This window comes from Kitasatospora setae KM-6054 (assembly GCF_000269985.1).
In the GTDB taxonomy this organism is placed as follows: Bacteria; Actinomycetota; Actinomycetes; order Streptomycetales; family Streptomycetaceae; genus Kitasatospora; species Kitasatospora setae.
This window is the reverse complement of the sequence record NC_016109.1, coordinates 4,059,169-4,168,061: the sequence shown is the minus strand read 5'-3', so window position 1 is coordinate 4,168,061 and position 108,893 is coordinate 4,059,169. Positions and strand designations below refer to the sequence as shown.

The 108,893-nt window shown below is 74.4% G+C and carries 111 protein-coding genes, 6 tRNA genes, 1 other RNA gene and 2 pseudogenes (2 of these 120 only partly in view); 60 read left to right on the top strand and 60 right to left on the bottom strand.

Annotated elements, in window-relative coordinates:
* Positions 1–623, bottom strand: the 5' portion of a protein-coding gene (locus KSE_RS18485; protein WP_014136853.1) for a PepSY domain-containing protein. Its footprint begins 130 nt before the window's first position; the window shows 623 of its 753 coding nt (coding positions 1–623); its start codon is at positions 621–623; its stop codon lies beyond the left edge, outside the window.
* A 136-nt stretch (positions 624–759) separates the two neighbouring features.
* On the opposite strand from KSE_RS18485, the gene KSE_RS18480 reads away from it, so the two are divergent.
* Together KSE_RS18480 and KSE_RS18475 are read left to right on the top strand one after the other, a co-directional pair.
* Positions 760–1,437, top strand: a complete 678-nt coding sequence (locus tag KSE_RS18480; RefSeq protein WP_014136852.1) for a response regulator transcription factor — start codon at positions 760–762, stop codon at positions 1,435–1,437.
* Complete coding sequence (locus KSE_RS18475; protein ID WP_014136851.1) at positions 1,430–3,073, top strand: sensor histidine kinase; 1,644 nt, start codon at positions 1,430–1,432, stop codon at positions 3,071–3,073. The genes KSE_RS18480 and KSE_RS18475 overlap by 8 nt, the downstream gene beginning before the upstream one ends.
* 7 nt (positions 3,074–3,080) lie before the next feature.
* Here KSE_RS18475 and KSE_RS18470 read toward each other — a convergent pair whose 3' ends face one another.
* A complete protein-coding gene (locus tag KSE_RS18470; protein ID WP_014136850.1) occupies positions 3,081–6,479 on the bottom strand; it encodes a hybrid sensor histidine kinase/response regulator in 3,399 nt (1,132 codons plus the stop codon).
* Positions 6,480–6,680: 201 nt separating this feature from the next.
* Here KSE_RS18470 and KSE_RS18465 point away from each other — a divergent pair.
* From KSE_RS18465 to KSE_RS18445, 5 genes are all read left to right on the top strand, one after another.
* Positions 6,681–6,771, top strand: a tRNA-Ser gene (locus tag KSE_RS18465).
* Between the two features lie 240 nt (positions 6,772–7,011).
* Positions 7,012–7,087: transfer RNA gene (locus KSE_RS18460), tRNA-Arg, on the top strand.
* A 35-nt stretch (positions 7,088–7,122) separates the two neighbouring features.
* Positions 7,123–7,198: transfer RNA gene (locus KSE_RS18455), tRNA-Arg, on the top strand.
* Positions 7,199–7,476: 278 nt separating this feature from the next.
* A complete protein-coding gene (locus tag KSE_RS42875) occupies positions 7,477–7,659 on the top strand; it encodes a hypothetical protein (RefSeq protein WP_014136849.1) in 183 nt (60 codons plus the stop codon).
* A 48-nt stretch (positions 7,660–7,707) separates the two neighbouring features.
* The gene (locus tag KSE_RS18445; RefSeq protein ID WP_014136848.1) at positions 7,708–8,694 is read left to right on the top strand and encodes an MvdC/MvdD family ATP grasp protein; all 987 of its coding nucleotides are present in this window, start codon (positions 7,708–7,710) and stop codon (positions 8,692–8,694) included.
* Between the two features lie 58 nt (positions 8,695–8,752).
* Here KSE_RS18445 and KSE_RS18440 read toward each other — a convergent pair whose 3' ends face one another.
* Both KSE_RS18440 and KSE_RS42870 read right to left on the bottom strand, forming a co-directional pair.
* Positions 8,753–9,952: a globin domain-containing protein gene (locus tag KSE_RS18440; protein WP_014136847.1), complete on the bottom strand. Its 1,200-nt coding sequence runs from the start codon at positions 9,950–9,952 to the stop codon at positions 8,753–8,755.
* A gap of 10 nt (positions 9,953–9,962) precedes the next feature.
* Complete coding sequence (locus KSE_RS42870; protein WP_014136846.1) at positions 9,963–10,379, bottom strand: globin domain-containing protein; 417 nt, start codon at positions 10,377–10,379, stop codon at positions 9,963–9,965.
* Between the two features lie 299 nt (positions 10,380–10,678).
* Here KSE_RS42870 and KSE_RS18430 point away from each other — a divergent pair, with 299 nt between their 5' ends.
* From KSE_RS18430 to KSE_RS38585, 3 genes are all read left to right on the top strand, one after another.
* Positions 10,679–14,263, top strand: coding sequence for an Ig-like domain-containing protein (locus KSE_RS18430; RefSeq protein ID WP_014136845.1), 3,585 nt, complete (start codon positions 10,679–10,681; stop codon positions 14,261–14,263).
* A 212-nt stretch (positions 14,264–14,475) separates the two neighbouring features.
* On the top strand, positions 14,476–15,831 hold the full coding sequence (locus KSE_RS43845) for an SPFH domain-containing protein (RefSeq protein ID WP_014136844.1): 1,356 nt from the start codon (positions 14,476–14,478) through the stop codon (positions 15,829–15,831).
* The gene (locus KSE_RS38585; RefSeq protein WP_014136843.1) at positions 15,828–16,799 is read left to right on the top strand and encodes a C40 family peptidase; all 972 of its coding nucleotides are present in this window, start codon (positions 15,828–15,830) and stop codon (positions 16,797–16,799) included. The genes KSE_RS43845 and KSE_RS38585 overlap by 4 nt, the downstream gene beginning before the upstream one ends.
* Before the next feature lie 121 nt (positions 16,800–16,920).
* On the opposite strand, the gene KSE_RS18415 is transcribed toward KSE_RS38585, so the two are convergent.
* Positions 16,921–17,877: an aldo/keto reductase gene (locus KSE_RS18415; RefSeq protein WP_033258825.1), complete on the bottom strand. Its 957-nt coding sequence runs from the start codon at positions 17,875–17,877 to the stop codon at positions 16,921–16,923.
* Between the two features lie 150 nt (positions 17,878–18,027).
* On the opposite strand from KSE_RS18415, the gene KSE_RS18410 reads away from it, so the two are divergent.
* Entirely contained in the window at positions 18,028–18,234 is a 207-nt protein-coding gene (locus KSE_RS18410) for a hypothetical protein (protein WP_033258824.1), read from the top strand.
* A 133-nt stretch (positions 18,235–18,367) separates the two neighbouring features.
* On the top strand, positions 18,368–19,216 hold the full coding sequence (locus tag KSE_RS18405) for a tyrosine-protein phosphatase (protein ID WP_014136840.1): 849 nt from the start codon (positions 18,368–18,370) through the stop codon (positions 19,214–19,216).
* Positions 19,217–19,237: 21 nt separating this feature from the next.
* On the opposite strand, the gene KSE_RS18400 is transcribed toward KSE_RS18405, so the two are convergent.
* From KSE_RS18400 to KSE_RS43395, 4 genes are all read right to left on the bottom strand, one after another.
* Positions 19,238–20,128: an RNA polymerase sigma factor SigF gene (locus KSE_RS18400; RefSeq protein WP_014136839.1), complete on the bottom strand. Its 891-nt coding sequence runs from the start codon at positions 20,126–20,128 to the stop codon at positions 19,238–19,240.
* Between the two features lie 156 nt (positions 20,129–20,284).
* Positions 20,285–21,190 carry an RNA polymerase sigma factor SigF gene (locus KSE_RS18395; protein WP_014136838.1) on the bottom strand — a complete coding sequence of 302 codons (906 nt, stop codon included), beginning with the start codon at positions 21,188–21,190 and terminating at the stop codon, positions 20,285–20,287.
* A 203-nt stretch (positions 21,191–21,393) separates the two neighbouring features.
* Entirely contained in the window at positions 21,394–21,687 is a 294-nt protein-coding gene (locus KSE_RS18390; protein WP_014136837.1) for a Dabb family protein, read from the bottom strand.
* A gap of 76 nt (positions 21,688–21,763) precedes the next feature.
* The gene (locus tag KSE_RS43395; RefSeq protein WP_014136836.1) at positions 21,764–21,928 is read right to left on the bottom strand and encodes a hypothetical protein; all 165 of its coding nucleotides are present in this window, start codon (positions 21,926–21,928) and stop codon (positions 21,764–21,766) included.
* A 539-nt stretch (positions 21,929–22,467) separates the two neighbouring features.
* On the opposite strand from KSE_RS43395, the gene KSE_RS18385 reads away from it, so the two are divergent.
* Positions 22,468–24,537 (top strand): DUF7507 domain-containing protein, encoded by a 2,070-nt coding sequence (locus tag KSE_RS18385; protein WP_148283114.1) that lies wholly within the window; start codon positions 22,468–22,470, stop codon positions 24,535–24,537.
* A 66-nt stretch (positions 24,538–24,603) separates the two neighbouring features.
* Here the strand turns inward: KSE_RS18385 and KSE_RS18380 are convergent, their stop codons facing one another.
* From KSE_RS18380 to KSE_RS18360, 5 genes are all read right to left on the bottom strand, one after another.
* The gene (locus KSE_RS18380) at positions 24,604–25,269 is read right to left on the bottom strand and encodes a DUF4328 domain-containing protein (RefSeq protein WP_014136834.1); all 666 of its coding nucleotides are present in this window, start codon (positions 25,267–25,269) and stop codon (positions 24,604–24,606) included.
* Positions 25,270–25,428: 159 nt separating this feature from the next.
* Positions 25,429–25,518 (bottom strand) — tRNA-Ser (locus KSE_RS18375).
* A gap of 52 nt (positions 25,519–25,570) precedes the next feature.
* Complete coding sequence (tadA, locus tag KSE_RS18370) at positions 25,571–26,110, bottom strand: tRNA adenosine(34) deaminase TadA (protein WP_014136833.1); 540 nt, start codon at positions 26,108–26,110, stop codon at positions 25,571–25,573.
* 29 nt (positions 26,111–26,139) lie between these two features.
* Complete coding sequence (locus KSE_RS18365; RefSeq protein ID WP_014136832.1) at positions 26,140–26,703, bottom strand: tRNA adenosine deaminase-associated protein; 564 nt, start codon at positions 26,701–26,703, stop codon at positions 26,140–26,142.
* Positions 26,704–27,074: 371 nt separating this feature from the next.
* A complete protein-coding gene (locus KSE_RS18360) occupies positions 27,075–27,335 on the bottom strand; it encodes a hypothetical protein (protein ID WP_014136831.1) in 261 nt (86 codons plus the stop codon).
* Between the two features lie 157 nt (positions 27,336–27,492).
* Here KSE_RS18360 and upp point away from each other — a divergent pair, with 157 nt between their 5' ends.
* Positions 27,493–28,128 carry a uracil phosphoribosyltransferase gene (gene upp / locus KSE_RS18355; RefSeq protein ID WP_014136830.1) on the top strand — a complete coding sequence of 212 codons (636 nt, stop codon included), beginning with the start codon at positions 27,493–27,495 and terminating at the stop codon, positions 28,126–28,128.
* Positions 28,129–28,215: 87 nt separating this feature from the next.
* Here upp and KSE_RS18350 read toward each other — a convergent pair whose 3' ends face one another.
* From KSE_RS18350 to KSE_RS18340, 3 genes are all read right to left on the bottom strand, one after another.
* Entirely contained in the window at positions 28,216–28,920 is a 705-nt protein-coding gene (locus KSE_RS18350; protein WP_033258823.1) for a LytR C-terminal domain-containing protein, read from the bottom strand.
* Between the two features lie 205 nt (positions 28,921–29,125).
* Positions 29,126–29,422 (bottom strand): type II toxin-antitoxin system VapB family antitoxin, encoded by a 297-nt coding sequence (locus KSE_RS18345; RefSeq protein ID WP_014136828.1) that lies wholly within the window; start codon positions 29,420–29,422, stop codon positions 29,126–29,128.
* Positions 29,423–29,576: 154 nt separating this feature from the next.
* Positions 29,577–30,740 carry a hypothetical protein gene (locus KSE_RS18340; RefSeq protein ID WP_014136827.1) on the bottom strand — a complete coding sequence of 388 codons (1,164 nt, stop codon included), beginning with the start codon at positions 30,738–30,740 and terminating at the stop codon, positions 29,577–29,579.
* Between the two features lie 174 nt (positions 30,741–30,914).
* Between KSE_RS18340 and KSE_RS18335 the strand changes: the two genes are divergently transcribed.
* Positions 30,915–31,814, top strand: a complete 900-nt coding sequence (locus KSE_RS18335; protein ID WP_014136826.1) for an alpha/beta hydrolase — start codon at positions 30,915–30,917, stop codon at positions 31,812–31,814.
* Positions 31,815–31,858: 44 nt separating this feature from the next.
* Complete coding sequence (locus tag KSE_RS18330; protein WP_014136825.1) at positions 31,859–32,380, top strand: YbhB/YbcL family Raf kinase inhibitor-like protein; 522 nt, start codon at positions 31,859–31,861, stop codon at positions 32,378–32,380.
* A gap of 52 nt (positions 32,381–32,432) precedes the next feature.
* On the opposite strand, the gene KSE_RS18325 is transcribed toward KSE_RS18330, so the two are convergent.
* On the bottom strand, positions 32,433–32,927 hold the full coding sequence (locus KSE_RS18325; RefSeq protein WP_014136824.1) for an FBP domain-containing protein: 495 nt from the start codon (positions 32,925–32,927) through the stop codon (positions 32,433–32,435).
* 114 nt (positions 32,928–33,041) lie between these two features.
* Between KSE_RS18325 and KSE_RS18320 the strand changes: the two genes are divergently transcribed.
* Positions 33,042–33,608, top strand: a complete 567-nt coding sequence (locus KSE_RS18320; protein WP_014136823.1) for a SixA phosphatase family protein — start codon at positions 33,042–33,044, stop codon at positions 33,606–33,608.
* Positions 33,609–33,634: 26 nt separating this feature from the next.
* Positions 33,635–34,237 carry a hypothetical protein gene (locus KSE_RS18315; protein WP_014136822.1) on the top strand — a complete coding sequence of 201 codons (603 nt, stop codon included), beginning with the start codon at positions 33,635–33,637 and terminating at the stop codon, positions 34,235–34,237.
* Here KSE_RS18315 and KSE_RS42190 read toward each other — a convergent pair.
* The 3 genes from KSE_RS42190 to KSE_RS18300 all read right to left on the bottom strand — a co-directional run bounded on the left by KSE_RS42190 (position 34,228) and on the right by KSE_RS18300 (position 38,110).
* Entirely contained in the window at positions 34,228–35,229 is a 1,002-nt protein-coding gene (locus tag KSE_RS42190; RefSeq protein ID WP_014136821.1) for a TolB-like translocation protein, read from the bottom strand. The two genes, KSE_RS18315 and KSE_RS42190, sit on opposite strands and share 10 nt — an antisense overlap.
* Positions 35,230–35,598: 369 nt before the next feature.
* Complete coding sequence (locus KSE_RS38575; RefSeq protein ID WP_014136820.1) at positions 35,599–36,732, bottom strand: TolB-like translocation protein; 1,134 nt, start codon at positions 36,730–36,732, stop codon at positions 35,599–35,601.
* Positions 36,733–36,961: 229 nt separating this feature from the next.
* On the bottom strand, positions 36,962–38,110 hold the full coding sequence (locus KSE_RS18300; RefSeq protein WP_014136819.1) for a TolB-like translocation protein: 1,149 nt from the start codon (positions 38,108–38,110) through the stop codon (positions 36,962–36,964).
* A 396-nt stretch (positions 38,111–38,506) separates the two neighbouring features.
* On the opposite strand from KSE_RS18300, the gene KSE_RS18295 reads away from it, so the two are divergent.
* The 3 genes and pseudogenes from KSE_RS18295 (at position 38,507) to KSE_RS44780 (ending at position 39,881) form a co-directional block, all read left to right on the top strand.
* A complete protein-coding gene (locus KSE_RS18295; RefSeq protein WP_014136818.1) occupies positions 38,507–39,028 on the top strand; it encodes a DinB family protein in 522 nt (173 codons plus the stop codon).
* Between the two features lie 19 nt (positions 39,029–39,047).
* Positions 39,048–39,497: pseudogene (locus KSE_RS44785) on the top strand (alkyl sulfatase dimerization domain-containing protein); the annotation flags it as partial.
* Positions 39,498–39,509: 12 nt separating this feature from the next.
* The gene (locus KSE_RS44780; RefSeq protein ID WP_269450336.1) at positions 39,510–39,881 is read left to right on the top strand and encodes an alkyl sulfatase C-terminal domain-containing protein; all 372 of its coding nucleotides are present in this window, start codon (positions 39,510–39,512) and stop codon (positions 39,879–39,881) included.
* 19 nt (positions 39,882–39,900) lie between these two features.
* Here KSE_RS44780 and KSE_RS18285 read toward each other — a convergent pair whose 3' ends face one another.
* On the bottom strand, positions 39,901–40,872 hold the full coding sequence (locus KSE_RS18285) for an NADP-dependent oxidoreductase (protein WP_014136815.1): 972 nt from the start codon (positions 40,870–40,872) through the stop codon (positions 39,901–39,903).
* 133 nt (positions 40,873–41,005) lie between these two features.
* Between KSE_RS18285 and KSE_RS18280 the strand changes: the two genes are divergently transcribed.
* The gene (locus KSE_RS18280) at positions 41,006–41,581 is read left to right on the top strand and encodes a TetR/AcrR family transcriptional regulator (RefSeq protein ID WP_014136814.1); all 576 of its coding nucleotides are present in this window, start codon (positions 41,006–41,008) and stop codon (positions 41,579–41,581) included.
* A 108-nt stretch (positions 41,582–41,689) separates the two neighbouring features.
* Here KSE_RS18280 and KSE_RS18275 read toward each other — a convergent pair whose 3' ends face one another.
* Positions 41,690–42,070 (bottom strand): MerR family transcriptional regulator, encoded by a 381-nt coding sequence (locus KSE_RS18275; protein ID WP_014136813.1) that lies wholly within the window; start codon positions 42,068–42,070, stop codon positions 41,690–41,692.
* Positions 42,067–43,053, bottom strand: coding sequence for a helix-turn-helix transcriptional regulator (locus tag KSE_RS18270; protein WP_014136812.1), 987 nt, complete (start codon positions 43,051–43,053; stop codon positions 42,067–42,069). Before KSE_RS18270 ends, KSE_RS18275 begins: the two co-directional genes overlap by 4 nt.
* Before the next feature lie 107 nt (positions 43,054–43,160).
* On the opposite strand from KSE_RS18270, the gene KSE_RS18265 reads away from it, so the two are divergent.
* From KSE_RS18265 to gap, 3 genes are all read left to right on the top strand, one after another.
* Positions 43,161–43,766, top strand: coding sequence for a DinB family protein (locus KSE_RS18265; protein WP_014136811.1), 606 nt, complete (start codon positions 43,161–43,163; stop codon positions 43,764–43,766).
* Between the two features lie 64 nt (positions 43,767–43,830).
* On the top strand, positions 43,831–44,787 hold the full coding sequence (locus KSE_RS18260) for a GlxA family transcriptional regulator (RefSeq protein WP_014136810.1): 957 nt from the start codon (positions 43,831–43,833) through the stop codon (positions 44,785–44,787).
* Positions 44,788–44,922: 135 nt separating this feature from the next.
* Positions 44,923–45,921 carry a type I glyceraldehyde-3-phosphate dehydrogenase gene (gene gap / locus KSE_RS18255; RefSeq protein WP_014136809.1) on the top strand — a complete coding sequence of 333 codons (999 nt, stop codon included), beginning with the start codon at positions 44,923–44,925 and terminating at the stop codon, positions 45,919–45,921.
* A gap of 90 nt (positions 45,922–46,011) precedes the next feature.
* Here gap and KSE_RS18250 read toward each other — a convergent pair whose 3' ends face one another.
* Both KSE_RS18250 and KSE_RS38570 read right to left on the bottom strand, forming a co-directional pair.
* Complete coding sequence (locus KSE_RS18250) at positions 46,012–47,232, bottom strand: serine hydrolase domain-containing protein (RefSeq protein WP_014136808.1); 1,221 nt, start codon at positions 47,230–47,232, stop codon at positions 46,012–46,014.
* A gap of 136 nt (positions 47,233–47,368) precedes the next feature.
* Positions 47,369–47,794, bottom strand: a complete 426-nt coding sequence (locus tag KSE_RS38570) for a hypothetical protein (RefSeq protein WP_014136807.1) — start codon at positions 47,792–47,794, stop codon at positions 47,369–47,371.
* Positions 47,795–47,988: 194 nt separating this feature from the next.
* Here KSE_RS38570 and KSE_RS18240 point away from each other — a divergent pair, with 194 nt between their 5' ends.
* The 3 genes from KSE_RS18240 (at position 47,989) to KSE_RS18230 (ending at position 50,207) form a co-directional block, all read left to right on the top strand.
* Entirely contained in the window at positions 47,989–48,507 is a 519-nt protein-coding gene (locus tag KSE_RS18240) for a SigE family RNA polymerase sigma factor (RefSeq protein ID WP_014136806.1), read from the top strand.
* Positions 48,504–49,322, top strand: coding sequence for a hypothetical protein (locus tag KSE_RS18235; protein ID WP_014136805.1), 819 nt, complete (start codon positions 48,504–48,506; stop codon positions 49,320–49,322). The genes KSE_RS18240 and KSE_RS18235 overlap by 4 nt, the downstream gene beginning before the upstream one ends.
* 87 nt (positions 49,323–49,409) lie before the next feature.
* Entirely contained in the window at positions 49,410–50,207 is a 798-nt protein-coding gene (locus tag KSE_RS18230) for a hypothetical protein (protein ID WP_014136804.1), read from the top strand.
* Positions 50,208–50,308: 101 nt separating this feature from the next.
* Here the strand turns inward: KSE_RS18230 and KSE_RS18225 are convergent, their stop codons facing one another.
* The 3 genes from KSE_RS18225 to KSE_RS18215 all read right to left on the bottom strand — a co-directional run bounded on the left by KSE_RS18225 (position 50,309) and on the right by KSE_RS18215 (position 52,842).
* Entirely contained in the window at positions 50,309–51,085 is a 777-nt protein-coding gene (locus KSE_RS18225; protein ID WP_014136803.1) for an ABC transporter permease, read from the bottom strand.
* On the bottom strand, positions 51,082–52,080 hold the full coding sequence (locus KSE_RS18220) for a daunorubicin resistance protein DrrA family ABC transporter ATP-binding protein (protein WP_014136802.1): 999 nt from the start codon (positions 52,078–52,080) through the stop codon (positions 51,082–51,084). Before KSE_RS18220 ends, KSE_RS18225 begins: the two co-directional genes overlap by 4 nt.
* 93 nt (positions 52,081–52,173) lie before the next feature.
* Positions 52,174–52,842: a DUF4097 family beta strand repeat-containing protein gene (locus KSE_RS18215; protein ID WP_014136801.1), complete on the bottom strand. Its 669-nt coding sequence runs from the start codon at positions 52,840–52,842 to the stop codon at positions 52,174–52,176.
* Positions 52,843–52,857: 15 nt separating this feature from the next.
* Here KSE_RS18215 and KSE_RS42185 point away from each other — a divergent pair, with 15 nt between their 5' ends.
* Positions 52,858–53,046, top strand: coding sequence for a hypothetical protein (locus tag KSE_RS42185; protein ID WP_148283113.1), 189 nt, complete (start codon positions 52,858–52,860; stop codon positions 53,044–53,046).
* Between the two features lie 54 nt (positions 53,047–53,100).
* Entirely contained in the window at positions 53,101–53,856 is a 756-nt protein-coding gene (locus KSE_RS18210; protein WP_014136800.1) for a helix-turn-helix domain-containing protein, read from the top strand.
* A gap of 102 nt (positions 53,857–53,958) precedes the next feature.
* Here KSE_RS18210 and KSE_RS40135 read toward each other — a convergent pair whose 3' ends face one another.
* Positions 53,959–55,932, bottom strand: coding sequence for a lamin tail domain-containing protein (locus KSE_RS40135; protein ID WP_106437680.1), 1,974 nt, complete (start codon positions 55,930–55,932; stop codon positions 53,959–53,961).
* Positions 55,933–56,153: 221 nt separating this feature from the next.
* Here KSE_RS40135 and KSE_RS18200 point away from each other — a divergent pair, with 221 nt between their 5' ends.
* Positions 56,154–57,083, top strand: a complete 930-nt coding sequence (locus tag KSE_RS18200; RefSeq protein WP_014136798.1) for a LysR family transcriptional regulator — start codon at positions 56,154–56,156, stop codon at positions 57,081–57,083.
* On the opposite strand, the gene KSE_RS18195 is transcribed toward KSE_RS18200, so the two are convergent.
* The 6 genes from KSE_RS18195 to KSE_RS18170 all read right to left on the bottom strand — a co-directional run bounded on the left by KSE_RS18195 (position 57,077) and on the right by KSE_RS18170 (position 61,564).
* Entirely contained in the window at positions 57,077–58,324 is a 1,248-nt protein-coding gene (locus KSE_RS18195; protein WP_014136797.1) for a metallophosphoesterase, read from the bottom strand. The genes KSE_RS18200 and KSE_RS18195 overlap by 7 nt on opposite strands.
* A 161-nt stretch (positions 58,325–58,485) precedes the next feature.
* Positions 58,486–59,607, bottom strand: a complete 1,122-nt coding sequence (locus tag KSE_RS18190) for a MerR family transcriptional regulator (protein WP_014136796.1) — start codon at positions 59,605–59,607, stop codon at positions 58,486–58,488.
* A 133-nt stretch (positions 59,608–59,740) separates the two neighbouring features.
* Positions 59,741–59,914, bottom strand: a complete 174-nt coding sequence (locus KSE_RS44775; protein ID WP_014136795.1) for a hypothetical protein — start codon at positions 59,912–59,914, stop codon at positions 59,741–59,743.
* A gap of 213 nt (positions 59,915–60,127) precedes the next feature.
* Entirely contained in the window at positions 60,128–60,385 is a 258-nt protein-coding gene (locus tag KSE_RS18180; protein WP_014136794.1) for an amphi-Trp domain-containing protein, read from the bottom strand.
* Entirely contained in the window at positions 60,372–60,902 is a 531-nt protein-coding gene (locus KSE_RS18175) for a carboxymuconolactone decarboxylase family protein (protein ID WP_014136793.1), read from the bottom strand. The genes KSE_RS18180 and KSE_RS18175 overlap by 14 nt, the downstream gene beginning before the upstream one ends.
* Positions 60,899–61,564: a class II aldolase/adducin family protein gene (locus KSE_RS18170; protein WP_033259604.1), complete on the bottom strand. Its 666-nt coding sequence runs from the start codon at positions 61,562–61,564 to the stop codon at positions 60,899–60,901. The genes KSE_RS18175 and KSE_RS18170 overlap by 4 nt, the downstream gene beginning before the upstream one ends.
* A gap of 114 nt (positions 61,565–61,678) precedes the next feature.
* Between KSE_RS18170 and KSE_RS18165 the strand changes: the two genes are divergently transcribed.
* The 3 genes from KSE_RS18165 (at position 61,679) to KSE_RS18155 (ending at position 62,842) form a co-directional block, all read left to right on the top strand.
* A complete protein-coding gene (locus KSE_RS18165) occupies positions 61,679–62,074 on the top strand; it encodes a MerR family transcriptional regulator (protein ID WP_014136791.1) in 396 nt (131 codons plus the stop codon).
* 198 nt (positions 62,075–62,272) lie between these two features.
* The gene (locus tag KSE_RS18160) at positions 62,273–62,554 is read left to right on the top strand and encodes a type II toxin-antitoxin system Phd/YefM family antitoxin (protein ID WP_202523323.1); all 282 of its coding nucleotides are present in this window, start codon (positions 62,273–62,275) and stop codon (positions 62,552–62,554) included.
* Between the two features lie 6 nt (positions 62,555–62,560).
* Positions 62,561–62,842, top strand: coding sequence for a type II toxin-antitoxin system RelE family toxin (locus KSE_RS18155; protein ID WP_014136789.1), 282 nt, complete (start codon positions 62,561–62,563; stop codon positions 62,840–62,842).
* Between the two features lie 25 nt (positions 62,843–62,867).
* Here the strand turns inward: KSE_RS18155 and KSE_RS18150 are convergent, their stop codons facing one another.
* On the bottom strand, positions 62,868–64,331 hold the full coding sequence (locus tag KSE_RS18150) for a DEAD/DEAH box helicase (protein ID WP_014136788.1): 1,464 nt from the start codon (positions 64,329–64,331) through the stop codon (positions 62,868–62,870).
* A 225-nt stretch (positions 64,332–64,556) separates the two neighbouring features.
* Entirely contained in the window at positions 64,557–64,760 is a 204-nt protein-coding gene (locus KSE_RS18145) for a cold-shock protein (protein ID WP_014136787.1), read from the bottom strand.
* A 451-nt stretch (positions 64,761–65,211) separates the two neighbouring features.
* On the opposite strand from KSE_RS18145, the gene KSE_RS18140 reads away from it, so the two are divergent.
* A complete protein-coding gene (locus KSE_RS18140; protein WP_014136786.1) occupies positions 65,212–65,433 on the top strand; it encodes a hypothetical protein in 222 nt (73 codons plus the stop codon).
* Between the two features lie 234 nt (positions 65,434–65,667).
* On the opposite strand, the gene KSE_RS18135 is transcribed toward KSE_RS18140, so the two are convergent.
* A complete protein-coding gene (locus KSE_RS18135) occupies positions 65,668–66,969 on the bottom strand; it encodes a phospholipase D-like domain-containing protein (RefSeq protein ID WP_014136785.1) in 1,302 nt (433 codons plus the stop codon).
* Positions 66,970–67,474: 505 nt separating this feature from the next.
* Between KSE_RS18135 and aspS the strand changes: the two genes are divergently transcribed.
* Both aspS and KSE_RS44770 read left to right on the top strand, forming a co-directional pair.
* The gene (gene aspS / locus KSE_RS18130; protein ID WP_014136784.1) at positions 67,475–68,782 is read left to right on the top strand and encodes an aspartate--tRNA(Asn) ligase; all 1,308 of its coding nucleotides are present in this window, start codon (positions 67,475–67,477) and stop codon (positions 68,780–68,782) included.
* Between the two features lie 470 nt (positions 68,783–69,252).
* Positions 69,253–69,336: pseudogene (locus KSE_RS44770) on the top strand (NUDIX hydrolase); the annotation flags it as partial.
* A gap of 313 nt (positions 69,337–69,649) precedes the next feature.
* Here the strand turns inward: KSE_RS44770 and KSE_RS18125 are convergent.
* From KSE_RS18125 to KSE_RS18105, 5 genes are all read right to left on the bottom strand, one after another.
* Entirely contained in the window at positions 69,650–69,916 is a 267-nt protein-coding gene (locus tag KSE_RS18125; protein ID WP_014136783.1) for a Txe/YoeB family addiction module toxin, read from the bottom strand.
* Positions 69,913–70,191: a type II toxin-antitoxin system Phd/YefM family antitoxin gene (locus KSE_RS18120; RefSeq protein WP_014136782.1), complete on the bottom strand. Its 279-nt coding sequence runs from the start codon at positions 70,189–70,191 to the stop codon at positions 69,913–69,915. The genes KSE_RS18125 and KSE_RS18120 overlap by 4 nt, the downstream gene beginning before the upstream one ends.
* Before the next feature lie 107 nt (positions 70,192–70,298).
* A complete protein-coding gene (locus tag KSE_RS18115) occupies positions 70,299–71,300 on the bottom strand; it encodes a DUF4365 domain-containing protein (protein WP_014136781.1) in 1,002 nt (333 codons plus the stop codon).
* 787 nt (positions 71,301–72,087) lie between these two features.
* Entirely contained in the window at positions 72,088–72,549 is a 462-nt protein-coding gene (locus KSE_RS18110) for a hypothetical protein (protein WP_014136779.1), read from the bottom strand.
* Positions 72,550–72,878: 329 nt separating this feature from the next.
* Positions 72,879–72,963, bottom strand: a tRNA-Ser gene (locus KSE_RS18105).
* A gap of 132 nt (positions 72,964–73,095) precedes the next feature.
* Between KSE_RS18105 and ffs the strand changes: the two genes are divergently transcribed.
* The 8 genes from ffs to KSE_RS18070 all read left to right on the top strand — a co-directional run bounded on the left by ffs (position 73,096) and on the right by KSE_RS18070 (position 80,947).
* Positions 73,096–73,186: signal recognition particle sRNA small type (gene ffs, locus KSE_RS39245), an RNA gene on the top strand.
* A 66-nt stretch (positions 73,187–73,252) separates the two neighbouring features.
* Complete coding sequence (locus KSE_RS18100) at positions 73,253–75,469, top strand: DNA polymerase III subunit gamma and tau (protein WP_014136778.1); 2,217 nt, start codon at positions 73,253–73,255, stop codon at positions 75,467–75,469.
* Between the two features lie 151 nt (positions 75,470–75,620).
* The gene (locus KSE_RS18095; RefSeq protein ID WP_202523916.1) at positions 75,621–75,944 is read left to right on the top strand and encodes a YbaB/EbfC family nucleoid-associated protein; all 324 of its coding nucleotides are present in this window, start codon (positions 75,621–75,623) and stop codon (positions 75,942–75,944) included.
* 225 nt (positions 75,945–76,169) lie between these two features.
* Positions 76,170–76,769, top strand: coding sequence for a recombination mediator RecR (gene recR / locus KSE_RS18090; RefSeq protein WP_014136776.1), 600 nt, complete (start codon positions 76,170–76,172; stop codon positions 76,767–76,769).
* Complete coding sequence (locus KSE_RS18085; RefSeq protein ID WP_014136775.1) at positions 76,762–77,427, top strand: DUF5063 domain-containing protein; 666 nt, start codon at positions 76,762–76,764, stop codon at positions 77,425–77,427. The genes recR and KSE_RS18085 overlap by 8 nt, the downstream gene beginning before the upstream one ends.
* Before the next feature lie 283 nt (positions 77,428–77,710).
* Positions 77,711–78,991: an aspartate kinase gene (locus KSE_RS18080; protein ID WP_033259601.1), complete on the top strand. Its 1,281-nt coding sequence runs from the start codon at positions 77,711–77,713 to the stop codon at positions 78,989–78,991.
* A 284-nt stretch (positions 78,992–79,275) separates the two neighbouring features.
* Entirely contained in the window at positions 79,276–79,803 is a 528-nt protein-coding gene (locus tag KSE_RS18075; RefSeq protein WP_051055872.1) for a SigE family RNA polymerase sigma factor, read from the top strand.
* Positions 79,796–80,947, top strand: a complete 1,152-nt coding sequence (locus KSE_RS18070) for a hypothetical protein (protein ID WP_014136772.1) — start codon at positions 79,796–79,798, stop codon at positions 80,945–80,947. Before KSE_RS18075 ends, KSE_RS18070 begins: the two co-directional genes overlap by 8 nt.
* A gap of 30 nt (positions 80,948–80,977) precedes the next feature.
* On the opposite strand, the gene KSE_RS18065 is transcribed toward KSE_RS18070, so the two are convergent.
* Positions 80,978–81,736: an SDR family oxidoreductase gene (locus KSE_RS18065; RefSeq protein ID WP_014136771.1), complete on the bottom strand. Its 759-nt coding sequence runs from the start codon at positions 81,734–81,736 to the stop codon at positions 80,978–80,980.
* A 140-nt stretch (positions 81,737–81,876) separates the two neighbouring features.
* On the opposite strand from KSE_RS18065, the gene KSE_RS18060 reads away from it, so the two are divergent.
* Positions 81,877–82,695, top strand: a complete 819-nt coding sequence (locus KSE_RS18060) for a helix-turn-helix transcriptional regulator (RefSeq protein WP_014136770.1) — start codon at positions 81,877–81,879, stop codon at positions 82,693–82,695.
* A gap of 24 nt (positions 82,696–82,719) precedes the next feature.
* Here the strand turns inward: KSE_RS18060 and KSE_RS38565 are convergent, their stop codons facing one another.
* Entirely contained in the window at positions 82,720–83,292 is a 573-nt protein-coding gene (locus KSE_RS38565) for a DUF6197 family protein (RefSeq protein ID WP_014136769.1), read from the bottom strand.
* A 152-nt stretch (positions 83,293–83,444) separates the two neighbouring features.
* On the opposite strand from KSE_RS38565, the gene KSE_RS18050 reads away from it, so the two are divergent.
* Complete coding sequence (locus tag KSE_RS18050; protein WP_014136768.1) at positions 83,445–85,268, top strand: S9 family peptidase; 1,824 nt, start codon at positions 83,445–83,447, stop codon at positions 85,266–85,268.
* Positions 85,269–85,309: 41 nt separating this feature from the next.
* A complete protein-coding gene (locus KSE_RS18045; RefSeq protein WP_014136767.1) occupies positions 85,310–86,107 on the top strand; it encodes a hypothetical protein in 798 nt (265 codons plus the stop codon).
* Positions 86,108–86,115: 8 nt separating this feature from the next.
* On the opposite strand, the gene KSE_RS18040 is transcribed toward KSE_RS18045, so the two are convergent.
* Positions 86,116–86,922 (bottom strand): SURF1 family protein, encoded by an 807-nt coding sequence (locus tag KSE_RS18040; protein ID WP_014136766.1) that lies wholly within the window; start codon positions 86,920–86,922, stop codon positions 86,116–86,118.
* Positions 86,923–87,006: 84 nt separating this feature from the next.
* Here KSE_RS18040 and KSE_RS18035 point away from each other — a divergent pair, with 84 nt between their 5' ends.
* From KSE_RS18035 to KSE_RS18025, 3 genes are all read left to right on the top strand, one after another.
* A complete protein-coding gene (locus KSE_RS18035; RefSeq protein ID WP_014136765.1) occupies positions 87,007–87,582 on the top strand; it encodes a helix-turn-helix domain-containing protein in 576 nt (191 codons plus the stop codon).
* Positions 87,579–88,109 (top strand): GNAT family N-acetyltransferase, encoded by a 531-nt coding sequence (locus tag KSE_RS18030; protein WP_014136764.1) that lies wholly within the window; start codon positions 87,579–87,581, stop codon positions 88,107–88,109. The genes KSE_RS18035 and KSE_RS18030 overlap by 4 nt, the downstream gene beginning before the upstream one ends.
* A gap of 61 nt (positions 88,110–88,170) precedes the next feature.
* Positions 88,171–89,100, top strand: a complete 930-nt coding sequence (locus tag KSE_RS18025; protein WP_014136763.1) for a GlxA family transcriptional regulator — start codon at positions 88,171–88,173, stop codon at positions 89,098–89,100.
* A gap of 47 nt (positions 89,101–89,147) precedes the next feature.
* Here the strand turns inward: KSE_RS18025 and KSE_RS18020 are convergent, their stop codons facing one another.
* Both KSE_RS18020 and KSE_RS18015 read right to left on the bottom strand, forming a co-directional pair.
* Positions 89,148–90,335: a L,D-transpeptidase gene (locus KSE_RS18020; RefSeq protein ID WP_014136762.1), complete on the bottom strand. Its 1,188-nt coding sequence runs from the start codon at positions 90,333–90,335 to the stop codon at positions 89,148–89,150.
* A 218-nt stretch (positions 90,336–90,553) separates the two neighbouring features.
* Positions 90,554–90,925, bottom strand: coding sequence for a YybH family protein (locus KSE_RS18015; protein WP_014136761.1), 372 nt, complete (start codon positions 90,923–90,925; stop codon positions 90,554–90,556).
* Positions 90,926–91,022: 97 nt separating this feature from the next.
* Between KSE_RS18015 and KSE_RS18010 the strand changes: the two genes are divergently transcribed.
* Positions 91,023–91,904 (top strand): LysR substrate-binding domain-containing protein, encoded by an 882-nt coding sequence (locus KSE_RS18010; protein WP_014136760.1) that lies wholly within the window; start codon positions 91,023–91,025, stop codon positions 91,902–91,904.
* Positions 91,905–91,949: 45 nt separating this feature from the next.
* Here KSE_RS18010 and KSE_RS18005 read toward each other — a convergent pair whose 3' ends face one another.
* From KSE_RS18005 to KSE_RS17980, 6 genes are all read right to left on the bottom strand, one after another.
* Positions 91,950–93,068 (bottom strand): aminopeptidase P family protein, encoded by a 1,119-nt coding sequence (locus KSE_RS18005; RefSeq protein ID WP_014136759.1) that lies wholly within the window; start codon positions 93,066–93,068, stop codon positions 91,950–91,952.
* An 18-nt stretch (positions 93,069–93,086) separates the two neighbouring features.
* Positions 93,087–94,448 carry a dipeptidase gene (locus KSE_RS18000; protein WP_014136758.1) on the bottom strand — a complete coding sequence of 454 codons (1,362 nt, stop codon included), beginning with the start codon at positions 94,446–94,448 and terminating at the stop codon, positions 93,087–93,089.
* A 20-nt stretch (positions 94,449–94,468) separates the two neighbouring features.
* Positions 94,469–94,903 carry a hypothetical protein gene (locus tag KSE_RS17995; RefSeq protein WP_014136757.1) on the bottom strand — a complete coding sequence of 145 codons (435 nt, stop codon included), beginning with the start codon at positions 94,901–94,903 and terminating at the stop codon, positions 94,469–94,471.
* Entirely contained in the window at positions 94,900–96,378 is a 1,479-nt protein-coding gene (locus KSE_RS17990) for an APC family permease (protein WP_014136756.1), read from the bottom strand. Before KSE_RS17990 ends, KSE_RS17995 begins: the two co-directional genes overlap by 4 nt.
* Positions 96,379–96,780: 402 nt before the next feature.
* Positions 96,781–96,854, bottom strand: a tRNA-Pro gene (locus tag KSE_RS17985).
* 88 nt (positions 96,855–96,942) lie between these two features.
* Positions 96,943–97,887 carry a metallophosphoesterase gene (locus tag KSE_RS17980; RefSeq protein WP_014136755.1) on the bottom strand — a complete coding sequence of 315 codons (945 nt, stop codon included), beginning with the start codon at positions 97,885–97,887 and terminating at the stop codon, positions 96,943–96,945.
* Between the two features lie 163 nt (positions 97,888–98,050).
* On the opposite strand from KSE_RS17980, the gene KSE_RS17975 reads away from it, so the two are divergent.
* The gene (locus KSE_RS17975; protein ID WP_014136754.1) at positions 98,051–98,506 is read left to right on the top strand and encodes a GatB/YqeY domain-containing protein; all 456 of its coding nucleotides are present in this window, start codon (positions 98,051–98,053) and stop codon (positions 98,504–98,506) included.
* Between the two features lie 97 nt (positions 98,507–98,603).
* Here the strand turns inward: KSE_RS17975 and KSE_RS17970 are convergent, their stop codons facing one another.
* Positions 98,604–100,835, bottom strand: coding sequence for a transglycosylase domain-containing protein (locus KSE_RS17970; protein WP_014136753.1), 2,232 nt, complete (start codon positions 100,833–100,835; stop codon positions 98,604–98,606).
* A 400-nt stretch (positions 100,836–101,235) separates the two neighbouring features.
* Between KSE_RS17970 and KSE_RS17965 the strand changes: the two genes are divergently transcribed.
* Positions 101,236–101,559, top strand: coding sequence for a WhiB family transcriptional regulator (locus KSE_RS17965; protein ID WP_030919726.1), 324 nt, complete (start codon positions 101,236–101,238; stop codon positions 101,557–101,559).
* Positions 101,560–101,596: 37 nt separating this feature from the next.
* On the opposite strand, the gene KSE_RS17960 is transcribed toward KSE_RS17965, so the two are convergent.
* Both KSE_RS17960 and KSE_RS17955 read right to left on the bottom strand, forming a co-directional pair.
* Positions 101,597–102,829, bottom strand: a complete 1,233-nt coding sequence (locus KSE_RS17960) for an ArsA family ATPase (RefSeq protein WP_014136751.1) — start codon at positions 102,827–102,829, stop codon at positions 101,597–101,599.
* Complete coding sequence (locus KSE_RS17955; protein WP_033259944.1) at positions 102,826–103,836, bottom strand: ArsA-related P-loop ATPase; 1,011 nt, start codon at positions 103,834–103,836, stop codon at positions 102,826–102,828. Before KSE_RS17955 ends, KSE_RS17960 begins: the two co-directional genes overlap by 4 nt.
* Positions 103,837–104,131: 295 nt before the next feature.
* Between KSE_RS17955 and KSE_RS43385 the strand changes: the two genes are divergently transcribed.
* The 5 genes from KSE_RS43385 to KSE_RS17935 all read left to right on the top strand — a co-directional run bounded on the left by KSE_RS43385 (position 104,132) and on the right by KSE_RS17935 (position 106,888).
* The gene (locus KSE_RS43385; protein WP_014136749.1) at positions 104,132–104,287 is read left to right on the top strand and encodes a DUF4177 domain-containing protein; all 156 of its coding nucleotides are present in this window, start codon (positions 104,132–104,134) and stop codon (positions 104,285–104,287) included.
* A 2-nt stretch (positions 104,288–104,289) separates the two neighbouring features.
* Positions 104,290–104,754, top strand: coding sequence for a RidA family protein (locus KSE_RS17950; protein WP_014136748.1), 465 nt, complete (start codon positions 104,290–104,292; stop codon positions 104,752–104,754).
* A 115-nt stretch (positions 104,755–104,869) separates the two neighbouring features.
* Positions 104,870–105,712, top strand: coding sequence for an NUDIX hydrolase (locus KSE_RS17945; protein WP_014136747.1), 843 nt, complete (start codon positions 104,870–104,872; stop codon positions 105,710–105,712).
* Between the two features lie 122 nt (positions 105,713–105,834).
* A complete protein-coding gene (locus KSE_RS17940) occupies positions 105,835–106,026 on the top strand; it encodes a hypothetical protein (protein WP_014136746.1) in 192 nt (63 codons plus the stop codon).
* A gap of 31 nt (positions 106,027–106,057) precedes the next feature.
* Entirely contained in the window at positions 106,058–106,888 is an 831-nt protein-coding gene (locus tag KSE_RS17935) for an MBL fold metallo-hydrolase (RefSeq protein ID WP_014136745.1), read from the top strand.
* Positions 106,889–106,985: 97 nt separating this feature from the next.
* On the opposite strand, the gene KSE_RS17930 is transcribed toward KSE_RS17935, so the two are convergent.
* Both KSE_RS17930 and KSE_RS17925 read right to left on the bottom strand, forming a co-directional pair.
* The gene (locus KSE_RS17930; RefSeq protein WP_014136744.1) at positions 106,986–107,660 is read right to left on the bottom strand and encodes a Crp/Fnr family transcriptional regulator; all 675 of its coding nucleotides are present in this window, start codon (positions 107,658–107,660) and stop codon (positions 106,986–106,988) included.
* Between the two features lie 218 nt (positions 107,661–107,878).
* Positions 107,879–108,550, bottom strand: a complete 672-nt coding sequence (locus tag KSE_RS17925; protein ID WP_014136743.1) for a GntR family transcriptional regulator — start codon at positions 108,548–108,550, stop codon at positions 107,879–107,881.
* A 169-nt stretch (positions 108,551–108,719) separates the two neighbouring features.
* Here KSE_RS17925 and KSE_RS17920 point away from each other — a divergent pair, with 169 nt between their 5' ends.
* Positions 108,720–108,893, top strand: the start of a protein-coding gene (locus KSE_RS17920) for an amidohydrolase (protein WP_014136742.1). It continues 1,050 nt past the right edge of the window; the window shows 174 of its 1,224 coding nt (coding positions 1–174); its start codon is at positions 108,720–108,722; the stop codon falls past the right edge of the window.

Sequence of the window (108,893 nt, the reverse complement as noted above, 5' to 3'; positions counted from 1 at the left end):
ACCGTGAGGGCGGCGGCCTTCCCGTTCGGGACGGCCGCGACGGCCTTGGCCAGCGCCTGGTCGGCGGGGACGGCGGGCAGCGCGGCGGGCGCGAGCGACCAGCCGGGGGCGACGCCGCCGCGACCGTTCACGCTGTCCGGGCCGATGCCGCCGACCCGGCCGCCGAGGGGGAGGGACCGGACGGAGCCGTCCCCGTCGCGGATGACCAGCTGCCCGGGCGCGCCCGGCACTTTGGGGGCGTCCGGCACGCCGGGGGCGAACACCGCCCCCCGCTTCTCGGCGTAGCCCCGGTCGAACGCGACCACCTCGCGCTCGTGGTGGCGCTCCAGCGCGGCCCCGGCGCCGACGGCCACCGCGCCCAGCACCACCACCGCGGCGATGCCGATCACCCAGCGGACCCCGCGCCGGCCCGGCAGCCGCAGCGCCGGCCGCGCCACGGGCACCTGCTCGGCCACCGGCTCCGGCCCGCCCGACGGCTCCGGCTCCGGTGCCGCTCCCGCCCCCGGCACGGACGGCTTGGTCAGCCCGGTCGGCTGGACCGGCCCGGAGCCCGACGGCCCCGACTGCGCCGACGGTCCCGGCTGCGGCGACGGCTGTGACGGCTGCGACTGCGGTTCGGACATGTGCGTACGACCCCCTCGTGGGAACACGGCCGACGGACGATCCCCTCCGGCCGGGCGCCCAGCTTGCCCCCGCCCGCCTGAAGCCAGGCTGAAGCCGCCCTGTCCGTTCCGCCGGACGCCTGCGACGCTGTCTCCCATGCGCGTACTGGTGGTCGAGGACGAACGGCGGCTCGCCGCCACGCTGCAGCGCGGGCTGCGGGCCGAGGGCTTCGCCGTCGACCTCGCCCACGACGGCGAGGAGGGCCTGTGGCTGGCCACCGAGCACGACTACGACGTGATCGTGCTCGACATCATGCTGCCCCGGCTGAACGGCTACCGGGTCTGCTCCCGGCTGCGCGCGGCCGGTGACGACACCCCGATCCTGATGCTCACCGCCAAGGACGGCGAACTCGACGAGGCCGAGGCCCTGGACACCGGCGCCGACGACTTCCTCTCCAAGCCGTTCTCGTACGTGGTGCTGGTGGCCCGGCTGCGCGCGCTGGTCCGCCGCACCGGGCGCCGGCTGCCGCAGACGCTGGAGTTCGGTGACCTGGCGATCGATCCGGCCCGCCGGACGTGCACCCGGGCGGGGGTCGAAGTGCGGCTGACCACGCGGGAGTTCGCGGTGCTGGAGTGCCTGGCCCGGGCGGCCGGCGGGGTGGTGTCGAAGCGGGAGATCCTGGAGAGCGTCTGGGACGCCGCGTTCGACGGCGACCCCAACATCGTCGAGGTGCACATCAGCGCCCTGCGCCGGAAGATCGACGCCCCCTTCGCCCGTACCTCCGTCGGCACCGTCCGCGGCGCCGGCTACCGGCTGGCGGCCGACGGTGGCTGACCGGACGCGGTCCCCGCACCGCCCGCCCCGGCCCCCGCACCGCCCGCCCCGGCCCCCGCGCCGCCCGCCACTGCGCGGCCGCCTGTCGCCGCGCCGCCTGCTGCCGCGCTCGGTCCGGGCCCGGGCGACCTTCGCCGCCACCGCCGTGGTGGCCCTCGCGCTCGGCGGCACCGCGCTGGCCCTGCTCGCCGTGCTGCAGGCCAACCTGACCCGGGACGTCCGGGCCACCGCCGTCCGACAGGCCGACCGGGTGGTCGAGTTGGCGGGGCGCGAGCACCTGCCGCAGATCATCGTGGGGTACGTCGACGGTCCCGTCCGGGTGGTCGACTCGACCGGGCAACTGGTCGCGACCACGCCCGACCTGCTGCCCGGCGAAGACCCGGAGAGCCTGGCGCCGGGGTGGCGGGTCCAGCCGGGCCTGACGGTCGGGACGGGGCGGATGGTCCCGTTGCCCCCGAAGGTCCCGAGGCCGCCCGGCGCCGGCGACCCGAGCACCGGCTACCCGAGCACCGACGAAATGGACAACCTCCTTGATGCCAAGGGGAATTACTACGCCAAGCAGGGCTTCAAGAGGAGCTACGCCGGGCAGCTGGTGACCGACTCGCGGCGACAGGTGGTCTCGATGACCGTCAACGGCCCGGACGGCGAACTCACGGTCTACTCTGCCGCCTCGCTGCGCCCGGTGGAGGCGGCCGGTCGGACCGCCACCGCCGCGCTCGCCGTCGGACTGCCGCTGCTGGTGGCCCTGGTGGCGATGGTCACCTGGCGGGTGACCGGCCGGGCGCTGCGCCCGGTGGAGGCGATCCGCTCCGAGGTGGCCGAGATCACCGGCCACGACCTGCACCGCCGGGTGCCGGTGCCGCGCACCGGCGACGAGGTCTCCCGGCTGGCCGCCACGGTCAACTCGACCCTGGACCGGCTGGAGGACGCCGGGCAGCGCCAGCGCCGCTTCATCGCCGACGCCTCGCACGAACTGCGCAGCCCCATCGCGGTGTTGCGCACCCAGCTGGAGGTCGCGCTGGCCCACCCCGACCCCGAACTCTGGCCCGACCTGCTCGCCGACGCCCTGCAGGACACCGTCCGCCTGCAGGACCTCGCCACCGACCTGCTGCTGCTCGCCCGGCTGGACGCCGCCGACCCGGTCGCCACCCGGATCGTCGACCTGGACGTGCTGGTGGCCGACGTGCTGGATGCCCGGGTCGCCGACCGGGTCCCGGTCGCGGCCCAACTCGCGGACGGCGTACGGGTGTCGGGCAACATCACCTGGCTGACCCGGCTGCTCACCAACCTGGTCGACAACGCCCAGCGCTACGCGGAGGGCCGGGTCGAGGTCCGGCTGGCCGCCGAGGAGGGCGAGGCGGTGCTGGAGGTGCGCGACGACGGTCCGGGCATCCCGGAGCCGGACCGCGAGCGGGTGTTCGAGCGCTTCACCCGGCTCGACGACGCCCGCAGCCGCGAACTCGGCGGCGCCGGTCTGGGGTTGGCCATCGCCCGGGATCTCGCCGAGCACCACGGCGGCACCCTGTACGTCGCCGGGCAGCCGGAGGACGGCGAGCACCCGGGCGACGAACGCCCGTGCGGTGCACGGCTGGTGGCTCGGATTCCGCTGGCCGAGCCACCACGCCAGGGCAGTTGACTGAGCGTCAGAAGGACGCGCCGCTGACAGCCGGTACCGCCTGGCCCAACGCGCCTATCCGGGCCAGCAGTTCGACGATCCGGCCCTGCACGTCCTCGGTGGTGGAGCGCTCGGCGAGGAACAGCACGTTCGCGCCGGTGCGCAGTCCGGCCCGGGCCTGCGGGTCCAGGTCGGCCGAGGTGTAGACGACCAGCGGGGTGCGGTGCAGCCGGTCGTTGGCGCGCAGCCAGTCGAGCAGCCCGAGGTGCTGCCGCTCGATCCGCTGCAGGTCCAGCACCACCAGGTTCGGCTGGATGCTGCTGGCCCGGGCCACCGCCTCGTTCTCGTCCGAGGCGTGCTCGACGTGCATGCCGCGCCGCTCCAGGCTGGCCACCAGCGCGGCGGCGACCTCCGGGTCGGACTCCACCAGCAGCACCCGGGCGGCGTGGTTCTCGCCGTCCCGGGGCGCGAGCGCCCGCAGCAGCACCGCCGGGTCGGCGCCGTACGCGGCGTCCCGGGTGGCCTGGCCGAGGCCGGCGGCCAGCAGCACCGGGATCCGCCCGGCCAGCGCGGCGGTGCGCAGCGACTGCAGCGCGGTCCGGGTGATCGGGCCGGTCAGCGGGTCGACGAACAGCGCGGCGGGGGTCCGCCCGACCTGCGCGTCCACCTCCTCGCGGGAGGCGACCACGACCGGCTCGAAGCCGCGGACCTCCAGCGCGTTCCGGGTGGACGGGTCGGGCTCGGGCCACACCAGCAGCGGGCGCGGGCCGTCCTGCGGGTGGTCCTTGGCGGGGGCCAGCTCGGCGACCGGCCGGGGCGGGGTGCGCCCCTCGACCTGGCCGTTCCCGGCGGCCGGTGCGCCGGACAGCGCCAGGGCCGCCCCGGGCCCGGCCCCCTCGCCGGCGCCGCCCAGCCGCTGCCCGTTCAGCAGCGCCGGATCGACGGCGGACGGGGTGCTCCCGGCCGGGGGCAGCGCGTTCGCGGCGGGCGGCTGGCCGGGGACCGGGGGCGCGGGGAAGGCGGTCTGGAAGCCGCCCAGCGTGCGCGGCGGCAGCAGCTCGCCCAGCCCGCTGCCGACCGGCCGGGGCCGCTCGTCCTCGGCCGGGGCGTCCGCCGCCGGCAGCGCGGGCGCGGCCGACCGGGCGACCTCCAACGCGCCGCCGGCCGGCGCCGCGGGCGGCTCGGCGGGCTGCGGCGGGACGGCCTGCGGCGCGGGCGCGACGGGTTCGCCGGCGAAGCCGGGAGCGGAAGCGGGAGCGGAGGCAGGGGCGGGGGCAGCCCCGGCGGCCGCGTCGGCGGGCGGCGCGGCCGGCACCGGCGGCAGGACCGCCGTGACCTCCTCCGCGCCCTCGGTGGTGTCGGCGGGCAGCGCGAGCCGCCGCCGGCGCCCGGTGGGCTGGGCGGTCGGGGTGACCGGCTCCGGCGTCGAGGCCGCCAGCGCGCTCTCCAGGCCGGGGTAGACCGGCGTCCCGGGGTCGGGCACGCCGGGGATGTGCAGCGCCCCGGAGCCGTCCCCGGCAGCGGGCGCGGCGGCCCGGCGGGCCCGGCGGCCGGAGCGGGTGCCGCCCTCGGCGCCCTCGGCCCCCTCACCGCCGCCGGCGAGGCCGCCGCCGGCGGTGTCGTCCGCGCCGGGTCCGGGGCCGAGCGCGATCGGCCCGCGCGGGGCCTGCTCGGCCTGCGGCGCGTCTTGGCCCGCGGCAGCGGCAGCGGCGGCCGCCCGGGCCCGGCGCCGGCCGGAGCCCTGGGTGTCGTCGGCCCGGGCCTCGGCCGGCCGTTCCGCGTCCGCGGGCTCGGCCGCGGCGGGCCGCAGCTCGGGCGGGACGCCCTGGCCCGGCAGGTCCGGGATCATCGCGGTGTCGGAGTCCTTGGGGACGTGCTGCCGCTTGTCCGGCCCGCCGGACGCCTCGCCGTCGGGGTCGAGCGGCAGTTCCACCACGTAGGTGGCGCCGGCCCCGTCGGGCAGGTCGTGCCGCTGCAGCACGCCGCCGTGCCGGAGCACGGCGGCCCGGGCGATCGGCAGGTGCACGGCGCTGGAGGTGCGGGCGGGGCCGCGCACCTCGACCCGGGCGACGTCGCCGCGCCGGGCGGCCGCCAGCACCACGATCGGGGGCTGCTCGCCGGCCGGTGCGGGCCCGGCGAACGGCACCCCGGCGGGGGCGGGCTCGCCCTCGGCCCGGGCGGGCCCGGGGACGGGCGTGACGCCGCTGACGTCGGCGACCAGGTGGGCGAGGGCCTGGGCGAGGCGCTCGCGGTCGGCGAGCACCTTCACGGCGGCGGCGTGCACCGAGTAGCGGACCCGGCCGGGCCCGACCAGTTCGCCGGCCCGGTCGACGGCGAGCTGCACGACCTCGTCCAGGCCGATCCGCTCGCGCTCCAGCGCGGCCTTGCCGCGGTCGGCGTCGGCTTCGAAGCGCTGGTGCTCCAGCACGCCGTCGATCAGCTTCCCGAACCGGCGGCACTCGTCGGCGAGCCGGCGCAGCGTCCAGTTCGCCTCGGGCCAGAGCTGGCCGGCCGGGTCGGCGGCCAGTGCGTCGATCCGGCCGTGCAGCGCGGTGAGGGCGCCGCCGAGCTCGGACTCCAGGACGGCGGTGAGGTGCTCGTTGCGGGCGGCGAGGGCGAGTTCGTGGGTGCGGTCGGTGAAGGTCATCACGGCGCCGACCAGCTGCTCGCCGTCCCGCACGGGGGCGGTGGTCAGGTCGACGGTGACGGGCCGGCCGTCCTTGCGCCACAGCACGGTGTTGCGGATCCGGTGCTTGCGGCCGGAGTGCAGGGTGTCCATCAGCGCGGAGCTCTCGGCGGCCAGCGGGCTGCCGTCGGGCTGCGAGTGCTGGATCAGCGGGTGCAGCTCGCGGCCGCCGAGCTCGCTGGCCCGGAAGTCCAGGATGTGCGCGGCGGCCGGGTTGACCAGCACCACGCGGCCTTCCAGGTCGACGCCGAGGACGCCCTCGGCGGCGGCCCGCAGGATCATCTCGGTCTGCTTGTGCTGGCGCCGGAGTTCGGACTCCACCCCGAGCCGGGCCGACATGTCGCGGACCAGGAGCAGCAACAGGTCCTGGTCGTTGGTCGCGAAGGACAGGAATCCGTGTGCCTCCCCGCCGCCCTCGTCGGTGAAGTCGTTGCCGGAGACCTCGACGCTGAAGGCGGTGCCGTCGGTGCGTCGGGCGGTCATCCGGACCGGTCGGTCAAGGCTCTCGGTCTCGCTCGCGGGGGGCCGCATGGAACCCGGGATCCGACTGGGGTCGAACTCCGGCAGCAGGTCCAGCACGCCCATTCCGACCAGCGAGGTGCCGGGTGCCTGCAGGCTCTCCACGGCGGCCTTGTTGACGTCGACCACGGTGCCGTTGCTGTTCACCAGCAGCAGCGGGTCGGGCAGTGCATCGAGTATCGCGGCGAGGCGAGCAGCGCCTCGGGTCGGCCTGCTGCTCACGTCGACAGGTCTCCTCACGGCTTCGGGCCGCCGCTGCCACGGGCGGCTCTGGCTCTCCTCGGAGACCGAAGTATCTCATTCTTCTTTGCGCCGTGGTCGACCCGGCCAGTATCGTTGTGGTGGTTGGTGCCGGGGCCGTTGGCTGTGGCATCATCGCAGTCGCACGGAACGCACCGGAGTACCGGTGGCGGTCCGGCTGTTGGAGGCGTCGCCTAGTCCGGTCTATGGCGCCGCACTGCTAATGCGGTTTGGGCTTTATCGTCCATCGAGGGTTCAAATCCCTCCGCCTCCGCTTCACCGGGAGCCCCGTCGGTCACTGACCGACGGGGCTCCCGTCGTCTCCGGCCCGCCCGGACCGTGCCCCGACCGTTGCCGAATGTTCACCGGGGCGCCCGGCGGAGGCGCCCTTGACGGGGGCGCCGGCGGGGCCGGGGCGGGGCCCGGCGGGGTCGGCGGCAATCAATTTCGCCCCTGGTCGACGGTCATGTAATGTTGTCCCCGCACCGCCCAGGAGGCCAGTCCGCCGGGGCGAGCGCTCATAGCTCAACGGATAGAGCACTTGACTACGGATCAAGAGGTTGCAGGTTCGAATCCTGCTGAGCGCACCACAACTCCGCTCGCGGTTCCGCAAGGATCCGTCCGAGCGCTCATAGCTCAACGGATAGAGCACTTGACTACGGATCAAGAGGTTGCAGGTTCGAATCCTGCTGAGCGCACCAGCCGAAGGCCCCGGGTACCCACCCGGGGCCTTCGTCGTTTCCCGGCCCGTTTCAGCCTCTCGAGTGACTACGCATGGTGAGGTTTGACCTACTCCTTGACAAGTTAATGCATCAGCTGGAATCTGGTGAGGCCACCGCCCGCAGCCGCGGCGGTGTCGGCGGCCCCGTTCCGGGCGGCCGGATCGGGCAGGTGCTGACCGTCCGTCATCTCCTTTCCGCTCCGGGTCCGTTCCGGGTGCGTTCGCGTCGGCGGGGCCAGGTGCGAAGGAGGCGGACTCATGTTGTTCGGCATGCGGGAGGCCCGGGTCGTGGACGCTCCGGACGTGTGCGCGGGCGGCTACCGGTACGACCCGGTCGCCCAGCTCGGCTGGTTCGGCGCGGTGCCCGCCGACGAGGCGGAGGGGCTCGGGTACACCACGCACACCACGACCCTGATCAACTCGGAGGACGGCGACGCCTGACCGGCCGTCCGGTTCCGTCGTCCCGTCATTCACCCCGAAGGACCCACGATGACCGTCCTGGTACTGACGAACAGACTCGATCCCACCGCGGACCGGGTGATCAAGGGATTGCGGGCCAGGGCGGTCGGCGTGGTGCGGCTCGACCCCGGCGACCTCCCGGAGGGCGTCGCGATCGAGGCCGAGCACTCCGGCCGGGCCTGGCGGGGCCGGATCTTCACGGCGCACCACAGCGTGCTGGTCGACGACATCACCGCGGTCTACGTGCGCCGCCCGAACAGCCCGCGGGTCCTCGGCAGTCCGACGGACCCCGACGCCTACCGGACCTACCAGTGGGCCGCCCGGGAGAACCACGAGGGCCTGTACGGCGTGCTGTTCGGCCTGCCGGGGGTGCGCTGGGCCAACCGTCCCGACCGCAACCGGACGGCGGGGCTCAAGGGCTACCAGCTGGCGACCGCGGCGGCCTGCGGTTTCGCGGTGCCGCCGACGCTGTTCGGCAACACCGTCTCCGGGGCGCGGCGGTTCGTCGGCGCGCAGGGCGAGGCGGTGTACAAGCCGCTGCGCGGCGCGCCGGAGCGCGGCGGCTGGCAGGCGATGGCGCTCTACACCCGGGCGGTCTCCACGGCGGAGCTGGACGAGAGCGTGCGGGGCGCGGTCTGCCAGTTCCAGCGGCGGATCAGGCCGCGGTACGAGGCCCGGGTGACTGTGGTGGGCGACCGGGTCTTCACCGCCCGGCTGGACTCCCCGACGGCGGACGGCGCGGTCGACTGGCGGCAGTACCAGGGCACGGACCAGCTGGTGACCACGCTGATCGACACCCCGGCGGGGCTCGCCCGGAGCATCCACCGGTACATGCGGGTGATGGGGTTGAACTACGGCTGCTTCGACTTCATGGTCGACGCGGCGGACCGCTGGTGGTTCCTGGAGTGCAATCCCTCGGGCCAGTACCTCGGGGTCGAGAACGAGACCGGGGCGCCGGTGACCCGGGCGGTGGTGGACTGGCTGGCCGGCGCCCCGGGGGCGGGGGCGCGGAACTGACGGTGTCGCCGGTCCTGCCGCCCCCCGACCACCACAACGGGGGGCGGCAGGAGCGGCGTCAGCCGAGTTCGGTCCGGTTGATCCAGGGCACGTCGCGTTCTTCGAGGAACCACTCCGCGGGGGTGAGCGGGCGGCTGCGGTTGAAGGTGGGCGTGGCCGGGTCGTGCCGGAGGTACGCGGATTCGGCGCCCTGCTCCAGGAGTTGGGCGCCGACGCCGGGGGCGAGGTCGGGCGGTCCGGCCAGGTGGATGTCGTGGCCGGAGCAGTCCCCGTACGCGCGCAGCCCCTCGCGCAGCAGTCGGACGCCCTCGGCGCGGGAGCCGCCGCGTTCGGGGGCGGCGAGCACGGCGTGCAGCCAGGGGTGTTCCTTGACCAGGGCGTGCACGGCCGCCAGGTCGTACTGGTCCTCGTCGCCGCGGGCGGCGACGAAGACCGTGGTGGGCCGTCCGCCGTCCTGGGCGAGTTGTTCCAGCAGGGCCTTGACCGGGGCCCAGCCGGTGCCGGCGGCGACCATCAGCAGCGGCCGGTAGGAGTCGGGGGCGAGCACGGCCTCGCCGAGCGGCGGGCCGATCCGGACGGTTTCGCCGAGCCGGACGTCGTTGACCAGCGCGGTGGACAGCAGTCCGTCGGGGATCCGGCGGACGTGCAGTTCCAGGGTGTTGTCGGTGCGGGGGGCGCACGCGACGGAGTAGGGCCGCCAGACCTGGGGGCGGCGGTCGGAGCAGGCGGTCAGGTACTGGCCCGCGGTGTAGGGGTACGGCCGGTCGGGCCGCAGGGTGAGCACCGCGAGGTCCGGGGTGGCGCGGCGGCGGTCGACGACCTCGGCGTCCCACCAGCGCGGGACGGTGTCGGGGACGGCGGCGGCCGCGTCGATCATGGCCTGGGAGATGACGGTGAAGGCTTCCAGCCAGCTCTTCTCGACCTCCTGGGTCCAGGAGTGGCCGGAGAAGTGCTTGAGCGCGGCGATCAGGCTGGCGCCGACGGCGGGGTAGTGCTCGGGCGCGGCCTGGAACTTCCGGTGGTCGCGCCCGAGTGCCGCCAGGTAGCCGGTGAGCTTCTCCGGTTCCTCCAGCCGCGTCACCAGTTGGGTGAGCGCGGCGAACAGGCGGTCGCGCTGTTCGGCGAGCCTGGCCGGGAAGAGCTCTTCGACACCGGGGTTGTTGGTGAACAGGTGGGCGTAGAAGAACTTGGTCAGCTGATCGGCGCGGCGCTCGACGACGGCGAAGCTGGCGCGGATGACCGCGGGGTCGAAGGGCACCGGGGGGCTCTCAGCCCGCGGCTTCTTCGGTCAGCGCCGCGCTCATGACCTCGGTGACCACACCGTAGAGCGCCGTCCAGGACGCCTCGGTCTCCGGCGTCCAGGCGTCGCCGGCGAAGTGCGCGAGGGCGGCGAGCAGGCTGGCGCCGACGGCCGGGAAGTGCTCGGGGAGGGCGCCGTAGCCGGCGTGCCGGCGGCCCAGGCCCTGGAGCACGTTGACCACGGTGTCGGTGTCGTCGAGCTTGTTGACCAGGGTGCCGAGGGCGGCCCAGAGGCGGTCCTGCTGCTCGTTCAGGTGCTCGGCGAAGAGCTTGCGGACGTCCGGGTTGTGTTCGAACAGGTGCGTGTAGAAGTAGGCGGTCACCGCGCTGCCGTGGGGCTCGACGGCGGCGAAGCTGCTCTTGATGAGTGTGGGATCAATCGTCACGCCCGCCGACTCTACTGATAAACCCACTAATTCGAACAGAGAAGATTGACCGGAAGTCAACAACTGGGCGGTAGCGTCCGATTGATGCCTGTTCGCGGGAGTTGACGATGGGTCGGACGGGTATCCCGATGCTGCTGACCGAGTGGCCACCAATCGGGTGGTGTAGGCGGAAATGACCAGGTGTCGCGGTATGACCGAAACCAGATCGTGATTCCCTTTTGTCGGATCGTCATGAGCATTCGGGCACGCGGCGATCGGACCGCGATCGCGGCGGACGACGACACCGAGAGGAGTGCCGGATGTGCCGACAGTTCCCGCACCGGGCCCCGGCCCCCGACGCCCGCCCGGCCGACCGTGACCGGCCGCGTTCCGGGATCGGGCGGCGCACCGCCGCCCTGCTCGCGGCCGGCCTGCTCGCCGGCCTCGGCGCCCCGCCGACGGCCGCCCAGCAGACCCCGGACGCCTGGTCCGCCGAGCGGCGCGCCGTGCTGCCCTCCGGCCTGGCCGTCCAGTTCGACTACGCGGCCGTCCCCGGGGTGAGCGTCGACACCGCCCCCGGCAGGCTCGCCGACCGCTCCGGCGGCGGCAGCAGCCCCTACACCGACGGCATCCGCCCCGGCGACCCGGCCGAAACCTTCCTGGCCGCCGAGCGCCGCCCGCGCGCCGACAGCTCCTGGCACACCCTCGGCACCCTCCAACTCTCCTTCTCCCGCCCGGTCCGCAACCCCCGGCTGCACGTCAGCGGCCTGAGCGCGACGGCCACCTCGAAGGACGGCAGCACCGGCACCAGCACCCGGCTGACCGTCACCGGCGGCAGCCCCGCCGCCCCCGCCCTGGTCGGCCGCACCGCCTGGCGCGGCTGGACGGTCGGCTCCGGCGAGCTCGCCCCCGCCCCCGACGCCGGCCCGGACGGCTCGGCCGACGGCAGCGGCACCCTCGAACTGGCCGGCACCGTCTCCACCGTGTCGCTCCGGGTCGAGCAGCGCTCCACCGCCCAGGACGGCTCCACCACCCCGCCCGCCCCGCTCCGCCAGGCGTACACCGTCACCCTCGACGAGGGCCTCGGCAGCGCCCCGCAGGCGTACGGGAACGTCTCGCACCTGGTCTCCGACCTGTTCCTCGGCCAGGACGCCGCCACCACCACGACCCGCTCCCGGCCCGGCCTCGCCCAGGCCGTCGAGGAGCCGCTGCAGCCCGGCCCGCCGCCCGGCCCGCCCGCGCCGCCGCCCGACGCCGGCCCGGTCGCCCCCAGCGTGGAACTCGACGGCGGCCAGGGCCGCCGCAGCCCCTGGGCCAGCCCGCCCCCGCCGCTGCTCCAGCCCGGCCGCGCCGAGTACCAGGGCGCCGACCCGACGCTGGTCTTCCCCGCCGAGACCGCCGTCGGCCGCTACTACCACCTGGACGTGCCGGTCAACGCGGGCGGCGCCGCCGCCGTGCTGGCCGGCTGGATCGACTTCGACCACAACGGCCGCTTCGACCCGCTGGAGCGGGTGCAGGCCGACGTCCCCGCCGGGGCGGACCACGCCGCCCTGGAGTGGCAGGTCCCGGCCGGGGCGACCGGCGGCGACACCTGGGTCCGGCTGCGGCTGGCCCGCGGCGGCGCCCAACTGGTCCTCCCCGGCGGCTTCGCCGACTCCGGCCAGGTCATCGACCAGAAGGTCGGCATCGCGATCGGCGCCGCCAAGCCCCAGGTCTCCCTCCCGCTCCCCGGCACCACCACCCGCGAGCCCCGCCCCGAGTTCCGCGGCGACGGCGCGGTCGCCGGGGCGAGCATCGCCGTCCAGGAGAACGGCACCACCCTGTGCACGGCCAAGGCCGGCAGCGACGGCTCGTGGAACTGCCGCCCCGACCGCGCGCTCGCCGAGGGCACCCACACCCTCGTCCCGGTCGAGACCACCCGCGGCGGCATCGTGCTGCGCGGCGACGAACTCCGGCTGACCGTCCGCACCACCCCGCCCACCGCCCCCGTCCTCACCCTGCCCGCCTACACCAACGACCCCGGCCTGCTGCTCACCGGCCTCGGCGAACCCGGCTCCACCGTCACCGTCACCGCGGACGCCGGCAGCCGCGGCGGCGGCGAACTCTGCTCCACCGCCGTCGCCGCCGACGGCACCTGGTCCTGCCTCCCGGTCGAGAACCTCGCCGACGGCCCGCACCAGCTCACCCCGCACGCCGTCGACGACGCCGGCAACCGCTCCGACGGCAAGGCCGTCGCCCTCACCGTCGACACCACCGCCCCCGACCGCCCCCGCCTCACCTCCCCCGGCAGTGGCGACCTCCTGCACACCGCCCGCCCCAAGCTCACCGGCCGCGCCGAACCCGGCACCACCGTCACCGTCACCGCCACCACCGGCCACGGCGACGAACGCACCACCGCCTGCAGCGCCGTCACCACCCCCGACGGCACCTGGTTCTGCACCCCCGCCCGCGACCTCGCCCCCGGCGACCTCACCCTCCTCCCCACCGCGACCGACCCGGCGGGCAACGGCACCCCGGGCGACCCGGTGCGGGTCCACGTCGCGGCGACGGCTACGGGCGGGGGCGGGGGCGGGAGTACGAGCCCGAGTGCGAGTGCGAGCCCGAGTGTGAGCCCGAGTGCGAGTGCGGGGGTGAGCGAAACGGCCTCGCCGGCCGTGGTGGTGTCGGACATGCCGTCGAGCGCGTCGCCGTCGCTCTCGCCGTCGGTCCCGGTGCCCGCCTTGCCGTCAGCGCTGCCGTCCCCGGCAGTGCCGACGGTGCCGGAGACGCCGGAGACGCCGGACGTGCCGGTGCTGCCGATCGTGGTGCCGCCGATGGACGGCCAGGACGATCCGACGGCCGGTCCGGTGCCCTCGCCGTCCGCGTCCGTGAGTGCCTCGCCGTCGGTCTCCGCCTCGTCGAGTGCGTCCCCGTCCTCCGCTGCCGCTGTCTCCCCGTCCGCGTCGCCGTCCCCGTCCGCCTCGGAGACGGCGGCCGAGTCGGTGCCGGTGCCGCCGGATGTGCTGCCGATCGTGGTGCCGGTGGCAGGGGAGCCGTCCGGGGCGCCGAGCCCGTCGCCGTCGGCTTCCGTTTCGCCGAGTGCGTCCGCGTCGCCTTCGGCTTCCCCGTCCGTTTCGCCGTCTCCGTCCGCCTCGGAGGCGGTGGCCGAGCCGGCGCTGCCGGTGCCGCCGGACGTGCTGCCGGTCGTGGTGCCGGTGGTGGGGGCGCCGTCCGCGCCGTCGAGTCCGTCGGTTCCGGTCCCTGCGGTTCCGTCGGTCCCGTCCGCTCCTGCGCTGCCTGCGGTGCCGGACGTGTCCGGGGCGCCCGGGGTGCCGGTGCCGTCGGAGGTGGTCCGGGTGCCGGTGCCGTCGGTGGTCGAGCCGATGGACGGTCAGGTCGCCGCGGTGCCCGCGCCTCCCGGGGTGCCGGACCGGCCGGTCGAGCCCGCGGCGGTCGCGCCGGGGCGGGGGGCGCCGTCCGGGACCGGGCGGCCGTCGGCTTCGGGGACGCCGGTGCCGGTCGGTACGCCGTCCGTGGTGGGTCCGAGTGCGACTCGGAAGGCTTCGCCCGCCGCGACGGTCCTGTCCGCCACGCCGTCGCCCGTCCGGGCTCCGGCCTCGACCCCGTCCCTGTCGCCGGCACCGTCGCCGTCCGCTGCGCCCGCCGTGTCGAAGCCGGGAGCGGGGGCGGGGGCGGACGTCGAGCCGGAGGCCGAGGGCGGTGCCGAGGTGGTGGCCGCTCCGGGTGAGGCGGTGTCGCCGTCGCGGGGGGCGGCCGCTCCGCCGCCGGACGCGGTGGCGGCGGCGCACCGGGCGGCGGCCACCGGGTGGCGCGGGCTGGCCTGCGGGGTGCTGCTGATCGCGGCGGCGGTGGGGTTGTTGACCCGCCGGGTGTTCGGCCGGGGGAGTGGTACCCGGCGCCGCTGACAGCCCGTCCGGTCCGGGGCTGGTTCCCGGTCGGCCCGCTCGTTCCCGCAGTTCAGGGCGGGCGGGCCGACCCGCTGTCGCATATCCGACAAATCGACACACTGCCTGTTAAATGTCGCATTTGATTACTTATCAACCTAGCCTGGGTCTGGCACTGCCCGTCAGATCCGGGCCGCCCGTTGCGCGACACTCTGACCCCCTAGGACACGTGCATGGACGTCACCCGCGACCCTTCGCCGCGACCCCACTCCTGGCCGCCCGCCGCACCCGAGCCCCCCGTCGGTGCGACCCAACTCACCAAGGCCGTCGCCAAGGCGGTGACCAAGCCGCTGATCACGGTCTCCCCGTCCGCCGAGGAGGTCCCCGACCGGGGGCCGACCACCCAGCCGCTGCCCGTGGTCGGCGCGGACGAGCCGTCCGCGCTCCCGCCCGCGCCCCGCGCCACCCCCGAGCCGGTCACCCCCGAGCCGGTCACCGCCGCGCCCGCCCCGCCGGCCCGGCCCGCCGCGCCCGGCGGGCTGCGCAGGCTCAGCACGACCGCCGCCGAGCGGTCGGCGGCGCACCCGACGGTGGCGGACACCGCGACGCACCGCCGGCCGCCGCGCGCGGACCAGTCGCTGCGCGAGCGGCGGGCGTTCACGCTGCCGGGCTGGCTGCCGCTGCTGGTGCTGCTGGCCGGGGCGGCCGGGGTGCTGCTGGTGCTGGCCCGGGCCGGGGTGATCCCGGAGCTGCCCGGGGTGCCCGACCTGCGCGGCCCGGCGGCGAAGGCCAGCGGGGAGGCCGAGGTCGGCGACGCGACGCTCGCCGCGGTGAGCGCGATCGGGCTGGCGATGCTGGCCGCGCTCGGCGGGCTGCTCTCCAACCCGGGCGGCGAGACCCGGGTGCTGACCCGCTGGGGCCGCTACCGCGGCACCGTCCGCCGCACCGGCCTGCTCTGGGTGAACCCGCTGCTGCGCCGCCGCCGGGTGGACGTCCGGCTGCGGCACTGGCGCAGCGAGCCGGTGCGGGTGACCGACCGGGCGGGGACGCCGCTGGTGGTGCGGCTGCTGATCGTGTGGCGGGTCAAGGACACCGCGCGGGTCACACTGGGCATCGCCGAGCACGAAACGTATCTGCGCGAGCAGGTGCAGGCCGTTCTCACCCGAACCGCCTCCCTCCTGCCGTGCGACTCGAACTCCGCGCCGGGGCCCGCGCTGCGCGACGGCCAGTGGTTCGCCGACGAGCTGACCCGGGCGCTGGCCGCCGAGACCGCCCCGGCCGGCGTCGAGGTGTACTCGGTGCAGCCGCTGGCCCTGGACTACGCGCCGGAGGTCGCCGAGTCGATGCGCCGCCGCCGGCTCGCCGACCTGGACGCCGGGCTGCGGACCGTCCTGGTGGACGACGCGGTGGAGGCCGCGGCCCTCGCGGTGCGGCGCCTGGAGCGCGCCACCGCCCACGAGTTGGACGACAGCGCGCGCAGCGCCCTGATGGAGCAGTTGCTGGTCGCGTTCGTCGCCCCGGCCGGGGTCACCGCAGCGGTGCCCGCCCCGGCCGCCCGCCCGAACCGCAAGGAAGGGAAACCCGCGTGACGACCGCGCTCGCCTCGATATCCACCGACCCCGCCGACCTCCCGGACTTCTCCGGCGCCCCCCTGCTGGGCTTCGCCGAATCCGACGGTGCGTCGGTCTGCCGGTGCGCCGCGTGCGCCCGGCCGGCCGCCCGCACCGGCGGGTCCGCCGCGGCCGAGCGGGCGGGCCGAATACACCGCGCCGTGCGCTCGACCTGCCTGGCCACCACGGTGCTGGCGGCCGCCGGAGCGGTCGGCCTCGGCCTCGGCGCGACCACGGCGCAGGCGCTGCCCGCGCCGTCCGGCCCCGGCTGGGACGGCAAGGTCTACTGGTTCAAGAACGCGGCCGGCGAGTGGCGCTACACCAAGTGGCACGACGTCTACCTCGACCGCACCGGTGGCGGGAAGGGCGCGAAGCCGCAGTCGCAGCCGGCCGCCAAGCCCGCCCCGGCGCAGTCCTCCGGCGGGATCCGGCAGGGCTGGGACGGCAAGGTCTACTGGTTCAGGAACGCGGCCGGCGAGTGGCGCTACACCAGCCACTACGACGTCTACGTCGACCGGACCGGCGACCGCGGCGCCCAGCAGTCCGGCGGGCAGTCCGGCGGCCAGGCCGACCGGTCCGCCCCGGCCGGGGTCGAGGCGGCGGTGTCGTACGCGCTCGCGCAGGTCGGCAAGCCGTACGTGTGGGGCGGGAACGGGCCGGACGGGTTCGACTGCTCGGGCCTGGTCCAGCAGGCGTTCCGCCGGGCCGGGGTCGCCACCCCGCGGGTCGCCGACGACCAGTACCGGGCGGCCAGCCCGATCGACTCCGGGCAGCTGCAGCGCGGCGACCTGGTGTTCTGGTCCGGCAACGGCCGGGTCTCGGGCATCCACCACGTGGCCATCTACCTCGGCGACGGGACGTACGTGGAGGCCCCGCGCCCCGGCAAGGACGTCCGGGTCTCCCGCCTCAACAGCGGGTACTACCCGGACTTCTTCGGCCGCCCCTGAGCCCGGCCGCTGGGCCCGGCCGCTGGGCCCGGCCGCTGGGCCCGGGGCCGGACACGACCACGGCGCCCCTCCCACAGCGTGGTGGGAGGGGCGCCGTTCCCGCGCGCCGTCGTCGTGCGCGCTACTCGGAGGCGTCGGTGAGCAGCTTCAGCTCGCCCTCGGTCAGCCGCAGCGCGGCGGCGGCCAGCAGCGGGGGCAGCTGCTCGGGGGTGCGGGCGCTGGCCAGCGGCGCCGCCACGGTGGGTTGCGCGGCCAGCCAGGCGAGCGCCACGCTGGCGGGCTCGGCGCCGTGCGCGGCGGCGACCTCGTCGAGCGCGTCGAGCACCCGGAGGCCGCGCGGGTCGTCCAGGTGGGCGCCCGCGCCCTGGGCCCGGGCCGAGTCGACGGTGGTGCCCGGGCGGTACTTGCCGGTCAGGAAGCCGGAGGCCAGCGCGTAGTACGGGACGGCGGCCAGGCCGTGCGCGGCGACCACCTCGGCCAGCGGGCCCTCGTAGGTGGCGCGGGAGACCAGGTTGTAGTGCGGCTGCACCGCCACGTACTTCGCCAGGCCCTCGCGCTCGGCGAACTCCAGCGAGGCGGCCAGCCGCTCCGGGCCGATGTTGGACGCGGCGACCGCGCGGACCTTGCCCGCGCGGACCAGGCCGTCCAGCGCCGTGACGATCTCCTCGACCGGGACGGCCGGGTCGTCCCGGTGGGTGTAGAACAGGTCGATCCGCTCCACGCCGAGCCGGCGCAGCGACGCCTCGGCGCCCTGCCGGATGGTCTCCGGGCGGAGGTTGTCCAGGCCGGAGAGCATGCCGACCTTGGTGGCGACGACGATCTCGTCCCGGTCGCCCCGGCTGCGCAGCCACTGGCCGATGATGGTCTCGGACTCGCCGCCGGAGTTGCCCGGCGCCCAGGCCGAGTAGACGTCCGCGGTGTCGATGAAGTTGCCGCCGGCCGCCGCGTACGCGTCGAGGACGGCGAAGGACTGCTCGGTGTCGGCCGTCCAGCCGAAGACGTTGCCGCCGAGCGACAGCGGGGAGACGGCGAGGTCGGAGGTGCCCAGGGTCACCCGAGGGGCGTCACTGTAGGTCATGACTGGCAACAACCCGTTCGGGTCCCGGCTGATTCCGCCGGATCGCGGGTCCGCGGCCCGGTGCGCCGGGGTGAGGGGTCGGTGCGGACCCGGTCCGGGGCGGGGACCGGGGTGTCGGCGGGCCGTCCGGGGCGGCTAGAGTCCCGTTCCATGGCTGACAACGACTACGACCCCGCCGGCTCCACCCAGATGTTCCGGGCGTTCGTCGACGAGGCCCCGGCCGCGCAGGCCCCGGGCACCGTCACCACCTACGGCAGCAGCTCCTCCTCCTCGTCGAGCCGCACCCCGATGATCGTGGTCGGGGCCGTCGTGGCCCTGGCGGTCGTCATCGGCGTGATCTGGCTCGCCGTCAAGTAGCGGCGCCGGAGGGCGTCCGCGCCCGTTCGCACGGGACCGCACGGGACCGGCCGGGAGACACCCCGGGCGGCCCCGCGGACCCGCGTGCCTAGACTGTCCGGGTCCCCGCCCCGCCCCCGCGCAGGAGGAGCCCGTGTCCGCGCCGTCCACCGGGACCGCCAGGAGCCTCGGCCTGACGGCCGCCGTCAACGCCCGTGACCTGGGCGGCTACCGCACCGCGGACGGCCGCACCGTGCGCGGCGGCGTGCTGCTGCGCGCCGAGGCGCTCAGCCGGCTCGGCGCGGACGACCTGGCGCTGCTCGGCGCGCTCGGGCTGCGCCACGTCGTGGACCTGCGCAGCCTGGACGAGGTCCGCCACCTGGGCGCCGACCGCGTCCCCGGCCTGCCCGAGGCGGTGCTGCCGGCGGACGCCGCCGCGGTGCTCAGCGTCCCGGCGGCGGGCGGGCTCGGCCCGGACCTGCACCACCTGCCGGTGTTCTCCGCCGACTTCGACCTGTACGTGGAGCTGCGCCGGGTGCTGGGCAGCGGCGACCCGGCGGCGCTGCACGCCGTGCTCGGGGACGGCCGGGGCGGGGCGATGATGGCCTCGATGTACCGCTGGTTCGTCACCGACCCGGTCGCCCGCTCCCGGTTCGCCGCCGTGCTGCGGCTGGTCGCCGAGGCGGACGGCGCGCCGGTGCTGTTCCACTGCACCGCCGGCAAGGACCGCACCGGCTGGACGGCGGCGCTGCTGCTCACCGCGCTCGGCGTCGACCCGGCGGCGGTCCGCGCGGACTACCTGCTCACCAACGAGCGCTCGGCGGCGGGGATCGCGGCCGTCGACCCGCTGCTGCGGCCGCTGTTCCGGGCGGAGGAGTCCTACCTGGAGGCGGCCTTCGAGGAGGTCGCCCGCGGCTGGTCCGGCTTCGAGCACTTCTGGGAGGACGGGCTGGGCCTCACCGGGCGGGAGCTGGAGCGGATCCGGCGCTCCTGCACGGTGTAGCGGCGGGGCCCCGGCGGGGCCTCACTCCGCGGTGAGGCCCGCGCGGAGGTGGGCGAGGGTCTTGGTGAGCAGGCGGGAGACGTGCATCTGGGAGATGCCGATCTCCTCGCCGATCTGGGACTGCGTCAGGTTGCCGAAGAAGCGCAGCATGATGATCCGGCGCTCGCGCGGCGGGAGCTTGGCGAGCAGCGGCTTGAGCGACTCGCGGTACTCGACGCCTTCGAGGGCGAGGTCCTCGTAGCCGAGGCGGTCGGCGAGCGGGCCGTCGCCGCCGTCGTCCTCGGCGGGCGTGGAGTCGAGCGAGCTGGCGGTGTAGGCGTTGCCGACGGCGAGGCCCTCGACCACGTCGTCCTCGGTCACGCCGAGGTAGGCGGCGAGCTCGGGGACGGTGGGGGAGCGGTCGAGGCGCTGGGAGAGTTCGTCGCCGGCCTTGGTGAGGGCGAGGCGGAGCTCCTGGAGGCGGCGCGGGACGCGGACCGACCAGCTGGTGTCGCGGAAGAAGCGCTTGATCTCGCCGACCACGGTGGGCATCGCGAAGGTGGGGAACTCGACGCCGCGGTCCGGGTCGAAGCGGTCGATGGCCTTGATCAGGCCGATGGTGCCGACCTGGACGATGTCCTCCATCGGCTCGTTGCGGCTGCGGAAGCGCGCGGACGCGTACCGGACCAGCGGCAGGTTGAGCTCGATCAGGGTGTCCCGGACGTAGGTGTGCTCCGCGCTGCCGGACTCCAGGCCGGCCAGCCGGCGGAACAGCGCGCGGGACAGCGTGCGGGTGTCGAGCGCCCGGTCGGGGGCCTCGGCGGGACCGGTCTGGGCCGGCAGCGAGACGACGACGGCCTCGACCTCCGTCCCGACCTCGGCTCCGGCTTCGGTGTCGGCTTCGATGACCGCACTGCCCGGTTCTGTGAACACGCGCCCACCCCACTCGTGACTGTCTGTCGAACGGTCACCACCGCGCAGTGGTTCCCGGCTGACGGGTCTGACTCCTCAATACCGGCCCACCGGCCCCGGCAAACCCGAACGTCGCGACTCGTCACCCGCCGGTGACACGGGGCAACAGGAGGTGACTCACTCCTCCCAGGAGTTCCCGGTGCGCAGCCGGGACAGGATCCGGGACAGCAGCCGGGAGACGTGCATCTGGGACATGCCGAGTTCGGTGGAGATCTGCGACTGCGTCAGGTTGGCGAAGAACCGCAGCATGATGATCCGCCGTTCCCGCTCGGGGAGTTGGACCAGCAGGTGGCGGACCATGTCGCGGTGCTCGACGTCGGTCAGGGCGGAGTCCTCGTAGCCGAGCCGGTCGAGCAGGGCGAGGCCGCCCTCGTGCTCCTGGGCGGCCTCCAGCGAGGCGGCGTTGTAGGCGCGGCCGGCGTCCAGGCAGGCCCGGACGTCCTCCTCGGGGATGCGCAGGTTGGCGGCGATCTCCGGGACCTTGGGGGCCCGTCCGTGGGCGACCGTCAGCTCCTCCATGGCGCCGCTGACCTGCACCCAGAGCTCCTGGAGGCGGCGCGGGACGTGCATGGTGCGGACGTTGTCGCGGAAGTAGCGCTTGATCTCGCCGAGGATGGTGGGCAGCGCGTAGGTGGGGAACTGGACGCCGCGGTCGGGGTCGAAGCGGTCGATGGCGTTGATCAGGCCGATGGTGCCGACCTGGACGACGTCCTCCATCGGCTCGTTGCGGCTGCGGAAGCGGATGGCGGCGTAGCGGACCAGCGGGATGTTGATCTCGATCAGGGCGGAGCGGACCCGGGCCCGTTCGGGGGTGCCGGGCGGGAGCTCGGCGAGCCGCTCGAACAGGACCCTGGTGAGCGTCCGGACGTCCACCGCGCCGCGCCCGCCGGGGCGGCGGGAGGCCAGCTCGACCGGGTCGGGCAGGTCCTCGATCCGGCCCTCGGCCGGACCCTCGGTCCGGTCCCCGATCCGGTCCTCGACCTGGTCCTCGGGCGCACTGCCCTGCTGCGTCCGCACGGACACGTCACCCCTCCCTTGTGAACCACCTCGCCAATTTCCGGCAAAACCGGTCATAGCATCACAAGTCGCTCTGTAGGCGAGCAAGTACCCGGTGGAGGCGTGTTGACGAACCGTCCAGCATTCGGCGGAGTGTGCTACGGCTCCCGCTCTCCGGTGGAGGGCGGGAGCCGCCGGGTCGTGCGTGTACGAGGGGTGCCGGGGGAGGGTCAGACCTCCAGGTCGGCGATCACCCAGGTGGCGAACTCGCGCCACTGCGCCGCGGCGGCCTGATGGGCCGGGTGGCCGAGGTAGGCGGCCAGCGCCTCGCGGTCGGCGACCAGGCTGTTGATCGCGAAGTCCTGGGCGATGTCGCGCTCGGCGAAGTTCCAGCCGCACTCCCACTCGCGCAGCTCGGGGATCAGCGCGCCGAGCTCGGCGAACGCCTTGGCGCCCGCGACGGCCCGCGGGTCCTCCTTGGTGACGCCTTCGTTGAGCTTGAACAGGACCAGGTGCCGGATCACGATGCCGCTCCTCGCGGGTGAGGGAGGGCGCGCCCGGTCGGGGGAGCGCCCCGGAAGGACGAACCCCGCAACGGTACTAGCGCACCAGTCCGGTCATGAACGAGCCGACCGCCTTCGCGGCGTCCGAGATGCCGACGAAACCGGACTTCACCAGGTCCGCCGAGCGGTCGGGCGAGGTGATGATCGTGTAGATGACGAAGATGACCAGGATCCACATGGCCACCTTCTTCGCCTGAGCCATCGAACGGTCCTGCCTCCCTGGGTCGGGCCGCCGCCCTCTCCCCGCGCGGCCCTGTCACCCGGCAGCTTATCCACCGGACGGCGCAACCGGTGAGGGGTGCGTTCACCCGCTGGGACGAAGGTCCCGCGCGGACGGGGCTTTCTCCGGATGTGGCCCCCCCCGGCGCCCGGCAGGATGGTTGATGTACCGAGGATCTGGCAGGAATCCCCGGTACGGCGATCCGGAGGTCCCCGCTGTGGGACCGGTGCCGCGGCTTCCCCCCGACGCGGCGCCGGTTGTGGGACCTCCGATTCGGGGCAGCAGCTCGTCCCCCCGGAGCTGCTGCCCCCTCCGCTCCGCGGGCCGCGAGGTTCCGCGCAGGCTCCGCACCTCCCCGGGTCCGGTGATCGACCGCCCCGGGAGGTGCGGGGCCTTTCGCCGTTCCCGCGCGCTCCGCCGGGCGGGTGCTTGGCCGCGCCCGCCGCGTGTCCGCTGCCCGGTTCCGCCCGCCCCGAAGGTCGACTACGAAGCATCGACCGGAGAGGCGGAACGCAGACGTGGTGACCATTCGACGGACCCCCCGGGCCGGCCGCGCCCTCGCGGCGGCGGCGGCCTGTGCCGCGGCCCTCCTCGCGACGGCCGCGCCGCCGCCCCCCACCGCCGCCGCCACGGCCGCCCCGCCCGGGCAGCGGGCCGGGACGGGCACGCCGCTGGTGGACGAGACCTTCACCGGGGCGAGCGCCGACAGCGGGTTCGTCGCCACCGACGGCGCCTGCCTCACCGGCGCCGCCGAGGTCCCGTTCCTCCCGGTCGCCCAACCACGGGCGCTGACCGGCTGCCCGGGCGGCGCGGTCGGGCCCGTCCCGCCGAACGCGGCCGCCCCGCACGGCTACCTGCGGATGACCGACGCCGGCAACGACCGGGCCGCGGCCGTCCTGTACGAGCGCCCGCTGCCCGCCAACGAGGGCATCCGGGTCACCTTCGAGCAGTGGCAGTACGGCGGCGACACCAGCAGGCCCTCGCCCGCCGACGGCATCGCGTTCTTCCTGGTCGACGGCGCCGCCTCGCTCACCCGCCCCGGCGCGTTCGGCGGCAGCCTCGGCTACGCGCAGAAACTGCCCGACGACGACCCGGGCAACGCCTTCCTGCCCGGCTTCGAGGGCGGCTACCTGGGCGTCGGCCTGGACGTGCTCGGCAACTACTTCGGCGACTGGGAGCACCGCGGCGACGGCTGCGCCACCCGCTCCCCGGCCGGCACCGCCTTCCGGGCGCCCGCGCCCGGCGCCAACATGGTGACGCTGCGCGGGCCCGGCGAGGGCACCACTGGCTACTGCCTGCTCGGCGCGACGACGAGCAACACGACCACCACCGGGCCGTGGCCGTCCACCCTGCCCGGGCAGCTGCACGGCCCCGCCACCGCCGCCGACCTGCCGCCCGGCACCACCCCGGCGCAGGCCGAGGCCGCGCTCGAACCCAGCAAGCGGACCGTCACCGTCACCGTGACCCCCGGGCCCGACCCGCAGGTCGAGGTGGACGTCGACTTCGGCGCCGGCCCGGTCCGGGTGCTCAGCCAGGCCGCGCCCCAACCGGCGCCCGCCACCTACAAGTTCGGCTTCGCCTCGTCCACCGGCGCGTTCACCGACGTGCACCTGCTGCGGCACGTCACGGCCGCCAGCGTGGCGCCGCTGCCGCGGCTCAACCTGGTCAAGCAGGTCGACCGGGCGCACCCGCTGCCCGACCCGGTCACCGCGGGCACCGTGGTGCCCTACCAGTTCGTGGTCACCAACGGCGGCACCACCGAGATCCGCGACCTGGCCGTCAGCGACCCGGTGGTCGGCCCGGTCAGCTGCCCGACCACCGTCCTCGCCGTCGACGCGACCGTCACCTGCACCGTCTCGTACACCGTCACCGACGCCGACGTGCGGCGCGGCTACCTCACCAACACGGCCGTCGCGCACGGCGATTCGGACGGCGGGCCGGTCGAGTCGCCGGAGGCCAGGCACGAGCTGCCGCTGAACGACGACTTCGGGCTGCTGCTGGAGAAGCACGTCGACGACGAACGGGTCTACCGGGCCGGGCAGACCGCCACCTACACGTACACCGTCACCAACACCACCACCCAGCCGGTCACCGGACTGTTCCTCACCGACGACCGGCTCACCGGCGTGCGCTGCGCGGCCACCACGCTGACGCCGCGTGACACCCCCGGCGCGGTCACCACCTGCACCGGCTCGTACACCGTCACCGCGGCCGACGCCGAGGCGGGCGGCGTGCGCAACACCGCGACGGCGACCGGCACCACGCCGGACCGGACCGTCACCTCGCCGCCGGACGACGCGGTCATCGCGGTCGAGGCGGAGCCCGGGGCGACGGAGAGCCCCAGCCCCAGCGCGAGCCCGTCCGGGTCGCCGTCGGAGGGGCCCGCCGAGCCGTCGCCGTCGCCGTCGCCGTCGTCGTCGGCTCCGGAGTCCCCGGCGCCGCCGCCGGTGCCGTCGCCGTCCGCGAGCGTGCCGGGGCCGGGCGGGGAGATGCCCGGGACGGGGAGCGCGCCGGTGCTGCCGCTGCTGGTCGCGGGCGGGCTGGTGCTGGCCGGGGTGGTGGCGCTGCGGCTGGCCCGCCGGCGCGACTGACCCGGCGGAACGGCGGAGGGCCCCGGCCGCGGGTGGCGGCCGGGGCCCTTCCGGGTGCCGGGGCGGTCAGACGGTGACCGGCGGCGGGGTCCAGGCCGCCCAGGCCCGGGCGGCGTGCTCCTCCTGCATGGCCGTCAGCCGGTGCACCACCAGGATCGCCAGGACCGCCGCGGTCAGCGTCAGCAGGCTGGAGACGGCCAGGGTGAGCAGCGCCTCGCGGTAGGAGTCCAGGTAGGTGCGGGCCGCCTCGGAGTCGAGGCTGTCGGTGCCCATGACGGAGACCAGCCGGCTCAGCAGGATCGCGGCCCACCAGCAGTGCACCGGCCAGGCGGAGACCGGCCGCGGCACCCCGTGCTCGCCGGCCGGGGCGCTGGCCTTCCAGACGTCGGTGGTGATCCGCCAGGGGAACCAGAACTGGACCAGCGGGACGAGCCAGCCGCCGACCGCCCAGCCGCGCGCGTGCTGGTGCCCGTGCGGGTAGATCACCTCGGCGTTCACCCGCACCCGGTACAGCCAGGGCAGGTACACCGCCGCGGTGCCCAGGACCAGCACCATGACGGCGGCGGCCAGGACGTCCAGCAGCGTCGCGGCCTGCTCGGAGGGGGCGTCCGAACCCATCTCCAGCAGGGCCAGGGCCGCTCCGCCGAGCGCGACCGCCCCGTTCAGACCCAGCAGCACCACGGACGCGGTGGCCAGCGTCCGGGGGGACCGGTAGACAGCGCGGGACGGCATGTCGAACTCCTCGTTCCGTTTGTGAAGGAGTCAGCACAGTAGCGCCCGCCACCGTCCAAAGGCCAGGTAAAACCGCAGCTCAGGGGCGGTTTGTCCGCTTCGGAGCGGAAGGTCGGAAACGCCGAAGGGCCCGACCGGAAACCGGTCGGGCCCTTCGAGTGGCGGTAGCGGTGGGATTCGAACCCACGGTGGAGTTGCCCCCACACACGCTTTCGAGGCGTGCTCCTTTGGCCGCTCGGACACGCTACCGAGGGGAACTCTACCGGATCGGGGGGACGGGACGAAATCCGTTCCGGGGCGGTCAGCGCTGGGTGTCGAAGAAGGCCAGCAGCTGCGCCGTGCACGCGTCGGCGAGGACGCCGCCGATCACCTCGGGCCGGTGGTTCAGGCGGTTGTCGCGGACCACGTCGAAGAGCGAGCCGGCCGCGCCGGCCTTCGGGTCGTACGCGCCGAAGACCACCCGGGCCAGCCGGGAGAGGACGATCGCGCCCGCGCACATCGTGCACGGCTCCAGGGTGACCACCAGGGTGCAGCCGCTCAGCCGCCACTCGCCGACCTCCGCGGCGGCCGCCCGGATCGCCACCACCTCGGCGTGGCCGGTCGGATCGCCGACCGCCTCGCGGACGTTGTGGCCGCGGCCGAGCACCGTGCCGTCCGGGCCCAGGACGAACGCCCCGACCGGGACGTCACCGGTGGCGGTGGCCAGTGCGGCCTCCTCGATCGCGAGGCGCATCCGGTCCCGCCACCGGTCGCGGACCGGGTCGGGGCGTTCGGGGGCGGGCAGCGGGGTGATCCGCGGCCGTTCGCCGAGGGTCGGGACGGGGGTGGGGACGGGCTGCATGGACCCAGTGTCGGGCACCGGGGCCGCCGCTACCGAACGGCCTCCAGGACCTCGCCGCAGCCCAGCGCCTCGGCGATCTCGCCCAGCGCGTCGCCGGGCGCGGCGCCCTCGCCGGCCAGCTCCAGCAGGTCGGCCGCGGCCAACCCGAACTCGGTCAGCAGCTCGGAGTCGCCGATCGGCCCGATCGGGCTCGCGCCCCGGCCGCCGACCGGCTCCTCGTCGTCCTCGTCGGCCCCGTCCTCGGCGACCGCGCCGTCCTCGTCGTCGAGGCCGGCCACCAGCCCGTCGAGGTCGTCGAAGTCGGCCTCCCCGTCCTGTTCGATCAACTCGTCGGTGAGCACCGCGCCGTACGAGCTGCGCGCCGCGGCGGCCGCGTCGGAGACGAAGATCCGCGGGTCGTCCTCACCGTCGATCCGCAGGACGGCGAACCAGGCGTCCTCCTGCTCGATGAAGACCAGCACGGTGTCCTCGTCCTCGGCCGCCTCGCGGGCCAGGTCGGTCAGGTCGGCCAGGGTCTCTACGTCGTCGAGTTCCGTCTCGCTCACGTCCCACCCGGCACCGGTGCGAGCAAGCACTGCAGCGAAGTACGCCACCAGGGACACTCCCAAGATTGGTCTCGGCTGTCGGCGATCTCGGGCGGGTGCGGTCCGGCCGCCCCCGCGCCAGAAGGCGGCCCGCTGTTCGGACCGTCCCACCGCATCGTGACAGAAAGCCCGCCGCTGCGGGGGGTGTTCGGCAGCGCGTCTTCGCAGGTCGTGTCGGAATGGTCGGCTTCCGGCCGCTCCGGGCGCGGATCTTGTCTTCCGGAGACCTTGCGGCGGGGGCGTCCGGGCCTTCGGGGGGCGCGGACGCGGTGCGGGGCGCGGCCGGGCGGGCCGTTCCGGAGCGGCCGGATCCCGCCCGTTCCGGCCGGGTAGGAGGGGTGCGACGGGCCCCGGCGGGGTACGCCGGGGCGGGCCGGGGGTCAGAACCGGAAGGTCCGCATCCGCATGGCCTCGCGCATCCGGCGCTCCTTCGTCCGTCTCGGCTGCACCCGGGCCCGCAGCTCCCGGGCCTCGGTCAGCTCGCGGAGGAACACGGCCCGGCGCCTGCGCCGTTCCGCGTCGGTCTCCGCGGTGCTCGGCGCGGTGCTCTGCGCGTCGCTCTCTGGCGGCGGACGGGACTCGTCTGTCGAGCCGGACCCGCCCGCGCCGGCGGTCGATGCCCGCGTCGGGTTGCTCTTCATAGGTTCCGACTTTCCCAGATCAGCCGCGTCGATACCACAGGAGCGGCCCGAGTTCCGTGATTCCGGCGGGTCACCGGGCCGCCCGGCGGGTCGTCCCGGTCCGGGTGGATTCGTACGGAGTCGTACACACGTGCCGGTGGCCGTTACCGTTGGTGTCATGCGCCTCCACGTCGTCGACCACCCGCTGGTCGCCCACAAGCTGTCCACCCTGCGCGACGAGCGCACGGACTCCCCGACCTTCCGGCGGCTGACCGACGAGCTGGTCACCCTGCTCGCCTACGAGGCGACCCGGGACGTCCGGACCGACACGGTCGAGGTCACCACGCCGGTCGCCGTCACCCAGGGCACCCGGCTCTCCTACCCGCGCCCGCTGGTCGTCCCGATCCTCCGGGCCGGCCTCGGCATGCTCGACGGCATGACCCGGCTGCTGCCCACCGCCGAGGTCGGCTTCCTCGGGATGGTCCGCAACGAGGAGACGCTGGAGGCGTCCACCTACGCGACCCGGATGCCGGACGACCTCTCCGGGCGGCAGATCTACGTCCTCGACCCGATGCTGGCGACCGGCGGCACCCTGGTCGCGGCGATCCGGATGCTGCTCGACCGGGGCGCCACCGACGTCACCGCCGTGGTGCTGCTGGCCGCGCCCGAGGGCGTCGCGGTGATGGAGCGCGAGCTGGCCGGGCGGCCGGTCACGGTGGTCACCGCGGCGGTCGACCAGCGGCTGAACGAGCACGGCTACATCGTGCCGGGGCTGGGCGACGCGGGCGACCGGCTCTACGGCACGGCGGGCTGAGCGGGCGGCACACGCGGCGAGGTCCGGCCGAGGGCGGGGGGTTCCCGTTCTCGGCCGGACCTCGTTCGCGTGCGGGCCCGGGCCGGCTCAGCAGTGGCCGGGCTCCGGGGTGGGGGAGGGCTTGGTGAGCTCGGCGAGGGCGGCGGCGGCCTGGGTGGGGTCGGCGAGGGCGCTGAAGGTGTCGCCGATGACGAAGTCGACGGTGGCGTCGGTGCGGCTGTCCTCGGTGGCGGTCGCCGCGGCGACCTGGGAGACCAGCAGGGTGGCCGCGCCGAGGCCGCCGGGGCCGCTGAGGATCTGCGCGGTGCCGGGGACCTTCTTGTCGAGCGCGGCGGGCGCGTTGCCGACCTTGTCGACCACGAAGCCGCGCTTGCGCAGCTCGTCGGCGGTGCGGGCGGCCAGGCCGGCCTTGCCGGTGGCGTTGTAGACGTTCACCTTGACGGCGGCGGGCTGCGGCACGGCCGTGTCGCTCGGGACGGGCGCCGGGCCGCCGGACGCGGGCGCGCCGGACGCGGGGGCGCTCAGGGCCCCGGCCGAGGCGGAGTTCTCCGGGGCGGCCAGCGGCTTGCCGGAGACGCCGGCGCACGCCTGGGCGGTGCTGCCCTTGTGCTTGCCGCTGAACACGTCGTACAGCTGGGAGCCGCCGACCGTCACCAGCCCCAGGGTCAGCACGGTGCCCAGCGCGATGGCGACCTTGCGGCCGCGGCGCGGGGGCCGGCCGAGGCGGGGGAAGGCGTTCCCGGTGACGCGGTACTGCTTCCCCTTCAAACCCCGGGGAGTCAACATGCTCATGGTCTGTCTCCCCCTAGGTGCCAGGGTGGGGTGTCGGTGACCGCGGAACGGCCGTGGGAATCGGGCCGCGTTGACCGCTGTAGTCAGCACACTAATCCGACTACGGGTGCGCAGGTACTAAACGATCATCATCCGGGGGACGACGGCACTCGAAAGGACGTACCGGTACCGCCGTCGGTTGCACCCGCGCCCGCGTGACACCGGGTCAGTCCATCTCCAGCACGCGGGCGTGCAGCACCTGCCGCTGTTGGAGGGCGGCCCGGACGGCGCGGTGCAGGCCGTCCTCCAGGTAGAGGTCGCCGCGCCACTTCACCACGTGGGCGAAGAGGTCCCCGTAGAACGTGGAGTCCTCCGCGAGGAGGGTCTCCAGGTCCAACTGCCCCTTGGTGGTCACCAGCTGGTCCAGCCGCACCGGGCGCGGCGCGACGTCCGCCCACTGGCGGGTGCTGGTCCGGCCGTGATCCGGGTACGGCCGTCCGTTGCCGATGCGCTTGAAGATCACACGGAAAGCCTACCGTTCGGGACGCTCCGGGCGCAGCAGGCGGGGCCAACGGTGCGTTGTCCGAGTCGCGGACGAATCGGGTGATATACGGCCGGACGGTGCCTTCCGGGCGGCGGTGGGACACCGCCGGCCCGCCGGGCGGGCCGGCGGGGGGTCAGCGCAGGGCCTGGCCGATCCGGTCCAGCGAGGAGAGCCGCATCAGGCCGTAGTTGTAGAACTCGACCTCCGGGACGCCGAGTTCGCGCAGGGTGGCGATCTTGGCGGTGAGGTTGGCCGGGCCGTCGCAGTCGGAGGCCATCGGGCGCAGGATCACCGCCATGTCCTCCGGGCGGACGCCGTGCAGGGCGAAGGCGGCGACCTTCTCGCGGACCTCCTCGGGGGTCTTCGCGTAGCCGAGGGTCTCGATCTGGTGGGCGGCGCCGGCCAGGGCGGGCAGGTCGATGCCGGAGAGCCAGCCGGTGCCCGGGCCGCCGCCGTCCATGAAGGTCAGCCGCATGCCGTGGTCGGCGGCGGTGGCGGCCAGCTCGGCGGCCAGCGAGGTGACGGTGCGGGCGGAGGCGTCGACGTAGGCGGCCAGCGCGCCGCCCGCCAGCTCGTCCAGCGGGGCGGGGGCGAGGGCCCGGGACTCGTCGGCGAGGCGGGCCCGCAGCTCGGTGCGGACGGTGTCGCGGACGTGCTCGGCCGGGACGCCGGCGGCGGTCGCGGCGGCCAGGCAGTGCGGGCAGAAGCAGATCGACAGCAGCGCCTCGGTGACCGGGCCGAGCTCCTCGAAGTAGCGCTCGTGGTGGTAGCCGTGCGCCAGGCCGTGGAAGTGCAGCGACTCGGCGCGGATCGCGTCCACGCCGTAGCGGGCCAGCTCCTCGACGATCGTCCGGCAGTACTCGCGGACCTCCGGGTTGGCCGGGCACAGCTCGGTCAGGTGGCGGTCGCCGAAGGCGTTGGCCGGGGCGCAGTCCGGGTGGGCGAAGCCGAGCCGGTCGTTGTGGCAGAAGACCGTCCAGGCGTGCAGCTTGAGGCCGCGGCGGCGGGTCTCCTCGGCGGCCTCGGCGAACGGGTCGCGCTCGCCGATCGCGGTGGAGGGCAGCGGGGCGAGCCGGCGGCCGGCCCAGCGGGCCCGGTCGGGACGGAAGTAGGCGGCGCCCGGCTCCAGGTAGCGCAGCACCCGGCGCGGGTTGTGCGGGAAGACGTCCCGGGCCTCGTGGTAGACCGACGCCAGCGTCACGCCGCCGACACCGGCCCGGTCGGTGAGGTTGCCGAAGAAGGTGTCTGCCCCTTCGTCGATCAGGTCGGTGGCGAAGGCGAGGACGGACGTGTCCACGGGGCGGCTCCGGGGCGGTCGGGGGCGACGGTCGGGGTGGCCGTCAGGTGCGGGGACGTGCGGGGACGTGCGGGGATGAGCGGGGGCGCGCGGGGAAAGAAGTACGCGGAGCTCCCACGGTAATCGGGCGCTCTTGTATTGGTCTATACCTGGTTGGGTGAGGGGAACGGCGGCATGACGGTCTACCGGGGCTTCGACCAGCGGGAACTCGACCGCGAGTACTCGCCCAGCAGCAAGGTCGCCGACCTCGGCGCCGAGATCGCCGCCTACGCGGAGCAGAGCCGGCGGGCCCACCGGGAGCTGTCCGGGCACCGCGAGCTGCGGTACGGGCCGCAGGCGCCCGAGCTGATCGACTACTTCCCGGCGGCGGGCCGGGCCGAGGGCGCCGGGACCCCGCTGCACGTGTTCGTGCACGGCGGCTACTGGCAGGAGCTCGGCAAGGAGGACGCCGCCTTCCCCGCGCTGGACTTCGTGCCGCGCGGCACCGCGTTCGCCGCCGTCGGCTACGGGCTGGCGCCGCGTTGGCCGGTCGAGCGGATCGCCGGCCAGGTCGTCGCGGCCGTCCGCTGGCTGCTCGACCACGCGGCGGAACTCGGCGCCGACCCCGCGCGGGTCGTGCTCGGCGGCAGCTCCGCCGGGGCCCACCTGGCCGCCCGCGCGCTGCTCGACCCGGCGGTCCGCGGCCGGGTCCGCGGCGCGGCGCTGCTCAGCGGGGTCTACGACCTGGAGCCGATCAGCCTCAGCTACGTCAACCGGCCGCTGGGCCTCGACGCCGACCGGGCCCGGCGGCTCAGCCCGCTGCACGCCGGGGCCGCGGCGCTGACCGGGCTGCCGCCGGTCGTGCTGGCCCTCGGCGAGCACGAGACCGGCGAGTTCGGGCGGCAGGGGGCGGAGTTCGCGGCGGCGCTCCGGGCGGCGGGCGTGCCGGTGCGGGAACTGCTGGCCGCCGGGCGCAACCACTTCGACCTGGTCTTCGACCTCGGGCGGCCGGACACCGCGCTCGGGGCGGCGGTCGCGGAACTGGACCGGCCCCCGGCGGGCGGTCGGCCGGAGCCCGGGGGCGCCGGTTCGTAGACTGGCGCGGTACTTCCGAACACCTTCGACGAGGACGGTGAACGATGACCGCGCGCATCCCGCTTCCGTACGACTTCCTGCCGCCGGTACCCGCGTTCGAGCTGCGCAGCGCGGACCTGGTGGACGGCGCGACCATGCCGGACGAGCACGTGCACGCGCGGGGGAACGCGTCGCCGCAGCTGGCCTGGTCGGGGTTCCCGGCCGGGACCCGGTCGTTCGCGGTGACCTGCTACGACCCGGACGCGCCGACGGCGGCCGGGTGGTGGCACTGGCTGGCGGTGAACCTGCCGGCCGAGGTCACCGAGCTGCCGCGCGGCGCCGGGGCGGACGACGGCGGGCTGCCCGGCGGGGCGTTCCACGTCCGCAACGACTTCCCCGGGCACCGGTACGACGGGGCGGCGCCGCCGCCCGGACCGGCCCACCGGTACGTGTTCGTGGTGCACGCGCTGGACGTGCCGGCGCTGGAGGTCGGGCCGGACACGCCCGCCGCGCAGGTCGGGTTCCACCTGACCGCGCACGCGCTGGGCCGGGCCGTGCTGACGGTGGAGTACCAGTCGGCGCCGTGACGCGGGCGGGCCGGGTCGGGGCGGGGCAGGCCGGCCGGGCCGGTCGGGCTCGTCAGGCCAGGATCTGGCGGAGGAACGCCTCCAGGTTGGTGACCGTCCGGGCGATCTGCTCCTCCAACGGGAGCGACTCGTCCGGACGGCTGACCGTGGCCGGGCGGAGCAGGCCGCGGACGTACAGCGAGCAGGCCAGGTCGGCGCAGAGGTAGGTGCCGACCGAGTTGCCGTCCCGGCCGGCCGCGCCCGCGCGGGGGGCGGTCAGCAGCGAGACGCCGCTGCCCGCGTGCGCGGTGATGCAGACCGAGCAGACGTTGGTGCGGGTCAGGCTGCGCCGGACGTTCGGCGAGCGGAGGGTGACGCCGGTCGGCGCGCCGTCGAGCTCGACGACCAGGTAGGCCCGGTCGGGGGCGCCGAGGTCGCGCCAGCCGAGGAAGTCGAGGTCGGGCCAGCGCCGTTCGGCCAGGTCGCGCGGGACGGGCAGCCGCTTCGCCTCGCCCTTGGAGCAGTTGACGAAGGACGCGCGGATCTCGGACTCGGTCAGGGCTCGCATGCCCCCGACGCTAGCCGAGCCGGGCGGGGCGTGTCGTCCGGTTTTCCGCCGGTATCGGCGGGCGGTCCGCGCGTCCCCGGGCGGGGCGGCGGGCGGGCGGGCCACACTGGGGGGATGACCCAACAGCGGCGGTTGATCGTGCTGCGGCACGCCAAGGCGGACTGGCCGGACGTCCCGGACGAGCTGCGGCCGCTGGCCGAGCGCGGCCGGGCCGACGCGGTGGCGGCCGGGCGCTGGCTGGCCGGGCACGACCTGGTGCCGGACCGGGTGCTCTGCTCGACCGCGGTACGCACCAGGCAGACCTGGGAACTGGCCGAGCCGGAGCTCGGCGGCGCGCCCGAACTCGTCCTGGAACCCCGGGCGTACCGCGCCGAGGCGGACGAACTGATCGGGCTGCTGCGGGAGTTGCCGTCGGTGGTGCGCACCGTGCTGCTGGTCGGGCACCGGCCCGAGGTGCAGGAGCTGGTGCTGGAGCTGGCCGGCGGGGCGTCGGAGGCGGAGCCGGATCCGGAGGCGACCGGGTCGGATCCGGAGGCGGCCGGGTCGGATCCGGAGGCGCTGGAGCGGCTCCGGGCGAAGTTCTCCACGGCCGGGATCGCGGTGCTGGCGATTCCGGGCGAATGGAACCAACTCGTGCCGGGAAGTGCCGAGTTGACCGATTTCGTGGTGCCGCGCGGCTGAGCCGGGAGGCGTGATAGGCATGGGGCATGCGCTTCGACACCGTTCCCAAGCCGCCCAGCGTGGAGGACCGCCCGCGTGACGGCCGGGGCTACCCCGTCCCCGCGATCACTCCCTGGGAGGACGGGAAGCCGCAGTTCGCGCTGACCGACTACGAGCGGTCCGCGAACTGCGCCCGGGAGCGGCTCTGTTCGGTGTGCGACACGCTGATGCCGCAGGGGACGGTGTGGCGGGTGGTCGGCGGCGACGAGGCCGCCGCGATCGGCGAGGCGCTGGCCGCCGGCCGCCCCTACCGGAACATGGCGCCCACCACGGAGGGGCCCGGCCACCGGGCGTGCATGCTGTACGCCTCGATGGTCTGCCCCTACCTGGCCCGCTCGAACGCCCGCCGCCGGGTCTCGGCCGACCGGGGCGACACCCCGGACGAGCTCACCGCGCACGTGCTGCGCGGGGCCGCCCGGGGCGACATGGGTGCGGTGGTCGGCTTCGCCGAGTACGAGTACGCGATCACGTCGAGCCGGGTGCTGTTCCGCTTCCTGGACCCGGTGGAGTGGCTGCCGCACGACAACGCGGACCAGCAACTGCCGAACCTCCAGGAGGAGTTGGCCCGGATCGCGGCCGCTCAGCGGTAGGCGGGCAGACCGACCGCGTCGGAGACCCGCTCCGGCTTCCCGCCCGCGAACGGGACGGTGTAGACGCCGTCCGGGCCACGGAACGCGACGGTCCTGCCGTCGTGGCTGATGGCCGGCTCGGTGTAGTCGACGGACGCGCCCGGCGTCAGGTCGGCCTCCTTCTTCCCCTCCCCGGCGGGGCTGGTGAAGATGTGGCTGTGCCCGTTGACCGAGCGGACGAACACCAGGTCGCCCTCGTCCGCCAGCGAGGGCTGCGAGCCCTTGGTGACGTCGCCGCCGTTGGTCCGGGAGACCACGTCGTGGAAGTAGACCTTCCCGTCGTCCTTGTTGGCGTACACCGTCATGCCGGAGTGGCCGTTGGAGCTCGGCCACTGGTTGCCGGTCTGCGGGATGCTCGCGCCCTCCGAGTCGCCCACCGACAGCGGCTCGGGCTTGCCGCCCGCCTTGGCCTCGACGGACATCAGGCGCAGCGCCTTCTTGTCGTCCGCGGTGAACAGCAGGAAGGTGCCCGCGCCGTGCGGCTCGTCCGGGCCGAACACCTGCCAGGTCGGGTGGGACCAGGTGGTGCCGGTGGGGGCCTTGGCGACGAGGGCCTTGTGGGTGCCGTCCGGGTCGGCGGTCTGCAGGTTGCCGGCGCCGTCGACGAAGGCGGCGTGCTTGCCGTCCGGGGACCAGGCCAGGTCGCGCACCACGGTGCCGAAGTCGACGCTCTTGCCGTCCATCAGCACGGTGGCGGTGCCGGTGCTGATGGTCAGCCGGGTGCCGGCGGTCTTGTTCAGCGAGCCGCCGGGCTTGGCCGGGGCGGAACCGGAACCGGAGCCGGAGCCGGTGGCGGCGGCGGACGCGGTGGTGGCGGCGGACGGCGCGGAGGTGCCGGCGGCGGAGTCCGCGCCCTCCGGGTCGCAGGCGGTCAGCAGCAGGGCCGACCCGGTGGTGACCGCAGCCACCAGCAGGGCGGCGGCGGACCGGCGCAGGCGGATTCGTTCGCTCATGAGTGTTCCCCCCTGGAACGGAAAAGGAATGGCGGCGTGGTCCGGGCGGGGCACCGGAGCCGACGGCCGGGATCGCCTCGTACGCATCTTGTCAGCGGCGGCTGACGGCCCGGACGGCGGGGCCGTCCGGGCCGCCGCGCGGGGAGACCCGGTTCGCGGACCCTGAATTCGCGAACCGGGAGCGGTCGGTGGGGGTGCCGCCGGGGCGGTGGGTAGAGCCTCGCAACGGGATGACCTGACGGGGTGTGGGCCCTGTCACCGCTCCGCAACAGCCTGACGAGTCGTCAACTCCCTTGTGTGGGAGGGGTGCTGGTGGGATGGCGGGTGGCCCGCTCGGCGGGTGCCGGGCGGGCCGTGTGGTGGGGGTGGTTAGCCGCGGTAGGCGGGGAGGCCGGTGGTGTCGGAGACCTTGGTGGGGGTGCCGCCCTTGGTGGGGATGGTGTAGGTGCCGTCGGGGCCGCGGAAGGCGATGGTCTTGCCGTCGGGGGAGAAGGCCGGCTCGGTGTAGTGCACGGTGGCGTTCGGGGTGAGGTCGCGCTCCTCGCCGTCGTAGCCGCCGGTCTTGGTGAACAGGTGGTCGTGGCCGTCGACGACCCGGACGAACACCAGGTCACCGTCGTTGGAGAGGTCGGGCTGGGAGCCGCGAGTGGCGGCCGCGCCGTTCTGCTGCAGGTACTCGTCGCGGATGTAGACCTGGCCGTCGTTCCGGTTGGCGTACACCGACTTGGCGTACCGCCCGCCGACGTTCGGCCACAGGTTGCCGGTCTGCGGGAGCGGCTTGGCGTTCTCGTCGCTGAAGGGGTTCAGCACCAGCTGGGTCGGGTTGGTGCCGCCGGCGGCGGGGATGGTGAGCAGCCGCAGGGTGCCGTGGTCGTCCGCGGTGAACTGCAGGTTGTTCTTCGGCTTGAGGTACTTGGCGGCCTCGTCCGGGGTGGGGGAGAAGACCTGCCAGGTCGGGTGGGACCAGGTGACGCCGGACGGGGCCCGGGCGACCAGCACCCGGTTGCCGCCGTCCGGGTCGGCGGTCTGCAGGTTGCCGGCGCCGTCGACGAAGGCGGCGTGCTTGCCGTCCGGGGACCAGGCCAGGTCGCGCACCACGGTGCCGAAGTCGACCGTTCCGCCGTCCATCACCACGTAGCGGGTGCCGGTGCTGACGGTCAGGCCGGTGCCGCCGGTCAGGTTCAGGGCCGGGGCGGCCCCGGACGGGGGCGCGGCGGGCTGCGACGGGGTGGCGCCGGCGCCCGTGTCCGCGTCGACCTCCGACGCGGCGTCGGTGCCGCTGTCGGCCGGGGGCGCGGTGGTGGTGGCGGCGGTGGTGCTCGGCGCGGCCGGGACGGCGGGCGCGGCCGGGGTGGCCGGCGCGCCGGCGGCGGGGGCCGCGGCGGCGGCGCCGCCGGTCTCGGCGGCGGACGGGTCGCAGGCGGTGAGGAGGAGGGCGGTGCCGGTGGTGATCGCGGAGACGAAGGCGACGGCGGCGGAGCGGCGGCTGGCGTGCGCGGACATCGGGTGGTTCCCCCCAGGAACGGTGGCTGCCCCGCCGGTTCCTGTCGTTCCGTCTCCCGGGGCGGTGCTCCTAGCTTCGCACCCCGATGACCCTGCCGGGTGATCGGATTGTCACTGTGCGGCAACGGATGTTCGGTGGACGAACTCCCCTGTGTGGGAGGGGTGCTGGTGGGATGGTGGGTGGCCCGTTCGGCGGGTGCCGGGCGGGCCGTGGGGTGGGGGGTGGTGGTTAGCCGCGGTAGGCGGGGAGGCCGGTGGTGTCGGAGACCTTGGTGGGGGTGCCGCCCTTGGTGGGGATGGTGTAGGTGCCGTCGGGGCCGCGGAAGGCGATGGTCTTGCCGTCGGGGGAGAAGGCGGGCTGGGTGTAGTCGACGGTGGCGTTCGGGGTGAGGTCGACGGCGTTGGCGTTGGTGTTCTGGTCCTGGGTGAAGAGGTGGTCGTGGCCGTTGACGGAGCGGACGAAGACGAGTTCGTGGTTGTCGTCGGACAGGTCGGGCTGGGAGCCCTTGGCGATCGGGCCGCCGTTCTGTCGCAGGTATTCGTCGCGGATGTAGACCTGGCCGTCGTCCTTGTTGGCGTAGACCGAGGTGCCGACGCGGCCGGCGACGTTCGCCCACTGGTTGCCGGTGGTCGGGTTGGGCTTCTCGTCTTCGCCGGCGTACTGGCCCAGGGAGAGTTCGGTGGGGTTGGTGGCGCCGGTGGCGGGGATGGTGAGCAGGCGCAGGGTGCCGTGGTCGTTGGCGGTGAACTGGAGGTTGTTCTTGGGCTTGAGGAGCATCCGCTGGTCGTCGGCGTTGGGGACGAAGACCTGCCAGGTGGGGTGGGACCAGGTGGTGCCGGTGGGGGCCTTGGCGACGAGGGTCTTGTGGGTGCCGTCCGGGTCGGCGGTCTGGAGGTTGCCGTTGCCGTCGATGAAGGCGGCGTGCTTGCCGTCGGGGGACCAGGCCAGGTCGCGGACGATGGTGCCGAAGTCGACGCTCTTGCCGTCCATGATGACGTAGCGGGTGCCGTTGCTGATGGTCAGGCCGGTGCCCTTGGTGAGGTTGAGGGCGGGGGTCTGCGGGCGGGCCTGGGTCTGGGTGGGCGTGGCGGAGGCGGTCGGCGTGGTGGTGGCCGGGGTGCTCGGGGTCGCGGACGGGGTGGAGGCGGTCGGCGTGGCGGTGGCGGAGGTGGTCGGCGTGGTGGTGGCCGGGGTGCTCGGGGTCGCGGACGGCACGGCCGGGGCGCTCGGGGTCGCGGCCGGGGTGGGGGTGCCGGTGTGGTCGGTGCCGGTGTCGGTGGAGGGGTCGCAGGCGGTGAGGAGGAGGGCGGTGCCGGCGGTGATCGCGGAGACGAGGGCGACGGCGGCGGAGCGGCGGAGGCGGGCGTGCGCGGACATGGATGGTTCCCCCCAGGAACTGGTGTGGATCGGGTGGTTGTTTCGGTGCTTGCCCCCGCCGGTTTCTTTCGTTCCGTCTCCCGGGGCGATGACTAAAGCTTCGCAGTCCAATGACCCCGCAGGGTGCGCGAATTGTCACTGCGGGGCAACAGGCGTTCGGGTGCGTCCGAGCACGTCACGGGGTGCTTCGTCGGGGGCTCCGCGGGGCGCGTCGCCGGGCGCGGGTCGGGGGCAGTGGTTAGCGTGGCGGGGCAGGTGGTTTTCCCGGGGCGGTGCCCCGGGTCCGACCCCGGTCCCCGGTGGCCGGGGATCCCCGTGAGCGGAGGGAGCAGCGCCATGGCAGCGCGACCCGGAAGCGTCCCCGGTCGGCCGAGCACGGTGGGGGTGGGCTGAGCGATGGCGACTTCGCTTCCCGGCCCCACCGGCGAACGCGCCGACCTGGTGGCCGCGTTGGACAAGCAGCGCGGGTTCTTGCGGTACACCGCGCGCGGACTCACCGACGAGCAGGCCCAACTGCGGACCACTGTCAGTGAGTTGACCCTCGGTGGGCTGATCAAGCACGTCGCCGGGGTGGAGGAGCGCTGGCTGCGGTTCGCCGTCGGCGGCGCCGAGGCGATGCGCGCGGAGGGCGCGCCGGACGACGCGGACGCCTGGGCCGAGCAGTTCCGGATGCTCGACGGCGAGACCCTGGACGTCCTGCTAGAGCGCTACCGGGCCGTCGCCGAACACACCGACGGCCTGCTCGCCACCCTCGACCTGGACGCCGAGCACGCGCTGCCGGCCGCGCCCTGGTTCGAGCCCGGCGCGCGGTGGAGCGTGCGCCGGGTGGTGCTGCACGTCGTCGCGGAGACCGCGCAGCACGCCGGGCACGCCGACATCATCCGGGAGTCCCTGGACGGGCAGCGGACGATGGGCTGACCCGGGATCCGCCGGCCCGGTGGGTCCCCCGGACGGCGTAGCCGGCTTTGCCGGGCCGCCGGGGGGCTGGGGAGGGTGGCGGGAGGTGCGGTTCGAGCTGCCCGAGGCGCTCGGCCGGCGCTGGCACAACCGCGGCTACCACGGCACGCTGCACCACGACGTGCGGGCCGTGTTCCACAAGGAGCCGGGGCTGTAGGACGGCGACCCGGTCTCGCTGCACCCGCACCCGCCGGTGGAGACCGCCCGCCGGTACGTCGAGCTGATCGGCGCGGAGAAGGTGCTGGCGGAGGGTCGGAAGGCGTTCGAGGCGGGCGACTACCGGTGGGCGGCGCAGCTGCTGCACAGCCTGGTGTTCGCCGACCCGGAGCACCGGGAGGCCCGCGAGCTGCAGGCCGACGCCTACGAGCAGCTCGGCCACCAGGCGGAGGGCCCGCAGTGGCGCGGCATCTACCTGACCGCCGCGAAGGAGCTGCGCGAGGGCGTGCAGCCCGCCCGGTTCGCCACCGCCAGCGCGGACACCGTGCTCGCCATGCCGGTGGACATCCTGTTCGACTTCGCCGCCGTGCACCTGGCCGGCGACCGGGCCGCCACCGCCGACCTGCGGATCGGCTTCCGGATCACCGACCTGGACGAGACCTGGACGATGTGGGTCCGCCACGGCGTCCTGAACGCCCGGAAGGGGGCGTCCGGGACGGCCGGGCTGACGGTGGCCGGTCCGAGGGCGGGGCTGGCCGGGGTGCTGCTCGGGCAGGACGTGCCGGGGGCGGCGGCGGAGGGCGACGGGCGGCTGCTGGAGGAGTACCGGGCGCTGCTGGACGCGTTCGACCCGGACTTCCCGGTGGTGACGCCGTAGGGCGGGGCCGCGGGCGGTCTCAGTCGGCGACGCGCAGGACCAGCTTGCCGCGCAGGTGGCCCTGTTCGGCCCGGCGGTGGGCGGCGGCGGCCTCGGCGAGCGGGAAGACGCCGGTGACCGCGACCCGGACGGTGCCGGCGGCGACCAGGGCGGCCAGCTCGGCGAGGTCGGGGCCGCTCGAACGGACCTGCCACATCCGGTCGTCGAAGACCAGGCCGAGCTCGCCGACGGCGTGCTCGGTGCGGTAGTCGCCGAGGAAGACCGGGGCGACCCGGCCGCCCCGGCGCAGGACGGGGAGCAGCAGGTGGGCGTCCGGGCCGCCGACGGTGTCGAACAGCAGGTCGGCGTCGTGGACGGCGTCGGCGGCCGGGCCGGCGGTGTAGTCGACGAAGTGGTCGGCGCCCAGGTCGCGCAGGAAGGACTCGTGCCCGCCGGAGGCGACCGCGACCACCCGGCCGGCGCCGCCCGCCCTGAGCAGTTGCAGGGCGAGGTGGCCGACGCCGCCGGCCGCGCCGTTGACCACGGTGGTGGTGCCGGGGGCCGGGCGCAGCCGGCGCAGGTACTGGTAGGCGGTCAGGCCGGCCATCGGGAGGGCGGCGCCGGTGAGGTGGTCCAGGGCGTCGGGCAGCCGGGCCAGGTGGGCGTCCGGGGCGGTCGCGTACTCGGCGTAGCCGGATCCCCAGCCGGGGAAGCGGATCATGCCGTGGACGCGGTCGCCGACCTCCCAGATCGAGCCCGGGCCGGCGGCCGCGACGGTGCCGGAGACGTCGCTGCCCGGGATCATCGGCAGCGGGAGGGCCGGCCGGAGCTCGGCCGGGATGTTGCCGAAGCCGCTCCGGGCGTACCAGTCGGGCGGGTTGACGCCCGCCGCGTGCACCCGGACCAACGCCTCGCCGGGGCCGGGCGCCGGGCGCGGGACCCGTTCGCGGACCAGCACGTCGGGTGTGCCGAAGGTGTGCAGGCGTACCGCCCACATGGTGTCGGTGGTCATGGTCGGATCTCTCCCCCTCCGCAGGCCGGACGGCGCTGCCGTAGAATCCGGAGCAGTGCTCCGGAAGACTGGGGCAAGCTAATCGGAGCACTGCTCCGGATGTCAATGACCGTACGTGGAATGGCTGGTGGGCATGGTTGCTGAACCGGACGCCCGGGTGCCGCGGGCGGACGCCCGCCGCAACCGGGAACGGCTGCTGGAGGTCGGCGCGCACCTGCTCGCCGAGCAGGGCGCCGGGGCCTCGCTGCGGGACGTCGCCCGGCGGGCCGGGGTCGGACTGGGCACGCTCTACCGGCACTTCCCCACCCGGGAGGCGCTGCTGGAGGCGCTGCTCGCCCGGCGCTTCGGGCAACTCACCGAACTGGGAGGAGAGTTGGCTGCCGCCGGGGGCGATCCCGAGGCGGCCCTGGTCGACTGGCTGCGGGAGTTCTGCGCCGGCGCGGGCGCCTACCAGGGCCTGCCCGAGGCACTGGTGGCGACCCTGCGCGACCCGGCCTCGCCGCTGCACGCGAGCTGCGCGGCGATGCGGGAGGCCGGGGGCGGGCTGCTCGCGGCGGCCCAGCGGACCGGGCGGATCCGGGCCGACGTCACCGGCACCGACCTGTTCGCGCTGGTCAGCGCGGTGAGCTGGATCGGCGGGCAGGCCCCGGCGCTGGCCGAGCGGCGGGAGCACCTGTTCGGGGTGGTGGTGGACGGGCTGCGGGCCTGAACAGCCTTGCGGTGGAACCGGGTTGGTCGGCCCGGGTCGGTCGGCCCGGGTTGGCGGGCCTCGGTCGGTGGGCCCGAGTCGGTGGGCCCGAGTCGGTGGGCCCGGGCCTCAGTCGGTGGGCAGGACGCTGCGGTAGTAGTCGATCTTGTCGCGGAGGTGGGCGCGCTGGCGTTCCAGCAGGGCGATCTGGTCGTTGACGGCGGTGTCGTGGCGCTCCAGCAGGTCGATCCGGCCGATCAGGCTCTCCGGGCCCTCGGCGCGGGCGAGTTCGGCGTAGCGGCGCATGTCGGCGATCGGCATGCCGGTGTCGCGCAGGCAGCGCAGGATGCCGAGCCAGCCGATGTCGTCGGGGCTGAACCGGCGGTGGCCGCTGGAGGCGCGGGTGATCGAGGTGAGCAGGCCGATCCGCTCGTAGTAGCGCAGGGTGTCCAGGCTGAACCCCGAGCGTTCGGCGGCCTCGGCGGGAGTGAGCAGCTGTTCGGTCGTCACCGTGCCGATTCTGCCCGCTCGTTCGGATCCGCGCAGCGGGTGAAGCGCTCGCCCCAGGCGGCGAGCAGCGCGGACAGCTCGGGCGGGGAGACGACCCGGAAGTCGGCGTCCAGCGAGCCCAGCGCCATCGCGGGCCACTCCAGCGCGTCGGCCCGCATCAGGACCCGGCTGCGGCCGTCGGCGGTCTCCTCGACCTCGGACCAGTTGCCGATCCGCTTGCGGACGTGCGCCGCGGGTGCGTCGACCAGCACCTCGACCCGGTACGAGCTGGGCAGGTTCCGCATCCCGTTGCGGACGAACTCGGCGGCGTCGGTGGCCGGGAGGGCCCGGGGCAGGAAGCGGGCGCCGGTCGGCTCGGGGGAGCCGAGCCGGTCGAGCCGGAAGGTCCGCCAGTCCTGCCGGGTGAGGTCGTAGGCGACCAGGTACCAGCGCGGGCCGATCCGGACCAGGCCGTGCGGTTCGGCGTGCCGCTCGGTGGCGGTGCCGTCGGCGGCCGCGTACCGGAAGCGCAGCCGTTCGGCGTCCCGGCAGGCCAGCGCGACGGCGGTCAGCGTGTCGGGGTCGATCCGGGCGGCGCCGTCGCCGCCCCAGCGGGCCGGGACGGTGACGGCGCGCAGCGCCTCGATCCGGCGGCGCAGCCGGGCCGGCATCACCTGGACGACCTTGGCCAGCGCCCGCACGGACGCCTCCGCGATGCCCTCCACCGGGCCGTCCGCCGCCGCCTGCAGGCCGACGGCCAGCGCGACGGCCTCCTCGTCGTCGATCACCAGCGGGGGCAGCGCGGCCCCGGCGGCCAGCTGGTAGCCGCCGTCCACGCCGCGCCGGGCCTCGACGGGGTAGCCGAGCTCGCGCAGCCGGTCGACGTCCCGGCGCAGGGTGCGGCCGGAGACGCCGAGCCGGGCGGAGAGCTCCTCGCCGGGCCAGAAGCGGTGGGACTGGAGCAGGGTGAGCAGGCGCAGGGTGCGGGCGCTGGTGTCGGCCATGGATCCCATCCTCCGGCAATTGCGGACGGAAAGTGGCCGCAATGCTCCGTAGTGTGGAACACGAAGCGAGAGCAAGGCAGCGCACCGCGACCGGAGAGGCGACACCCATGAGCACCCAGACCCCGCAGGCCGTCGAGAGCACCGAGACCGTCGAGGCCGTCGAGACCGCCGAGGGCCAGTACCCCGCCTCCACCGTCGAGGGCCCGACCCCCGAGCACTCCGACCTGGTCGCGCAGCTCCGCGCGTCCCGGCACTTCCTGAAGTTCACCGCCCGCGGCCTGGACGACGAGCAGGCCGCCCGCCGCACCACCGTCAGCGAGCTGACCGTCGGCGGCCTGATCAAGCACGTCACCTCGGTGGAGCGGGCCTGGTCGGCGTTCATCGCGGTCGGCCCGGCGGCGATGCCCGACTTCCACGCGATGAGCGAGGCCGACTTCGAGGAGCGGGTGAAGGAGTTCCGGCTGCTGCCCGGCGAGACCCTGCTCGGCGTGCTCACCGCGTACGAGGCGGTGGCCCGCGGCACCGACGAGCTGCTGCTCGGCCTGGCCGACCTGAACGCCTCGCACCCGCTGCCGTCCGCGCCGTGGTTCGAGCCCGGCGCGCGCTGGTCGGCCCGGCGCACCGTGCTGCAGATCATCGCCGAGACCGCCCAGCACGCCGGGCACGCCGACATCATCCGGGAGTCCCTGGACGGGCAGAAGAGCATGGGCTGACCCGGGCGGGCGGCGGCCGGCTCCCCGGCGGCGCGCCCGGGGCCGGCGCGCCTACGCTGAGCGGATGTCAGCTCCTCGTCTGCGCCGGGTGGCCGTGCTGGTCCTGGACGGCGCCAAGCCGCTCGACGTCGGGATCCCGGCGCAGGTGTTCTCCACCCGCGGCAGCATGCCGTACGAGGTGCGGGTGTGCGGTGCGGCGCCCGGGCTGGTCGCGGGCGGGGACGGCCTGTCGTACCACGTGGCGCACGGGCTGGAGGCGCTGGAGTGGGCCGAGTCGGTGTTCGTGCCCGGCTACCGGCACCCCGACCGGGACGACCCGCCGCCCGCCGTGGTCGACGCGCTGTGCGCCGCGCACGCGCGCGGCGCCCGGCTGGCCGCGATCTCCACCGGGGCGTTCGCGCTGGCCGCGACCGGCCTGCTGGACGGGCGCCGGGCCACCACGCACTGGCACTACACCCGGGCGCTGGCCGCCAAGTACCCGAAGGTGCGGGTCGACGAGAACGTGCTGTTCGTCGACGAGGGCCGGATGCTGACCTCGGCGGGCGCCGCGTCCGGCATCGACCTGTGCCTGCACGTGCTGCGCGGCGACCTCGGGGTGGCCGCGTCCAACCACACCGCGCGCCGGCTGGTCGCCGCGCCCTACCGCAGCGGCGGCCAGGCGCAGTACGTGCCGCGCAGCCTGCCCGAGCCGGTCGGCGAGCGGTTCGCGGCCACCCGGGAGTGGGCGCTGCACCGGCTGGACGGGCCGCTCACGGTGCGCACGCTCGCCCGGCACGCCGCCGTCTCGCCGCGCACCTTCTCCCGGCGGTTCGTCGAGGACACCGGCTACACGCCGATGCAGTGGGTGCTGCGGGCCCGCGTCGACCTGGCCCGGGAGCTGCTGGAACGCTCCGGGCACAGCGTCGAGCGGATCGCCGCCGAGACCGGCCTGGGCACCGGCGCCAACCTGCGCGCGCACTTCCAGCAGATCCTCGGGACCACGCCCAGCGAGTACCGCAGGACCTTCGCGAAGGGCGAGTAGGCGCCCTCCCGCCGCTGGCACGATCCTTGCGAACCGTGGCACGGGTGCCACTGCCACCGCCCTCCCCGGCGAGCGAGAGTGGAGTCACCACCCCGCAGGAACACCGCGCGAGAGCCGCAGAGAAGGGCACCACTCATGACCCGCATCGCCGTCAACGGATTCGGCCGGATCGGCCGCAACGTGCTGCGCGCCCTGCTGGAGCGCGACAGCAAGCTGGAGGTCGTCGCCGTCAACGACCTGACCGAGCCCACCGCGCTCGGCCGGCTGCTCGCCTACGACACCACCTCGGGCCGGCTCGGCCGCCCGGTCGCCGTCGAGGGCGACACCCTGGTGGTCGACGGCCGCCGGATCAAGGTCCTCGCCGAGCGGAACCCGGCCGACCTGCCCTGGGCCGAGCTCGGCGTCGACATCGTGCTGGAGGCCACCGGCCGGTTCACCTCCGCCGACGCCGCCCGCGCCCACCTGGCCGCCGGCGCGAAGAAGGTCCTGGTCTCCGCGCCGTCCGACGGCGCCGACGTGACGCTCGCCTACGGCGTCAACACCGAGGCGTACGACCCGGCCGCGCACACCATCGTCTCCAACGCGTCCTGCACCACCAACGCGCTCGCCCCGCTGGCCGCCGTCCTCGACGAACTCGCCGGCATCGAGCACGGGTTCATGACCACCGTGCACGCCTACACCCAGGAGCAGAACCTCCAGGACGGCCCGCACCGCGACCCGCGCCGGGCCCGCGCCGCCGCCGTCAACATCGTCCCGACCACCACCGGCGCCGCCAAGGCGATCGGCCTGGTGCTGCCGCAGCTGGACGGCAAGCTCTCCGGCGACTCGATCCGGGTGCCGGTGCCGGTCGGCTCGATCGTCGAGCTGAACACCGTCGTCGCCCGCGACGTCACCCGCGAGGAGGTGCTCGCCGCCTACCGCGAGGCCGCCGCCGGCAAGCTGGCGGGCGTGCTGGAGTACTCGGAGGACCCGCTGGTCTCCTCCGACATCACCGGCAACCCGGCGTCCTCGATCTTCGACTCCGAACTGACCCGGGTCGACGGCCGCCACATCAAGGTGGTCGCCTGGTACGACAACGAGTGGGGCTTCTCGAACCGGGTGATCGACACCCTGGAACTGCTCGCCGCGAGCTGACACCGCGAGCTGACGCCGCGAGCTGACGCCGCGACGGCCGGGGCCCGCACCGTGCGGCACGGTGCGGGCCCCGCGCGTCCGGGCCGGCGGTCAGAGCGCGGGCAGGTCGAACGCGGCGGCGGCGACCCGGTACTGGTCGGGGAACGGGACGCCCTGCCGGGAGGTCGGAGTGAAGGAGTACACCAGCTCGCGGGAGGCGTCCCGGGTGGCGAACACCGCGCTGGTGTAGCCCGGGCGGCTGCCGGTCTTGCCCCACAGCTCGACGCCGGGCGCCGGGGTGAAGCGCATCAGGCCGGTGCTGAAGCAGGCCCGTCCGGCGGTCGGGCCGAGGTCGCAGTTCTTGTTGCGGAAGTTCGGCACGTCCGGGACGGCGAACAGCTCGGCCTGCTGGGCGGGCGGCAGCAGCTCGCCGCGCAGCAGCGCCGACAGGAAGCGGTCCAGGTCGGGCGCGGTGGAGACCATGCCGCCCTCGGCCCACGGCCACGGGCTCTGCCGGGTGACGTCCACCAGGTCGCTGCCGCCGCCGGCCCGCGGCACGGCCAGCACAGCGTGCGCGGACGGGTCCGGCAGGGCGGTGTCGGTGGCGGCGGGCACCGAGGTGCGCCGCAGGCCCAGCGGGCGCAGCACCCGCTCGGTGACCTCCCGCTCGAAGCTCCGGCCGGTGACCCGCTCGACCAGCAGGCCCGCCAGGAAGTAGTTGACGCCGTTGTACTGCTGGGCGGTGCCCGGGGCGAACCCCATCGGCTCCCCGGCCAGCGTGTCGAGCACCTGCCGGGGCGTCCAGCGGTCGGCGGCGTGCGCGGCGAACCAGGCGGCCCCGCCGTCGTCGGCGCTGCCGTCCGGGGCGAGCAGGCCGTCGCCGCCGGGCAGGCCGCTGGTGTGGTTCAGCAGCTGGCGGACCGTCACCGGCGGGTAGCCCGCCGGCAGGGCGTCCGGCAGGTAGTGCTGGACGGTGCCGTCCAGGTCGATCCGGTGCTCGGCGGCCAGTTGCAGCAGCACCGTCGCGGTGAAGACCTTGGAGATGCTGCCGATCCGGAACCGCCCGTCCGCCTTCACCGGCCGGCCGGTCGCCGGGTCGCCGGTGCCGGAGGTGCCGCTCCAGCGGCCCCCCTCGCCGTCGGCCAGCACCACCGCGCTGGTCGCCCCCGCGCCGGACAGGTCGGCGATCGAGGCCCGCAACGCGGCCGCGTCCGGCCCGCCACGGTGCCCCGCGACCGGCGCGGCCCCGGCCGCCCCGGCGGTCAGCGCCACCACCAGCGCGCCGATCGCCGCCGTGGCCGCCAGCCGGCGTCCCGTCGTCCTCGCGCCCATCCCCGTACTCCTCGACTCCGTTGTCCCGCGTGCTTCCTGACGTCGAGAAGTCTTCCGCCCGGGCCGGCCCGGCGGCATCCGGGACACACCCCGAGCCGCCCCGGAACCGGGCCCGGGGGCGGGCTCAGGGGTGCGATCAGGGGCGGCGGCGGTCGGCGTACCGGGCGGCGGCGGCGAGCAGGGCGAGGGCGGCGGTCAGCGGGGTCAGGCCGGCCGGGACGTCATCGCTGCGGTAGGACGAGCCGTCGGGGAGGACGCAGGAGAGGCCGACGGTCGGGAACACGTCGATCCGGTGGTCGACGACGTCGAGGGCGGGCCGGCCGGGCACCCGGCAGGGGATCGGCGGGCTGGAGTCGGTGCCGCCGGAGCCCGCCGAGTAGACCGCGAACGAGAGCAGCAGCAGGAGCAGCCCGGCCGACAGCACGGCCGCCCCGGCCGGCAGCAGGGCCGACAACCGCAGCCAGCGCCGGTCGAGCGCCGCGCGGACCGACCGGACCAGCAGGGTGACGGACACCCACAGCAGCACGGGGACGAGCACGAGCCAGCAGAACAGCACCGCCACGGAACCAGCCTCCGGGGGAACGGACCCGGGTCGGGTCGCTTCCGTCAACAGGACTCCGCGGAAAGGTCGTTCGGTTCCGCACGGTGGCGGGACGAGGCGGGGCGGTCCGGGAGACTGGCCGCGGTCCGGAAGACTGGCCGCGGCCCGGGAGATTCGCTGACAACCTTTCGGCGCGGGCGGGACGTGAGGGTGTTGTGAGTCGAGAAACCGAGGACGACGCCTACGCGGCCTTCGTCGAGGAGGCGTGGCCGCGGCACCTGCGGACGGCCACGCTGATAGCGGGCAACCGCGACCTGGGGGAGGAACTGCTCCAGGACTGCCTGGTCAAGCTGTACGTGCGCTGGCAGCGGGTCAGCGTGGACGACCCGCACGCGTACCTGCGGCGGATGCTGGTCAACGGCAACATCAGCCGCTGGCGCAGGTTCCGCCGGGAGACGCTCACCGCCGAGATCCCGGAGCCGGCGTCCGGCCACTCCGGCCCGGCCGACGACGACACCGCGGACGCGCTGCACCGCGCCCTGCGGGCGCTGCCGCTCAAGCAGCGCGCCGTGGTGGTCCTCCGCTACGTCGAGGACCTGACGGAGAAGGACACCGCCGCCGTCCTCGGCTGTTCGGTGGGCACCGTGAAGAGTCACCACGCGCGGGCTATGACCCGCCTGCGCACGGTCCTGTCGGGGACGTGGTGGAAGCACCAGGAGGTGGCTGCCCGATGAGCACCGAGTACGACGAGCTCTCCCAGGCCCTCCAGGCGCTGAAGGACCGCCAGCCGCCGCCCGGCCCCGCCCCGGTGGCCGACCTGCTCCGGCTGGGCCGCCGCCGCAGGCGGCGCCGCAACGCCACCGCGCTGGTCGGGGCGGTCACCGCGGTCGCGGCCGTGGTCGCCACCACCTCGATGGTCCTCGCCGCCGGCCCGGCCCGCTCCTCCGGTCGGGGGCCCGCGCACGGGGGCAGCCCGTCGCCGTCCGCCACCGCCTCCGCGTCGCCTTCCGGGACGCCGTCCGCCTCGCCCTCGCCGTCCGCCTCGCCCTCGCCGTCCGCCTCGCGGCCGCCCGAGGCGGGGAAGTTCGGCGCGGACATCGCGATGCCGGCGAAGTTCACGTACGTCTACGGTTTCGCGTACCCCTCCCCGCCCCGGATCCTCGGCACCTACGAGGTCAAGTCGGGCGCGGCCACGATCGGGACGCTGTACCTGGACGTGCGGAAGACGGGCGGCGCGCCGGTCAGCAGCGGCCAACTGCTCTCCCACGCCGACTGCACGGGCCAGGGCTTCTGCGCGATCGACACCCGGCCGGACGGCACCAAGGTGCAGACCCAGATCCCGCCGGAGGTCGACGGCGAGCTGCGGACCGCGAAGGTGTTCGTCTTCCGCCCGGACGGCAGCACGCTGGCCGCGGTCTACCTGAGCGAGAGCGGCTCCGACGCCGCCGCGCGCGCCGGCGGCGTGAAGGTGACCAAGGAGGAGGTGGTCGAGGCGGCCCTCTCCGAAGGCTGGCACGCCCTGGTCGCCCCGGCGCCCGGCCCGTCCTGACCGGCGCGCCGGACGGGCGGCGCGTACCGGCCGTTGGTTCCTCCGGCGGGTGACAACCTTCCGGGGCGGCCGGTGCGTGGGGAGGGTGTGAGCCGAGAGACCGCGGACGGCGTCCGCACCGAACCCGCAGCCGAGCCGGCAGCCGCGCCCGCGCCCGCGGCCGAGCCGAACCCGTGGGCCCCGCGCGAGTACCCGGCGCCACCGGCCGGGGGGACGGGGGCGTACCCGCACCCGGGCGGGGCCGACGGGGGGCGTCGGCGTCGGCTGGTCTGGGGGCTGGCGTTCGGTGCCGCACTGCTGGTGGCGAAGGGCGGGCTGGCGGTGCTGAACGAGGTGGGGGAGGACCGGGGGGACACCGGGAGCGCTCCGCCGCCCGCGTCCGCGCCCGCGTCCGGCTACCGGGAGGACCGGGCGGTGGACGAGGCGCGGTTCCGGATGCCGGCCGGCCTGCACCTGGTGACGACCCGCGTGACGCTCGAACCGGTCTACCTGGTCACCTCGGTCTTCACCAACGAGGACGGGGGCCGGACCGGCACCGTCCGGGTCGAGGCGACGCACGTCCCCGGGGTGCCGCGCGGCACCGCCTACCGGCCCGCGCCGGACTGCGGCGGCCGGGCGTCCTGCACCGTCACCGCCCGCCCGGACGGGGCCGTGGTGCTGACCGACACGCCCGTCGGCGCGGGCGGCTACCCCGCGCACTGGTCGGTGGCGGTGTACGGGACGGACGGCAGCCTGGTCACGGCCGGCTTCGACGTCGACGCGGCCTCCGACCGCACCCGCCCGTACGCCGAGCACCCGCTGCTGACCGTCGGCGAGCTCACCGAGGTCGCGCTGATGCCCGGCTGGCGGATCATGGCGGAGCGGCCGCCGGTCGGCTCGCCCTGACCACGGCGGCCCGGCCCGGTACGGCACGGCGGTACGGCACGGCGGCGCGCACCGGTGGGGGACCGGTGCGCGCCGCCGTGCCGTACCGCCGTGCCGGGCGGTTACTTCGGGTCGCGGTCGAACTGCGCGCGGGACCAGCGGTAGCCGAGGACGGTGAGGGCCGCGCACCAGAGCAGGGCGATCCACCAGTTGTCGCCGATCGGGGTGCCGAGCAGCAGGCCGCGCAGGGTCTCGATGGCGGGGGTGAAGGGCTGGTACTCGGCGATCGGCTGGAACCAGCCGGGCATCGAGTGCAGCGGGACGAACGCGCTGGAGATCAGCGGCAGCAGGATCAGCGGCAGCGCGGCGTTGCTGGCGGCCTCCGCGCTGGGGCTGCCCAGGCCCATGCCGACGGCGATCCAGGTCAGGGCGAGCGAGAAGAACACCAGCAGGCCGAACGCGGCCAGCCACTCCAGCACGTTCGCGTCGTGCGAGCGGAACCCGATCGCCACCCCGACCGCGCCGACCAGCACCACGCTGGCCACCGACTGCAGCACGCTGCCTGCCACCCGGCCCAGCAGCACCGAGCCGCGGTGGATCGCCATGGTGCGGAACCGGGCGACGATGCCCTCGTTCATGTCGGTGGCCATCGACACGGCGGTGCCGACCACGGTGGAGCCGATGGTCATCAGCAGGATGCCGGGCACCAGGTAGGCGACGTAGGCGCTGCGGCCGAGGCCGCCGCTCATCGCGCCGCCGAAGACGTAGACGAAGAGCAGCAGCAGCATCACCGGGGTGAGCAGCAGGTTCAGGGTGAGCGAGGGGTAGCGGCGGGCGTGCAGCAGGTTGCGCCGCAGCATGGTGGACGAGTCGCGGACGGCGAGGGCGAGCGTGCTCATCGGGCGTTCTCCTCAAGGGCGTTGGCGGCGGCGGTGTCGGTGTCGGCGGAGGCGGTGCTCTGGGCGGGGACGGCGGGGTTGCCGGTGAGGGCGAAGAAGACGTCGTCGAGGTCGGGGGTGTGGACGGTGAGTTCGTCGGCTTCGGTGCCGGCGGTGTCGAGGCGGTCGAGGACGGAGCGCAGGGCGCGTTGGCTGCCGTCGCTGGGGACGGCGAGGGTGAGGGCGGTGTCGTCGCGGGCGGCTTCGGTGAGGGCGTGGGCGGCGGCGCGGTAGGCGGCGGGGTCGGTGAAGCGCAGGCGGACGTGTCCGCCGGGGACGAGGCGTTTGAGTTCCTCGGCGGTGCCCTGGGCGGCGATGGTGCCGTGGTGGAGGACGGCGATGGTGTCGGCGAGTTCGTCGGCTTCCTCGAGGTACTGGGTGGTGAGCAGGACGGTGGTGCCGTCGGCGACGAGGCGGCGGATGATCTGCCACATGTCGTGGCGGCTGCGGGGGTCGAGGCCGGTGGTGGGTTCGTCGAGGAAGATGATGCGGGGGTCGCCGACCAGGGTCATGGCGATGTCGAGGCGTCGTTTCATGCCGCCGGAGTAGGTGGAGGCGGGGCGGTCGGCGGCGTCGGTGAGGTCGAGGCGGGCGAGCAGTTCGGCGGCGGTGCGGCGGCCCTCGGCCTTGGGGAGGTGGTGCAGGTCGGCCATCAGGAGCATGTTCTCGGTGCCGGTGATGAGGCCGTCGACGGCGGAGAACTGGCCGGTGACGCCGATCGCGGCGCGGACGCGCTGGGGGTGGGTGGCGAGGTCGTGGCCGCCGACGGTTACCTGTCCGGCGTCGGGGCGGACCAGGGTGGAGAGGATCTTGACGGCGGTGGTCTTGCCGGCGCCGTTGGGGCCGAGCAGGGCGAAGACGGTGCCGGTCGGGACGGCGAGGTCGACGCCGTCCAGCACGGTCTTGTCGCCGTAGGACTTGCGCAGCCCGTTCGCCGCGATGGCCAGGCCGGTCATGGGGAGCTCCCTTGGTGGGGTGTGCGGGGTGGTGGTGGGGTGTGCGGCGGTGCGGGCGTTGCGGCGTTGCGGTTCCTGCGGTGTGACGGTGCGTCAGATCGTGCGGGCGGAGATGTCGCCGTTCGCGGTGGTGGCGCGGATGGTGACCGCGGGGACGTCGTCGGCGTTGCGCAGGGCGTTGTGGACGCGGCCGTGGCCGGTGCCGGCGTCCAGCGCGGCGGAGGCGCCGCGGGTCACGCCGACCGAGATCGAGCCGGACTTGGTGGAGAGGTCGAGCGTGCCGCGCACCGCCTCGGCGACGGTGATGTCGCCGCGCTGGGTGCCGATCTCGGCGGGGCCGGTGAGGCGGCCGACCTCGATGCCGCCGTCCTGCAGGGCGAGGCGGGCGGCGGACGCCTCGTCGAGCTTCACGGTGCCCCGGGCGCCCTCGAAGGAGACGTCGCCGAGTCGGCCCACGCCCCGCAGCCGGCCGTCCGCGCTCTTCGCCCGGACGGTCGAGCCGGCGGGCAGTCGGACGGTGACCTCCACGGCGCCGGACGGGCCGAGCAGGCGGTGCGCGGCGGAGTCGGTGACGATCCGCAGCACGCCCTCGGCGAAGGTCACCTCGGTCTGCTCGACGGCCTTCGCGTCCCGGCTCCTGGCCGGGTCGGCGGGGCCGAGCTCGACCACGGTGTCGGTGCGGTCGGCGGCGATGAACCGGATCGGACCGGCCGGGACGTCCAGGACGACGGTGATCGGGGCGGGGGTGGCGAACTGCTGCACGGTGTGCTCCCTGGTGTGCGCGCCGCGCTGTCCGGCTGCGGCGCCGCTTCGTTTCTGACAATGGAAACGCTACGTTGCATTCAAGGGTCAGGCAACAAGCTTGTTGCAATCAAGGTGCATCGCCGCAGCTCACGGCAGCAAAATCGTTGCAACGATCCTGGAGGTAACGCAACGTCAGGACAGGTGATCGTTGCAATGAAATGAGGGTGAACGCTATGCTGGGCGCGGAAACGACACGCACCGCAGAAGGAGGGCCCGATGCCGGGAGGCAGGCTCACCCAGCAGGAACGCCAGCAGATCGCGCTCGGGCTGGCCGACGACCTCGCCTACGCGGAGATCGCCCGCCGGCTCGACCGCCCGACCTCGACCGTCACCCGCGAGGTCCTGCGCAACGGCGGCCCGGCCGGCTACCGGGCCGACCTCGCCCACCGCGCCACCGAGCACCGCGCCCACCGCCGGAGCGGCGCCGCCCCGGCCCGCGACCCGCGCCGCGCCGACCGGCCGGACGACGGGCGCGACCCCGCCGCCGTCGACGCCTTCGAGGAGACGATCACCACCGTCTTCATGCACTCCGGCCTGAGCCGGATGCCCGCCCGGGTGCTGGCCGCGCTGCTGCTCACCGACTCCGGCACGCTCACCGCCACCGAACTGGCCGACCGGCTGCGGGTCAGCCCGGCGTCGATCTCCAAGGCGGTGGCCTTCCTCGACGAGCAGTCGATGATCCGCCGCGAGCGCGACGAGCGCCGCCGCGAGCGCTACCAGGTGGACGAGGAGATCTGGTACCAGTCGGCGGTGGCCAGCGCGCACTCCAACGCCGAGGTCGCCGCCACCGCCCGGCAGGGCGTCGCGGTGCTCGGCACGGGCACTCCGGCCGGTGAGCGGCTGGAGAACGTCGCCCGGTTCCTCGACCACCTCTCCGAGATGCTGCTGCGCGCCGCCGAGCAGGCGCGCGAGCTGCTCTCCGCCAGGCCCGCGCCGGAGCCGGGGGAGGAGTCGGAGTCCGGGGAGCGCTGAACTTCCTTGCCCGGCGGCCCGGCGGCCCGGCGGCCCGGCGGCCCGGCAGCCCGAAGGCCCCGACCGCGCGGAGTGCGGTCGGGGCCCGGGTCGCTCAGGGGGTCAGCAGGGGAAGGTGCCGCTGTAGAGGGCGTGCCCGTACGAGGAGGTGCCGGTGCCGAAGCCGTAGACGCCGTCGTCGCTCCAGACCGCCTCGCGGAAGCCGCCGGCGCAGGTGGAGGTCGGGGCGAGGGCGAAGCCCTCCAGGTTGTCGACCGGCATGACGGCCGGGTTGGTGTAGGTGACGTCCGGGACGATCGCGCCGGAGGCGTTCACCTTCAGGAAGGTGTGGGTCTCGCCGCAGGTGTTGTCGCAGGTGGCGACGATCCGCTGGGTGCCGGCGTCGTAGGTCACGTCCATCACGCCGGCCTTGCCGGTGGAGACGGTGGCGAAGGTGGTGAAGCTGCCGTCCGAGTTGAGGCCGTAGACGTGCAGGGTGCCGTCGTACTCCAGGCCGGCGAAGAACAGGCCGTCGCCGTGCAGCGGGTAGTTCGCCGGGTTGTAGGCGGCGCCGGTCAGCGGGTCGGTCCAGCCGTTGGCGGTCAGCCAGCTGTCCGGGACGAAGCCGACGCCCTCGAAGCCGAGGTTGGCGTCGTCCTTGTTGCCGGTGTCGAGCTGCGGGAACTGCGCGGTCATGTCCCACTGGCGGACCGGGGTGAGGACGCTGCCGGTGGCGGTCGGGTCGAACTCCATGATGGTGTCCTTCGGCGCGGTGTTGTTGGCGTTGTCGCGCTCGGAGGTCACGTAGACGTGGCCGTTGCCGCCGACGGTCAGGCCCTCGGAGTCGGGCTGGCCGGTGCCGCCCGCGAACCGGATCTGCTTGCCGGTGGCGCTCCAGGTGGCGTCCGGGATCCACTTGCCGTTGCTCTTGACCAGCTTGTACAGCCAGTTCTTGTTCTTCGCGGCCCACAGCACGGACGGGTTGGCCGGGTCGAAGGCCAGGCCGCTGACGTCGCGGCCCTCCGGGCCGGTGGAGGTGGTGAACGCGCAGACGTTGTCGGCGATGGTCACGTCCGGGCCGCCGGGCCAGGACTGGGTGCCGGCCGGGGCGGAGCCGGTGCCGCCGGGCGCCTCGGGGGTGCAGCCGCTGGTGAGCGCGCCGCCGCCGCCGAGCAGCCGGCCGGTGCTGCCGCCGCCGGCGCCGCCGCCCGGGCTGCTGCCGACGCAGGAGTTCACGGCGCCGAAGGTGGCGTTCGCGGAGGTCCGGAAGCCGGCGGCGCAGCGCTCGTCGGAGGGCGAGGCGCCGGCGGCGGCCCAGGTGGTCGAGTCGACGGTGTTGCCGCTGCCGTCGATCAGGAACAGCGAGTCGTTGCTCCCCAGGCCGAGGGTCGAGTTGAACGTGGCGTAGCCGCCGGCCGGGATGCTGGTGGTGCTCGGGGAGGAGGCCGAGACGGTGGCCGCGGTGTGCGTGGTGTCGTTGTCCACGTACCTCCAGGAGCCGATGCTGACCGCGCTGGTGCCGCCGTTGTACAGCTCGACGGTGTCGGAGCCGTCCGAGCCGACCTCGTTGACGACGACCTTGCTCGCGGCCGGGACGCTCGCCGGGCAGCCGGCCGCGTTCGCGGAGCCGAAGGTGGTGGCGGTGGTGGTGGTCACCCACGCGCCGGTGCCGTCGCCGCCGCAGCGGGCCATCGCGGGCTTGGCCTTGTTGGCGGCCCAGTCGACCCGGTCGACCACGGTGCCGTCGGCGGTGTAGATCACCACCTTGTCCGAGTCGCCCAGCCCCTTGGGCGAGTCGAAGGTGACGAAGCCGCCGGCCGGGATGCTGCTCGCGGACGGGGTGAAGGTCTGCGGCGAGAACCCGTCGTCGGCCATCTTCCAGCCGCTGATGCTGACGGCCGCCGGGCCGCCGTTGTACAGCTCGACGGTGTCGTTGCCGTTCGAGGTGACCTCGTTGATGCGCACGTTCTGGTAGCCGGCCGGGTCGGCCGCCGAGGCGGCCGGGGCGGCGAGCAGGCCGGTGGCGACCAGGCCGGAGAAGGTGAGGGAGAGGGCGCACACGGAGGCGACGCCGACACGCGAGTGTGTAATGGGCACGGGCCGGAACTCTGGCGACACCACATGGAGACAGCGTGTACGCGGGCTGAATCGCGGCCGCTGGCCGTCGGAACGCCGGGTGCCCGGGGGCGGGTTCGGGCCAACCGGGGCGGACCGGCCCGGCCACAAGCAACGGTTGACTCTGATGCCGCGTTTCCGCAGCTCGTACAACCCACAACCGCCACGGCCACAACCTTCCGTTGTTCAGTAGGGTGGCCGCCATGGACCTCGAAGCCGTACGCACCTACGTCGCCGTCGCCGAGTCGGGCCAGTTCCAGAAGGCCGCCACCGACCTGGCCATCACCCAGCAGGCCGTCTCCAAGCGCGTCGCCGGACTGGAGCGCGACCTCGGCGCCCGGCTGTTCACCCGCACCCCGCGCGGCGTCGAACCCACCGTCGACGGGCAGGCGTTCCTGCCGCACGCCCGCGAACTGCTCCGGGTCGCCGACCGGGCCGCCGCCTCGGTCCGCCCCGGCGGCCGGCCGCTCCGGGTCGACGTGCTCAACTCGCGCGGCGCGGCGGCCCGGCTGATGCGCTCCTTCCACCGCGCCCACCCCGGCGTCGAGTTGGACATCGTGATGCTGGTCGACATCGAGGACGCGGTCGCCGCGCTCCGCTCCGGCACCATCGACGCGTCCTTCCGGGCCGTCGCGATGCCCGGCCGCCCGCTGCCCGACGACCTCACCGCCACCCCCGTCACCGCCGAGCGCCTCGACCTGCTCACCGGCCCCGGCCACGCCCTGGCCGCCGCCCGCTCCGTCCCGCTCGCCGACCTCGCCGGCCACCGGATCTGGATGCCCGGCATCCGTCCCGGCAGCGAGTGGGGCGCCTACTACGAGGCGCTGGCCGCCGGGTTCGGCCTCACCATCGAGTCGACCGGCCCCAACTTCGGCTCCGACGCCCTGCTCGACACCATCGCCGACACCCCGGCCCTGGCCACCTTCATGGGCGAGGACACCCGGCTGGTCTGGCCCACCTCGTACGGGCTGCGCCGCGTCCCGGTCACCGACCCCGTCCCGGTCTACCCGCACTCGCTGCTCCGCCACCGCGACAACCCGCACCCCGCGCTGCCCGCCCTGCTGGCCCACCTGGCGGCCGCCGCGACCCCGGCCGCCCCGGACGCCTGGGTCCCCGACTGGGCCCGCTACTGATCCTCCGGGCCGCCCGCGCGCAGGGTCAGCACGGTGACCTCGCTCGGCGCGAACACCCGGAACGGCGGGCCCCAGAAGCCGGTGCCGCCGCTGGTGTAGAGCAGGGTGCGGTCGCCGTGCCGGCTCAGGCCGCGCACCACCGGCTGGTCGAGCCGGACCAGGTAGCGGAACGGCCAGATCTGGCCGCCGTGGGTGTGCCCGGAGAGCTGCAGGTCGACGCCCGCCTCGGCGGCCCGGGCGACGTACTTCGGCTGGTGGGCGACCAGCAGCACCGGCAGCTCCGGGTCGGCGCCGGCCAGCGCGGCGGCCAGGTCGGCGCGGTGCCCGGCCAGGCCGGAGGACTCGGCGGTGACGTCGTCCACGCCCGCCAGCACCAGGGTGTCGCCGCCGCGCTCCACCCGCAGGTGGCGGTTGTGCAGCGCGTCCCAGCCGAGCTCGGACATCCGGTCCAGCCAGCCCTGCGCCTCGCTGCCGTACTCGTGGTTGCCGGTCACGTACACCCGGGCCAGCCCGGCCCGCACCGCGCCGAGCGGCGCGGACTGCGCGCGGCGGCGCTCCGGCGTGCCGTCCGCGATGTCGCCGGCGTGCACCACCACGTCCGCGTCCAGCGTGTTCACCAGCTCGGTGACCTTCGCCGACCAGGCCGCCCGGTCGATCGGCCCGTAGTGGGTGTCGGCCAGCAGCACCACCCGCAGGCCGTCCAGGCCCTGGCCCAGGCGCGGCAGCCGGACGTCCAGCCGCCGCACCCGGGGCACCCGCATCGCCTCGTGGTACCCCCAGCCCAGCAGGACCGCCGCCAGCACCAGCACGGCCGCCGCGACCAGCCGGGCCCGGCCGCTCCCGCCGCTCCCGCCGACGCCGAACCCGGCCAGCAGCCCGTCCGCGACGGCGCCCAGCACCGAACAGGTCCACAGCACCCAGACCACGCCGAGGCTGGTGTCCGCGACCCGGGCCGCCCGGTCGTCCCGCGAGCTCGACCGGTGCCCCGCCAGCATCAGGAACGGGAACCCCACCGCCCAGCCCACCAGCGCCGCCGTCCCGGCCGCCACCACCGGCAGCGGCCAGTCCGTCCCGGCCGCCAGCAGCGTCCACCACGGCGGCAGCACCAGCAGCACCAGCGCGGCCACCAACACCCCCAGCCGCCGCGCCCCGGCCCGCCGCCGTCGCCGCGGCCGCGCCTCCCCGGCCCCCCGCTGCGCGGGGACCGCCGCCCGATCCGTGGCCGTGCTGCCGTCCGTCACCGCTCGCCCTCCCGGTCCTCGGCCCCCTCCGGCCCGGCGTCCGCCGCGGGAGGTGGCCCGGCCCCGAGTGTCGCGCACCGGCGGGGAGCGGCGGTAGCCCGGGGGGGAACGGCGGTAGCCCGGGCGGTACGCGGTGCGCGGTGCGCGGGTCGCGGCCGTACTCAGCCCACCAGCAGCCGCAGGCCCAGCTCGGCCGAGTCCAGCGCCGCCAGTTCGCGGTTGCGCTCGGCCCAGCGGCCCGAGTCCAGGTCGGCGCGCAGGCCGTCCACCGCGCGCCGCTCGGCCCGCGCCCCGACCCTGGTCCACACCGACACCGCGCGGCGCACCCGCTCGTCCAGGTACGCCTCGGGGCGGCGCCAGTGCGCTTCGAAGAAGCCGTCCGCGCAGTCCCACGGCACCGGCACGGGCTCGGCCCGGCCGCCGATCGCCCGGGCCATGTCCGCCAGCGAGGGCCGGTCGGCGAGCAGCGCGCCGAACTCGGGCAGGTAGTCGCGGGTGAGCCAGAACCGGTCCAGCCAGCCGGGGGTGTCGGCGTCGTAGGTGAAGACCACCACCCGCCGGGCCACCCGGCGCATCTCGCGCAGCCCGGCGATCGGGTCCGGCCAGTGGTGCACGGTGCTGACGGCCATCGCGGCGTCGAAGGCGTCGTCCGGGAACGGCAGCCGCTCCGCGTTCGCGGCCACGCAGGGCGCGGCGCCGGCCGGCCGCTGGGCCCGCATCACCGCGGACGGCTCGACCGCGATCACCTCCCGGTCGGCCGGCTCGTACGAACCGGTGCCCGCCCCGACGTTGAGCACCGTCCGGGCGTCGCCGAGCGCCTGCTGGATCCGGGCGGCGATCCGCGGCTCGGTCCGCCGGGTGGCCGGGTAGTCGAGCCCGATCCGCTCGTACAACCTTGCTCCCAGCACCTTCAGTTGCTCCTCCGGCGTGGTCCTGATCCCCATGGCCCGCCCCTCCAGTTCCCGGTCGATGGCGGCCACCATCGCGGCCGTCCGGTCCCGCTGCTCGACCAGCAGGCCGCGCAGCCGCCGCAGTCGCGCGGCGGTGTCCGCGGCCGGGTCGTCGACCAGGTCCGCGATCTCCCGCAGCCCGAACCCCAGCCGGCGGAAGGCGAGCACCTCGCGCAGCCGTTCCACGTCCCCCGCCGAGTACGCCCGGTACCCGGCGGAGGTCCGCGCGGACGGCCGGACCAGCCCGATCCGGTCGTAGTGGTGCAGCATCCGCACACTCGCCCCGGACAGCTCGGCGACCCGCCCCACGGTCAGTCGTTCGTGCTCTTCCACGCCGGTGACTATCCGGCATCACACGGTGTCAGGGTCAAGCCCGGATGCCCGGATGCCCGGATGCCCGGATGCCCGGATGCCCGGATGCCCGGATGCCCGGATGCCCGGGCGCCCGCCGGCGCGTCCGGGCGGTTCAGCCGGCCGGTGCCCGGTGCGGGGCGTCCAGGCCGTCGGCGTAGACCCGGGTGAACAGCTCGACCGGGAACGGGGCCTGCCGGATCGGGCAGCCGTACGACCGCTCGGCCTCGTCGAAGCCGACCGGCCGCTCGACGATGACCTCGCCCCCGGGGTCGGCGAGCCGGCGCACCCGGCCGCCTGCGAACGCGGTGCTCCCGGGGATGGACGGCAGCCGGCCGGGCCGCGAGCCGAAGCCGCCGACGAGGGCCCGGACCCGGTCGGGCCCGGCGGCCGGCTCGATCGGCTCGGTGCGGTCGACGCCGAGGCCCCACGCCCTGATGACGCCCTCGTCGCGCAGCCGGGTCGGCCTTCCGCTCGGCCCTCCGCTTCCTCCGTGCCCTGCTCAGTCCGCCGACTCCCCGGAGCCCTCCGGCTGCCCGGTGCGCCAGGACATCTCGATCTCCAGCTCGATCTCGTCGCCGTCCAGCTCGACCTCGATCTCGGTCCGCAGCTCGTCGGGGATCCGCACGGTCAGCCGGCCGGGCCCGAGCTCCAGCTCGGCCTGCCCGCCCCGCCTGATCGCGGCCGCCAGCGCCTCCAACTGGTCGGCGGCCTCGGTCCGCGACAGCGTCCGCTTCTGGGTGAACTCAAGCTCCTTCACGGGAACCCTCCTGGCCCAACGGGGATACCGGACCCTGCCATCCTCCGGCCTGCCCGCCCACTCGGCACGGCGAGCGGCGGTCAGCCCCGCCCGTCCCGGGCGTCGGCGGATCGGACAGCAACTCGACGACGATCTCCAGGCCGAGCGCGTACGCGGGCGTGCCCGAGGTGATCAGCGCGGTCTCCGCGACGCCGATCAGCTCGGCGGGCGAGGCGCCCGCGTGCAGCGCGCCCCGGGCGTGGATCCGGGCGGGCTCGGCCCGGCCGAGCGCCAGCAACTGCCCGAAGTGGACCAGCTGCTGCACCCGCCCACCGAGCGGACTGTCGGCCAGCACGACGTGCCGCAGCGCGGTGAACGCCTCCTCGGTGGGCAGCCGCCCGAACGCCAGGGCCACCCGCAGCCGGTCCTCCACGGCGGGCGGGACGGCGCCCAGCGTCTCCCGGTAGCGCTCCCGCAGCGCCTCGGCCCGCGCCCCGCCGTCGGTACCGCCGCCCGTACCGGCCACGCCGCCGGTCACGACGCGGCCCGGGCGATCGAGGCCCGGACGTCCGCCAGCGCGCCGGGCGGGAAGTCCACCGCCCCGCCGATCGCGGCGGCGGCCAGCTCGGCCTCGGCGCTCTCCTCGATCGCGACCACCAGCCGCCAGGCCGCGTCCGGGTCCGGGCCGAACACCAGCGGCCCGTGGTTGGCCAGCAGCACCGCCGAGGTGGTCGGACGCCGCTCCAGCACGTCCGCGATGCCCCGCACCGACACGTCCGACCCGCGCGGCCCCCAGGGCACCACCGGCACCTCCTCGGGCTGCCCGAAGCGCAGCATCGGCTCGGTGCGGCAGGGCAGCGGCCGGTGCGCCACCGCGAAGGCGGTCGTGGCGGGCGAGTGGGTGTGCACGACCGCGCCGACCCCGGGCCGGGCCCGGTAGACGGCGGCGTGCATGGTGGTGATCTCGGCGCTGACCGACCGCAGTTCGCCCTCCAGCAGCCGCCCGTCGAGCCCGACCACCGCCAACTGCCCGGCCGTCAGGCCGCGTACGTACCCCGGGGTCAGCAGGAAGCGGTCGCCGTCGATCCGGGCGCTCAGGTTGGCGTGCCCGGAGTGCGACATCACCCCCGCCGCGAAGAGCTCCCGGGCCGCCTCGACCAGCCCGTCCGCCCGGCTCCGCCGGCCCGTCGCATCCGTCATCACAGGACCCCGACTCCCTCGTGGCGGTGGCCGGTTCGCCTCCGCCGCAGCTGACGGCCACTCTGCGACGTGAACTAGGGTTCAAGTCAAGCACCGCCCCGGGAGGAGAGCCCCGTGCGCCTGACCATCGGCCAACTCGCCGCCGCCACCGGCGTCCCCGCGTCCGCGATCCGCTTCTGGGAGCGCCACGGCCTGCTGCCCGCCCCCGAGCGCCAGGGCGGCCAGCGCCGCTACCCGCCGCGGGCCGCCGAGCGGATCGTCCTGCTCCGCACCTTCCAGCGGGCCGGCCTGAGCCTGGCCGAGGTCGCCGAGTTCCAACGCGAGCGGCCGCACCGGCAGGCGATGATCCGCGCCAAACTCGCCGAGATCGACCGCCGCCGCGCCGACCTCGACCACGCCGAACGACTCCTCGCCCACGCCCTGCGCTGCGGACGACCGGACATCGTCGAGTGCCCGACCTTCCGCGACCGACTGGCCGATGGGCCGGGCGCGGCAAGCAGCGGGCCATGATGATCGACGTCGAGGAGTACCGGCGCCTCCGCGGCCGGCAGGGCGACGGTGACGGCGGGTCGGGTGGAACACGGCGGTCCGTTCGGGCCTGCCGGATCGGTGGGCCCGGGCCGCAGTCGCTGGTCCATCGGAGCCGGCCAATCGCGGGCCGCCTTGATGTACATCTGCTACATCCAGTGCATCTGATACATTCGTGGCATGAGTGAGCCCGTGATCGAGTCCATGGCCGAGGTCCGCGGCCACCTCGCCGACGTCATCGACCGGGCGCGTCGCGAGGAGACGCCGACGATCATCACCAGGCGCGGCAGGCAGGAGGCCGTGGTGGTCGACATCGAGGAGTACCGGCGCCTCTGCCGGATAGCGGACGCCGCCGAGGAGGCGTGGCTGAACAGGCTCGCCGACGAGGCCGAGGCGGAGGGCCTGCAGGGCTCCGTCTCCCTGGAGGAGATGGCAGCACTCCTCCGCAGCCAGCAGGACTGACGCCCGATGGGCCATGTCACGCGCTTCACCGCGCGCGCTCAGCGGGAACTGCTGAAGATCGAGCGCCCCGAAGCCCTGCGCATTCTGCGTCGGCTCGCCGAACTGCAAAAGGCGATGGACGACGGCGACACGGCGGCGTTCGACCTCAAGGCACTCCAAGGGCACGCGGCCCGATGGCGCCTCCGCGTCGGCGACCACCGGGTGGTCTACACCGTCGAGAACGGTCAGCTGATCGTCTGGGTCCTGACCGTCGGCCACCGCGGCGACATCTACCGCCAGATCCCCTGATCCGCGGGGCGCCCCGCCGTCGCCGCTACGCGCCGCGCGACCGGGACGCGGCGCCGCCTGCGCCGCCGGTGCCGCCCGAGCCGTTGGCGGCCGGGCGGGGGCGGCCCGGGGCGGCCGGGCGGCCGTAGCGGGTGCGGGCGGTCGGGCGGGGGCGGCGGGGGCGTTCGACGACCGGGTCGGGGATGGTGACGGGGACGCCGGTGGGGATGCGGGCGCCGGTGATCCGGGTGAGGTCCGCGCCGCCGGCCCGGACCTCGGTGGTGACGGGGGTGATGCCGGCGGTGGCCAGCATCCGGGCCGTGCCGCGGCGCTGGTTGGGGAGGACCAGGGTGACCACGGTGCCGGACTCGCCGGCCCGCGCGGTGCGTCCGCCGCGGTGCAGGTAGTCCTTGTGGTCGGCGGGCGGGTCGAGGTTGACGACGAGGTCGAGGCCGTCGACGTGGATGCCGCGGGCGGCGACGTCGGTCGCGACGAGGGCGTCCACCAGGCCGCCGCGGAACTGCTCCAGGGTGCGGGTGCGCTGCGGCTGGGACTTGCCGCCGTGCAGGGCCGCGGCCTTCACGCCGTTCGCGAGCAGGGCCGCGACCAGGCGGTCCGCGCCGTGCTTGGTGTCGGTGAACATGATCACCCGGCCGTCGCGGGAGGCGATGTGGGCGATCGTGGCGTCCTTGTCGGCGCCCCGCACGTGCAGCACGTGGTGCTCCATCGTGCCGACCGCCCCCGCCGAGGGGTCCACCGAGTGGGTGACCGGGTCCTTCAGGAAGCGCCGCACCAGGCTGTCGACGTTGCGGTCCAGGGTGGCGGAGAACAGCATCGTCTGCCCGCCCTCGGCGACCTGCTCCAGCAGCGCGGTGACGTCGGGCAGGAAGCCCATGTCGGTCATCTGGTCGGCCTCGTCGAGGACGGTGACGGCGACCCGGTCCAGCCGGCAGAGCCTGCGCTCGATCAGGTCCCCCAGCCGGCCGGGAGTGGCGACCACGATCTCCGCCCCGCGGTTGAGCACCTGCGCCTGGCGGCGCACCGGCACCCCGCCGACCACGGTGGCCATCCGCAGCTTCGCCGCGTGGGCGTACGGGGTGAGGGCCTCGGTGACCTGCTGGGCGAGTTCGCGGGTGGGCACCAGGACCAGCGCGAGCGGCTGCCGCGGCTCGGCCTGCTGCCCGGTGGTGCGGGCCAGCACGGCGAGGCCGAACGCGAGCGTCTTGCCGGAGCCGGTCCGGCCCCGTCCCAGCACGTCGCGGCCGGCCAGCGAGTTCGGCAGCGTCGCGGCCTGGATCGGGAAGGGGCTGGTGACGCCGCGCCGCGCCAGGATGGTCAACAGGCCCCCGGGCAGCTCCAGTTCCTCGAACGAGTCGACGGGGGGCAGCGCGGGCACGGTGCTCACGGGCACCGCGAACTCCTGCCGGGAGGCGGATCCCGCCCCGCCGCCCGGTGCGGAGCCGGGGCCGGAACCGTGGCGTCGGCGCGGGGAGCGGCTGGAGCGGTTCATGCGGAGGGCCCTCCTCGGAGCGGGCGCGCCCGAGGCGCGTGGGCGGTACGCGGTACGCGATGTGCGTGCGGTACGCGGTGCGGTGCGCGACGCGACGCGCGTGCGCGGGGCAGACCGGTGCGCGACGCGACGCGCGTGCGCGGGGCAAAGCCGAGGGGCCCGCGCCGGGCACCAGGTGCGCGGCGCGGGCCCCTCGCTGCCAGGCGTGAGCCGTGGCAGTGGGAACTACAGCGGGCGAATGTTCTCCGCCTGCGGGCCCTTCTGGCCCTGCGTGACGTCGAACTCGACCTTCTGGCCCTCAAGCAGCTCGCGGAAGCCGGAGGCGTTGATGTTCGAGTAGTGGGCGAACACGTCCGGACCGCCGCCGTCCTGCTCGATGAAGCCGAAGCCCTTTTCCGCGTTGAACCACTTCACAGTGCCATTAGCCATGTAAAAAATCTCCTTCAAGGGACCTTCCGGAACCCGCACGTTACGGGGACCGAGTCACCGTGATGAGCACCCGCCCGGAAAACGTCCGGAAAACAGAAATGCGCCCGCGATACATCAGCAGGCGCACACAAAGTTCATGGGAACCACTACTGCAACTTCTTCGACTGTAGCAGCCCGGAGTCCGCAGCGGGGGGACATTTCCCCCCGGGTTTCGGCGGCCGCCGCCCCCGGTCCGCCGGCCCGGGCCCGGCCCGTGCGCCAACCCCCGTGCGGCCCGCGGCGGTTGGTCCGGCCCGCTGCGGCACCCGGCCCGGCGGGCGGACCGGCGGGCGGCGGGCCGGGGGCGCCCCCGCCGGGAGTGCCGTTCGACACATCCCTACATATCGGGCATCCGCAATTGTGACGGCCCGGAGGGGGCGCCACCCGCCCTCCACGGCGCATACTGGACTTGATGAAAAAGCCTGAAGCAGTTCGCCGGCACCTGCCCACCAGCCCCTTCAAGGCCAAGGCCGAGGCGCCCCGCAAGCACTTCGCCGTCGGCGACCGCGTCACCCACGACGCCTACGGCCTCGGCCGGGTCATCGGCGTCGAGGGCGACAGCGCCGTCCTGGTCGACTTCGGATCACGACAGGAGCGCATCGCCGAGCCCTACCGCGGGATGTTCAACCTCTGATCGTCCCGGGGACCTCCACCACGCGCCAGGCGCGGCGGGCACCGCACCGCCGCACCGGTCCGCCAGGCGGCTGTTCGCCATGCCGTCGGCCGTGCCGTGACCGCCCCCGGCATCCCGGCTGCCGGCTGCCGGCTCCTGGCGTGTGTCCGCCGGGGTCGCCCCGGCGAGGAGACGCGTGCGCGGCGGAGCAGGACGACGGGCCCGCGCAGCCGACCCGCCGTCCGGGGAGCGCCGTCAGGGCGACGGCGTGGCGGCGGGCGCGTTCTGCGCGTCGGCGGCGGCCCGCTGGGCCCAGAAGTTCGACCGGTAGGCGTCGTGGACGGCCGGGTCGTCGTACTTGAGCAGCGCCTCGTCGTTCGAGGTCAGCGCCATGTAGGTGTAGGTGTGGCTGCCGGTCCAGACGATCTTCTGGTTCGGCAGCCCCTTGTAGCCGCCCTCCACCAGCAGGTACTTGGAGTGGGTCGCGGTGTGCCCGGCCACGTCGTCGTTCAGCTGGTGCAGGGCGATCCCGCCGTACCGGGTGGGCTGGGTGAGCTGGGTGAGGACGCTCGTCCCGATGGTGTCCACCATGCGGTAGACGACGTCGACGTAGCAGCCGGCGTTGTCGAGCTCCCAGAGCTTCCTGGCCACCTCGATGCGGCTGATGTGGTGCATGGCGACGCGGATCACCGTACGCCCGTCGGTCGTGCCGTAGCCGGCCGAGTTGCCGAAGCAGGCCGGCTGGCCGTTCACCGGGGTGGCGACGGTGTTCAGGATGTCGACGATCGGGTCGGTGGTGGCGCGCGGGAAGAAGTACACCTTGGCGGGCCCGGCCTGGTACGCCACCGGATAGTCGGCGACCTGCGGAGTGCGGCCCTGCTGGGCGGCGCTCAGGGTGGCGAAGTAGCCGGCGTAGTCGTCGAACAGGTCCGCGTTCCCGGCCACGGTCATCGCGTCGTTCCACGCCGTCTGCCGGTCCCACGGCGTCTGGTTCGCCGAGGTCTGCACCACCACGTTGTCGACCGGCACGGTGCCGGTGGAACTGCCGGTGGTGGAGGAGAACAGCCAGAACTTGTTGTGGTTGTTGCTGTAGTAGGTGTCGGCCGGGTTGGGGTCCTTGGCCAGGCACGCCTCGTGCAGCGGGCAGACGCGCACCCATGACGTCGCGCTGCTCGCCTGCGCCAGCCCGGTCACGAGCCTGCCGTGGGCCTGGGCGCCCGCCGGGGTGTCCACGCTGGTGTGGTCGAGCAGCACCTGGACGTTCACCCCGCGGAGGTGCGCGGCGGACAGCCGGTCGGCCAGCCAGTCGGAGTTCAACGCCCACTGCGAGGTCATGATGGTCGAGCCGGGCAGCGCGCCGTCGATCAGGTGCGAGAGGTACCCGAATATCGCTTCCTGCTTGGCGGGGTCGGTCGGATCGTTGAAGACCGGACCAGTGGTGACCAGCGGCCCGGGGCTCGCCGCGGGGCTCGCCGCAGCCCCCGCGGTACCGGGCGCGACGGCGACCACGAGGGCCGCCGCGAGGACGGACGCGGCGAGGGCGTTGAATTTCGTCATGGCCGGTGAGTGTAACTTCGCCCACGCACTCTCCCCCCCGCGTGGTTTCACCGACCCGGGCCCTCCCGAATCGGCGGACGGAGAATGCGCGGCGGACGGCCGACGGCGCGGGAACGGGATTTCGCCGACCCGGCGAACGGGCGGTCGCCCAAGGAGCCAGGGCTTTTCCCGCACCCCGCCGGACGGGGACGAACGAGACTGCGACCGGGAAGGACCGCAAGGTCAGACCGTCCTCACCCCGTGCGTCGTCAAGCGGGCGGACATCCCCGTTCCGGTACGACCTCGACGGGCTGATCGATGTCCACGTCGGCTTCCACGAGATCATCGACCGCTACGAACTCCCTTTCCCCTCAGGTGCGTTCGGTCTCGCATGATCGCGAACGGCTTAATTCGGCCGCACCGGAGGGACGGGTTCGGTTACGGTGAGCCAGTCCCCCCGGGCGGCCGTCTACCGCCCGACGCCATCGGCGCGACCAACGCGCCCGCAACCAGGGAGTTGCCAGCCATGACGCGCACCCTCGTCGCAGACCTGCCCAGCCACCTCGACGAGACGGTCACCGTCTACGGCTGGATCAACACACTCCGGCTCCAGCGGCGCATGCAGTTCGTGCTGGTCCGCGACCACACCGGCCTCATCCAGGTCACCCACGCCCGGGGCGGCGAAGGCGACGAGATCGAGGCCGCCTTCGAGCGCGTCACCGCCGAGTCCGCCGTGAAGATCACCGGCAAGGTCGTCGGCAACCCGCAGGTCAAGCTCGGCGGCCTGGAGATCGTCCCCGAGCGCGTCGAGGTCGTCTCCCCGGCCGAGCCGAAGCTGCCCATCGACGAGCACACCGGCCTCGACCAGCGACTCGACTGGCGCTTCCTCGACATCCGCCGGCCCTCGCAGCACCTGGTCTTCGCGGTGCAGACCACCGTCGAGCAGGCCATGCGCGAGGTCACCGCCGAGGAGGGCTTCACCGAGCTCCACACCCCCAAGCTGATGGGCACCGCCTCCGAGTCCGGAGCCGAGGTGTTCAAGGTCGACTACTTCGAGCGCACCGCCTACCTCGCCCAGTCCCCGCAGTTCTACAAGCAGATGGCCATCGCCGCCGGCATCGACAAGGTCTTCGAGATCGGCCCGGTCTTCCGCGCCGAGCCGTCCTTCACCTCCCGCCACGCCACGGAGTTCACCGGCGTCGACGCCGAACTCGCCTGGATCGACGGCGTCGAGGACGTCATGGCCTTCGAGGAACGCCTCCTCCAGCGCGTCCTCCGGCGGGTCTCCGAGCGCCACGGCGACGCCGTCACCGAGCACTTCGGCGCCCGAGTCGTGGTCCCCGAGACGCCGTTCCCGCGCCTCACCATGGCCGACGCCCTCACCAAGCTCCGGGCCACCGGATGGGACCCCGAGGGCGCCAAGGACGACCTCGACCCCGAGGGCGAGCGCAGGCTCTGCGCCCTGGTCGCGGAGGAGACCGGGCACGAGTTCGTGTTCGTGACGCGCTTTCCCGCCTCGGTCCGGCCCTTCTACCACCTGCGGCCCGAGGACGACCCCACCGTCACCGAGTCCTTCGACCTGCTGTGGAAGGGCGTCGAGATCACCACCGGCGCCCAGCGCGAGCACCGCCACGAACGTCTCATCGCCCAGGCCCGCGAGAAGGGCATGGAGACCGAGCCCCTCGCCGGCTACCTGAACTGCTTCCGCTTCGGCACCCCGCCCCACGGCGGCCTCGGCCTCGGCCTCGGCAGGCTCCTCATGCTGCTCCTGGGCCTCCCCACCATCCGCGAAGTCACCTTCCTCTTCCGCGGACCCCACCGCCTGGAGCCGTAACCGGGAACGCCCGCGGGACCGCAGCGAGCCGTCCCCGCACCTACGGACGGAGGGGCGCGACTCGTGGATCCCGAGCCCCCGCCGTCGTCCCCTGGGCGTTCCCACCCGCACCGCGCCGCCGCCCGCCAGGACCAGACCGCTCCGGCAAGGAGTCCGTCGAATCCCACGGCGATCACGGCCTCCTGGCAGTCAGCCCGGCCGTCAAACGGCGCCCTCCGGTGCCGGCCGACGGCTGGCACGCACACAAGACGCACGATGGCCGGGCCAGTTCCCGGCCACCGGTGCAGCGCTGAACGAGCGTCAGGTCCTTGACCTGCTGCATGTCCCGCTCGACACGTCCTGCCGTTGTCCCCCCACCGCAGACCCTCGCGGATCGTACTCGGCCAGCCACAGGCCATTACCGTGCCGGGCTTCGTGGGAGCGAGCACCGGAAAAGCGGGCACATCCGCCGTTCGGCAGCCGGGTGAGACGAGGAGCTGGACGCGCTTGCCTGGTTGGCCCTTGTCGAGATCCCCGCGTACGTGCCGTACGGACTCTTCGAGCCGGTGCAGTAGTACTTGAACGTCGCGCTCCCTTCGCGGTCACGCTGAACCGGAGGGTGCCTGATCCGTGAATCCGCTCCGGCTGTTGAGGCAGGGAACGCCGAAGGCCCGGACCGCAGGTGCGGTCCGGGCCTTCGATCAGGCGGAGGATACGAGATTCGAACTCGTGAGGGGTTGCCCCCAACACGCCTTCCAATTCTCCTCAGCGCTGTCCATCAGGGTTCACGGCTGTCCCGACCTGCAGCGGGCGAAGCGTCGGACGGTGCTTGAACCCGGCTGGACCAGGGTGAACGAGACCAGGAATGAGACCACGGGGCTCCGTGTCTCACTTGCCGTAGTGGTAGCGGCAGGCGATGACGCACAAGGTGTCGGCCTGCTCGTCCAGGACGTAGATCAAGCGGTGTTCCTGGTCGATCCTGCGAGACCAGGCGCCGGCGAGCTCGTGCCGCAGGGGTTCGGGCTTGCCGATGCCCTCGTTGCCGTTTCGGCGGATGTCGTCGATCAACAGGTTGATGCGCTTGAGGAGCCGACGGTCGTCCGCCTGCCAGGACAGGTAGTCGGCCCAGCCGTGTTCGGTGAACTGGACTTTCACGCGCTCTGCTCGGCGAGGTCCTCGGGGTCGATCAGTTCGCGGGTCGCCGCACGGCCTTCCCGGTACTCCTGCAGGGAGCGGCGAAGGTGTTCGGCGTTGGCCGGGGACCGCAGAAGGTAATCGGTCTCACGGAGCGAGGCGTACTCGGCCAGCGAGACGACGACCAGCGGCTCGTGGCCAGCACGTGTGATGACGAGCTCTTCGGCGTCACTCTCGACGGCGTCCAGCGCGGCGGCAAGGTTGCCGCGGAGCTCGGTAGCACTCATCGTCTTCATGGCGTACAGAATAACGTACATCTATCGAGCGGGCCAGGGGTGCGGCTAGGGTCGGGCCCCTGCCGCAGCAGTGAAGCCGGATTCAGTAGTGCTCGTCGGCCGTACCGTCAGGGTCGAGGTCCGAGTTCCGCCACGAATTCCGGTTCGAGGTCGCCTTCCTCGCGCATGGCCGAGATCGAGCGCTGGAGGAGTTCCGGCTCGGCCTCGAACCAGGTGACGATGCGGTCGATGACGTACTCGTGCAGTACGTCTGCCGCGATGATGGCGTGCTCCACAGGTTCTTCGCCTGTACAGTTTGGGCACCCTTCGCAGTCGTCAGAGTCGAAGACGGTCTCCGATTCCTCGTCCGCCTGTCGAGTGGACATGAAGCAGGAGGCGACCCAGATGGTCTCCGCCCGACTCAACCCTAGGTCTTCTGCTGACGACAGGTCGTGGTCGTTCCATATGCGAGCTGCGGTCTCGTCGTCTGCCGCGAAGTCCGGAGGCGGCATCTCGGAGCGCATCAGGGACGCCAGGCTGACGAGATGGGGTTCCCAGTCGAGTGCACTGTGCAGCAGGGTGGCGAGTGCATCTCCTGGGCTTCCCCAGAAGATGAGGTCTTCGTCGTAACCGTTGACGATGTGCAGGACGTGGTCCGCCGGGTCGAATTCGACGCCGGACATCTCTCCCAGGTGGGTGAGGACGGCCTGCCTGTCCCGGTATCGTCCCACGTAGCGACGGGCCTGTGCGACGAACGACTCCATGGTCGCGGCGGCCAGTACCGCGTTGGGGCTGACGCCGATCACTTTCGGGCGATTGAAGGGGCCGGATCGGCGGAGCTGTTGAGTCGCGTTCGCCCAGAAGAGCCGCTTGTTGCCCGGGTCGTACACCACGCAGTAGACGGGGATGTTCCCGTCCGCCCAGGTGTCGCCGTGGCGGCTGACGGGTACCGCGTAGCCGTTGGCCCGCCGCCACTTGTCCCCACCTTTGACCTGGACCCTGATCACGTTGCTCGTCACGTGCTCGTCCTCGACGAACGTAACGTAGAGGTCTTCGCCGAAGTCGTTCTGTCCGGATATCTCTTGGACGATGTGGTCATGCTCCTCGAGGAGGGTGCGTACCGCGTTCACGGCTGCCTGGCTGACACACCGTCCCTTCGAGATTTTCGGCATGTCGCCCTCTCCGGAGGTTCCCCACCGCCCGGCGTGGGTCCCGGCGCGGCATCCTCCGGTGATTCTGTCCTGCCCTTCCGACACGAGACCAGCGCGCGAGTGCACGCGACACGATCGATGGCCGAGGCGGAGAACGCCGAAGGCCCGGGCCGCAATTGCGGTCCGGGCCTTCGATCAGGCGGAGGATACGAGATTCGAACTCGTGAGGGGTTGCCCCCAACACGCTTTCCAATTCTCCTCAGCGCCGTCCGCCGGGGTCTACGGCCGTCCTGAACTGCAGCGAAGCACACGGCTGGGCGGCGGCTGAACCTGGTTGGACGGGGGTGAATGAGACCAGAACTGAGACCACGCCGCCCGTTGCCTGCAGCCGGATCGATCCGCTTCGCTGTGGGTCAGCTGTCCGTGTCTTTGGGATGCCGGGGCGAGGCGTAGACGAGATGGACGGTCCGGCCCGGCTCATCTACGAGGCGGCGTACGCGTCCGCCGGCGGTCACCTCGTACTCCCACTGCGGTAGTTCTTCCCTGCCGAGGGCACGGGACGCAAGGCGGCCTCGGAGGCGGTGCTGCCGATCGGGGTCGCTCGTGGACAGGGGATTGGCGCGGAGGGCTTCGAAGCAACGCCGGGTATTGCCCGGCGCCTCCGTGCAGAGGTCGCCCCACCCTTTGGCGACCTCGCTGGTGGCGAACCGCAGCCGCCACGCGTCGCCGACCGGTGGCGGCGGGACGTCGTCTCCGCGCTTGGGGCTCACGGGGCGAGCACCTCGCCGTGGTCGTCGCCCGGGAGCGGCTCGGTGAGCCGGGCGCTCAGTTCGGGGTCCGCCAGGATTCTCGCGGTTGCCCGCCACTCGACGATCACCCGGTGCAGGTTGGCGTGGACGTCCAGCTCCACCACGTCACGGGTGGCGTTCACGAGGTCGACGACGAACTCGCGTACCTCCTCGGCCGACAGGTGCCGGGTCCAGGGGAAGACCTCGGGGAGGGCGAGGAGGACCGCACGCGCACCCTCGTCGCTGGTGATCAGCGCTGCGAACAGGCGCGCGGTGACATCGGCGGTCTCCTCGCGCTGGCGGTCGTGGCGTTCGGTGGTCAGGTACAGGTCCTCGCCGTCACGACGGGTGACGTGGACGCGCTGCGCCTGCTCGACGGTGTCCGCGACGCGCTTCGAGTTCTTCGACAGATCGGAGAACGACACGGTAAGAGTGGACATGCGGCCACGCTACTTCGGAATACGTTCCGAAGTCAATGTGCAGGTGCACCTAATGGGGTGCGGGCTTCCGTGCCGTGGTTCGAGAGTATGGCGGGAGCGCCTGGAGGGACCTGACGTGTGGAGATCTGCAGCAGCAGGGGGTGGTGCAGCGCTCGGGTTCATAGCGTTCGCCGCCGTACTGCTCCGATCGACGAGGGCGGTCCTGCGGCTGGCGGCCGACGTGGTGCGCTCCTGGCACGATCTCCGACATGCCCTCTCGAGTCGTTCTGATCAATCATCAGGAAACGCCGAAGGCCCGGGCCGCTGAGCGGTCCGGGCCTTCGATCAGGCGGAGGATACGAGATTCGAACTCGTGAGGGGTTGCCCCCAACACGCTTTCCAAGCGTGCGCCCTAGGCCTCTAGGCGAATCCTCCGTGGGAGAGCTTAGTACATGTCGAGGGGTGGTTGCGACCACGCTCTCGCAGGTGGGTGGTGGGGCGGGGCCTGCGGATCGGAGTCGGGGGTGGGTGGGGGGAGTGGGGGCGGGGATCCGCTACTCTTGGGGCAGCCCCTCGTGTGGCGCTATCTCGCTGAACCCCCCCAGGGCCGGAAGGCAGCAAGGGTAGGTGGGCTCTGGCGGGTGCACGGGGGGTCCTTGCGTTTCCGGGGGAGATCGCGGGCGGGCGTCGGCGTTTGTCGGCCGGGCCGGATATCTTCGGGGGTGTGTCCCTAGCCCTGTACCGCCGCTACCGCCCCGAGACCTTCGCGGAGGTCATCGGGCAGGAGCACGTGACCGCCCCGCTCCAGCAGGCCCTGCGCAACAACAGGGTCAACCACGCGTACCTGTTCAGCGGGCCGCGCGGGTGCGGGAAGACGACGAGTGCCCGGATCCTGGCCCGCTGCCTGAACTGCGAGCAGGGGCCGACGCCGGATCCGTGCGGGGAGTGCCAGTCCTGCCGGGACCTGGCGACGGGCGGGCCGGGGTCGATCGACGTGATCGAGATCGACGCCGCTTCGCACGGTGGTGTGGACGACGCGCGCGAGCTGCGCGAGCGGGCGTTCTTCGCGCCGGTGCACAGCCGGTACAAGATCTTCATCCTGGACGAGGCGCACATGGTGACCTCGGCCGGCTTCAACGCGCTGCTGAAGGTGGTGGAGGAGCCGCCGGAGCACCTGAAGTTCATCTTCGCGACCACCGAGCCGGAGAAGGTGATCGGGACGATCCGGTCCCGCACGCACCACTACCCGTTCCGGCTGGTGCCGCCCGGCACGCTGCGCGACTACCTGGCGCAGGTCTGCGGGCGGGAGGAGATCCAGGTCGAGGACTCGGTGTTCCCGCTGGTGGTGCGGGCCGGCGCGGGTTCGGTGCGTGACTCGATGTCGGTGATGGACCAGCTGCTGGCGGGTGCCGGCGAGGCCGGCGTGACGTACCCGATGGCGACGGCGCTGCTCGGCTACACCGACGCGACGCTGCTGGACGAGGTGGTGGACGCGTTCGCGGCGCAGGACGGCGCGACGGTGTTCCAGGTGGTCGACCGGGTGGTCGAGGGCGGGCACGACCCGCGGCGGTTCGTGACGGACCTGCTGGAGCGGCTGCGCGACCTGGTGATCCTGGCCACGGTGCCGGACGCGGGCGAGAAGAGCCTGATCGACGCCCCGGCCGACCGGATCGCGGTGATGCGGGCGCAGGCCGACCGCTTCGGTCCGGCCGAGCTGAGCCGCGCCGCGGACCTGGTGAACACCGGCCTGACCGAGATGCGCGGCAACGCCGCCCCCCGGCTGCAGCTGGAGCTGATCTGCGCCCGGGTGATGCTGCCCGGCGCGTACGGGGACGAGCTGTCGGTGCAGGCGCGGCTGGACAAGCTGGAGCGCCGGGCGGCGACGGGCGGCTTCGCCGCGCCGGTGGCGTTCCAGCCCCCCGCGCAGCCGCCGCAGTTCCAACAGCAGCCACCGCAGGCCCCGCAGCCGGCCCCCGCGCCGTACGCCGAGCAGCCCGTGCCCGTGCAGGCGGCCCCCGTGCAGGCGGCCCCCGCCCCGGCGGCTCCCGCCCCGGCCGGCCCGGCCCCGGGCGCCTGGCCGATCCCGCGCAGCTTCGCGCCCGGCGAGCAGGCGCCGCAGTCGGCCCCCGCGCCGGCCCCCGTGCCGGAGGCCCCGGCGCCCGCGCAGCCGGCCCAGGCCCAGGCCCAGGCCCCGGTCCCCGCCCCGGCGCCGGCCCCGGTCCCGGTGCCGCAGCCGGCCGGCGGGCAGCCGTCGGCGGCGGCGCAGCAGGGTGCGGCGCAGATCCGGCAGATGTGGCCGCAGATCCTGGAGGCGGTGAAGAACCGTCGCCGGTTCACCTGGATCCTGCTGAGCCAGAACGGCCAGGTGGCCGGGTTCGACGGCAGCACGCTGCAGGTGTCGTTCGTGAACGCGGGCGCCCGGGACAGCTTCGTCGGCAGCCACAGCGACGAGGTGCTGAAGCAGGCGCTGTCGGACGCGCTGGGCGTGGACTGGCGGGTGGAGTGCATCGTCGACCCCTCGGGCGGGACGAACCCGCCGTCGGCGCAGTCCGCCGCGGCGCCCGCGCAGCCGGCGCCCGCGGCCGGCGGCTGGGGCGCTCCGCAGGCCCCCCGGCCGGCCGCGCAGCCGCAGCCGCAGCCGCCCGTGCAGCAGGCCCCGGCGCCGGTCGCGCAGCCGCCCGCCCCGGCGCCCGTGTCCGCCCCCGCGCCCGCTCCCGCGCCAGCGCCCGTGCAGCAGCCCCCGCAGTATCAGCAGCCCCCGCAGGTCCAGCAGGCGCCGCCGCAGCCGTACCGGTCGTCGCAGCCGCAGGTCGCGCCGGAGGACGACATCCCGGAGGAGGACGACCCGGATCTCAAGGAGGACGTCTTCTCCGCCCAGGAGCTGATCGTCCGCGAGCTGGGGGCGACGGTGCTGGAGGAGATCCACCACCGCCAGGGCTGACGGTCCGGGCGGGAACTGACGTGGGGCCGACCGGCGGCCGCGTAGGCTCGGGGGCGAGGTGCCGGTGCGGGCGGCTTCGGTCGGGTCGCGCCGGTGTGTGGAGTGTCGACGGATCGAGGAGAGTCCCGTGTTCCCTGGTGGTCAGCCGAACATGCAGCAGCTGCTGAAGCAGGCCCAGAAGATGCAGGAGGACCTCGCCCGGGCGCAGCAGGAGCTGGCCGACGCGCGGGTGTCCGGCTCGGCGGGCGGCGGTCTGGTGGAGGCGACGGTGTCGGGCGCGGGCGAGCTGGTCGCGCTGAACATCGCCCCGGCGGCGGTCGACCCGGAGGACACCGAGACCCTGGCGGACCTGGTGCTCGCCGCGGTGCGCGACGCCAGTGCGGCGGCGCAGAAGCTGCAGGCCGAGCGGATGGGCCCGCTGACCCAGGGCCTGGGCGGCGGCGGTGGCACCGGCATCCCCGGTCTGCCGTTCTGACCCCTCCGGGGCCTGGAGCGGGCCCGTCCGGGCACGTCCGGGCTCGTCCCGGCCCGTCCGGGCACGCCCGGTGCGGGGGTCGGAACCCCCGGTCACGGGTTGTGTGATTTATGGGCCAGTAGGGCGTCGGGCGGTGTGTCCGGCGCCCGATTCGTTGGATGATGGCACCGGAGCGGACTCCGGTACGGCACCGGGGCGGACTCCGGTCGAAGGAAGGCGTGGCAGGTGTACGAGGGCGTGGTGCAGGACCTGATCGACGAGCTGGGCAGGCTGCCCGGGGTCGGTCCGAAGAGCGCCCAGCGGATCGCCTTCCACATCCTGCAGGCCGATCCGGTGGACGTGCGCCGGCTGGCGCACGCGCTGCAGCAGGTGAAGGAGAAGGTCCGGTTCTGCGCGGTCTGCGGCAACGTCGCGGAGGCCGAGCGGTGCCGGGTCTGCCTGGACCCGCGCCGGGACCTCGCGGTGATCTGCGTGGTGGAGGAGTCCAAGGACGTGGTGGCGATCGAGCGGACCCGCGAGTTCCGCGGCCGCTACCACGTGCTGGGCGGGGCGATCAGCCCGATCGAGGGGGTCGGCCCGGACGACCTGCGGATCCGCGAGCTGATGACCCGGCTCGCGGACGGCACGGTCACCGAGCTGATCCTGGCCACCGACCCCAACCTGGAGGGGGAGGCGACCGCGACCTACCTGGCCCGGCTGTGCAAGCCGATGGGCCTCAAGGTCACCCGGCTGGCGAGCGGACTGCCCGTCGGCGGGGACTTGGAGTACGCCGACGAGGTCACCCTCGGCCGGGCGTTCGAAGGGAGACGACTGCTCGATGTCTGACCGAACCGACACCACCCCCGACCTGCCGGGCCCGCTCGGGCGGAGCGAGGCCCCGGACGACTTCGCGGTGCAGATCGCGGACTCCGTGGAGAGCTTCGTGCTGGCCGTCACCGAGGTGGCCAAGGGCGACGAGCCGGGCAGCGCGATCTCGCTGCTGCTGCTGGAGGTCTCGCAGCTGCTGCTGGCCGGCGGCCGGCTGGGCGCGATCGAGGACGTGCTCCCGGACGACCGCTTCGAGCCGGACGCGGGCCCGGAGCCGGACGGCGTGGAGCTGCGCGAGCGGCTCGCCGTGCTGCTGGCGCCGATCGACGTCTACCACGAGGTGTTCGACCCGTACGGTCCGCCGGAGAAGCCGAGCGCGTTCCGGATCTCGGACGACCTGGCGGGCGTGGTCAGCGAGCTGGGCCACGGGCTGACGCACTACCGCGAGGGCCGGGTCTCGGAGGCGCTGTGGTGGTGGCAGTTCTCCTACCTGTCGAACTGGGGCTCGACCTGCACGGCGGTGCTGCGCGCGCTGCAGTCGCTGATCGCGCACGTCCGGCTGGACTCGCCGCTGGGCGCGGTGCCGGACGGGGCGGACACCGACGACGACGGGCTGACGGACGAGCAGCTGGAGCAGCAGGCGGGCGACCTGATGGCGGCCGAGCTCGGCCTGTAGCGGCGGGCGGGGCCCGGAGGCGGGCCCCGGAGGAACGCTCCGGGATCCCCGGTCCGGGCGCCGGTGTGACGCAAACGTCATCCGGGGCCCGGAGGCGAAGATTCCGGGAGCCCGGCGGGGCTCGGGCGGCGATTCTTCGGGGCGGGCGGCCGGGGCCCGCAGACCTGCCGGTCGGCGGTGACCAGAGTTCGATATTCGTATCTCAGCATGTGAAAGGCGTCGGCCGGAGAACCCCTGCTCGTTAGACTGGCCGCGACCTACCACCCCAAGTCGAGGAGCCCCCGTGGGCCTTGTCGTGCAGAAGTACGGCGGCTCATCCGTCGCGGATGCCGAAGGCATCAAGCGCGTCGCCCGCCGCATCGTGGACACCAGGAAGGCCGGCCACGAGGTCGTCGTCGTGGTCTCCGCGATGGGTGACACCACGGACGAACTCATCGAGCTCGCGGAACAGGTGACCCCTATTCCGTCCGGCCGCGAGTTCGACATGCTGCTGACCGCCGGAGAGCGCATCTCGATGGCGCTGCTGGCCATGGCGATCCGGACGCTGGGCTTCGACGCCCAGTCGTTCACCGGCAGCCAGGCCGGCGTGATCACCGACTCGACCCACAACAAGGCGCGCATCATCGATGTGACGCCGGGCCGGATCCGTGCCGCCCTGGACGAGGGCAACATCGCGATCGTGGCGGGCTTCCAGGGCGTGTCGCAGGTCTCCAAGGACATCACCACGCTGGGCCGGGGCGGCTCGGACACCACCGCGGTGGCGCTGGCGGCCGCGCTGGGCGCCGAGGTCTGCGAGATCTACACCGACGTGGACGGCGTGTTCACCGCCGACCCGCGGGTGGTCAAGAAGGCCCGCAAGATCGACTGGATCGCCTTCGAGGACATGCTGGAGCTGGCCTCGTCCGGTTCGAAGGTGCTGCTCGACCGCTGCGTGGAGTACGCGCGGCGCTACAACATCCCGATTCACGTACGATCGTCGTTCTCCGGTCTCCCGGGAACGATCGTCAGCGGCAGCAACCCGAACAAGCCCGAAGGGGGCGAGATGGAGCAGGCCATCATCTCCGGAGTCGCCCACGACACGTCGGAGGCCAAGGTCACCGTCGTCGGCGTGCCCGACAAGCCCGGTGAGGCCGCCCGGATCTTCCGCGCCATCGCGGACGCCGAGGTCAACATCGACATGGTCGTGCAGAACGTGTCGGCCGCCTCCACCGGTCTGACCGACATCTCCTTCACCCTCCCGACCAACGAGGGCCAGAAGGCGATCGACGCGCTGAGCCGCGTCAAGGAGGGCATCGGCTACGAGTCGCTGCGCTTCGACGACGCGATCGGCAAGATCTCGCTGGTCGGCGCCGGCATGCGCTCCAACCCGGGCGTCACCGCGACCTTCTTCGAGGCGCTCTCCGAGGCGGGCGTGAACATCGAGCTGATCTCCACCTCGGAGATCCGCATCTCGGTGGTCACCCGCGCGGAGGACGTGCCGGAGGCGGTCCGCGCCGTGCACACCGCGTTCGGCCTGGACAGCGACACCGACGAGGCGGTCGTCTACGGCGGCACCGGCCGCTGAGCCGGCGCCGGACGGCCACCCGGATCCGCCCCGGATACCCACACCGCAACGGTTGTGTGCGGGAGGGGTGAAGCGGACCCGGCCCGTCCGCCGGGTCTGCCAGAATCCCCCTTCGGAGCCAGTGCGCTCGGGAGGGGGATTTCCTCTTCGCGGAACTGCGGAACGAAGTCCCCGGCGGGGGGCAACCAGGACAGGGGATCGGGTGTCCAACCAGCGTGATCAACGTGACGGGGGCGGCGGTGGCGGTCTCCCTGCCCGGGGCGGCCCGGCGGGGCGGTAGTCGGATGGGCTTTGCTGCGGCGGCAGCGGACGCGACCGGGGCCAGCGTCGACCAGCTCACCGACACCTACCGGGCCCACTACCGATCCCTCCTGCGGCTCGCCGCACTGCTGCTGGACGACCTCTCCTCCTGCGAGGACGTGGTGCAGGAGGCGTTCATCCGGGTGCACGCCGCCCGGCGCCGCGTCCGCGACCCCGAGAAGACGCTCGCCTACCTCCGGCAGACCGTGGTCAACCTCTCCCGGTCGACGCTGCGCCGCCGCCTGCTCGGTCTGCGCCTGCTGCCCAAGCCCATGCCTGACATGGCCAGTGCAGAAGAGGGGGCTTACGATGCGCTGGAGCGCGACGAACTGAAGGCCGCGCTACGGGGGTTGCAACGCCGTCAGCGGGAGGTTCTGGTGCTGCGCTACTACGCCGACCTGACGGAGGCCCAGGTCGCCGAGGTGCTCGGCATCTCCATCGGCTCGGTGAAGGCGTACGGGTCGCGCGGACTCGCCGCCCTGCGGGTGCGGATGGAGCACGGGGATGACTGAGGGCGAACCCGGCCGCGACGGCGGCGGACCGGCGGGCGGCCAGGCCGGCGGCCCCGGCAGCCCCGGCGGCACGCTGACCGAGGACCTGCTGCGCGCCCGGCTGCACCGCGCCGTCGCCGCCGTCGAACCCGAACCCGGCGCGCTGCCCCGGCTGCGCGCCGCCGTGCCGCGCCGTCGCGCCGTGCGCCGGCGGGCGCTGGGCGGGGCCGTGGTGCTGGCCGCCGCGGCCGCCGTGCTGCCGGTGGTGAACGCCACCCGGCCGTTCGACCTGTCCGGCGACCCGGCGGGCGGCCAGGCCGCGCCCAGCGCGCCGAGCAGCCCGGCGAAGGCGCCCGGCGGCCATAGCGGGCACCCGCACGCCAGCGTCGAGCCGCTGCCCAGCGGAACGGCCGACCACGGCCCGGAGACCTCCGCCAGCCCGTCCGCCAGCGGCAGCCCCGGCGTCCCGCCCGCCGCCACCCCGTCCTGCCTCGGCGCCGACCTCGGCCGCTCCGGTGTCCAGCAGGCCGTCGCCGACCCGGTCAGCGGCAAGGTCTACGGCTGGTTCCGGCTGGCCAACACCGCCGCCCACCCGTGCCGCCTCACCGGCCCCGGCGCGTTCGCGCTCGGCACCGGGGCCGGCGGCGTCCAGGTGCTCGCGCACACCGCCGGCGACCCGGCCGACTCGCTGCCCGACCCGGCGGGACTCCCCGCCGACGTGCTGCTCGGCGCGGGCGGCTCGTACCTGGTCCGGTTCGCCTGGGTGCCCGCGCGCTGCCCGACCGCCTCCGAGTCGCCCAGTGCCGGGACCGGCAGCGGCGCCGGCGGCCAGCAACCGCCCAGCGCCGCGCCCAGCGGCGCCGCGGTCCCGGCCGCGCTGCCCGCCGCCGACACCGCCCCGTCCGGCCCGCCCGGCCCGACCCTGGCCGCCGTCGCGGCCGACCCCACCCCCAGCCCCACCGCCAGCGCCGGTCCCGCCGTCGGCACCGGCAGCTCCGCGGCCGCCGCCTTCACCCTCGCCTACACCTCCGACCCGGCTGCCACCGGCGCCCCGCTCGCCACCACCCTCCCCGCCGGCTGCGGCGGCACCGTCTACTGGACCGGCCCCGAGCCGGCCCCCGCCCCGTCGGCCCCGGCCCAGCCCGCGCCGAGCCCGACCCCCTGACGCCCCGCCAACCGTGGGCCGGGCGGGAGTTCAGGCCTGCCGGGTCGGCAGCACCACCAGCTGGCGCAGGTTGACGTGCCGGGGGCGGCTGGTCGCGTAGCCGACCAGGTCGGCGATGTCGGCGGCGGCGAGCGGGCCGATGGCGTCGAACATCGCGCCGAGCTGGCCGTCCGGGCCGAGGGCGGGGTTGTCGATGTGGGTGCCGAGTTCGGTGGCGGTGAGGCCGGGTTCGATGTTGGTGACCCGGACGTCGCGCGGGCCGTACTCGCTGCGCAGGGCGGCCGACAGCTGGGTCAGCGCGGCCTTGGTGGCGCCGTAGACCGCGTAGTCGGGGAAGACGACGTCCGCGCCGATCGAGGAGATGTCGACCAGGTCGGCGGTGGCGCCGTCGGCCGCGGCGGCGACCAGGTCCGGGCCGAAGGCGCGGATCATCCGCAGGGCGCCGGTCAGGTTGGTGTCGATCATGCGGGTCCACTCGTCGATCCGGCCGTCGTCGACCGGGTTCGGCAGCATCACGCCGGCCGCGTTGACCAGCAGGTCGATCCGGCCGAACGCCTGGTGGACGGTCTGCCGGGCGGCGTCGACGGAGCTCTGGTCGGTGAGGTCGGCGGGTACCGCGAGCGCGCGCGGCCCGAGTTCGGCGGCGAGCGCGGTGAGCCGGTCGGCCCGGCGGGCGAGCAGCGCGACCCGGGCGCCGTCCGCGGCGAGCTGCCGGGCGGTGGCCTCGCCGATGCCGCTGGCGGCGCCGGTGACGACGGCGGTGCGGCCGTTCAGTGCGGGGTAGCCCATGGGGATCGTTCTCCTCGGTCGTTCCTCGGTCACTCGCTGACGGGGACGAGTCTGTTCGTCCGCGCGGGGGTTACCCAGGGCCGGGGTTTTCCTGGGTCCGCGAGGACCACCCTCGCGCGGGCCGACGTATCGTCGGGGGCATGAGCGAACTGGGGGAGTTCCTGCGGCAGCGCCGCGCCCGGATCCAGCCGTCCGACGTGGGCCTGCCCGCCGGCGCGGGGCGCCGGCGCCGGGTGCCGGGGCTGCGGCGGGAGGAGGTGGCGCTGCTGGCGGGGGTGAGCGCCGACTACTACGTGCGGCTGGAGCAGGGCCGGGGCGACGGCGTCTCGGCCGAGGTGCTGGACGCGGTGGCCCGGGTGCTGCGGCTGGACGCGGTCGAGCGCGGCCACCTGCACGACCTGGCGCACCCGCCGCGCGGCGCGTCCCGGCGCGGGACGGGCCGGGTCGGCCCGGGGCTGCGGCTGGTGCTGGACGCGCTGGCGACGCCCGCGTTCGTGCTGGGCCGCTGCATGGACGTCCCGGCCTGGAACGCCCCGGCCGACGCGGTGATCGGGTTCTCCGAACTGCCGCCCGGGGAGCGGAACATGGCCCGGCACGCGTTCCTGACCGAGCGCGGGGCCCGGCTGTACCCGGAGTTCGAGCGGGTCGCCACCGAGACGGTCGCCCACCTGCGGCTGGACGCGGCCCGGCACCCGGACGATCCGGCGCTGGCCGCGCTGGTGGCCGAACTGGCCGCCGGGAGCCCGCTGTTCGCCGAGCTGTGGGCCCGGCACGGGGTCCGGGAGAAGGCGTCCGGGCGCAAGCTGCTGCGGCACCCGCGGGCGGGGGAGCTGGACTTCGGCTACGAGACGCTCGCCCCGCCCGGCGAGCCGGGCCTGCTGCTGGTGGTCTACACGGTCGAGCCGGGTTCGCCGACTGCCGGGCGGCTGGCCTCGCTCACGGCGGCCGTGGCCGGCTGAGGGGCGCCCGGGGCGCCGGGCCCTTCAGATCCCCAGGAAGTGCGCCCGGGCCCGGGCCCGTTCCAGCAGCGCGTGCACCTCGGACTGGCGGCGTCCCGGCCGGTCGTTCCACACGTCGGGGGAGGGGACGGCGCGGCCGGTGGCGTGCAGCACCTCCATCACCTGGGCGCGGGCCCGGCGCACGGTGTAGGCGGTGCCGTAGCCGTGCGCGAGGACGGCGGCCTGGGCGCCGAGCAGGCAGACCCGGCCGCGGGCGTCCCAGAGCGCGCCCTGGGTCCAGCCGGCCTCGGCGAGGTAGCGGGAGGTCAGCCGCAGGTGTCCGGCGACGGTGACCTCCGCGGGGCGGGCCGGGCGGCGGGCCAGCAGGTCGAGCAGGGTGCGGCGGGGCAGCGGGTGGCCGTGGTTCCAGGGCTGCCGGACACTGCCGTGCGGGCTGGTCAGCGGAACGGCGACCGGCGCGGGGAGCCCGGCCAGGTACTGCTCGATCTCCTCGACCAGGCCCAGCGCCTGGGCGAGCTCGCGCGGGTCGAGCCGGTCGAGCCCGTGGAGTCGATCAAGCCGGTCGGGCCGGTCGAACGGGGGCGCGGGGACGGTCACGGGAGCACTCCTCCGGTCATTATGTCCGTATTTGTTACGGTACCGTTGATAGCCCGTCAGCGGCCGCACCGCACCAGCTCCGTGTCCGCACCGATCCGGCGGCCGCCCCCGTCCCGTTCCGATCACCCCCCGGCATCGGGTTGGATGAGGGCATGAACGAGCAGACGAACGCCGTTCCGGCGTGGGAGCAGCGGTTCCGGGCGGCGCGGGTGTCCCTGCCGGACTGGGCTGACGAGGCCCCGGACCGGGCGCTGTACGTGTCCAACGCGACCGGCACCTACGAGGTGTACGCGTGGGACCGCTCCACCGACGGGCACCGCCGGGCCACCGACCGCCCCAACGGCACCACCGACGCCGAACTCGCCCCGGACGGCGAGTGGATCTGGTGGTTCGACGACACCGACGGCGACGAGTTCGGGGTCTGGCGCCGCCAGCCCTTCGCCGGCGGCCCCGACGAGGAGGCCGTCCCCGGCGTGCCCGCCGCGTACTCGGCGGGCCTGGCCCTGGGCCGCGACGGCACCGTGGTGGTCGGCACCTCCACCGACGACGAGGGCACCACCCTCTACCTGCGCCGCCCGGGCGCGGCCGAACCCGAGGTGGTCTACCGGCACGCCGAGTACGGCGGCGTCGGCGACCTCTCGTACGACGGCACCCTGCTGGCCGTCGACCACACCGAGCACGGCGACGCGATGCACTCGGCGATCCGGGTGCTGCGGCTGCCCGAGGGCGCCACCGTGGCCGAGCTCGACGAGGTCACCGGCCGGGACGAGCCGCGCGGCGTCGCCTGCCTGGGCTTCGCGCCCGCCCCCGGCGACACCCGGCTGCTGGTCGCCCACCAGCGCAGCGGCCGCTGGGAGCCGATGCTCTGGGACGTCGCGGCCGGCACCGAGACCGAGCTGCGGCTGCGCGACGAGCAGGGCCGCCCGTTCCCCGGCGACCTGTCCGCGCAGTGGCGGCCGGACGCCCGCTCGCTGCTGATCGAGCACGAGTACGAGGCCCGCTCCGAGCTGTTCTCGTACGACCTCGCGGCCGGCGAGCTGACCCGGCTGGACACCCCGCGCGGCACCGTCTCGGGGGCCACCGCCCGCCCGGACGGCACGGTCGAGTTCCTCTGGTCCTCGGCCGCCGAGCCGTCCGCGGTGCGCTCCACCTCCGGCGCGGTGGTGCTGCGGGCGCCCGGCGCCGTCCCGCCCGGCTCGGTGCCGGTCGAGGACGTCTGGGTGGACGGCCCCGGCGGCCGGGTGCACGCCCTGGTGCAGCGCCCGACCGGCGACGGGCCGTACCCGACGGTGTTCGAGGTGCACGGCGGCCCGACCCACCACGACAGCGACTCCTTCGCGGCCGGGCCCGCCGCCTGGCTCGACCACGGCTTCGCGGTCGTCCGGGTCAACTACCGCGGCTCCACCGGCTACGGCCAGGCGTGGACGGACGCCCTCACCGAGCGCGTCGGCCTGATCGAGCTGGAGGACATCGGCGCGGTCCGCGACTGGGCGGTCGCCTCCGGCCTCGCCGACCCGGACCGGCTGGTCCTCTCCGGCGGCTCCTGGGGCGGCTACCTGACCCTGCTCGGCCTCGGCACCCAGCCCGACAGCTGGACGCTGGGCCTGGCCGCCGTCCCGGTCGCCGACTACCTCACCGCGTACGCCGACGAGATGGAGGCGCTCAAGTCGCTGGACCGGACGCTGTTCGGCGGCACGCCCGAGGAGGTCCCGGAGCGCTGGCACGCCTCCTCGCCGCTGACCCACGTCGAGCAGGTCAAGGCCCCGGTCTACATCAGCGCCGGCGTCAACGACCCGCGCTGCCCGATCCGCCAGATCGACAACTACGTCCGGCGGCTGGAGGAGCTCGGCAAGGTCCACGAGGTGTACCGCTACGATGCCGGGCACGGTTCGCTGGTCGTCGACGAGCGGATCAAGCAGCTCCGGCTGGAGATCGACTTCGTCCGGCGGCACCTGGCGCCGGGCACCGTCCGATGAGCGGGTGAACCCCGCCGCGGACCGCTGAGGGGGAACAACTGATGGGTCGACGCGCCGCGCTGGCCGCCGTCGCGGTCGGCGCCCTGCTGCTGACCGCGGCAGGCTGCTCCTCCTCGGACGACGGCGGCGACCACGCCTGCGTGTCGGCGGCGGGCGTACCCGCCGCCGACACCGGGCTGCTCCTCGGCGGCGGTAGTGGCGGCAGTGGCAGTGTGGTGCAGGCCAAGAGCGGTGATCGCACCTCCAAGGGCGGCTCCGGCGGCAGCCGGACCTCGAAGGGCTCCGGCAGCACTGGCGGCTCCGGAAGCTCGGGCGGTTCGGGCGGTTCCAGCAGCTCGGGCGGCTCCGGAGGATCCAGCGACTCCGGCAGTACCGGCAGTACCGGCAGTACCGGCAGCTCGGGCGGTACCGGCAGTACCAGTAGCTCGGGCAGCTCGGGCAGCAAGACGTCCGGCAGCTCGGGCGGCTCGGGCAGTTCCGGCAGCTCGGGCGGCTCGGGCAGTTCCGGTAGCAAGACGTCCGGCACCACGCACTACAGCGGGGGCGGCAAGGTGGTGCACCACTACCACCACCGCACCTCGGGCTCGACCCGCGACGACGACTACGTCGACGACTGCGGCAACCCGTCGCCCGCGCCGGGCTTCCAGGGCATCGACTGCGTGAGCCCGAGCGCGCCGCCCGTGGCGATTCCGGTCACCGGCTCGCCCTCGGTCCGGCCGAGCGCGAGCGGCGCGACCGCCGCCGCCCCGCCGGTGCCGTGCGGCAGCGCGGGCGTGAGCCCGAGTCCGAGTCCAAGCGGCGCCGTGCAGGCCCGGACCTCGCCCACGCCGTCCCGCTGACCGGGCGGTCAGTCGAGGACGGGCTCCGGCTCCGGTGCCAGGTCGGGGTCGAGTCCGAGGGCCCGGTCCTGGGCGGCCTCCGCCTCGCGGCGGACCAGCCGGAACCACATGAACACCACGAACCCGGCGAAGACGAACCACTCCAGGGTGTAGCCCAGGTTCTGGAACGCCCGCAGGCTCAGCCCGTCGCCGCCCTGCGGCTGCACGGTCGGCACCGCGGTCAGGCCGGCGGGCACCTCGTCGGCGGCCACCCAGCCGTCGTACACGGGGTACGGCAGCACGTTCACCAGCGTCGCGGGGCTGATCGTGCCGAGCTGTCCGGCGGGCAGGCCGCCCGCCACCGCGCCGCCGCTGCCGCTGTTCTCGGGGGCCTGGAGCCGGCCGGTGAGGCTGACCTGTCCGGTCGGCGCGTCCGGCGCGCGGCCGGGGTCGCCCGCCGCCCAGCCGCGCACCACGGCGACCGCCCGGCCGCCGTCGGTGATCAGCGGGGTCAGCACGTAGTAGCCGGGCCGGTTGTCCACGGTGCGTCCGGGGACGAGCAGTTGGTGCGCGCCGTCGTACGCGCCGGTGAGCCGGACCGTCCGGCCGACGGTGTCGGTGCCGACCTTCGCCGCGCCGTCCGGCAGCACCGCCGCGAGCGGCTGCGCCTCGGCCTGGGCGGAGGCGGCGGCGGTCTTGCCGTTCTCCTGGTGGGTCGAGACCCGGGACTCGAAGCGGTCCAGCTGCCAGGTGCCCAGCATCAGGCAGACCACGATCGCCGCCACCGCGACGACCGTGCCGACGAGCCACCGCGGGCTGAGCAGGAACCGGTACACCCCACCACGGTAACCATTCCCGACATTCGGGATGCGCCCGGGGCCGTTCCCACGCCGTCCCGGTTCCGGGATATCGTCCCGGATATGGGAAACGACGAAACCCCGGGCGCGGAGGACCGCCGGCTGGCCGCCCGGCTCGCCGCGCTGCGCGCCGAACACGGCTGGCCGCTGGACGAGCTCGCCCGCCGCAGCGGCGTCAGCCGCTCCACGCTCTCCCGGCTGGAGCGCGCCGAGCTCAGCCCGACGGCCGCCCAGCTCGGCCGGCTCTGCACCGCGTACGGCCGCACCGTCTCCCGGCTGCTGGCCGAGGTCGAGGCCGAGCCGCCCGGGCTGCTGCGCGCCGCCGAGCAGCCGCGCTGGCACGACCCGGCGACCGGGTTCGCCCGCCGCTCGGTCTCGCCGCCGCACCCGGGGCTGCGCGCCGAACTCGTCGAGGGCACCCTCCCGCCCGGTGCCCGGATCGCCTACCAGGCCCCGCCCGTCCCCGGCCTGGAACAGCACCTGTGGGTGCTGGAGGGCGAGTTGGAGCTGGAGCTGGACGGCGCCGCGCACCGCCTCGCCGCCGGCGACTGCCTCCGCTACCGCCTGCACGGCGCCTCCGGGTTCCACTGCCCGGGCCCCGACCCCGTCCGCTACCTGATCGCGCTGGTGCTGCCGTGAACCCGACCACCCGACCCGCCGTCGTCCGCCCGGCCGTCCCCGGAGACCTGGACGGCCTCGCCGAGCTGCTGCTGGACGCGGTGGCCGACGGCGCCTCGGTCGGCTTCCTGGCCGGCACCGGCCGGGCCGAGGCGGTCGCCTGGTGGGCGTCGCTGGCGCCGTCGGTCGAGGCCGGCACCCGGCTGCTGTGGGTGGCCGAGGACGGTGCCGGGCGGCTGCTGGGCACCGTCTCGCTGGTCCGCGAGGAGAAGCCGAACGGCCGCCACCGCGCCGAGGTCGCCAAGCTGCTGGTGCACCGCGCCGCCCGCGGCGCGGGCCTCGGCCGCCGCCTGCTGCGGCACGCCGAGGACGCCGCCCGGGCCGCCGGCGTCACGCTGCTGCTGCTCGACACCCAGACCGGCAGCGCCGCCGAGCACCTCTACCGCTCGGCCGGCTGGACGCCGTTCGGCACCGTCCCGGGCCACGCCGCCACCCCGGACGGCGTGCTCGCCGACACCACCTACTACTACCGGCGGCTGGACGGCTGATGGCAGGAAAGGAGGGATACGTGTCCTTGCTGCCACCGGGCCGGTCCGCCAGCCTGGGAGCATGCCGACCCGCAGTGTGCTGATCGTCCTGTTCGACGGGGTGCAGAGCCTCGACGTCACCGGGCCGCTGGAGGTGTTCCACGGCGGCGGCTACACCGTCACCACCGCCTCGCCGGGCGGCCGTCCGGTGCGCAGCAGCAGCGGCCTGACCCTGCTGCCCGACGCCGACCTCGACCTCGCCGGCCCCGCGCACACCCTGATCGTGCCGGGCGGCACGGGCAGCCGCGGCGCGGTCGCGTCCGAGCTGTCGGCCCGGATCGCCGCCCTCGCGGCCGGCGCCGAGCGGGTCGTCGCGGTCTGCACCGGCACCTTCCTGCTCGCCGAGGCCGGCCTGCTGGCGGGCCGCCGGGTCACCACGCACTGGCGGCACTGCGCGACGCTGGCCGCCCGGCACCCCGAGCTGACCGTCGACCCGGAGCCGATCTACGTCCGGGACGGCCGGATCTTCTCCTCGGCGGGCGTCACCGCTGGCATCGACCTGGCGCTGCATCTGGTCGAGGAGGACCAGGGGCGCGAGGTCGCGCTGGCGATCGCCCGCAACCTGGTGGTGTTCCTGCGCCGCCCCGGCGGCCAGGCCCAGTTCTCCGCCCAGCTGTCCGCGCAGCTCGCCGAGCGCGACTCGGTGCGCGAGGTGCAGCGCTGGATCACCGAGCACCCGGAGGAGGACCTGTCGGTGGAGGCGCTGGCCCGTCGGGTCTCGCTCTCGCCCCGCCAGTTCGCCCGGGTCTTCACCTCGGACGTCGGCGTCACCCCCGGCCGCTACGTGGCCGGGGCCCGGCTGGAGGCGGCCCGCCGCCGGCTGGAGGACAGCCGGGACGGCATCGAGCAGGTCGCCCGCTCCTGCGGGTACGGCTCGGCCGAGGCGATGCGCCGGGCCTTCGCCCGCAGCCTGGCCACCACCCCGGCCGACTACCGCCGCCGCACCCGCTGAGACGGGTCCGCCGCACCCGCTGAGGCGGGTCCGCGCTCAAGCCCCCGTCACCACTGCGACCAGGGGGTGTTCCAGCCGCTCAGGCCGTTGGCCGGGTCGAGCGGCTCCTTCTTGACCGAGTTCCGGATGATCACCACGTCGCCGACCTTCGAGGCGTTGTAGACCTGCCCGGCCGGCGAGTTGTCGTCGCCCTCGGGAGTGTCGGGGAGGCCGACGCAGCCGTGGCTGATGTTGGCCCGCCCGGCGACGCCGCGGGCCTGCGGGTTGCCGTGCAGGTAGGTGCCGGAGCTGGTCAGCCGCATCGCGTGCGGCTCCAGTGCCTCGTAGCCGGGGCCGTTGAGGTTGGTCTGGCCCTCGGAGGTCATCTTCTCCATCCGGCTCTTGGCCGAGATGACCATGGTGCCGTTCCAGGACGGGTTCAGGTCGGTGCCGGCGACGATCGGGACGGTCTGGTCGGGCTTGCCGTCCTCCTTGACCACCATCTGGTGGGTGCGGGCGTCGACCTCGCTGATCCGGGAGCGGGCGATGGTGAAGTGCTCGTCGCGCTCGGTCGCGCCGTACACGCCGGGCGCCAGCTCGACGCTCCTGGTGCGCAGGTGGACCCGCACGGTGGTGCCGGGCTTCCAGTACTCGGCGGGGCGCAGGTCGAGCCGGGTGTCGCCGTCGAACCAGTGGCCCCTGACCTCGGTGCCGTCCGAGGTCTCGACCACGATGGCGCGCTCGACGGCCTCCTTGTTCCTGACCTTCAGGCCGCCGAAGTCCACCGAGACGATCATGCCGACGCCGAAGTCCCGGCCGGTCACCACGTTGTCCTCGACCTTGACGGTCCGCTTCGGGACGAGGGTGCTGAAGGTGCTGCCGGCGGTGGTGGCCACGCCGTCGGCGTCGGCGGCCTCGGCGTCCACCCGGTACGTCGTGCCGACCGCGAGGCCGCCCGCGGCCGGGGTCCAGCTGAGCCGGTCGGCGGCGATGGTGCCCTCCACCGGCTTGCCGTCCGGGCCGGTGACGGTGACGCCGGTCAGCCGCCCGGTGGCCGCCGAGACCTTCACCGCGCCGGGCGCCACGTCCTTCGCGCCGTCCCCGGGCTCGATCGAGAGCACGGCGGCCGAGGCCCGCGCCGCCGGGGCGGCGCCCTCCCCGCCCGGCCGCTGCGGCTGGGCGCGGTCCCCGCCGCCGCCCGCACCGCACGCGGCCAGCAGCAGCGTCCCGCCCAGCGCCGCGCCCACCATCGACATCCGTCGCACGACGGCCGCCCCCTCTGTACTCGATCTTCCGAAAGGGGTACACGCACCGAGGCCCGCCCGGGTTTCGCCCCGGGGCCCGCGGAAGTGTCACGGTTCCGCACGGGCCCGCCCGGCTTCGCCGAGGCCGGCCGCGGTCCGTTCCGGCCGGTCGAGTTCGGCCCGGCCGGACGGTGGGACGCCGGGGTCGAGGCGGCTCCGGCCCCGGCGTTTCAGCCGGCGCCGCCCGGGCGTTGGAACTCCGGCTGGTCCAGCAGCCGCAGCCAGCTGCCGTCCGGCTGCTGCCGCACCACCTGGGCGCGGGCTCCGCTGCCGTCCTTCGGCGGGGTGGCGGTCAGCGCGATGCCGTCGGCGGCCAGGGTGGGCAGCGGCGGCTCGGGGGCGAACTGCGGCCGGTGCTCCAGCACCCGGGCCCACAGCTCCTGGATCGCGGCCCGTCCGACCGTGAACTGCCCCGGCGGGTAGGCCATCACCGCGTGCTCCTCGTACAGCGCGGCGACGCCGGCGGCGTCGCCCGCGTTGGAGCGCTCCACGAACAGCCGGGTCAGGTCCTCGGGCCGCATCGCCTTCTCGTACTCGCTCACCGCTGCCTCCTCGTCGTGCCGTGCCGTGCCTCCAGCCTCCTCCTCTCCCTCCCAGAAATCCAACAGCTGGATCTGCTCCGAACTAGAATCAGGAGTCATGGAGCTGAGGCAGCTGGAGTACTTCGTCGCGGTCGCCGAGGAGCGCGGCTTCACCCGCGCCGCCGAGCGGGTGCACATCAGCCAGTCCGGGGTGAGCGCCCAGATCCGGCAGCTGGAACGGGAGTTGGGCGCCGAGCTGTTCGACCGCTCGGCCCGCGCGGTGACCCTCACGGTCGCCGGGAAGGCCGCCCTGGAGCATGCCAGGCAGGCGCTGGCCGCCGCCCGCGCGGTCGGGCAGGCGGTCGGCGAGGTCACCGACCTGGTGCGCGGCAGCCTGCGCCTGGGCATGGTCGCCGGCTGCACCCTGACCCCGCTGTTCGACGGGCTGGCGGCCTTCCACCGGGCCCACCCGGGCGTCGAACTCACCCTGCTGGAGGACGACTCCGAGCACCTCACCGAGGCCGTCCGGACCGGCGCCCTCGACCTCGCGCTGATCGGCCGCCCGGCCCCCGCCCCCGAAGGGCTGGACGCGCACGTAGTGGTCAGCGAACCCGTGGTCGCCGCCGTCCCGCCCGGCCACCCGCTGCTGGACGTCCCGGCCCCGGCGCTCGCCGACCTGCTCGCCCACCCGCTGGTCTGCATGCCGCGCGGCACCGGCCTGCGCGCCGTCCTGGACCGCGACTGCGCCGCCCACGGCCTCACCCCGCGGATCGCCCTGGAGGCCGGCGCCGCCTCCGCGCTCGCCGACCTGGCCGCCCGCGGCCTCGGCGTCGCCGTGCTCAGCCGCTCGATGGCCGGGTCCTTCCCGGCGCTCACCGCCGTCCCGGTCGCCGGCCTGACCACCCCGGCCCTGCTCGCCCTGGTCAACCGCCCGTCCCCGCCCCCGGCCCTGCGCGCCCTGCTCGCGGCCCTGCGCCGGTCCTTCCGGCTCGGGGAGTGACGAGGGGCCGCCGGCGGCACCGGCGGCCCCTCCCGTCCCGTTCCGCTAGTTCACGAAGGCCAGTTCGTGCGGCGTCCCGTTGAACCGCAGCCCGCCGTCCTCGGTGACCGTCACGATGTCCTCGATCCGGACGCCGAACCGCCCCGGCAGGTAGATCCCCGGCTCGATCGAGAAGCACATCCCGGGCACCAGCGGCTGGGTCTCGCCCTCGACCATGTACGGCGGCTCGTGGGTGGTGAGCCCGATGCCGTGGCCGACCCGGTGGATGAAGTACTCGCCGTACCCGCCGTCGGTGATCACCTTCCGGGCGACCCGGTCGATGTCCTGGCAGGTCACCCCGGGCGCGACGGCGTCGAACGCGGCCTGCTGGGCGCGCCGCACCAGGTCGTGGACGGCGAGCACCTCCGCGGGCGGCTCGGTGCCGACGAACACGGTGCGGGTGGTGTCGGAGCCGTAGCCGTCCTTCAGCCCGCCGAAGTCCAGCACCACGGTGTCGCCGGGCTGGATCACCCGCTCCCCGGCCTCGTGGTGCGGGTTGGCCCCGTTCGGACCGGAGCCGACCACGGTGAAGTCGACCTGGCTGTGCCCGTGCTCGATGAGCAGCGCGGCCAGGTCGGCGGCCACCTGGTTCTCGGTCCGCCCGGCGAAGGCGGCGCCGAGGATCTCCCCGTACGCCAGGTCGGCCGCCGCGCCGGCCGCGGCCAGCCGCTCCAGCTCGTCGTGGTCCTTCACCGCCCGCAGCATCGGCAGCGCCGAGGTCAGCGCCGCGTACGAGCTGCCCGGCAGCGTCCGCTGCAGCCCGAGCAGGTGCATCGCCCAGGCGTTGTCGGAGATCCCGTACCGGCCGTCGGCGTCCAGGTGCGGCGCGAGCACCCCGTACGGGTCGGTGCCGTCCGTCCAGTCGGCCATCCGGACGGCCTCCGCGCCCGGCGCCCGCTCGGCGTCGGGGCGCTCCAACTTCGGTACCAGCAAGACCGGTTCGACGCCGGCCGCGATCACCAGGGCGGTCAGCCGCTCGGTCGTCGCGGTCGGCTGGTAGCCGGTCAGGTAGGTCAGGTCGGGGCCGGGGGTGACGACCAGTCCGGCCAGTCCGGCGTCCGCGGCGGCGGTCGCGGCGCGGGCCATCCGGGCCTGGAAGTCGGCGGTGGTGAACGGCGCGGGCATGCGCTCCCTCTCTCGCGGTCAGCTCTGCCGGGCGGCGGCCGCGTAGTGGCGCAGGAACAGCGCCTCCACGGTGGCCATGTGCTCGATCTCGGACGGGTCCACGCTCTCGTTCGGCGCGTGGATCAGGCAGCGCGGCTCCTCCACGCCCATCAGGATGATCTCCGACTCGGGGTACTGCGCCGCCAGCACGTTGCACAGCGGGATCGACCCGCCCTGCCCGAGGAAGGACAGCGGCTTGCCGTAGACCTCCCGGGCGGCCGCGTCGAGCGCCGCGTACGCCCGGCCGTCGGTGGCGGCCTGGAACGGCGAGCCCTTCGACTCCGGCTCCACGGTGACCCGGGCGCCCCACGGCGCCGCCGCCACCAGGTGCGCGGTCAGCGCGTCCTGCGCGGCGCCGGGGTCCATCCCGGGCGGCACCCGCAGGCTGACCCGGGCCCGGGCGCTGCCGGGGATCGCGGCGGCCGAGCCGACCACCGGCGCGCAGTCGATGCCCAGCACCGTCACGGCCGGGCGGGCCCACAGCCGGTCCGCGACCGTCCCGGAGCCGGTCAGCTTCACGCCGTCCAGCACGCCCGCGTCGGTCCGGAACTGCCGCTCGTCGTAGCCGACGCCGTCCCAGCTGCCGCCGTTCTCCAGGCCCTCGATCCTGGTCCCGCCGTCGGCGTCGCGCAGCGAGTCGAGGATCCGGACCAGCGCGGCCAGCGCGTCCGGGGCGGGGCCGCCGAACATGCCGGAGTGCATGTCCGAGTCGAGCGTCCGCACCGTCACCACGACGTTCGCCAGGCCGCGCAGCGAGGTCGTCGCGGTCGGCACCCCGACGGCGGCGTTGCCGGTGTCGCAGACCAGCAGCACGTCCGCGTGCAGGTCCTCGGGGTGCTGCGGGACGTACTCCTCCAGGCCGCCGGTGCCCTGCTCCTCCGAGCCCTCGGCGACCAGCTTGATCCCGACCGGCAGGTCGTCGCCGAGCGCCCGCAGCGCGGTGAGGTGCATGACGATGTTGCCCTTGCAGTCCGCCGTGCCGCGCCCGTACCAGCGCCCGTCCCGCTCGGTCAGCTCGAACGGGGGCGTGGTCCAGGCGTCGTCGTCCAGCGGCGGCTGCACGTCGTAGTGGCAGTACAGCAGCACGGTCGGCGCGCCGGGCGGCGCCGGGCGGTGCCCGAGGACGGCGTGGCTGCCGTCCGGGGTCTCCGCCAGCCGGACGTCCCGCAGGCCGGCGCCGGTGAACGCGGCGGCCACCCACTCGGCGGCCTCGCGGCACTTCTCCGGCGGCTGCTGCCGGGGGTCGGCGACCGAGGGGATGGCGACCAGCTCGGCCAGGTCCTGCTGCGCGCGGGGCATCAACGCCGCCACGCGGGCGGCGAGTTCGCTGTCGGCGGTCATCGGTTCTCGCTCGCTTCCCATCAGTTCTTCACCGTGTCACCGGTCTTGATGTCCTCGATCTGCTCGCGGTAGTCGTCCAGCTGGTCCGGGCAGTAGACCTGCAGGATCAGCGCCTCCCCCTGCACCACCCGCTCCGGCACGATCACCGGCCGCTGCCCGGGGCCGGCCGCCCCGTTGGACATCTGCACCCGCTGCAGGCCGGTCTTCAGCGCGCTGGCCGGGTCCTCGCAGACCGCCCCGCCGTCCGTCCCCAGCGTCCGGGCGACCTGCTCCCGGTCCGGCGTCGGGTAGCCGTTGTCCCGCAGCTTCCCGATCAGCTCGTCGGCCTTCCGGAACGACTCGTTGGTGGCGTGCTGCTGGGTGAACGTCAGCAGGCCGACCACCGCCATCGCGACCAGCACCACGATCGCGCCGACGTAGATCCACTTGTGCTGGGAGGCCATCTGGGTGCTCATGCCGTTCCCTCCTCGACGGCGGCCGCGGCGGCCGGATCACGCCACTCCGGCTTGCTGGCCTTGAGGAAGGCGAACGGGATGATCACGCCGAGCAGCAGCAGGCCACCGCCGACGATCCCGATGTACGACCAGACGCTGCCCCCGCCGAACTGCGAGGACGGCACGAACCCGATCACCATCGCGGCCGCCGACGCCAGCAGGCCCACCACGCACAGCAGCACCAGCGCCGGGGCGCGGTAGCCGCGCGGGTGGTCCGGCTGGGTCCGGCGCAGCCTGATCGCCGCCGCGAACATCAGCAGGTAGACGATCAGGTACACCTGCGTGGTGATCACCGAGAAGATCCAGTACACGCTGGAGACGTCCGGGATCAGCGCGTACATCAGCGCGATCACCGTGGTCACCACGCCCTGCGCGACCAGGATGTTCTGCTGGATGCCGTGCTTGTTCAGCTTCTGCAGCGACGGCGGCAGGTAGCCCTCCTGCCGGGAGATCATCAGCAGGCCCTTCGACGGGCCGGCCAGCCAGGTCAGCATGCCGCCCAGCGAGGCCGCCACCAGGCCCACCGCGATCAGCGGCGTCAGCCAGCCGATGTGGAAGTACTGGAAGAACGCGTCGAACGCCTGCATCACGCCCGCCGTCAGCGACAGCTGGTCGGCCGGCACCACCCAGCTGATCGCCAGCGCCGGCAGGATGAAGATCAGCAGCACCATCCCGACCGCCAGGAACATCGAGCGCGGGAACTCCTTGCCCGGGTTCCTCAGCGAGGAGACGTGCACCGCGTTCATCTCCATGCCCGAGTAGCTCAGGAAGTTGTTGACGATCAGCACCAGGCTCGCCAGCCCCGTCCAGGCCGGCAGCAGGTGGTCCGCCGTCATCGGCGCCGCCGAGTCGTTCCCCTGGCCGAGGAACACGAACCCCAGCACCACCAGCAGCGCACCCGGGATCAGCGTCCCGATGATCAGCCCCCAGGACGCCAGGCCCGCCACCGCGTTCGTCCCCCGCGAGGACACCCACACGCCCGTCCAGTACAGCACCATGATCACGATCGCCGTGTACAGGCCGTTGCTGGCCAGACTCGGATCCACCACGTACGCGATCGTGCTCGCCACGTACGCCAGCAGGCTCGGGTAGTAGAAGATCGTCATCGCGAACTGGCACCACACCGCCAGGAACCCCAGCGGCTTCGACAGCCCCTGGGCCACCCAGTTGTACACACCCCCCTCCCAGCCCGACGCCAGCTCCGCCGAGACCAGCGCCGTCGGCAGCAGGAACACGATCGCCGGCACCACGTACAGGAACACGCACGCCAGCCCGTACACCGCCATCGTCGGCGAGGACCGCAGACTCGCCACCGAACTGGTCGTCATCAACGCCAGCGTCACCCACGTCATCCTGGGCGCCGCCACCGCCTTCACCCGCTCCCTCGCCCCCGCCACCGCCGACCCGTCGGGCCCCGGCACGTCCGCTGCGCTCATCCACCGCCTCCTCGCCACAGCCCCGCCCACCGGAGCCCGCCCCTCCACCCTCCGGCCCCCACCCCCACCCCGCATCCGAAAACCCACCCCCCGGCCCCCACCCCTCACCGGAACAGCCCAACGCCCCACCACCTGACACCCCCTCACCCTCCCGGCCCTCAGCGCCACCACCCCAGCCGCCTGACCCCCGCGAACCGCACGCCCCGCCCGCCCGACACCGCCAGTGACGATCCGCACGTCCACGACAGCCCCGGCCAGAACGAACGCCCGTCGGCTGTAGGAGTCTCAGGGGGAGACCCGGGGAGGGGGTTCTCCGGCGGTTTTCTCCCGAGAATCTCCCGAGAGAAACAAGCAGGGCCGGTGTTCCCTGAGGAACACCGGCCCTGACCTGCACTTACGAAGTCGGGGTAGCGGGATTTGAACCCACGGCCTCTTCGTCCCGAACGAAGCGCGCTACCAAGCTGCGCTATACCCCGGTCCTGCGTTGTTGCCTTCCGTGTCCGGCGCAACGAGTAGAACTCTACAGGAGGTGGGGCCAGAGACGAAATCCGGTTTAGGGGCTGGTCAGCGTGGGGCGGGTGTGAGGGTGAGGAGGGTGGCTTCGGGGGGGCAGGCGAAGCGGACGGGGGTGTAGCGGTTGGTGCCGCAGCCGGCGGAGACGTGGAGGTAGGAGCGGTGGTGGGGGGTGGTGTGGGTGGAGAGGCCCTTGACGCGGGCGGGGTCGAGGTCGCAGTTGGTGACGAGGGCGCCGTAGAAGGGGATGCAGAGCTGGCCGCCGTGGGTGTGGCCGGCCAGGATGAGGGGGTAGCCGTCGGCGGTGAAGGCGTCGAGGCTGCGGAGGTAGGGGGCGTGGACGACGGCGAGGGAGAGGTCGGCGTCGGGGGAGGGGCCGCCGGCGACGGCGGAGTAGTCGTCGTGGCGGATGTGCGGGTCGTCGAGGCCGGTGAACTCGATGTCGAGGCCGGCGAGGGTGAGGCGGCCGCGGGCGTTGTTGAGGTTGAGCCAGCCGGCCTGGTCGAAGCCGTCGCGGAGTTTCTGCCAGGGGTTGTGGACGGCGCCGCTGATGCCGCGGCGGCCGCTGCCGTCGGCGTTGTTGGTGCCGTGGGCGCCGCTGCGGAGGGCTTTGAGGTAGCGGGTGGGGCTCTTGCGGGCGGGGCCGTAGTAGTCGTTGGAGCCGAAGACGTAGACGCCGGGGAAGTCCATCAGCGGGCCGAGGGCGTCCAGGACGGCGGGGACGCCGAGCGGGTCGGAGAGGTTGTCGCCGGTGTTGACGACCAGGTCGGGGCGGAGGCCGGCCAGGCTGTGCAGCCAGCGCTGCTTCTTGGCCTGGCCGTTGACCATGTGGATGTCGGAGACCTGGAGGATCCGGATCGGGCGGGCCCCGGCGGGCAGCACCGGGACCTCGACGCGGCGCAGCCGGAACGAGCGGACCTCGTACCCGGCGGCGTAGACGAGACAGGCGGCGCCGGTGGCGGCGATGCCGAGCGGGACGGAGTACAGCGGTCGCATCGGTCCATGGTCGCAGACCGGTCGAACGGCCCGGCGGGCGGCCGGGGAGCGGCCGGTGAGCGGCCGGGGAAGGACGAGGCGGCGGCGCGCTGACGGCCGGTCAGGGGCGGGGCGGGCGGTAAAGGAGCGGCGGCGGGGCGGGGCAGGTGCCAGAATCGGCGGCATGACGACGCTCAAGGAGCAGCTGCGGGAGGACCTCACGGCTGCGATCAAGGCACGGGACGAGCTGCGCTCGTCCACTCTCCGGCTGACGCTGTCCGCCGTCACGGGCGCGGAGGTGGCGGGCAAGGAGAAGAAGGAGCTGTCCGACGCCGAGGTGCTGCAGGTGATCGGCAAGGAGGCGAAGAAGCGCCGGGAGGCCGCGGAGGCGTTCGAGGGCGCAGGCCGGGCCGACCAGGCGGCGCGGGAGCGCTCCGAGGGCGAGGTGCTGGACGCCTACCTGCCGAAGCAGCTCTCGGACGAGGAGCTGGCCGCGCTGGTGGCCGCCGCGGTGGCGGAGTCGGGGGCGAGCGGCCCGCAGGGCATGGGCGCCGTGATGAAGCTGGTCCGTCCGCAGGTGGAGGGCAAGGCGGAGGGCGGCCGGGTGGCCGCCGCCGTGAAGGCCGCGCTGGCCGGCTGAGGCCGTCTGAGGTCGGGCCGGCGGTACGCGGAAGGGGCGCGGCCCGCGAGGAGATCCTCCTCGCGGGCCGCGCCCCTTCCGCGCTGCCGCCGTCGGGTCAGTGCCGGCCGGGCTTGCCGGTGTTCCCGCCGATGACGTTCGGCGGGAGGGTGACGCCGCCGATCGGGGTGTTGCCGCCGGTGGGCCAGCCGTTGCCGCCGCCCTGGGCGTTGTCGCCGGAGGGGGCGGAGGGGGCGTCGCCGGGGTTGGGGGTGGCGGGCGGCTGGGTCGGCTGCGGGATGTCGACCTTCTGGAAGGTGGACTTGGGGCTGCCGTCGAGGGCGTCGTTCATGGCGAGCTGCCAGATCGGGCCGGGGCCGTCGGCGCCGTAGACGGAGCTGAAGTGGTGGCCGCCGATGGTGATGTTCTTCATCGAGACGTTGCCGCCGACGCCGCCGAGCCAGACCGAGGTGGCCAGGTTCGGGGTGTAGCCGGTGAACCAGGCGGCGTAGCGGTAGTCGGTGGTGCCGGTCTTGCCGGCGATCTGGCGGCCGTCGTCGAGGCCGAGGGCGGAGCCGGTGCCCTTCTCGGTCACGCCGAGCAGCAGGGTGTTGACGCCGTCCGCGGTGGTCTGGGCCATCACCTGGTTGCAGTTGGCGCTGGGGACGGCGATCTCCTTGCCGTCGGAGCCGGTGACCGAGGTGAGCGCGACCGGCGCGCAGTACAGGCCGCGGGCGGCGAACCCGGCGTAGGCGGCGGCCATCTGGAGCGGGCTGACCTCCTGGGTGCCGAGCACCATGGAGGCGATCTCCTTGATCTTGTTGCCGTTGGCCAGGGTGCCGAGGCCGAGCTTGTCGGCCATCTGCTTCATCGGGCAGAGGCCGACCTGCTCCTCCAGCTGGATGAAGTAGGTGTTGACCGACTTCTGCATGGCGACCTGCAGGCTGTACGGGCCCTTCTCGTCCGGCGACTCGTTGGTGAGCGTCTTCGGGTCGCGGGTGGTGCCCTCGCAGGTGGTCATCTTGGGGTACTCCATGCTGTTGGGCGAGGAGAACTCCTGGGTGATCGGGACGCCGGACTCCAGCGCGGCCGCCGCCATGATCGGCTTGAAGGTCGAGCCGGGCGAGAAGCCGTTGCCGCCGCCCATCGAGGCGCCGACGTTGAGGTTCAGCACGATCTGGTTCTTCGAGGCGTCCAGGCCGTACGGGCGGGTCTGCGCCATGGCGAGGATCTTGCCGGTGCCGGGTTCGACCATGCTGCCGGCGGCGGACACCGTGTCGGTGACCCGGACCTTCTTGGTGACCGCGTTGTACATCGCGCTCTGCTTGTCCGGGTCGATGGTGGTGTTGATCTTCAACCCGCCCTGCGACCAGAGCTTCTGGCGGTCCGCGGCGGTCTTGCCGAACGCCGGGTCCTGCTTGATGACGTGGCGCACGTAGTCGCAGAAGAAGCCCATGCCGTTCTGCGCGGTGATGCAGCCGTTCTGCGGCTCGGAGTACTTGATGCCGAGCGGGGCGTCGAGCGCGGCCTTGGCCTGCTCGGGGGTGATGTGCTTGAACTCCAGCAGCTTGTTGATCACCGTGTTGCGGCGGGTCTGCGCGGCCTGCGGGTGGGCGATCGGGTCGTACGCCGTGGGGTTCTGCACCAGGCCGGCCAGCATCGCGGCCTCGGGGACGGTGAGGTCCTTGGCGCTCTTGCTGAAGTACCGGTTGGAGGCGGCCTCGATGCCGTACGCCTGGTGGCCGTAGAAGGTGATGTTCAGGTAGTTGGTGAGGATCTGGTCCTTGCTCAGGTCCTCTTCCAGCTTGATGGCGTACTTGAGTTCCTGGATCTTGCGGCCCAGGCTCTTCTTGGTGGCTTCGAGGAAGGCGGCCTGGTCGTCGCCGGCCTGCTCGACGAAGACGTTCTTCACGTACTGCTGGGTGAGCGTGGAGGCGCCCTGCGCGGTGGTGCCGGACTCGGCGTTCTTGGTGGCGGCGCGCAGCACGCCCTTGAGGTCGACGGCGCCGTGCTCGTAGAAGCGGGCGTCCTCGATGTCGACCTGGGCCTGGCGGATCACCGGGGCCATCTGGTCGGCGGTGAGGATGGTGCGGTCGCGGTCGTACACCTTGGCGATCAGGCCACCCTTGGCGTCGTAGATCATCGACGCCTGGGAGAGGGTGGGCTGCTTGAAGTCGTCCGGGATGTTGTCGAACGACTCCGCGGTGTCCTTGGCGGTCAGGCCGAACGCGCCGACCGCAGGAAGCGCCATTCCGGCGACCAGGACGCCGGCCAGGACCGAGCCGCCGAGGAACTTGACGCCGTGCCCTGCCTTGTCCATCAGGGTGCCGGTGGATCGCTTAGGTGCCATGGGGAGAACCCTACGTCGCGGAATCCCGTACAGGGGGGCAGGTGTTCGCCTACGCTTGTCACAGAACTGCGACAGCTTCGCTCTGTTCATCGTCATCACTCTTGTGAGTGATGAGCTTTGTCCGTTTCATGGGCCTTTGTCCGTGATCCGGGCGGGTGTCGGGCGGGTCGCTGTCACGCACCGCGACGAATGCCCCCCTGCCGCCCCCGGCAAGGCCCCCGACCTGCGGTCACTCCAACGAGTGAGCTGGTGGACACCCATAGTCCGATCGGGTCATGCGAGATTGGGCACACAGGGGCTGTTGCGTCGTGCCGTTCTTCCGTAACGTCCTCAACTGGCAACGGTGAATATGCCGTTGCCGCCGTGGGGGAGCCCCGAATCGGGAGAGGACGGCGCCGGGATGGGCTGGGTGGACGACTGGAGCGCGCAGGCGGCGTGCCGCACGAGCGATCCGGATGAACTGTTCGTGCAGGGGGCGGCGCAGAACCGCGCCAAGGCGGTGTGCAGCGGGTGTCCGGTGCGCACCGAGTGCCTCGCGGACGCGCTCGACAACCGGGTCGAGTTCGGTGTCTGGGGCGGGATGACGGAGCGCGAGCGGCGGGCGCTGCTGCGCCGTCGGCCGACCGTGGACTCCTGGCGCCGGCTGCTGGAGACCGCGCGCACCGAGTACGAGGAATCGCTGGCGACCGGGGTGGTCCTGCGGGACTACGCCCAGGCGGTCTGACGATCCGTCACGTACGGCCCGCGGGCGGTCCGGTGGCTCATTCGGCGGGGGAGCCGAGTCGGTCGCCGACCGCCCGCAGGCCGTCCAGGTCGTGGACGTCGCCCGGGAGGGCGGCCACCTCGACGATCGGTACGTCCGGGTAGACCGAGGCGAAGCGGTTGCGGGTGCGCCGCTCCCTCGCCATGATCTGCACCCGTTCGGCGTGCAGCCGGAGCAGCCCGGCGGCCAGCGTCTCGGCCTCGGCGCCGGCGTGCGGCGCGCCGTTCTCCTCCAGCGCCTCGGCGGCGGCCAGCGCCCGTTCGGCGGTGAGCTGCGGGGCGCCGGTGGTGTGCACCCGGTTGAGCACCAGGCCGGCCAGCGGCATGTCGTCGGCGGCCAGCCGGTCGACGAAGTACGCGGCCTCGCGCAGCGCGTCCCGCTCGGGGGCGGCGACCACCAGGAACGCGGTGCCCTCGGCCTTCAGCAGCTGGTAGGTGCGGTCGGCGCGCTCCCGGAAGCCGCCGAACATCGAGTCCGTCGCGGAGACGAACGTCTGGATGTCGGTGAGCAGTTGGGCGCCGAAGATCTTGCCGAGGGTGCCGGTGATCAGCCCCATGCCGACGTTCAGGAACTTCATCGCGGAGCGCCCGCCGACCTTGGCGGGGGCGGTCAGCAGCCGGATCACCCGGCCGTCCAGGAAGGACCCGAGGCGGCTCGGGGCGTCCAGGAAGTCCAGCGCGGAGCGGGACGGCGGGGTGTCGACGACGATCAGGTCCCAGCGGTCCTCGGCGCGGAGCTGGCCCAGCTTCTCCATCGCCATGTACTCCTGGGTGCCCGCGAAACCGGCCGACAGCGACTGGTAGAACGGGTTCTCCATGATCGCCCGGGCCCGGTCGGGCTCCGCGTGGGCCAGCACGACCTCGTCGAAGGTCCGCTTCATGTCCAGCATCATGGCCTGGAGTTCGCCGTCGCCGCGGGTGCCCTTGACCACCCGGGGGGTGTTGTCCAGCTCGCTCAGGCCCATCGACTGGGCCAGTCGGCGGGCCGGGTCGATGGTCAGCACCACGACGCGGCGGCCGCGCTCGGCGGCGCGCAGGCCGATCGCGGCGGCGGTGGTGGTCTTGCCGACGCCGCCGGAGCCGCAGCAGACCACGATCCGGGTCGCCGGGTCGTCGATCAGGGTGTCGACGTCCAGTCCGACCGCCCGCGCCCGCGTTCCGCCGCCGCCGTTCGCCGTCGCGCCGCCGCCGTTCGTCGTCGCCCCGCCGCCCGCACCGCTGCCCGCCGTCATGCCGCTCCCTGCCGTTTCAACTCGCCCGCCAGGCGGTACAGCCCGGCCAGGTCGACGCCCTCGCCGATCAGTGGCAACTCGTAGGTGGGCAGCCGCAGTTGCTGGAGGTCCACGCGCTGGGAGCGTTCCAGTTCGACCCGTTCGGCGTGCTCCCTGGCCTGCTCCAGCAGCGGTTCGAGCAGCGGGTCGACGTTCGCCCGGACGGTCTCCGGCTTGCGCGAGCGCCCGCCCAGGCCGGCCTCGCCGAGGGCCAGCGCGACCTCCTCGCGGTGGTCGCCGTCGGCCGCCGCCACCGCCGCCGCGTCCAGTATCGGCGGGCGCACCATGTTGACCAGCACGCCGCCGACCGGCAGGCCGGACTCGCGCAGTTCGGCGATCCCGTCCACGGTCTCCTGCACCGGCATCTCCTCCAGCAGGGTGGTGAAGTGCACCGCGGTCTCCGCCGAGCGCAGCACCCGCATCACGGCCTGCGCCTGGGAGTGGATCGGCCCTATCCGGGCCAGGCCGGCCACCTCGGAGTTGACGTTCAGGAAGCGGGTCAGCCGCCCGGTCGGCGGGGCGTCCATCACCACCGCGTCGTAGCGGCGGCGCCCGTCCGGGCCCTTGCGGCGGGCCGCCTCGCAGGCCTTGCCGGTGAGCAGCACGTCGCGCACGCCCGGGGCGACGGTGGTCGCGAAGTCCACGAAGCCGACCTTCTGCAGGGCCTTCCCGGCCCGGCCCAGCTTGTAGAACATCTCCAGGTACTCCAGCAGCGCCTGCTCGGTGTCGATCGCCAGCGCGTGCACCTCGCCGTGGCCCGTGCCGGGCAGGCCGAGCTGGGCGGGCGTGACGGTGGCGATCCGGCGCTCCTCGTACGGCAGCGCGGCGATCCGGAACAGTTCGGCGATGCCCTGCCGGCCCTCCACCTCGATCAGCAGGGTGCGGCCGCCCTCGGCGGCCAGCGCCAGGGCCAGCGCGGCGGCCAGCGTGGTCTTGCCGGTGCCGCCCTTGCCGCTGACCACGTGCAGTCGGACGCCCTCCCAGTCGGGCTCCCGCGGCGGTGCCTGCTCGGTCGGCCCCGCCGTGCCGCTGGTGCCCGCCACGCCCGCACTCCGTCCGTCGCTCTCGCCGGGCGCCCGAGGCGGGCCCCTCACCGCGAGGGTAACCAGCGCGCGCTCCGGATGCCGGGAGCATCCCGGTGCCCCCGGTGAATCATGCCCGGTTTGTGTCCCACCTCACACCGGCCCGGGCGGGTGGCGGGGCGCGGGCCGGAGACCGCCGCCTGACGGCGGAGGGGGCCCGCCGGGCACTAGAGTCACCCTCATGACCAAGTGGGAATACGTCACCGTGCCGCTGCTCGTGCACGCCACCAAGCAGATCCTCGACACCTGGGGCCAGGACGGCTGGGAGCTCGTCCAGGTCGTCCCCGGGCCGAACCCGGAGCAGCTGGTCGCGTACCTCAAGCGCGAGAAGGAGTAGTCATGAGCCAGGTCGAGCAGAAGCTCGCCGAGCTCGGGCTGACGCTGCCCGAGGTCGCCGTTCCGGTCGCCGCGTACGTTCCGGCGCTGCGCGACGGGGAGCACGTGCTGACGTCGGGCCAGCTGCCGATGGTCGCCGGGAAGCTCCAGCTGACCGGCAAGGTCGGCGCCGAGGTCACCGCGGAGGAGGCCAAGGAGCTCGCGCAGATCTGCGCGCTGAACGCGCTGGCCGCGATCAAGTCGGTGGTCGGCGACCTCGACAAGGTCGAGCAGGTCGTGAAGGTGGTCGGCTTCGTCGCCTCCGCGCCCGACTTCACCGGCCAGCCCGGCGTGGTCAACGGCACCAGCGAGCTGCTGGGCAAGGTCTTCGGCGACAAGGGCGTGCACGCCCGCAGCGCCGTCGGCGTGGCGGTGCTGCCGCTGGACGCGCCGGTCGAGGTCGAGCTGATGGTCCGGGTCCGGGACTGATCCCGGCCGTTCCCGAACGGGCCCGCCGCTGCCGAGCAGCGGCGGGCCCTTCGCGTTCCCGGCTCGGCCGGCGGGCCCTTCGCGCGCGGGCCGGCGGCGGTTAACATCCGTGCACATGCCCCAGATGCCGCCGTCCTGGCCCGCCCGTATCCGCGCCCTGGCCACCGGGGAGCTCGTCCCCGCGCCGACGCGGCCGTCCGCCACCGTGGTGCTGCTGCGCGAGGGCGCGGCCGGGCCGGAGGCGTACCTGCTGCGGCGGCGCGCCACGATGGCGTTCGCCGGGGGCATGTACGCCTACCCCGGGGGCGGGGTGGACCCGCGGGACCGGGAGGTGCGGCCGCCGTGGGCCGGGCCGTCCGCGGCCGAGTGGGCCGGGCGGCTGGGGGTGGACGAGGCGACGGCGTGCGCGGTGCTGTGCGCGGCCGTCCGGGAGACCTTCGAGGAGGCCGGCGTGCTGCTGGCCGGGCCGGACGCGCGGACGCTGGTGGAGCCGCGGGACTGGGCGGCCGAGCGGGCCGCGCTGGAGCGGCACGAGCTCTCGCTGGCCGAGTTCCTGACCGAGCACCGGCTGGTGCTGCGCAGCGACCTGCTGGCGGCGTGGGCGCGCTGGGTGACCCCGGAGTTCGAGGAGCGGCGCTTCGACACCTGGTTCTTCGTCGCCGCGCTGCCGTCCGGGCAGGTCGCCGCGGACAGCGTCGGGGAGGCCGACCGGGTCGCCTGGCTGAGCCCGGCGGCGGCGCTGGAGGGCTTCGCGGCGGGCGAGTTCGGGATGCTGCCGCCGACCGTCACGGTGCTGCGCGAGCTGCTGCCGCTGCGCTCCGCGGCCGGGGTGGCGGCGGCCGCGGCCGGCCGGCGGGTGGTGCCGGTGCTGGGGCGGGCGGAGGTGGCGGGGGACCGCATGACCGTGCGCTGGGACGGGTATGACGAGCTGACTATCGACGGCGTGTTCCCGGCGTGAGAACCTTCCCCCGGAACGATCACCGGCCCGGCCGGAGCGGTCGTTCCGGGGACGGTCCCACCCGGCCCGTACCGTTGATCGACACGCCCACCGCACCGCCCTGACCTCGGAAGGAGACTCCGATGACCCACAACGACGTGGCTCGCCGGACCTCGGCCACGCCCACCCGCCCCGTCACCCCGCGCGCCGCCGCCTGCGACGGGACGGCGCCCCTGGAGACCAGCCGTCCGCTGACCCGCGACCTGCCGCTGCGGGCCCTGGTCCGCCCGCTCCCCTCGCGCCGGCTCAGCCGCGACGAACGGGACGCCGCGTGACCGCGCGCCGCGGCCGTCCGGCGGACGCCGCGTGAGCGGCCCGCTTCCGGGCAGCCCCGCCGACACCGTCGGCGGGGCCGCCACCCCGCGCGCCCAGTGCGTGCTCGCGCCCAACCCGTCCCCGATGACGCTGGACGGCACCAACACCTGGCTGCTCTCCGAACCCGGCTCCGACCTCGCCGCCGTGGTCGACCCCGGCCCGCTCGACGAGGGCCACCTGCGCCGGATCGTGGAGACCGCCGAACGCCAGGGCAAGCGGATCGCCCTCACCCTGCTCACCCACGGCCACTCCGACCACGCCGAGGGCGCCGCCCGGTTCGCCGAACTCACCGGCACGCCGGTCCGCGCGCTCGACCCGGCGCTGCGGCTCGGCTCGGAGGGCCTGCGCGGCGGCCAGCGGCTGGACGTCGGCGGCCTCGACCTGCGGGTGGTCGCCACCCCCGGGCACACCTCGGACTCGCTGACCTTCCACCTGCCCGCCGACGGCGCGATCCTCACCGGCGACACCGTGCTGGGGCGCGGCACCACCATGGTCGCCCACCCCGACGGGCGGCTCGGCGACTACCTCGACTCGCTGCGCCGGCTGCACGCGATGGCCGCCGAGCACGGCGTCCGCACCGTCCTGCCCGGCCACGGCCCGGTCCTCGCCGACGCGCTGGGCGCCGTCGACTACTACCTGGCCCACCGGGCGGCCCGGCTGGCCCAGGTCGAGACCGCGGTCGAGGCGGGCTGCCGCACCGCCGCCGAGGTGGTCGCCCGGGTGTACGCGGACGTCGACCCGGTGCTGTGGCCCGCCGCCGAGCTCTCGGTCCGCGCCCAGCTCACCTACCTCGCCGACCGGGGCCTGATCCCGGAGGTCTGATCCCGGAGGTCTGACGGCCGGGAACGCGGAACCGCGCCCGGGTGCACGCGGGGTGCGGTCGGGCGCGGTTCCGGCGGCAGTGCGCAGGCGCGGGGGTTCAGCGCGAGCGGCGGGAGAGCCGTTCGACGTCGAGCAGGACGACCGCGCGGGCCTCCAGCTTGAGCCAGCCGCGGCCGGCGAAGTCGGCGAGGGCCTTGTTGACCGTCTCGCGGGAGGCGCCGACCAGCTGGGCGAGCTCCTCCTGGGTGAGGTCGTGGGCGACGTGGATGCCCTCGTCGGACTGGACGCCGAAGCGGCGGGAGAGGTCGAGCAGGGCCTTGGCGACGCGGCCGGGCACGTCGGAGAAGACCAGGTCGGACATCACGTCGTTGGTGCGGCGCAGCCGGCGCGCGATGGCGCGCAGCAGGGCGATGGAGACCTCGGGGCGGGCGTGCAGCAGCGGGAGCAGGTCGCCGTGGCCGAGGCCGAGGAGCTTGACCTCGGTGAGGGCGGTGGCGGTGGCGGTGCGCGGGCCCGGGTCGAAGAGGGACAGCTCGCCGATCATCTCGGAGGGGCCGAGCACGGCGAGCATGTTCTCGCGGCCGTCGGGCGAGGCGCGGTGCAGCTTGACCTTGCCCTCGACCACGACGTACAGCCGGTCGCCCGGGTCGCCCTCGTGGAACAGCGACTCGCCGCGGGCGAGCGTCACCTCGGTCATGGAAGCGCGGAGCTCGGCAGCCTGGTCGTCGTCGAGTGCCGCGAACAGCGCGGCGCGCCGCAGAACGTCGTCCACGAGCTTCCTCCTGCTGGTGTCATGGGCAGTGCTACTCACCACCAAGGATGACGCATGTCGCTCCGATCATATGAGGAGGGGGTGGGCCGAGGTGGGGGCTACGCGGCCATTCGCGCAGTTCGGGTGAGCGCCGCGCGCCTCGCCGCGCGCCGCCGCGCACGCCCCGGGGCGCTGACCGCGGGGGGCGCCGCTCGCCGGGGGCGCCGCTCGCCGGGGCGCTACGCGTCCGGGCGCTCCGCGCTCAGGGCCTGGCGGGCGAAGGCGCGGGTGCCGGCGACGTGGTGGCGGGCGAGGGCGGCGGCGGTCTCCGGGTCGCGGGCCTTGATGGCGTCGAGCAGCCGCTGGTGCTCGGTGCACATCGGGAGGCTGGTCTCGTCGTCGGAGGTGAGTCGGAACAGGCGGCGTAGCCGGCCGTCGAGCGGGGCCATCATGTCGCGCAGCAGCGGGTTGCCGGAGAGTTCGACGATCTCGCGGTGGAAGTCGGCGTTCAGGCTGACGGTCTCGCGCAGCCGGCCGGCCTCGGCGGCCTTGCGGGTGCGGGCCAGGATCCGCTCCAGGCCGCGGACGCCGGCCGGGGTGGCGTGCCGGGCGGCGAGGCTGGCGGCGAGCGCCTCCAGGGACTCGCGGACGGCGAAGAAGTGCTCGGCCTCCTCGGGCCCGAAGTCGGCGACGACGGCGCCGCGGCGGGCCTGGACGGTGAGGAAGCCCTCGCGTTCGAGGCGCTGCATGGCCTCCCGGACCGGGATCCGGGAGACGCCCATGCCGTCGGCGAGTTCGCGTTCGACCAGGCGCTGTCCGGCCGGGTACTCGCCCTCGATGATCCGTTCGCGCAGCCGGACGTAGACGAGGTCCGCCAGCGACTGGTGGGCGTCGCCGAGGGTGTCGGTCATCAGGGGCTCCAGGCGGCAGCGGGCGGACGGCGCGGGCAGGAGATCAGATCATTCCAGATCGGGGCGGGCTGCCCCCTTGTCTGGTATTCGGTATACCAGATACCTTGGCCGCTCACCCCTCCGCTCACCCCTCCACCGACCGTCCCCGCCACCACCCCGGGAGGCACCCGTGACCGCCGTACCGCCGCCAGGCCCGCACCTGCTGCTGGACGCCACCCTCCCGGACGGGTCCCGCGCGGACCTGCGGATCGCGGACGGCCGGATCGCGGCGGTCACCCCCGTCCCGGCCGGGCGCGAGCCGGTCGCGCCCGGCCCGGGCGTCCGCGCGCTGGACGGCGCGCTG

Excerpts from the sequence above, each read along its gene's own strand:
- upp (WP_014136830.1), top strand. The coding sequence starts at position 27,493 with ATGCGCCTCCACGTCGTCGACCACCCGCTGGTCGCCCACAAGCTGTCC.
- KSE_RS18005 (WP_014136759.1), bottom strand. The coding sequence starts at position 93,068 with ATGCCCGCGCCGTTCACCACCGCCGACTTCCAGGCCCGGATGGCCCGC.
- KSE_RS18250 (WP_014136808.1), bottom strand. The coding sequence starts at position 47,232 with ATGGGCGCGAGGACGACGGGACGCCGGCTGGCGGCCACGGCGGCGATC.
- KSE_RS18050 (WP_014136768.1), top strand. The coding sequence starts at position 83,445 with ATGAACGAGCAGACGAACGCCGTTCCGGCGTGGGAGCAGCGGTTCCGG.
- KSE_RS18320 (WP_014136823.1), top strand. The coding sequence starts at position 33,042 with ATGACCCAACAGCGGCGGTTGATCGTGCTGCGGCACGCCAAGGCGGAC.
- KSE_RS18145 (WP_014136787.1), bottom strand. The coding sequence starts at position 64,760 with ATGGCTAATGGCACTGTGAAGTGGTTCAACGCGGAAAAGGGCTTCGGC.
- KSE_RS18415 (WP_033258825.1), bottom strand. The coding sequence starts at position 17,877 with ATGACCTACAGTGACGCCCCTCGGGTGACCCTGGGCACCTCCGACCTC.
- KSE_RS17945 (WP_014136747.1), top strand. The coding sequence starts at position 104,870 with ATGCCCCAGATGCCGCCGTCCTGGCCCGCCCGTATCCGCGCCCTGGCC.
- KSE_RS17980 (WP_014136755.1), bottom strand. The coding sequence starts at position 97,887 with ATGCGACCGCTGTACTCCGTCCCGCTCGGCATCGCCGCCACCGGCGCC.
- KSE_RS18445 (WP_014136848.1), top strand. The coding sequence starts at position 7,708 with ATGACCGTCCTGGTACTGACGAACAGACTCGATCCCACCGCGGACCGG.
- KSE_RS18210 (WP_014136800.1), top strand. The coding sequence starts at position 53,101 with ATGCCGGGAGGCAGGCTCACCCAGCAGGAACGCCAGCAGATCGCGCTC.
- KSE_RS18325 (WP_014136824.1), bottom strand. The coding sequence starts at position 32,927 with ATGCGAGCCCTGACCGAGTCCGAGATCCGCGCGTCCTTCGTCAACTGC.
- KSE_RS18380 (WP_014136834.1), bottom strand. The coding sequence starts at position 25,269 with ATGCCGTCCCGCGCTGTCTACCGGTCCCCCCGGACGCTGGCCACCGCG.
- KSE_RS42875 (WP_014136849.1), top strand. The coding sequence starts at position 7,477 with ATGTTGTTCGGCATGCGGGAGGCCCGGGTCGTGGACGCTCCGGACGTG.
- KSE_RS18280 (WP_014136814.1), top strand. The coding sequence starts at position 41,006 with ATGGTTGCTGAACCGGACGCCCGGGTGCCGCGGGCGGACGCCCGCCGC.
- KSE_RS17950 (WP_014136748.1), top strand. The coding sequence starts at position 104,290 with ATGAGCCAGGTCGAGCAGAAGCTCGCCGAGCTCGGGCTGACGCTGCCC.
- KSE_RS18095 (WP_202523916.1), top strand. The coding sequence starts at position 75,621 with ATGCAGCAGCTGCTGAAGCAGGCCCAGAAGATGCAGGAGGACCTCGCC.
- KSE_RS18225 (WP_014136803.1), bottom strand. The coding sequence starts at position 51,085 with ATGAGCACGCTCGCCCTCGCCGTCCGCGACTCGTCCACCATGCTGCGG.
- KSE_RS43845 (WP_014136844.1), top strand. The coding sequence starts at position 14,476 with ATGGACGTCACCCGCGACCCTTCGCCGCGACCCCACTCCTGGCCGCCC.
- gap (WP_014136809.1), top strand. The coding sequence starts at position 44,923 with ATGACCCGCATCGCCGTCAACGGATTCGGCCGGATCGGCCGCAACGTG.
- KSE_RS18330 (WP_014136825.1), top strand. The coding sequence starts at position 31,859 with ATGACCGCGCGCATCCCGCTTCCGTACGACTTCCTGCCGCCGGTACCC.
- KSE_RS18150 (WP_014136788.1), bottom strand. The coding sequence starts at position 64,331 with ATGAACCGCTCCAGCCGCTCCCCGCGCCGACGCCACGGTTCCGGCCCC.
- KSE_RS18430 (WP_014136845.1), top strand. The coding sequence starts at position 10,679 with ATGTGCCGACAGTTCCCGCACCGGGCCCCGGCCCCCGACGCCCGCCCG.
- KSE_RS18020 (WP_014136762.1), bottom strand. The coding sequence starts at position 90,335 with ATGTCGATGGTGGGCGCGGCGCTGGGCGGGACGCTGCTGCTGGCCGCG.
- KSE_RS17965 (WP_030919726.1), top strand. The coding sequence starts at position 101,236 with ATGGGCTGGGTGGACGACTGGAGCGCGCAGGCGGCGTGCCGCACGAGC.
- KSE_RS18160 (WP_202523323.1), top strand. The coding sequence starts at position 62,273 with ATGAGTGAGCCCGTGATCGAGTCCATGGCCGAGGTCCGCGGCCACCTC.
- KSE_RS18350 (WP_033258823.1), bottom strand. The coding sequence starts at position 28,920 with ATGAGCATGTTGACTCCCCGGGGTTTGAAGGGGAAGCAGTACCGCGTC.
- KSE_RS18065 (WP_014136771.1), bottom strand. The coding sequence starts at position 81,736 with ATGGGCTACCCCGCACTGAACGGCCGCACCGCCGTCGTCACCGGCGCC.
- KSE_RS18260 (WP_014136810.1), top strand. The coding sequence starts at position 43,831 with ATGTCAGCTCCTCGTCTGCGCCGGGTGGCCGTGCTGGTCCTGGACGGC.
- KSE_RS17940 (WP_014136746.1), top strand. The coding sequence starts at position 105,835 with ATGACCCACAACGACGTGGCTCGCCGGACCTCGGCCACGCCCACCCGC.
- KSE_RS18170 (WP_033259604.1), bottom strand. The coding sequence starts at position 61,564 with ATGACGGATGCGACGGGCCGGCGGAGCCGGGCGGACGGGCTGGTCGAG.
- KSE_RS18060 (WP_014136770.1), top strand. The coding sequence starts at position 81,877 with ATGAGCGAACTGGGGGAGTTCCTGCGGCAGCGCCGCGCCCGGATCCAG.
- KSE_RS18335 (WP_014136826.1), top strand. The coding sequence starts at position 30,915 with ATGACGGTCTACCGGGGCTTCGACCAGCGGGAACTCGACCGCGAGTAC.
- KSE_RS18315 (WP_014136822.1), top strand. The coding sequence starts at position 33,635 with ATGCGCTTCGACACCGTTCCCAAGCCGCCCAGCGTGGAGGACCGCCCG.
- tadA (WP_014136833.1), bottom strand. The coding sequence starts at position 26,110 with ATGCAGCCCGTCCCCACCCCCGTCCCGACCCTCGGCGAACGGCCGCGG.
- KSE_RS18265 (WP_014136811.1), top strand. The coding sequence starts at position 43,161 with ATGAGCACCCAGACCCCGCAGGCCGTCGAGAGCACCGAGACCGTCGAG.
- KSE_RS18480 (WP_014136852.1), top strand. The coding sequence starts at position 760 with ATGCGCGTACTGGTGGTCGAGGACGAACGGCGGCTCGCCGCCACGCTG.
- KSE_RS17960 (WP_014136751.1), bottom strand. The coding sequence starts at position 102,829 with ATGACGGCGGGCAGCGGTGCGGGCGGCGGGGCGACGACGAACGGCGGC.
- KSE_RS18295 (WP_014136818.1), top strand. The coding sequence starts at position 38,507 with ATGGCGACTTCGCTTCCCGGCCCCACCGGCGAACGCGCCGACCTGGTG.
- KSE_RS18270 (WP_014136812.1), bottom strand. The coding sequence starts at position 43,053 with ATGGCCGACACCAGCGCCCGCACCCTGCGCCTGCTCACCCTGCTCCAG.
- KSE_RS18045 (WP_014136767.1), top strand. The coding sequence starts at position 85,310 with ATGGGTCGACGCGCCGCGCTGGCCGCCGTCGCGGTCGGCGCCCTGCTG.
- KSE_RS43385 (WP_014136749.1), top strand. The coding sequence starts at position 104,132 with ATGACCAAGTGGGAATACGTCACCGTGCCGCTGCTCGTGCACGCCACC.
- KSE_RS18075 (WP_051055872.1), top strand. The coding sequence starts at position 79,276 with ATGGGCTTTGCTGCGGCGGCAGCGGACGCGACCGGGGCCAGCGTCGAC.
- KSE_RS18000 (WP_014136758.1), bottom strand. The coding sequence starts at position 94,448 with ATGACCGCCGACAGCGAACTCGCCGCCCGCGTGGCGGCGTTGATGCCC.
- KSE_RS18110 (WP_014136779.1), bottom strand. The coding sequence starts at position 72,549 with ATGTCCACTCTTACCGTGTCGTTCTCCGATCTGTCGAAGAACTCGAAG.
- KSE_RS18220 (WP_014136802.1), bottom strand. The coding sequence starts at position 52,080 with ATGACCGGCCTGGCCATCGCGGCGAACGGGCTGCGCAAGTCCTACGGC.
- KSE_RS18035 (WP_014136765.1), top strand. The coding sequence starts at position 87,007 with ATGGGAAACGACGAAACCCCGGGCGCGGAGGACCGCCGGCTGGCCGCC.
- KSE_RS18070 (WP_014136772.1), top strand. The coding sequence starts at position 79,796 with ATGACTGAGGGCGAACCCGGCCGCGACGGCGGCGGACCGGCGGGCGGC.
- KSE_RS18360 (WP_014136831.1), bottom strand. The coding sequence starts at position 27,335 with ATGAAGAGCAACCCGACGCGGGCATCGACCGCCGGCGCGGGCGGGTCC.
- KSE_RS18025 (WP_014136763.1), top strand. The coding sequence starts at position 88,171 with ATGCCGACCCGCAGTGTGCTGATCGTCCTGTTCGACGGGGTGCAGAGC.
- KSE_RS18200 (WP_014136798.1), top strand. The coding sequence starts at position 56,154 with ATGGACCTCGAAGCCGTACGCACCTACGTCGCCGTCGCCGAGTCGGGC.
- KSE_RS18285 (WP_014136815.1), bottom strand. The coding sequence starts at position 40,872 with ATGACCACCGACACCATGTGGGCGGTACGCCTGCACACCTTCGGCACA.
- KSE_RS18085 (WP_014136775.1), top strand. The coding sequence starts at position 76,762 with ATGTCTGACCGAACCGACACCACCCCCGACCTGCCGGGCCCGCTCGGG.
- KSE_RS17970 (WP_014136753.1), bottom strand. The coding sequence starts at position 100,835 with ATGGCACCTAAGCGATCCACCGGCACCCTGATGGACAAGGCAGGGCAC.
- KSE_RS18010 (WP_014136760.1), top strand. The coding sequence starts at position 91,023 with ATGGAGCTGAGGCAGCTGGAGTACTTCGTCGCGGTCGCCGAGGAGCGC.
- KSE_RS17995 (WP_014136757.1), bottom strand. The coding sequence starts at position 94,903 with ATGAGCACCCAGATGGCCTCCCAGCACAAGTGGATCTACGTCGGCGCG.
- KSE_RS18135 (WP_014136785.1), bottom strand. The coding sequence starts at position 66,969 with ATGACGAAATTCAACGCCCTCGCCGCGTCCGTCCTCGCGGCGGCCCTC.
- aspS (WP_014136784.1), top strand. The coding sequence starts at position 67,475 with ATGACGCGCACCCTCGTCGCAGACCTGCCCAGCCACCTCGACGAGACG.
- KSE_RS38575 (WP_014136820.1), bottom strand. The coding sequence starts at position 36,732 with ATGTCCGCGCACGCCAGCCGCCGCTCCGCCGCCGTCGCCTTCGTCTCC.
- KSE_RS18235 (WP_014136805.1), top strand. The coding sequence starts at position 48,504 with ATGAGCACCGAGTACGACGAGCTCTCCCAGGCCCTCCAGGCGCTGAAG.
- KSE_RS17925 (WP_014136743.1), bottom strand. The coding sequence starts at position 108,550 with ATGACCGACACCCTCGGCGACGCCCACCAGTCGCTGGCGGACCTCGTC.
- KSE_RS18300 (WP_014136819.1), bottom strand. The coding sequence starts at position 38,110 with ATGTCCGCGCACGCCCGCCTCCGCCGCTCCGCCGCCGTCGCCCTCGTC.
- KSE_RS17975 (WP_014136754.1), top strand. The coding sequence starts at position 98,051 with ATGACGACGCTCAAGGAGCAGCTGCGGGAGGACCTCACGGCTGCGATC.
- KSE_RS42190 (WP_014136821.1), bottom strand. The coding sequence starts at position 35,229 with ATGAGCGAACGAATCCGCCTGCGCCGGTCCGCCGCCGCCCTGCTGGTG.
- KSE_RS17990 (WP_014136756.1), bottom strand. The coding sequence starts at position 96,378 with ATGAGCGCAGCGGACGTGCCGGGGCCCGACGGGTCGGCGGTGGCGGGG.
- KSE_RS18120 (WP_014136782.1), bottom strand. The coding sequence starts at position 70,191 with ATGAAGACGATGAGTGCTACCGAGCTCCGCGGCAACCTTGCCGCCGCG.
- KSE_RS43395 (WP_014136836.1), bottom strand. The coding sequence starts at position 21,928 with ATGGCTCAGGCGAAGAAGGTGGCCATGTGGATCCTGGTCATCTTCGTC.
- KSE_RS18155 (WP_014136789.1), top strand. The coding sequence starts at position 62,561 with ATGGGCCATGTCACGCGCTTCACCGCGCGCGCTCAGCGGGAACTGCTG.
- KSE_RS18410 (WP_033258824.1), top strand. The coding sequence starts at position 18,028 with ATGGCTGACAACGACTACGACCCCGCCGGCTCCACCCAGATGTTCCGG.
- KSE_RS18140 (WP_014136786.1), top strand. The coding sequence starts at position 65,212 with ATGAAAAAGCCTGAAGCAGTTCGCCGGCACCTGCCCACCAGCCCCTTC.